The 115,343-nt window shown below is 40.1% G+C and carries 117 protein-coding genes, 2 tRNA genes and 1 other annotated feature (1 of these 120 running past the window's edge); of the genes, 86 read left to right on the top strand and 33 right to left on the bottom strand.

The genetic code is table 11. The features are described 5' to 3' along the window. The 21 genes from spoIIIAF to FN960_RS16920 all read left to right on the top strand — a co-directional run. A protein-coding gene (spoIIIAF, locus tag FN960_RS17020) for a stage III sporulation protein AF (RefSeq protein ID WP_143850055.1) crosses the window boundary here: on the top strand, positions 1-162 show its final stretch. The gene continues 486 nt to the left of window position 1, outside the view; 162 of the gene's 648 nt are visible here — the last part of the coding sequence; the start codon falls outside the window, past its left edge; its stop codon occupies positions 160-162. Continuing rightward, positions 143-814, top strand: a complete 672-nt coding sequence (spoIIIAG, locus tag FN960_RS17015) for a stage III sporulation protein AG (RefSeq protein ID WP_143850054.1) — start codon at positions 143-145, stop codon at positions 812-814. The genes spoIIIAF and spoIIIAG overlap by 20 nt, the downstream gene beginning before the upstream one ends. 2 nt (positions 815-816) lie before the next feature. Beyond that, a complete protein-coding gene (locus FN960_RS17010) occupies positions 817-1,380 on the top strand; it encodes a SpoIIIAH-like family protein (protein ID WP_143850053.1) in 564 nt (187 codons plus the stop codon). A 714-nt stretch (positions 1,381-2,094) separates the two neighbouring features. After that, complete coding sequence (locus FN960_RS17005) at positions 2,095-2,454, top strand: hypothetical protein (protein ID WP_143850072.1); 360 nt, start codon at positions 2,095-2,097, stop codon at positions 2,452-2,454. A gap of 128 nt (positions 2,455-2,582) precedes the next feature. Next, the gene (accB, locus tag FN960_RS17000; RefSeq protein ID WP_143850052.1) at positions 2,583-3,062 is read left to right on the top strand and encodes an acetyl-CoA carboxylase biotin carboxyl carrier protein; all 480 of its coding nucleotides are present in this window, start codon (positions 2,583-2,585) and stop codon (positions 3,060-3,062) included. Positions 3,063-3,083: 21 nt separating this feature from the next. Next, positions 3,084-4,451: an acetyl-CoA carboxylase biotin carboxylase subunit gene (gene accC / locus FN960_RS16995; protein WP_143850051.1), complete on the top strand. Its 1,368-nt coding sequence runs from the start codon at positions 3,084-3,086 to the stop codon at positions 4,449-4,451. A gap of 21 nt (positions 4,452-4,472) precedes the next feature. Continuing rightward, positions 4,473-4,868 (top strand): Asp23/Gls24 family envelope stress response protein, encoded by a 396-nt coding sequence (locus FN960_RS16990; RefSeq protein WP_143850050.1) that lies wholly within the window; start codon positions 4,473-4,475, stop codon positions 4,866-4,868. A 174-nt stretch (positions 4,869-5,042) separates the two neighbouring features. Next, positions 5,043-5,450: a transcription antitermination factor NusB gene (gene nusB / locus FN960_RS16985; protein ID WP_143850049.1), complete on the top strand. Its 408-nt coding sequence runs from the start codon at positions 5,043-5,045 to the stop codon at positions 5,448-5,450. 82 nt (positions 5,451-5,532) lie between these two features. Further along, entirely contained in the window at positions 5,533-6,381 is an 849-nt protein-coding gene (folD, locus tag FN960_RS16980; RefSeq protein WP_143850048.1) for a bifunctional methylenetetrahydrofolate dehydrogenase/methenyltetrahydrofolate cyclohydrolase FolD, read from the top strand. 10 nt (positions 6,382-6,391) lie between these two features. Then, on the top strand, positions 6,392-7,759 hold the full coding sequence (gene xseA, locus FN960_RS16975) for an exodeoxyribonuclease VII large subunit (RefSeq protein WP_143850047.1): 1,368 nt from the start codon (positions 6,392-6,394) through the stop codon (positions 7,757-7,759). Beyond that, entirely contained in the window at positions 7,746-7,988 is a 243-nt protein-coding gene (gene xseB / locus FN960_RS16970; RefSeq protein WP_143850046.1) for an exodeoxyribonuclease VII small subunit, read from the top strand. The genes xseA and xseB overlap by 14 nt, the downstream gene beginning before the upstream one ends. Continuing rightward, positions 7,985-8,866, top strand: coding sequence for a polyprenyl synthetase family protein (locus tag FN960_RS16965; RefSeq protein WP_143850045.1), 882 nt, complete (start codon positions 7,985-7,987; stop codon positions 8,864-8,866). Before xseB ends, FN960_RS16965 begins: the two co-directional genes overlap by 4 nt. A 203-nt stretch (positions 8,867-9,069) precedes the next feature. Then, entirely contained in the window at positions 9,070-10,959 is a 1,890-nt protein-coding gene (gene dxs / locus FN960_RS16960; RefSeq protein ID WP_143850044.1) for a 1-deoxy-D-xylulose-5-phosphate synthase, read from the top strand. 4 nt (positions 10,960-10,963) lie between these two features. Continuing rightward, a complete protein-coding gene (locus FN960_RS16955; RefSeq protein WP_143850043.1) occupies positions 10,964-11,779 on the top strand; it encodes a TlyA family RNA methyltransferase in 816 nt (271 codons plus the stop codon). Positions 11,780-11,887: 108 nt separating this feature from the next. Next, positions 11,888-12,337 (top strand): transcriptional regulator AhrC/ArgR, encoded by a 450-nt coding sequence (ahrC, locus tag FN960_RS16950; RefSeq protein ID WP_143850042.1) that lies wholly within the window; start codon positions 11,888-11,890, stop codon positions 12,335-12,337. Between the two features lie 12 nt (positions 12,338-12,349). Beyond that, positions 12,350-14,050, top strand: coding sequence for a DNA repair protein RecN (gene recN, locus FN960_RS16945; RefSeq protein ID WP_143850041.1), 1,701 nt, complete (start codon positions 12,350-12,352; stop codon positions 14,048-14,050). A gap of 135 nt (positions 14,051-14,185) precedes the next feature. After that, positions 14,186-15,469: a SpoIVB peptidase gene (gene spoIVB, locus FN960_RS16940; RefSeq protein WP_143850071.1), complete on the top strand. Its 1,284-nt coding sequence runs from the start codon at positions 14,186-14,188 to the stop codon at positions 15,467-15,469. A gap of 231 nt (positions 15,470-15,700) precedes the next feature. Beyond that, positions 15,701-16,492, top strand: a complete 792-nt coding sequence (gene spo0A, locus FN960_RS16935) for a sporulation transcription factor Spo0A (protein ID WP_143850040.1) — start codon at positions 15,701-15,703, stop codon at positions 16,490-16,492. 205 nt (positions 16,493-16,697) lie between these two features. Then, positions 16,698-17,825, top strand: a complete 1,128-nt coding sequence (steA, locus tag FN960_RS16930) for a putative cytokinetic ring protein SteA (RefSeq protein ID WP_143850039.1) — start codon at positions 16,698-16,700, stop codon at positions 17,823-17,825. Next, positions 17,818-18,483, top strand: a complete 666-nt coding sequence (locus FN960_RS16925) for a glycosyltransferase family 2 protein (protein WP_143850038.1) — start codon at positions 17,818-17,820, stop codon at positions 18,481-18,483. Before steA ends, FN960_RS16925 begins: the two co-directional genes overlap by 8 nt. Then, on the top strand, positions 18,480-19,277 hold the full coding sequence (locus tag FN960_RS16920; RefSeq protein ID WP_143850037.1) for a hypothetical protein: 798 nt from the start codon (positions 18,480-18,482) through the stop codon (positions 19,275-19,277). The genes FN960_RS16925 and FN960_RS16920 overlap by 4 nt, the downstream gene beginning before the upstream one ends. A gap of 6 nt (positions 19,278-19,283) precedes the next feature. Here FN960_RS16920 and FN960_RS16915 read toward each other — a convergent pair whose 3' ends face one another. Further along, positions 19,284-19,526 carry a DUF2627 domain-containing protein gene (locus tag FN960_RS16915; RefSeq protein WP_143850036.1) on the bottom strand — a complete coding sequence of 81 codons (243 nt, stop codon included), beginning with the start codon at positions 19,524-19,526 and terminating at the stop codon, positions 19,284-19,286. A gap of 369 nt (positions 19,527-19,895) precedes the next feature. On the opposite strand from FN960_RS16915, the gene FN960_RS16910 reads away from it, so the two are divergent. The 8 genes from FN960_RS16910 to FN960_RS16875 all read left to right on the top strand — a co-directional run bounded on the left by FN960_RS16910 (position 19,896) and on the right by FN960_RS16875 (position 28,166). Next, on the top strand, positions 19,896-21,008 hold the full coding sequence (locus tag FN960_RS16910) for a Glu/Leu/Phe/Val family dehydrogenase (RefSeq protein ID WP_143850035.1): 1,113 nt from the start codon (positions 19,896-19,898) through the stop codon (positions 21,006-21,008). Positions 21,009-21,037: 29 nt separating this feature from the next. Further along, positions 21,038-22,459, top strand: a complete 1,422-nt coding sequence (gene lpdA, locus FN960_RS16905) for a dihydrolipoyl dehydrogenase (RefSeq protein ID WP_143850034.1) — start codon at positions 21,038-21,040, stop codon at positions 22,457-22,459. 30 nt (positions 22,460-22,489) lie between these two features. Further along, complete coding sequence (locus FN960_RS16900) at positions 22,490-23,497, top strand: thiamine pyrophosphate-dependent dehydrogenase E1 component subunit alpha (protein WP_143850033.1); 1,008 nt, start codon at positions 22,490-22,492, stop codon at positions 23,495-23,497. Beyond that, the gene (locus FN960_RS16895) at positions 23,494-24,477 is read left to right on the top strand and encodes an alpha-ketoacid dehydrogenase subunit beta (protein ID WP_143850032.1); all 984 of its coding nucleotides are present in this window, start codon (positions 23,494-23,496) and stop codon (positions 24,475-24,477) included. The genes FN960_RS16900 and FN960_RS16895 overlap by 4 nt, the downstream gene beginning before the upstream one ends. An 18-nt stretch (positions 24,478-24,495) precedes the next feature. Next, positions 24,496-25,737: a dihydrolipoamide acetyltransferase family protein gene (locus FN960_RS16890; protein WP_143850031.1), complete on the top strand. Its 1,242-nt coding sequence runs from the start codon at positions 24,496-24,498 to the stop codon at positions 25,735-25,737. A gap of 448 nt (positions 25,738-26,185) precedes the next feature. After that, on the top strand, positions 26,186-26,626 hold the full coding sequence (locus FN960_RS16885) for a BrxA/BrxB family bacilliredoxin (protein ID WP_143850030.1): 441 nt from the start codon (positions 26,186-26,188) through the stop codon (positions 26,624-26,626). Between the two features lie 1,034 nt (positions 26,627-27,660). After that, on the top strand, positions 27,661-28,020 hold the full coding sequence (locus tag FN960_RS16880; protein ID WP_143850029.1) for a hypothetical protein: 360 nt from the start codon (positions 27,661-27,663) through the stop codon (positions 28,018-28,020). A gap of 74 nt (positions 28,021-28,094) precedes the next feature. After that, positions 28,095-28,166 (top strand) — tRNA-Arg (locus FN960_RS16875). 428 nt (positions 28,167-28,594) lie between these two features. Here FN960_RS16875 and FN960_RS16870 read toward each other — a convergent pair. Further along, positions 28,595-29,368, bottom strand: coding sequence for a Cof-type HAD-IIB family hydrolase (locus FN960_RS16870; protein WP_143850028.1), 774 nt, complete (start codon positions 29,366-29,368; stop codon positions 28,595-28,597). Positions 29,369-29,531: 163 nt separating this feature from the next. On the opposite strand from FN960_RS16870, the gene FN960_RS16865 reads away from it, so the two are divergent. Further along, complete coding sequence (locus FN960_RS16865) at positions 29,532-29,831, top strand: metal-sensing transcriptional repressor (RefSeq protein WP_143850027.1); 300 nt, start codon at positions 29,532-29,534, stop codon at positions 29,829-29,831. 84 nt (positions 29,832-29,915) lie between these two features. Here the strand turns inward: FN960_RS16865 and FN960_RS16860 are convergent, their stop codons facing one another. Further along, positions 29,916-30,593, bottom strand: coding sequence for a hypothetical protein (locus tag FN960_RS16860; protein WP_143850026.1), 678 nt, complete (start codon positions 30,591-30,593; stop codon positions 29,916-29,918). Positions 30,594-30,742: 149 nt separating this feature from the next. Further along, on the bottom strand, positions 30,743-31,222 hold the full coding sequence (gene moaC, locus FN960_RS16855) for a cyclic pyranopterin monophosphate synthase MoaC (protein WP_143850025.1): 480 nt from the start codon (positions 31,220-31,222) through the stop codon (positions 30,743-30,745). 80 nt (positions 31,223-31,302) lie between these two features. Between moaC and FN960_RS16850 the strand changes: the two genes are divergently transcribed. The 14 genes from FN960_RS16850 to FN960_RS16785 all read left to right on the top strand — a co-directional run bounded on the left by FN960_RS16850 (position 31,303) and on the right by FN960_RS16785 (position 45,027). Next, the gene (locus FN960_RS16850) at positions 31,303-32,592 is read left to right on the top strand and encodes a molybdopterin molybdotransferase MoeA (protein WP_143850024.1); all 1,290 of its coding nucleotides are present in this window, start codon (positions 31,303-31,305) and stop codon (positions 32,590-32,592) included. Beyond that, the gene (gene mobB / locus FN960_RS16845; RefSeq protein WP_143850023.1) at positions 32,559-33,080 is read left to right on the top strand and encodes a molybdopterin-guanine dinucleotide biosynthesis protein B; all 522 of its coding nucleotides are present in this window, start codon (positions 32,559-32,561) and stop codon (positions 33,078-33,080) included. The genes FN960_RS16850 and mobB overlap by 34 nt, the downstream gene beginning before the upstream one ends. Further along, positions 33,073-33,534 carry a molybdenum cofactor biosynthesis protein MoaE gene (locus FN960_RS16840; RefSeq protein WP_143850022.1) on the top strand — a complete coding sequence of 154 codons (462 nt, stop codon included), beginning with the start codon at positions 33,073-33,075 and terminating at the stop codon, positions 33,532-33,534. The genes mobB and FN960_RS16840 overlap by 8 nt, the downstream gene beginning before the upstream one ends. Further along, positions 33,531-33,761, top strand: a complete 231-nt coding sequence (locus FN960_RS16835; RefSeq protein WP_143850021.1) for a MoaD/ThiS family protein — start codon at positions 33,531-33,533, stop codon at positions 33,759-33,761. Before FN960_RS16840 ends, FN960_RS16835 begins: the two co-directional genes overlap by 4 nt. Before the next feature lie 6 nt (positions 33,762-33,767). Continuing rightward, positions 33,768-34,388 carry a molybdenum cofactor guanylyltransferase gene (locus FN960_RS16830; RefSeq protein WP_185971082.1) on the top strand — a complete coding sequence of 207 codons (621 nt, stop codon included), beginning with the start codon at positions 33,768-33,770 and terminating at the stop codon, positions 34,386-34,388. A gap of 3 nt (positions 34,389-34,391) precedes the next feature. Beyond that, the gene (gene moaA / locus FN960_RS16825; protein ID WP_143850019.1) at positions 34,392-35,399 is read left to right on the top strand and encodes a GTP 3',8-cyclase MoaA; all 1,008 of its coding nucleotides are present in this window, start codon (positions 34,392-34,394) and stop codon (positions 35,397-35,399) included. A 22-nt stretch (positions 35,400-35,421) separates the two neighbouring features. Further along, positions 35,422-35,916: a MogA/MoaB family molybdenum cofactor biosynthesis protein gene (locus tag FN960_RS16820; protein WP_143850018.1), complete on the top strand. Its 495-nt coding sequence runs from the start codon at positions 35,422-35,424 to the stop codon at positions 35,914-35,916. 128 nt (positions 35,917-36,044) lie between these two features. Then, complete coding sequence (gene fdhF, locus FN960_RS16815) at positions 36,045-39,002, top strand: formate dehydrogenase subunit alpha (protein ID WP_438799897.1); 2,958 nt, start codon at positions 36,045-36,047, stop codon at positions 39,000-39,002. Beyond that, positions 38,995-39,675: a helical membrane plugin domain-containing protein gene (locus FN960_RS16810; RefSeq protein ID WP_143850017.1), complete on the top strand. Its 681-nt coding sequence runs from the start codon at positions 38,995-38,997 to the stop codon at positions 39,673-39,675. The genes fdhF and FN960_RS16810 overlap by 8 nt, the downstream gene beginning before the upstream one ends. A gap of 43 nt (positions 39,676-39,718) precedes the next feature. Further along, complete coding sequence (locus FN960_RS16805; RefSeq protein WP_143850016.1) at positions 39,719-40,969, top strand: L-lactate MFS transporter; 1,251 nt, start codon at positions 39,719-39,721, stop codon at positions 40,967-40,969. A gap of 36 nt (positions 40,970-41,005) precedes the next feature. Then, complete coding sequence (gene fdhD, locus FN960_RS16800; RefSeq protein ID WP_143850015.1) at positions 41,006-41,800, top strand: formate dehydrogenase accessory sulfurtransferase FdhD; 795 nt, start codon at positions 41,006-41,008, stop codon at positions 41,798-41,800. Between the two features lie 458 nt (positions 41,801-42,258). Then, a complete protein-coding gene (locus FN960_RS16795; protein WP_260682044.1) occupies positions 42,259-42,528 on the top strand; it encodes a cupin domain-containing protein in 270 nt (89 codons plus the stop codon). A 130-nt stretch (positions 42,529-42,658) separates the two neighbouring features. After that, positions 42,659-43,645 (top strand): LCP family glycopolymer transferase, encoded by a 987-nt coding sequence (locus tag FN960_RS16790; protein ID WP_143850014.1) that lies wholly within the window; start codon positions 42,659-42,661, stop codon positions 43,643-43,645. A 236-nt stretch (positions 43,646-43,881) separates the two neighbouring features. Beyond that, on the top strand, positions 43,882-45,027 hold the full coding sequence (locus tag FN960_RS16785; protein WP_143850013.1) for a S8 family peptidase: 1,146 nt from the start codon (positions 43,882-43,884) through the stop codon (positions 45,025-45,027). A gap of 277 nt (positions 45,028-45,304) precedes the next feature. Here the strand turns inward: FN960_RS16785 and FN960_RS16780 are convergent, their stop codons facing one another. Continuing rightward, positions 45,305-45,499 (bottom strand): hypothetical protein, encoded by a 195-nt coding sequence (locus FN960_RS16780; protein ID WP_143850012.1) that lies wholly within the window; start codon positions 45,497-45,499, stop codon positions 45,305-45,307. Positions 45,500-45,725: 226 nt separating this feature from the next. After that, positions 45,726-45,798 (bottom strand) — tRNA-Val (locus FN960_RS16775). A 310-nt stretch (positions 45,799-46,108) separates the two neighbouring features. Between FN960_RS16775 and FN960_RS16770 the strand changes: the two genes are divergently transcribed. Continuing rightward, a complete protein-coding gene (locus FN960_RS16770; protein WP_306461623.1) occupies positions 46,109-46,405 on the top strand; it encodes a hypothetical protein in 297 nt (98 codons plus the stop codon). Between the two features lie 16 nt (positions 46,406-46,421). On the opposite strand, the gene FN960_RS16765 is transcribed toward FN960_RS16770, so the two are convergent. Together FN960_RS16765 and FN960_RS16760 are read right to left on the bottom strand one after the other, a co-directional pair. Then, on the bottom strand, positions 46,422-47,273 hold the full coding sequence (locus FN960_RS16765; protein ID WP_260682043.1) for an aminoglycoside 6-adenylyltransferase: 852 nt from the start codon (positions 47,271-47,273) through the stop codon (positions 46,422-46,424). A gap of 89 nt (positions 47,274-47,362) precedes the next feature. After that, positions 47,363-48,430 carry an acyltransferase family protein gene (locus FN960_RS16760; protein WP_143850011.1) on the bottom strand — a complete coding sequence of 356 codons (1,068 nt, stop codon included), beginning with the start codon at positions 48,428-48,430 and terminating at the stop codon, positions 47,363-47,365. Between the two features lie 200 nt (positions 48,431-48,630). Between FN960_RS16760 and FN960_RS16755 the strand changes: the two genes are divergently transcribed. Next, on the top strand, positions 48,631-48,825 hold the full coding sequence (locus FN960_RS16755; RefSeq protein WP_143850010.1) for a helix-turn-helix transcriptional regulator: 195 nt from the start codon (positions 48,631-48,633) through the stop codon (positions 48,823-48,825). 11 nt (positions 48,826-48,836) lie between these two features. After that, positions 48,837-49,220, top strand: a complete 384-nt coding sequence (locus tag FN960_RS16750; protein WP_143850009.1) for a hypothetical protein — start codon at positions 48,837-48,839, stop codon at positions 49,218-49,220. Positions 49,221-49,370: 150 nt separating this feature from the next. Here the strand turns inward: FN960_RS16750 and argS are convergent, their stop codons facing one another. Then, positions 49,371-51,047: an arginine--tRNA ligase gene (gene argS, locus FN960_RS16745; protein ID WP_143850008.1), complete on the bottom strand. Its 1,677-nt coding sequence runs from the start codon at positions 51,045-51,047 to the stop codon at positions 49,371-49,373. 39 nt (positions 51,048-51,086) lie between these two features. After that, positions 51,087-51,305, bottom strand: a binding site (T-box leader). 169 nt (positions 51,306-51,474) lie between these two features. Here argS and FN960_RS16740 point away from each other — a divergent pair. The 7 genes from FN960_RS16740 (at position 51,475) to FN960_RS16705 (ending at position 59,041) form a co-directional block, all read left to right on the top strand. Next, positions 51,475-51,954 carry a DinB family protein gene (locus FN960_RS16740; protein ID WP_143850007.1) on the top strand — a complete coding sequence of 160 codons (480 nt, stop codon included), beginning with the start codon at positions 51,475-51,477 and terminating at the stop codon, positions 51,952-51,954. A 10-nt stretch (positions 51,955-51,964) separates the two neighbouring features. Continuing rightward, on the top strand, positions 51,965-52,828 hold the full coding sequence (locus FN960_RS16735) for a protein kinase domain-containing protein (RefSeq protein ID WP_143850006.1): 864 nt from the start codon (positions 51,965-51,967) through the stop codon (positions 52,826-52,828). 74 nt (positions 52,829-52,902) lie between these two features. Continuing rightward, positions 52,903-53,736 (top strand): sugar phosphate isomerase/epimerase family protein, encoded by an 834-nt coding sequence (locus FN960_RS16730; protein ID WP_143850005.1) that lies wholly within the window; start codon positions 52,903-52,905, stop codon positions 53,734-53,736. Next, entirely contained in the window at positions 53,733-54,146 is a 414-nt protein-coding gene (locus FN960_RS16725; protein ID WP_143850004.1) for a YhfM domain-containing protein, read from the top strand. The genes FN960_RS16730 and FN960_RS16725 overlap by 4 nt, the downstream gene beginning before the upstream one ends. A 586-nt stretch (positions 54,147-54,732) precedes the next feature. Next, complete coding sequence (locus FN960_RS16715; RefSeq protein ID WP_143850003.1) at positions 54,733-56,406, top strand: cation diffusion facilitator family transporter; 1,674 nt, start codon at positions 54,733-54,735, stop codon at positions 56,404-56,406. Positions 56,407-56,567: 161 nt separating this feature from the next. Further along, entirely contained in the window at positions 56,568-57,896 is a 1,329-nt protein-coding gene (locus FN960_RS16710) for a hypothetical protein (protein WP_143850002.1), read from the top strand. Beyond that, the gene (locus tag FN960_RS16705) at positions 57,896-59,041 is read left to right on the top strand and encodes an AAA family ATPase (RefSeq protein WP_143850001.1); all 1,146 of its coding nucleotides are present in this window, start codon (positions 57,896-57,898) and stop codon (positions 59,039-59,041) included. The genes FN960_RS16710 and FN960_RS16705 overlap by 1 nt, the downstream gene beginning before the upstream one ends. A gap of 352 nt (positions 59,042-59,393) precedes the next feature. On the opposite strand, the gene FN960_RS16700 is transcribed toward FN960_RS16705, so the two are convergent. Then, entirely contained in the window at positions 59,394-59,894 is a 501-nt protein-coding gene (locus FN960_RS16700; RefSeq protein ID WP_143850000.1) for a MepB family protein, read from the bottom strand. Positions 59,895-60,530: 636 nt separating this feature from the next. Here FN960_RS16700 and FN960_RS16695 point away from each other — a divergent pair. The 6 genes from FN960_RS16695 (at position 60,531) to FN960_RS16670 (ending at position 65,329) form a co-directional block, all read left to right on the top strand. Continuing rightward, positions 60,531-60,869, top strand: coding sequence for a PadR family transcriptional regulator (locus FN960_RS16695; protein ID WP_143849999.1), 339 nt, complete (start codon positions 60,531-60,533; stop codon positions 60,867-60,869). Beyond that, positions 60,856-61,467 carry a DUF2812 domain-containing protein gene (locus FN960_RS16690; protein ID WP_143849998.1) on the top strand — a complete coding sequence of 204 codons (612 nt, stop codon included), beginning with the start codon at positions 60,856-60,858 and terminating at the stop codon, positions 61,465-61,467. The genes FN960_RS16695 and FN960_RS16690 overlap by 14 nt, the downstream gene beginning before the upstream one ends. A gap of 205 nt (positions 61,468-61,672) precedes the next feature. Next, complete coding sequence (locus FN960_RS16685; RefSeq protein WP_143849997.1) at positions 61,673-62,542, top strand: aminoglycoside 6-adenylyltransferase; 870 nt, start codon at positions 61,673-61,675, stop codon at positions 62,540-62,542. Between the two features lie 324 nt (positions 62,543-62,866). Continuing rightward, complete coding sequence (locus FN960_RS16680) at positions 62,867-63,802, top strand: peptidoglycan recognition protein family protein (RefSeq protein ID WP_143849996.1); 936 nt, start codon at positions 62,867-62,869, stop codon at positions 63,800-63,802. Positions 63,803-64,081: 279 nt separating this feature from the next. Beyond that, positions 64,082-64,828, top strand: a complete 747-nt coding sequence (truA, locus tag FN960_RS16675; protein WP_143849995.1) for a tRNA pseudouridine(38-40) synthase TruA — start codon at positions 64,082-64,084, stop codon at positions 64,826-64,828. A 237-nt stretch (positions 64,829-65,065) separates the two neighbouring features. After that, positions 65,066-65,329: a DUF3221 domain-containing protein gene (locus tag FN960_RS16670; protein ID WP_143849994.1), complete on the top strand. Its 264-nt coding sequence runs from the start codon at positions 65,066-65,068 to the stop codon at positions 65,327-65,329. Between the two features lie 14 nt (positions 65,330-65,343). Here FN960_RS16670 and FN960_RS16665 read toward each other — a convergent pair whose 3' ends face one another. From FN960_RS16665 to FN960_RS16625, 11 genes are all read right to left on the bottom strand, one after another. Further along, positions 65,344-65,955: a response regulator gene (locus FN960_RS16665; protein ID WP_143849993.1), complete on the bottom strand. Its 612-nt coding sequence runs from the start codon at positions 65,953-65,955 to the stop codon at positions 65,344-65,346. Continuing rightward, the gene (locus FN960_RS16660) at positions 65,952-67,046 is read right to left on the bottom strand and encodes a sensor histidine kinase (protein WP_143849992.1); all 1,095 of its coding nucleotides are present in this window, start codon (positions 67,044-67,046) and stop codon (positions 65,952-65,954) included. Before FN960_RS16660 ends, FN960_RS16665 begins: the two co-directional genes overlap by 4 nt. A 32-nt stretch (positions 67,047-67,078) precedes the next feature. Further along, complete coding sequence (locus tag FN960_RS16655) at positions 67,079-67,768, bottom strand: ABC transporter permease (protein WP_143849991.1); 690 nt, start codon at positions 67,766-67,768, stop codon at positions 67,079-67,081. Then, positions 67,765-68,493 carry an ABC transporter permease gene (locus tag FN960_RS16650; protein ID WP_143849990.1) on the bottom strand — a complete coding sequence of 243 codons (729 nt, stop codon included), beginning with the start codon at positions 68,491-68,493 and terminating at the stop codon, positions 67,765-67,767. The genes FN960_RS16655 and FN960_RS16650 overlap by 4 nt, the downstream gene beginning before the upstream one ends. Continuing rightward, positions 68,490-69,440, bottom strand: a complete 951-nt coding sequence (locus FN960_RS16645; RefSeq protein ID WP_143849989.1) for an ABC transporter ATP-binding protein — start codon at positions 69,438-69,440, stop codon at positions 68,490-68,492. Before FN960_RS16645 ends, FN960_RS16650 begins: the two co-directional genes overlap by 4 nt. A 449-nt stretch (positions 69,441-69,889) precedes the next feature. After that, on the bottom strand, positions 69,890-70,063 hold the full coding sequence (locus tag FN960_RS22905) for a hypothetical protein (RefSeq protein ID WP_185971079.1): 174 nt from the start codon (positions 70,061-70,063) through the stop codon (positions 69,890-69,892). Between the two features lie 200 nt (positions 70,064-70,263). Further along, positions 70,264-70,605, bottom strand: a complete 342-nt coding sequence (locus FN960_RS16640) for a YolD-like family protein (RefSeq protein WP_143849988.1) — start codon at positions 70,603-70,605, stop codon at positions 70,264-70,266. Next, complete coding sequence (locus FN960_RS16635) at positions 70,602-71,837, bottom strand: DNA polymerase IV (RefSeq protein WP_143849987.1); 1,236 nt, start codon at positions 71,835-71,837, stop codon at positions 70,602-70,604. Before FN960_RS16635 ends, FN960_RS16640 begins: the two co-directional genes overlap by 4 nt. 107 nt (positions 71,838-71,944) lie before the next feature. Continuing rightward, the gene (locus FN960_RS22900) at positions 71,945-72,097 is read right to left on the bottom strand and encodes a hypothetical protein (protein WP_185971078.1); all 153 of its coding nucleotides are present in this window, start codon (positions 72,095-72,097) and stop codon (positions 71,945-71,947) included. A gap of 64 nt (positions 72,098-72,161) precedes the next feature. After that, entirely contained in the window at positions 72,162-73,520 is a 1,359-nt protein-coding gene (locus tag FN960_RS16630) for an MATE family efflux transporter (protein ID WP_143849986.1), read from the bottom strand. 85 nt (positions 73,521-73,605) lie between these two features. Further along, entirely contained in the window at positions 73,606-74,082 is a 477-nt protein-coding gene (locus tag FN960_RS16625) for a FixH family protein (RefSeq protein WP_143849985.1), read from the bottom strand. Between the two features lie 163 nt (positions 74,083-74,245). On the opposite strand from FN960_RS16625, the gene FN960_RS16620 reads away from it, so the two are divergent. From FN960_RS16620 to FN960_RS16580, 9 genes are all read left to right on the top strand, one after another. Then, positions 74,246-74,554 carry a hypothetical protein gene (locus FN960_RS16620; RefSeq protein ID WP_143849984.1) on the top strand — a complete coding sequence of 103 codons (309 nt, stop codon included), beginning with the start codon at positions 74,246-74,248 and terminating at the stop codon, positions 74,552-74,554. 216 nt (positions 74,555-74,770) lie between these two features. Continuing rightward, complete coding sequence (locus FN960_RS16615; RefSeq protein ID WP_143849983.1) at positions 74,771-75,871, top strand: mechanosensitive ion channel family protein; 1,101 nt, start codon at positions 74,771-74,773, stop codon at positions 75,869-75,871. A gap of 149 nt (positions 75,872-76,020) precedes the next feature. After that, complete coding sequence (locus FN960_RS16610; protein WP_143849982.1) at positions 76,021-77,046, top strand: HD-GYP domain-containing protein; 1,026 nt, start codon at positions 76,021-76,023, stop codon at positions 77,044-77,046. Positions 77,047-78,049: 1,003 nt separating this feature from the next. Further along, on the top strand, positions 78,050-78,946 hold the full coding sequence (locus tag FN960_RS16605; RefSeq protein ID WP_143849981.1) for an AEC family transporter: 897 nt from the start codon (positions 78,050-78,052) through the stop codon (positions 78,944-78,946). Positions 78,947-79,021: 75 nt separating this feature from the next. Next, complete coding sequence (dapD, locus tag FN960_RS16600) at positions 79,022-79,738, top strand: 2,3,4,5-tetrahydropyridine-2,6-dicarboxylate N-acetyltransferase (protein ID WP_143849980.1); 717 nt, start codon at positions 79,022-79,024, stop codon at positions 79,736-79,738. A gap of 76 nt (positions 79,739-79,814) precedes the next feature. Next, entirely contained in the window at positions 79,815-81,017 is a 1,203-nt protein-coding gene (locus FN960_RS16595) for an aspartate aminotransferase family protein (RefSeq protein WP_143850067.1), read from the top strand. Next, complete coding sequence (locus FN960_RS16590; protein ID WP_143849979.1) at positions 81,014-82,144, top strand: N-acetyldiaminopimelate deacetylase; 1,131 nt, start codon at positions 81,014-81,016, stop codon at positions 82,142-82,144. The genes FN960_RS16595 and FN960_RS16590 overlap by 4 nt, the downstream gene beginning before the upstream one ends. Before the next feature lie 755 nt (positions 82,145-82,899). Then, entirely contained in the window at positions 82,900-83,154 is a 255-nt protein-coding gene (locus tag FN960_RS16585) for a YkuS family protein (RefSeq protein WP_143849978.1), read from the top strand. 133 nt (positions 83,155-83,287) lie between these two features. Beyond that, complete coding sequence (locus FN960_RS16580; protein ID WP_143849977.1) at positions 83,288-84,382, top strand: helix-turn-helix transcriptional regulator; 1,095 nt, start codon at positions 83,288-83,290, stop codon at positions 84,380-84,382. A gap of 99 nt (positions 84,383-84,481) precedes the next feature. Here the strand turns inward: FN960_RS16580 and FN960_RS16575 are convergent, their stop codons facing one another. Next, a complete protein-coding gene (locus FN960_RS16575; RefSeq protein WP_143849976.1) occupies positions 84,482-85,309 on the bottom strand; it encodes a mechanosensitive ion channel family protein in 828 nt (275 codons plus the stop codon). 313 nt (positions 85,310-85,622) lie between these two features. Between FN960_RS16575 and FN960_RS16570 the strand changes: the two genes are divergently transcribed. After that, positions 85,623-86,168 carry a peroxiredoxin gene (locus FN960_RS16570; protein WP_143849975.1) on the top strand — a complete coding sequence of 182 codons (546 nt, stop codon included), beginning with the start codon at positions 85,623-85,625 and terminating at the stop codon, positions 86,166-86,168. An 83-nt stretch (positions 86,169-86,251) separates the two neighbouring features. Continuing rightward, positions 86,252-86,704, top strand: coding sequence for a redoxin domain-containing protein (locus FN960_RS16565; RefSeq protein ID WP_308419955.1), 453 nt, complete (start codon positions 86,252-86,254; stop codon positions 86,702-86,704). Positions 86,705-86,767: 63 nt separating this feature from the next. Here FN960_RS16565 and rnjA read toward each other — a convergent pair whose 3' ends face one another. The 4 genes from rnjA to FN960_RS16545 form a co-directional block, all read right to left on the bottom strand. Next, positions 86,768-88,435: a ribonuclease J1 gene (gene rnjA, locus FN960_RS16560; RefSeq protein ID WP_143849974.1), complete on the bottom strand. Its 1,668-nt coding sequence runs from the start codon at positions 88,433-88,435 to the stop codon at positions 86,768-86,770. 3 nt (positions 88,436-88,438) lie between these two features. Further along, entirely contained in the window at positions 88,439-88,651 is a 213-nt protein-coding gene (locus FN960_RS16555; RefSeq protein ID WP_143849973.1) for a DNA-dependent RNA polymerase subunit epsilon, read from the bottom strand. An 899-nt stretch (positions 88,652-89,550) separates the two neighbouring features. After that, on the bottom strand, positions 89,551-90,090 hold the full coding sequence (gene def / locus FN960_RS16550) for a peptide deformylase (RefSeq protein WP_143849972.1): 540 nt from the start codon (positions 90,088-90,090) through the stop codon (positions 89,551-89,553). A 110-nt stretch (positions 90,091-90,200) separates the two neighbouring features. Then, positions 90,201-90,377: a YjcZ family sporulation protein gene (locus tag FN960_RS16545; protein WP_143849971.1), complete on the bottom strand. Its 177-nt coding sequence runs from the start codon at positions 90,375-90,377 to the stop codon at positions 90,201-90,203. Between the two features lie 176 nt (positions 90,378-90,553). Between FN960_RS16545 and FN960_RS16540 the strand changes: the two genes are divergently transcribed. From FN960_RS16540 to lpdA (FN960_RS16520), 5 genes are all read left to right on the top strand, one after another. Next, positions 90,554-91,207 carry a YkyA family protein gene (locus FN960_RS16540; RefSeq protein ID WP_143849970.1) on the top strand — a complete coding sequence of 218 codons (654 nt, stop codon included), beginning with the start codon at positions 90,554-90,556 and terminating at the stop codon, positions 91,205-91,207. A 411-nt stretch (positions 91,208-91,618) separates the two neighbouring features. After that, positions 91,619-92,704: a pyruvate dehydrogenase (acetyl-transferring) E1 component subunit alpha gene (gene pdhA, locus FN960_RS16535; protein WP_143849969.1), complete on the top strand. Its 1,086-nt coding sequence runs from the start codon at positions 91,619-91,621 to the stop codon at positions 92,702-92,704. Between the two features lie 3 nt (positions 92,705-92,707). Further along, a complete protein-coding gene (locus FN960_RS16530) occupies positions 92,708-93,685 on the top strand; it encodes an alpha-ketoacid dehydrogenase subunit beta (protein WP_143849968.1) in 978 nt (325 codons plus the stop codon). Between the two features lie 149 nt (positions 93,686-93,834). Continuing rightward, on the top strand, positions 93,835-95,130 hold the full coding sequence (locus FN960_RS16525) for a dihydrolipoamide acetyltransferase family protein (protein ID WP_143849967.1): 1,296 nt from the start codon (positions 93,835-93,837) through the stop codon (positions 95,128-95,130). Between the two features lie 4 nt (positions 95,131-95,134). After that, on the top strand, positions 95,135-96,541 hold the full coding sequence (gene lpdA, locus FN960_RS16520) for a dihydrolipoyl dehydrogenase (RefSeq protein WP_143849966.1): 1,407 nt from the start codon (positions 95,135-95,137) through the stop codon (positions 96,539-96,541). A gap of 412 nt (positions 96,542-96,953) precedes the next feature. Here lpdA (FN960_RS16520) and FN960_RS16515 read toward each other — a convergent pair whose 3' ends face one another. Beyond that, on the bottom strand, positions 96,954-97,355 hold the full coding sequence (locus tag FN960_RS16515; protein ID WP_143849965.1) for a hypothetical protein: 402 nt from the start codon (positions 97,353-97,355) through the stop codon (positions 96,954-96,956). A 154-nt stretch (positions 97,356-97,509) separates the two neighbouring features. Beyond that, positions 97,510-99,129: a BCCT family transporter gene (locus FN960_RS16510; protein ID WP_143849964.1), complete on the bottom strand. Its 1,620-nt coding sequence runs from the start codon at positions 99,127-99,129 to the stop codon at positions 97,510-97,512. 271 nt (positions 99,130-99,400) lie between these two features. Between FN960_RS16510 and FN960_RS16505 the strand changes: the two genes are divergently transcribed. Further along, positions 99,401-100,237 carry a polysaccharide deacetylase family protein gene (locus tag FN960_RS16505; RefSeq protein WP_143849963.1) on the top strand — a complete coding sequence of 279 codons (837 nt, stop codon included), beginning with the start codon at positions 99,401-99,403 and terminating at the stop codon, positions 100,235-100,237. Between the two features lie 130 nt (positions 100,238-100,367). Here the strand turns inward: FN960_RS16505 and FN960_RS16500 are convergent, their stop codons facing one another. Continuing rightward, the gene (locus tag FN960_RS16500; protein ID WP_306461622.1) at positions 100,368-101,849 is read right to left on the bottom strand and encodes an aminotransferase class I/II-fold pyridoxal phosphate-dependent enzyme; all 1,482 of its coding nucleotides are present in this window, start codon (positions 101,847-101,849) and stop codon (positions 100,368-100,370) included. A gap of 120 nt (positions 101,850-101,969) precedes the next feature. On the opposite strand from FN960_RS16500, the gene FN960_RS16495 reads away from it, so the two are divergent. Continuing rightward, positions 101,970-102,236, top strand: a complete 267-nt coding sequence (locus FN960_RS16495; RefSeq protein WP_143849962.1) for a UPF0223 family protein — start codon at positions 101,970-101,972, stop codon at positions 102,234-102,236. 559 nt (positions 102,237-102,795) lie between these two features. Here FN960_RS16495 and FN960_RS16490 read toward each other — a convergent pair. Beyond that, positions 102,796-103,437 carry a YktB family protein gene (locus FN960_RS16490; protein ID WP_143849961.1) on the bottom strand — a complete coding sequence of 214 codons (642 nt, stop codon included), beginning with the start codon at positions 103,435-103,437 and terminating at the stop codon, positions 102,796-102,798. A gap of 192 nt (positions 103,438-103,629) precedes the next feature. Here FN960_RS16490 and FN960_RS16485 point away from each other — a divergent pair, with 192 nt between their 5' ends. From FN960_RS16485 to FN960_RS16475, 3 genes are all read left to right on the top strand, one after another. Beyond that, on the top strand, positions 103,630-103,818 hold the full coding sequence (locus FN960_RS16485; protein WP_143849960.1) for a YkzI domain-containing protein: 189 nt from the start codon (positions 103,630-103,632) through the stop codon (positions 103,816-103,818). Between the two features lie 161 nt (positions 103,819-103,979). Continuing rightward, positions 103,980-104,777 carry an inositol monophosphatase family protein gene (locus FN960_RS16480; RefSeq protein ID WP_143849959.1) on the top strand — a complete coding sequence of 266 codons (798 nt, stop codon included), beginning with the start codon at positions 103,980-103,982 and terminating at the stop codon, positions 104,775-104,777. Then, the gene (locus tag FN960_RS16475; RefSeq protein ID WP_143849958.1) at positions 104,777-105,676 is read left to right on the top strand and encodes an NAD(P)-dependent oxidoreductase; all 900 of its coding nucleotides are present in this window, start codon (positions 104,777-104,779) and stop codon (positions 105,674-105,676) included. Before FN960_RS16480 ends, FN960_RS16475 begins: the two co-directional genes overlap by 1 nt. 58 nt (positions 105,677-105,734) lie before the next feature. On the opposite strand, the gene FN960_RS16470 is transcribed toward FN960_RS16475, so the two are convergent. Beyond that, positions 105,735-105,929, bottom strand: a complete 195-nt coding sequence (locus FN960_RS16470; protein WP_143849957.1) for a YlaF family protein — start codon at positions 105,927-105,929, stop codon at positions 105,735-105,737. A 273-nt stretch (positions 105,930-106,202) separates the two neighbouring features. Between FN960_RS16470 and typA the strand changes: the two genes are divergently transcribed. Further along, positions 106,203-108,041, top strand: coding sequence for a translational GTPase TypA (typA, locus tag FN960_RS16465; protein WP_143849956.1), 1,839 nt, complete (start codon positions 106,203-106,205; stop codon positions 108,039-108,041). An 18-nt stretch (positions 108,042-108,059) separates the two neighbouring features. Continuing rightward, positions 108,060-108,398, top strand: coding sequence for a YlaH-like family protein (locus FN960_RS16460; RefSeq protein ID WP_143849955.1), 339 nt, complete (start codon positions 108,060-108,062; stop codon positions 108,396-108,398). Positions 108,399-108,478: 80 nt separating this feature from the next. Here FN960_RS16460 and FN960_RS16455 read toward each other — a convergent pair whose 3' ends face one another. Then, the gene (locus FN960_RS16455) at positions 108,479-108,637 is read right to left on the bottom strand and encodes a YlaI family protein (protein WP_143849954.1); all 159 of its coding nucleotides are present in this window, start codon (positions 108,635-108,637) and stop codon (positions 108,479-108,481) included. Positions 108,638-108,972: 335 nt separating this feature from the next. On the opposite strand from FN960_RS16455, the gene FN960_RS16450 reads away from it, so the two are divergent. After that, positions 108,973-110,307: a PhoH family protein gene (locus FN960_RS16450; protein WP_143849953.1), complete on the top strand. Its 1,335-nt coding sequence runs from the start codon at positions 108,973-108,975 to the stop codon at positions 110,305-110,307. Here FN960_RS16450 and FN960_RS16445 read toward each other — a convergent pair whose 3' ends face one another. Then, a complete protein-coding gene (locus FN960_RS16445) occupies positions 110,308-110,829 on the bottom strand; it encodes a peptidyl-prolyl cis-trans isomerase (protein ID WP_143849952.1) in 522 nt (173 codons plus the stop codon). It abuts the gene before it with no gap. A 195-nt stretch (positions 110,830-111,024) separates the two neighbouring features. On the opposite strand from FN960_RS16445, the gene FN960_RS16440 reads away from it, so the two are divergent. Both FN960_RS16440 and pyc read left to right on the top strand, forming a co-directional pair. After that, positions 111,025-111,306, top strand: coding sequence for an Fpa/YlaN family protein (locus FN960_RS16440; protein ID WP_143849951.1), 282 nt, complete (start codon positions 111,025-111,027; stop codon positions 111,304-111,306). Positions 111,307-111,491: 185 nt separating this feature from the next. Further along, the gene (gene pyc, locus FN960_RS16435) at positions 111,492-114,938 is read left to right on the top strand and encodes a pyruvate carboxylase (protein ID WP_143849950.1); all 3,447 of its coding nucleotides are present in this window, start codon (positions 111,492-111,494) and stop codon (positions 114,936-114,938) included. Positions 114,939-115,343 lie beyond the last annotated feature (405 nt).

Below are 115,343 nucleotides of genomic sequence, written 5' to 3'. Positions count from 1 at the left end.
ACGGTTCAAATCGATCTTTCTGATCCTCATGATAGTGAATCAAATTCTATCAACCTGCTCCCAGTAAAAAAATTTTTAGCTGAAAAATGGGAGATTCCAGAAGATCGAATTACGCTCTCGATGGAAGGGGGAGATCAGGAAGATGAAGAAGGAGGATCCTAAAGGCTTTTATTCTTGGTTTAAAAAACTAACGGATAAAAATGAACCTGATAAGCGAAAAAGTTATCGCTACATTCTAATTTTGGGGTGTGCGGGTCTTCTATTAATGGTTTTGAACCAATTTTTTACTGAACAACAGGTACCACAAGCCGGGCAACCGGACCTTCCTGCATTTCAAGCGGACGAAACAAAAGAAGAGGAAGATACAGAGGTTTTTAAACGAAGCGAAGAAGATGGAAATACAATGAAGGACTATGAAGACAGCTATGAAAACCAGCTTAGGGAAAACCTTGAGCAAATTGTGGGGCTGAATGATGTATCTGTCATGATTAATTTAGCAGAAACAGAAAAACAGATTTACGAAAAAAATGCGAGCTCCAAAAATCAGCAAACAAGCGAAACAGATCGTGAAGGCGGGACAAGAGAAGTAACGGATCAGACCATAGATGAACAAACTGTCATTGTTCGTAACGGAGATACTGAAGGTCCATTGCTTATTCAAACAGAGAAGCCAAGTATTAGAGGCGTACTGGTCGTTGCTGAAGGGGTTGAAAATGCACAGGTGAAGGCTTGGGTCATTGAAGCGGTCAGCAGAGTACTGGATGTTCCAGCGCATCGAATCTCGGTCATGCCAAAGAAATCTGAGGAGGAATAAAAATGGCGTTAAAAAAACAAACCGTTTGGCTATTAACGATGTTAAGTTTAATTATTGTGTTATCTGTATACTATGTAACATCTGGGACCACTGATTTTGCGTTGCCAACAGATGACGAACAAGAAGAAGGCGTTTCAAGCGAGGTAGAAGTTGAAGTGACACAGGACGGCGAAGCACCTGAAGGAAGTCTAGAAGTGAACGGTCAATCAGTGGCTGAAAGCTTTGCTGAAATCCGAATCAATAAAGAAGTATCTAGGTCACAGCAGGCCGAACAATATGGAGAAATCATTTCTTCATCAGATGCCACCCCTGAAGAGCAGGTAGAAGCAAGAGACAAAAGCATGGAAATTCTTAATATCACTCAAAGTGAAGAGCAGCTTGAGGCTCTTGTTAAAGCAAAAGGCTATGATAATGTGCTAGTCATTAGCGAGGATTCTAAAGTACAAATCTTGGTTGACAAAGAGGAACTTAGCTCGGCTGAGGCAAACGACATTATCTTACTTGCAAAAGAGCAACTAGGAACAAGCAACAATGTCTCTGTTTCTCACAACCCAGGCTCGAACTAATAAAGTGGTCGAGGGTAAGTCATTCCCCTGAGGGTGAGAAAGCGAGAACCCAAAACATGAACACTCGAAAACATCCGCTCTAGGAAAAACCTTCGCTAGAATAGATAAAAACAAGAAAGATCAATGACTCGGCAAAGCACCCCAAATGTTAGAGAAACATTTTAACATTTAGGGTGTTTTTTATGGTGATGTAAAGTAAAGAATCTAGACGGAATGTGATAATGTCTTTTCTAAAAAGCTGGCAAAATAGAAGGGCCGACAGCTGCGAGAAGAACAGGAGGCCACTGAAAATGAAGCTTTAGATGATAGTGAACCTTCTTTTAAACAAAAAAACGGCCCTCGTTTCACTAGATAGGAATGTTAGTCTGATCGGGAACAGTAGCGGAAGGAGAAAACGTAGACTCCTACGGCACAGAACGAGGCAGACCGACATTGAAGTGGCGCCTTTCCACTTCAAGGGCTGAGGCCGTTCCCGTGGAAAGCGTAGGTTTCTCCTGGAGCGGTGCAAATAAGCTCATTTCTAGATGACTTTTTCAGTGACCTCGATGAAAAGGTACATTGGGAGCGCCGGAAAAGAAACGAATCATGAGACCCCTCTACCCAAAAATCCTTAGAGCTCTGCTTTTCAAAACCGGCATATGGGCAACTAATGCATTCAGAATTAAGACATGTTATAATAATTTAGGTGCAATTTGTTTATGAGGAGCGATTATGATGGAATGGACAGATTTAACCGAGGGAGCTAAAGCTGTTTTAGAGCAAACTCGTAATATTAAGAATGATCATATTCAGATCGTCGAATTTGAAATTGGGTTTGAAGAACAGTTTGAAGAGAAGGATGAAGGTTCCTACACGGTTTCCATCCAAGAAGAAGACTACGACAACCTAAAAAGGTACACAAAAGAGAATGAGTATGATGAAAAATATCACATGGCTCGTAATAAGAATATCGTAAAGATCATCCTGCTTGAAAATGGGAAGATTCCTGATAACTTATCTGAGTTTCCTGTTTTTCGTCAATATAAGAAAGAGGCCATTGCAAAAGAGCAGGTAGAAACAGATACGGAAGAGTAGGAATAACTGGAGAAGGTCCTTTATTCATTGAATGAAGGCTTTTTGTGGACAATGAATGAATTCTATGTACCTATGCTATAATAGGGCAGCATATTAGACTGAACTTAAAGGAGATGTACATAACACACATGGACGTAAAAGACATTAAAGAATTGATACAGGCTGTGAATGAATCTGAAATTGATGAGCTTGAATTTGAACAGGATGGTAAGAAGCTTTCATTAAAGAAAGTAAAACCTCAAGGCGCAGTCATTCAGCCTGAAGCTTATCAGTCACCAAGACAGGTGGATGTATCACAACCAGCCACAGCTAAGGCCTCGGCTCCTATTGCTGAAGATGTAGAAACAAAACAAGAAACAAATGAGAACTTACACACAGTTACATCCCCAATGGTTGGAACATTCTACTCTGCTCCTTCTCCTGATGACAATGATTATGTTGCCGTTGGAGATCAAGTGAAGGAAGATTCGATTGTTTGTATTGTGGAAGCCATGAAGCTCATGAACGAAATTGAGGCAGATATAAACGGGAAAGTCGTTGAAATTGTAGCCCAAAATGGTGAGCTGGTTGAATACGGACAGCCTTTATTCGTTGTTGAAGTGAAATAATCTAGGAGCTGGGTAAAAAAGATGATAAAAAAAATACTAATTGCTAACCGTGGAGAAATAGCGGTCCGAATCATTCGGGCATGTCAAGAGATGGGGATTGAAACTGTTGCAGTGTATTCAGAAGCCGATGTTGATGCTTTACATGTTCAATTGGCAGACCAAGCATTCTGTATCGGTCCAACAGCCTCGGGTCAAAGCTATTTAAATTTCACTAATATTATGAGTGTGGCTACTCTCACTGAGTCTGATGCCATCCACCCTGGTTACGGCTTTCTCGCTGAGAATGCTGACTTTGCTGAAATTTGCGCTGCTTGTAATATTACATTTATTGGACCAGGTCCTCATGCGATTAGCCAGATGGGTACAAAGGATGTAGCACGTGAAACGATGAAACGTGCAGGAGTGCCTGTTGTTCCGGGCTCAAATGGCATTATCGACGATATTGAATCTGGTCTAGACATTGCAGAAGGAATTGGTTATCCAGTCATTATTAAAGCGACTGCAGGTGGCGGTGGTAAGGGTATACGAGTGGCTCGTAACCCTGAAGAGCTGAAAAAAGGAATTAATATTACTCAGCAGGAGGCAGCCACTGCTTTTGGTAATCCTGGCGTGTACTTAGAGAAATTCATCGAAGATTTTCGACATGTTGAAATTCAAGTGATTGCAGATGAGCATGGAAATACCGTTCATTTAGGTGAACGTGATTGCTCAATTCAACGACGCTTACAAAAGCTTGTTGAAGAAACACCATCTCCAGCCATTACCCCAAGTAAACGTAAAGAAATGGGGGATGCTGCAATCGCAGCTGCCCAAGCAGTGGATTACGTTGGTGCGGGAACCGTTGAATTTATTTATGATCACAATGATGGCTCTTTTTTCTTTATGGAGATGAACACTAGAATTCAGGTAGAGCATCCAGTTACAGAAATGGTAACAGGTATTGATTTGATTAAAGAACAAATTCGAATTGCCAATCATGAACCCCTTTCTTTTACACAAGAAGAGGTTGTATTTAATGGTGTTTCCATCGAATGTCGTATTAATGCAGAGAATCCATCTAAGAACTTTATGCCATCACCGGGTGAAATTACAAGCTATCTGGCACCTGGTGGCTTTGGAGTAAGAATAGATTCTGCAGCTTATCAAGGGTACCGAATCTCACCGTTCTACGACTCTATGATTGCGAAGGTAATCGTTCATGCGCCAACTCGTGAAGAAGCAATTGATCGCATGAAGCGTGCGTTGGTGGAGTTTGACATCGAAGGAGTGGATACAACCATTCCTTTCCATTTGCGGTTGCTTGATCATGAAGTATTTCGCTCGGGTGAATTTAATACGAAATTTATTGAGCAGTATGAAGTCATGCCATCCATAAATGGTGGCAAATAATTTCATAACAAGGAGGCCATTATGGAAGATAATCAGATTTTGGAGCTAGAGGAGCAAAAATCGGGTTTAGGTAAGGTCGAAATTTCTCCTGAGGTTATCGAGGTTATTGCCGGGATTGCTGCACAAGAGGTTGAAGGAATTGCAGCTCTACGTGGAAGCTTTGCTACGGATGTTGCTGAACGCCTTGGTCGTAAAAATCACGGTAAAGGTGTAAAGGTTGATTTGAACGAAAGTGGCATTATTGTAGATGTATCTGTCATTATTGTGTACGGTGCATCTGTTCCAGAGGTTGCTAACCTTGTCCAGATGAATATTAAGCAAACCCTGCATACGATGACTGCGATTCAACTTGAAGCAATAAACGTTCATGTTGTTGGTGTTCAATTTGAATCTTCTGAACCGTTTAAAGAGGAGTAGGGCTCTTTTTAAAAGAAAGGTCTGGTTGCATGTTAAAAAGCATGTATCCAGACTTTTTTTGCTGAAAAGAGGGAAAATAATAACCGTCTAAGAAAACGATTTTCCAGAACGGAATAATTGCGTTATACTAGGACTGGCATAAGTATTTTTTAAGAAAAAAAGGAGTTCATATAAATGAATCGACGGGTAGCAAGATTAAGAGCGGCACAGGCTCTTTATCAAGTAGATGTAATTAAAGAAGAACCAGAGCTAGCAATGACGAGTGTGCTGGATGAGGACGAGCGTCCGAACACATTTTTTCATCAATTAGTTCATGGAACGTTAGAACATAAGGATGAATTGGATGGGTGGATTTCAAGTAACCTGCAGGGCTATACCATCGAACGAATGGGACATGTGGACCGTGCCATTGCCCGTATGGCTTTATTTGAAATGAAATACATTGAAGATATTCCTGTTAACGTAACGTTTAATGAGGCCATTGAGCTTGCAAAAGCATTTGGAGGAGAAGAAGCTGGTCGCTTTATGAATGGTGTACTATCCAATTCAGTAGAAATGATGCAAGATGAAAACGAGATTTAACAGAAAGTATTCATCGAATTGAAGTGCGCAATATGAGCTTCTTTTTACGAATAAAGAAATAAACATAAATGGAGTGAAGAGAATGACTGCTGAACGTATGAATGGAAAAGAATTAGCCGCTACAAAACATGCTGAAATGAAGGTAAGAGTAAGTGAGCTTGCAAAATCAGGGATTGTACCAGGTCTAGCAGTTATTTTAGTTGGAGATGATCAAGCTTCTCAAACCTATGTTCGCTCTAAGCAGAAAATGTGTGAGAAGGTTGGAATTCATTCTATTTTAAAACACCTCCCAGCGGATACTACAGAAGAGGTATTGCTCTCACATATAGATGAGCTAAATAATGATCCTGAAATTGACGGTATTCTAGTTCAATTGCCGCTACCGAAGCAAATATCTGAGCAAGCAGTTATCGAAGCGATAAGCCCGGAAAAGGATGTTGATGGCTTTCACCCAATAAATATTGGCAAAATGATGACTGGAGAGAAAACATTCCTACCGTGTACTCCACACGGCATTATCGAGCTACTTAAAGCATCAGAGGTACAGATTGCTGGTAGTCATGCTGTGGTTGTAGGTAGAAGTAACATTGTAGGTAAGCCGGTTGGACAGCTTCTCTTAAATGAACATGCAACAGTGACCTATTGTCATTCGAGAACAGTAGATCTGCGTGCAATCACCACTCAAGCTGACATTTTAGTTGTTGCTGTTGGGATAGCGAAGCTCATAAAAAAAGAAGATATTAAACCTGGTGCAGTGATTATCGATGTCGGAATGAATCGTGATGAGAATGGTAAGTTGTGTGGAGATGTTGATTTTGATGATGTTGAAGACATTGCGTCTCATATTACTCCGGTTCCAGGTGGAGTTGGACCGATGACAATTACGATGCTGCTCGAAAATACGATTGAATCCGCACTAAATCGCTCGTAAGGTGGTGAATATGTCAGAATCTATTTTATCTGTAACGGAGCTAACACGTTATATAAAAGGACTACTTGAATCAGATCAGCTCTTACCTGACACGTGGATACGAGGTGAGCTATCAAACTTCAAACAGCATAGCCGAGGTCACATGTATTTTTCGGTGAAAGATGAAAATTCTCGTATTCAAGCAGTTATGTTTGCGGGTCATAATCGTTTTTTAGCGTTTAAGCCTGAAAACGGGATGAAAGTTCTGATCCGAGGAGAAATCAACGTATATGAGCCTTACGGGCAATATCAGCTTTATGCAAAGGAAATGCAGCCAGATGGAATAGGTAGTCTTTATCTTGCTTATGAAAAACTCAAAGCCGAGCTTGAGAAAGAGGGATTGTTTGATCAAATAAGAAAAAAACAAATTCCCACATTTCCAAAGCACATCGCAGTAGTCACCTCTCCGACCGGAGCTGCTTTACGCGATATTGTCACGACCTTAAAGCGTCGTTACCCTCTAGCGAAGATTACTCTACTTCCCGCGCTTGTTCAAGGGAATCAAGCACCGGCCTCCGTTGCCTCAGCGATAAAACAAGCTGATGCTGCAGGAATATTTGATGTTCTGATTGCAGGGCGTGGTGGAGGATCAATTGAAGAGCTCTGGGCGTTTAATGAGGAACTGGTGGTTCGAGCAATCTCTGAGGCAAGTGTACCAATTATCTCGGCGGTAGGACACGAAACGGACTATACGATTAGTGATTTTGTTGCTGATCTACGTGCGCCCACACCAACAGCAGCAGCAGAGTTGGCTGTACCGAACCGACTTGATTTACTGACGAGAACGTTTGCAAATAAGCAGCGTCTAATCCTAGTGATGCGGGAGAAGCTGAAGCAAGAAAAGAGGCAGCTTGAACGTTTACATAAATCCTATGCATTTCGATACCCAGCTCAATTGATTCGACAAAAGGAGCAAGAATTGGATAATCAAATGGAAAGGCTAAAGCGGGCAGCTGAACAGCTCATCAAAAATAAAAAGATGAGTCTTCAACAAGTCAAAAAAACGGTGGAGCACCATCACCCTAAAGAGCGTATTAGACAATTAAGAGAGAGGTTAGCCCATCAAGAAGTATTAATAAAGAGGGAAACGGAGCACCACCTTACTCGAAGTCGACAACGCTTCTCTAATCAGATACAGCAGCTACAATTGCTTAGCCCTTTGCACGTAATGAATCGTGGATATAGCTTAGCTTATCAGCAAATAACTGGTGAGTTAATTAAATCAATAGATCAGGCTGAAAGAGACGAAATGCTTGAACTTCAAGTCACAGATGGTACATACATCTGTCAAATAACAGGGAAGACATCTAAAAGGAGGGATACGGATGACAAAAGCTGAAAAAACGATTAGTTTTGAAGAGGCTATGGAGCAGTTAGAGCAAGTAGTGGATAAGCTCGAGCAAGGAGATGTGCCCCTTGAGCAAGCGATAGAAATGTTTCAACAAGGGATGGATCTATCCAAGCAATGCCATGTTAAGCTTGAGCAAATTGAGAAACAGATGGATCAGATTCTGAATGAAGATGGAGAGCTAGAAGAGCTAGATCTGAGTAGGGAGGACCAGGAGTGACTGAAGACCTAAAGGTGTTTTTGAATGAATCTAAACAAAAGATTGATGAAAGACTCCCACATTTCATTGAGAAGCTGCAGGCTCCCGAGTCCTTAAAGGAATCAATGAATTACTCCTTAAAGGCTGGGGGGAAACGCCTTCGACCAGTTTTATTATTAGCTGTGCTGGAGGGGTTTGGAAAGTCCAGTGAAAAGGGAATAGAAGCGGCTTGTGCGATTGAGATGGTTCATACATACTCTTTAATTCACGATGACCTTCCAGCTATGGATGATGACGATGTTAGAAGAGGCAAACCAACCAATCATAAGGTTTTTGGTGAAGCGGCTGCTATTTTGGCGGGGGATGCTTTGCTTACATATAGCTTTGAATTACTTTCAACACTAACTGAGGATCCTGAGATTGTGGTCTCACTCATTGCAGAGTTTGCTCGTGCTATTGGAGCAGAGGGGATGGTTGGTGGTCAGATCTCTGACATGGAGGGTGAGAACAAAGATTTATCAATTGCAGAGCTTGAAAACATTCACCATCACAAAACAGGGGATCTAATGGTCTACTCTATCGTAGCAGGAGCGATTTTAGCTGGTGCAACGGAAGAGGATAAAACCAATTTGAGGAAGTTCGGGCGAGAACTAGGGCTGCTCTTTCAAATTAAGGATGATATTCTTGATATTGAAGGTGACGTTGCATCAATTGGAAAACCAGTTGGAAGTGACGCCGGCAATAATAAGGGCACATACCCAAGCATACTTGGCATGCAAGGCGCGAAGGAACGCTTAGAAGCACACATTGACCTGGCTGTTACCTCACTAAAAAAAGTAGACATGGATCATACGATGCTTATGGAGCTAACAAAGTATGTAGCCAATAGAAACCATTGATTTTAATGTATTCGGGCGATTCCACATTTCAGGTATCGTCTTTTTTTGACGATAAAAAAGGATTAGATTTGGGGTAGTGGTTCAATCTTTGATATACTAGGAGCACAATATGAGAAACAGAGTTGAGGCTGCTTCATAAATAAGTAGAAAAAATAAAGCAGTTACATGAACGATAAGTTGAGTTGAAAGTGGGGATTATACTCATGAGGCTAGAAGACCTTCAGGATCCAGCTGAAATTAAAAAGTATTCTAAAAAAGAACTCCTTGCATTATCTAAGGACATTCGCAGTTTTTTAATTGAGCGTTTGTCTGTTACAGGGGGGCATTTGGGACCAAATCTTGGTGTTGTTGAATTAACACTTGCTATGCATTATTTATTTGATAGCCCTAAGGATAAGTTTATTTGGGATGTCGGACATCAAGCTTATGTTCACAAGATCTTAACAGGTCGAGCAGGACAGTTTGACACACTTCGAAAGTTTAAGGGTCTATGCGGTTTCCCGAAACGTGACGAAAGTGAGCACGATGTATGGGAAACAGGTCATAGCTCTACATCTCTTTCAGCTGCAATGGGAATGGCAGCAGCACGAGATATTAAAGGTACGGATGAGAATGTGATTGCAGTGATTGGTGATGGCGCCCTAACGGGTGGTATGGCATTTGAGGCTTTAAATCACATTGGACACGAGCAGACGGATTTAATTGTTATTCTAAATGATAATGAAATGTCGATTGCACCAAATGTGGGGGCTCTGCACAGTGTACTTGGCAGACTTCGTACAGCTGGAAAGTACAATCGAGCTAAAGATGAAATTGAGAGCTTTATTAAGAAAATACCTGCAGTTGGTGGCAAACTTGCAACCACTGCGGAGAAGTTTAAAGATAGTATGAAATATATGGTCATTCCTGGTGTGTTTTTTGAGGAGCTTGGCTTTACGTATTTAGGACCGGTTGATGGGCATGACATGGACGACCTTATGGATAATCTTAAATACGCCAAGAAAACAAAAGGTCCTGTTTTAATCCACCTTATCACTAAAAAAGGTAAGGGGTATGAACCAGCTGAGCAGGATGCAAAAGGAACCTGGCATGGTCTTGGACCGTACAAAATTGAGTCAGGCGAAGTGGTTTCCAAGCCTGGTCCTCCTAGCTACAGTGGAGTTTTTGCAGATACGTTAATCAAAAAGGCAAAGGATGATCAACGGATTGTTGGGATTACGGCAGCGATGCCTGGTGGAACAAAGCTAGATAAATTCGGAGCAGCCTTCCCTGATCGAATGTTTGATGTTGGTATTGCTGAACAGCATGCAACAACGATGGCTGGAGGAATGGCGACTCAAGGATTAAAGCCAGTCTTTGCTGTTTATTCTACCTTCTTGCAGCGTGGATACGATCAGCTAGTGCATGATGTATGCAGACAGAAATTAAATGTCGTTTTTGCAATTGACCGCGCGGGGCTAGTTGGCGCAGATGGTGAGACTCACCAAGGTGTGTTTGACATTGCTTATCTACGCCACCTTCCAAACATGACCATTCTAATGCCTAAGGATGAAAATGAATTACAAAATATGCTCCATACAGCCATTGAGTACGATGATGGGCCAATTGCTGTTCGTTATCCCCGTGGAAACGGATATGGGGTCGAAATGGACAAGGAGTTCCAAACGTTGCCGATCGGTAAATGGGAGGTTCTACAGGAAGGAACAGACGCCTGTATCCTTACGTTTGGTACGATGATTCCAGTTGCTGAAGAAGCGGTAGAAGAGTTAAAAGCACAGGGGTTATCCGTTCGTATAGTAAATGCAAATTCAGTAAAACCACTTGATATTGAGTTATTAAATAAGCTTGCTGAAGATAAAATTCCAGTCATGACCATTGAAGAAACAGCTCTACAAGGCGGATTTGGTAGTGCTGTCCTGGAGCATTTTCATGATTACGGTTACCATGAGGTTGAAGTAAGAAGACTAGGCATACCTGATGAGTATATTGAGCATGGCGATGTTCCAAGTCTTCTTAATGAGATTGGACTAAATGCTGAAACAGTAGCCAGTCAACTTAGAGAGTTAGTACCAGTTCAACAGAAAAGAGCTTAATTTTGTGAAAAAAGAACGAGTAGATACCCTATTAGTAAGTCGTGAATTGTTTGACTCTAGAGAAAAGGCCAAGCGTGCTGTCATGGCAGGCTTGGTTTATTCTGGAACAGAGCGTTTAGATAAGCCGGGTGTAAAGATTGACATTGATGCTCCGCTACGAGTAAAGGGCGAGGTCATGCCTTACGTTAGCCGTGGCGGCTTTAAGCTTGAAAAGGCATTACGTGTTTTTAATGTCGATGTAAAAGATAAAATTATGCTTGATATTGGTGCATCCACTGGTGGCTTCACGGATTGTGCGCTACAAAATGGCGTGAAACGTGTATATGCACTCGATGTCGGATACAACCAGCTTGCTTGGAGCATCCGTCAGCATGAACAAGTTATAGTAATGGAACGGACAAACTTTCGTTATGTAACAGCTGCAGATTTAACGGAGGGTCTCCCACAATTTGCAAGCATTGATGTCTCCTTTATTTCACTGAGATTAATATTGCCGGCACTAAAAAACGTGTTAACTAGAGGTGGAGATGTGGTTGCCCTTGTTAAGCCTCAATTTGAGGCCGGACGTGAACAAGTTGGTAAAAAAGGAATCGTGAAAGATCCAGTTGTTCATAAGCATGTACTAACGCAAATTATTGCGTCTGCGGAGCAGGAAGGGTTTCAAGTATGTGGACTGGATTACTCTCCAATTACAGGCGGCGAAGGTAATATTGAGTTCTTGTTACACTTGAACCTGCCAGCTATTGAGCATTCTGGTCAATCTGAAGTAGATGAAATGATGATTCAAGATGTTGTGGAAAAGGCTCAACAGCTTGTGTAAGGGAGCCTGGCTCCCTTTTTTTTGAGTCAAGTTGCCATATTAGTGAATTCATATCATAATGGAAACATCATTCCATACGGGCAAATACCAACAAAAGAGGTGACCACAGTGAATAAAGGACAAAGGCATATCAAAATTCGTGAAGTGATTGCCAATCAGGCGATTGAAACTCAAGAAGATCTTGTCGATTACTTAAAGGATCTTGGGTATAACGTTACTCAAGCAACCGTATCAAGAGATATCAAGGAACTACATCTTGTGAAAGTACCGATGCAGGATGGGCGCTACAAGTATAGTCTCCCGGCCGATCAACGATTTAACCCATTACAAAAGCTTAAACGCAGTTTGACGGACAGTTTTATTAGCATTGATTCAACAGATAATTTAATTGTGATGAAATGCTTACCAGGCAACGCCAATGCCATTGGGGCGTTGATTGACAATCTTGATTGGGAAGAATTAATGGGAACGATTTGTGGAGATGATACATTATTAATTATCTGCAAAAACAAACAAGATGGAGAACTAATTAGTGCTCGTTTCCTAGACATGTTATAAGGTGGGGAATTCATGCTAATAGAACTATCTATAAAGCATTTTGCGATTATTGATGAACTTACTGTTCCATTCGAAAGAGGACTAACCGTGCTTACAGGAGAAACTGGTGCAGGTAAATCCATTATTATAGACGCCATCGGTTTGCTTCTCGGAGGGCGAGGGTCTGCAGAATTCGTTAGACATGGTGAGTCACGTGCAGAGATAGAAGGCCTTTTTGCAGTAGATGAAAATCATCAAGCCGTGCAAAAAGCTATTGAGCTTGGCATACAAGCTGACGAGGAAATGATTTTACGAAGAGAAATTACTCAGCAGGGAAAAAGCGTGTGTCGGATTAATGGGAAGTTAGTCACGCTTGGTATCCTCAGAGAAATTGGTCAGTCATTAGTGGATGTCCACGGTCAGCATGAGCATCAGACGCTTATGCAGCCGGACAAGCATTTGATGTTTTTGGATCAGTTTGCTTCAAAGGAAATTTCTAGTACGCTTACAGAATATCAAGAGCTTTTTGAACAAGCTCAAACGATAAATAAGCAAATTCAAGATTTAAATGAAAATGAGCAGGAAACGGCACAAAGGATTGACCTTCTTCGTTATCAATTAGATGAAATTGAGAAAGCAGAGCTTAAGCCTAATGAGGATGAGCAGCTTGAACTTGATCGCAACCGACTGGCAAATAGTGAAAAACTGTATCAACTCCTAAGAGAAAGTTATGAAAAACTTTATGGTGATGCTGGAGGGTTAGATTTTATACAAGAAAGTGCCTCGAATCTGGAGTCAGTGACAGATATTGATGCAAGCTATAAAAGCCTTCACGAATCTGTTTCAAGCAGTTATTTTATATTAGAAGAAGCCGCTTTTTCAATTCGAGATAAGCTTGAGCAAGTTGAATTTGACCCAGAGAAGTTAGAGCTAATTGAAAACAGGCTGGCAGAAATCAATCAGCTAAAACGTAAGTATGGGTCTACCGTCGAAGATATTCTTGAATATTCTTCAAGAATTGAAGAAGAGTTAGACAGTAAGTTGAACAAGGATGACCGGCTACAATCATTAAATAAAAAGCTCCGAGAGCTATTGCTTGATCTGAAAGTAGAGGCAGACGCCCTAACCCAAATTCGTAAAAAAGCTGCCGAGCGATTATCAAAAGAAATTCACAATCAGCTTCGTGCACTTTATATGGAGAAAACCATCTTTAATATTGAGTTTAAAAGCAAATCACATGATTCCCAAGAGCTTGCTGCGTTTACTTCAAAAGGTGTCGATCACATTGAGTTCTTTATTTCTACAAATCCAGGAGAGCCTTTAAAGCCATTAGCAAAAGTGGCCTCAGGAGGGGAAATCTCTAGAATTATGCTTGCCATCAAATCAATATTCTCTGCACATCAAGGTGTTACTTCTGTAATATTTGATGAGGTGGACACGGGTGTGAGTGGCAGAGTGGCTCAATCCATTGCTGAAAAAATCTTTGCAATAGCTAAAGAATCTCAAGTGTTATGTATTACACATTTGCCACAGGTGGCAGCGATGGCTGATCAGCACCTTTATATCTCTAAACAGGAATCAAAAGAACGTGTTTCAACAGCAGTAAAAGGATTAGTCGAAAAAGCGAAGGTTGAAGAAATTGCACGAATGATTTCTGGTGTAGAAGTAACAGAATTAACAAAAAAACACGCACATGAATTACTAAACCTAGCGAGTCAACATAAACAGTCCTAAATAATTATTCATGAAAAAGCTGTCCAGTTCAGGGGAGCTTTTTCTGTTTGTGGCAGTTATAAATCGAGCCGTTCACGGCAACATTAATAATACAGCCACAAGAGGTGTGGGTTGGGAGCTAGGAGAGTGAAGAATTTGAAAGTAGAAGGAGTGCGTTTAATTATTGGCATTCTGCTTATGGCAGGAATGCTTTATATCGGATTATCCAGTCCGTTAAAAGAATGGGCCCAAATCCCAACAGCCATATCAATGTTCCAAGGGGAAGACTTAGAGCTTACTCATTCAAATCAGCTACAAGCAAAGCTGAATAACAATGGTGAATCTATATTAAAACAGAAGGATTCCCACACTATAGAAACAGTAGCATCCGGAAACGATCAGCTTATGTTACAAGTTGGCGGATTTCCTGTTAAAGCAACTTCCGTTCAAATACTGCCAGAACGAAAGGTCATTGCAGGCGGTCAGTCGATTGGTGTTAAGTTAAACACCAAAGGAGTGCTTGTTGTAGGTCACCATTTAGTGAAAACAAGTACGGGTGAAACCTCTCCTGGTGAAACAGCAGGTATTGAAGTAGGCGATATGATTACAAAGATTAACGGCATCCCCATTCAAAAAATGAGCCAAGTTTCAAAAGTAGTGCAACAAGCAGGTGAAGAAGAAAAGAATCTTGAAATTGAACTTAAGCGTAACCAGCAGCCAATCGTCAGAACGTTACATCCCATTAAATCAAAAGGTGATGACGCGTACCGCATGGGTTTGTTTATCCGTGATTCCGCTGCCGGAGTTGGAACGATGACCTTTTACGATCCTCTGTCTAAAAAGTTTGGTGCATTAGGACATGTTATTTCAGATTCTGATACGCATAAACCAATTATGGTGCATGATGGTGAAGTACTGCGATCATCTGTCACTTCTATTGAAAAAGGGAGTCACGGTGACCCAGGGGAAAAATTAGCAAGCTTTTCAAAAGACCGTGAAATTCTCGGAAGCATTTCTAAAAATAGTTCGTTCGGTATTTTTGGAACACTAACAAAGGCAGATTTAAAAAACAATGTCATGGATCAAGAACTTCCGATCGCATTATCAAGTCAAATTAAAGAAGGTCCAGCCAAAATTCTTACCGTAGTTAGTGGTGAAAAGGTTGAAGAATTCGACATTGAGATCGTAAATGCTGTTCCACAAAAGCAACCTGCTACAAAAGGTCTTGTATTAAAAGTAACCGACCCTAAGCTACTTGAAGCCACTGGAGGTATTGTTCAGGGTATGAGTGGTAGCCCAATCATTCAAGATGGCAAGCTTGTTGGTGCTGTCACTCACGTATTTGTGAATGACCCAACCTCAGGCTACGGATGTCATATTGGTTGGATGCTTGAAGAAGCAGGTGTCATGGATATTCCTCAACAAGCTAAAGCGAGTTAAATCGTTTTAGCTTGTTTTATTATATTAAGATAATCCTGTTGACATATTTCATATTATTCGACATAAATATAAATAATATGATCTTCATATACGAAAAATGGCGAATAACAGAGAATAAGAAAGCATACGTAAAAGAATTCGCATTAATTAAAAAAAATAAAGGACTTGTATTCAAACTGTCGAATTAGTAAATACAGAGAAAAAACACACGATTAATGAGGAGGAAGTTTTATGGATAAAATAAAAGTATGTGTAGTCGATGACAATCGAGAACTGGTAAATCTTTTAAGTGAATACATATCGGCTCAAGATGATATGGTCGTAGCCGGTGTAGCATATAATGGTCAGGAGTGCTTAAGTTTGGTTGAGGAGAAGGAACCAGATGTTCTTTTACTTGATATTATCATGCCTCATCTGGATGGGCTTGCTGTTCTAGAACGACTAGGTCAAAGTAGTCAATCTAAGCCTAATATTATCATGCTTACGGCATTTGGGCAGGAGGATGTAACTAAAAAAGCGGTCGAACTTGGTGCATCGTATTATGTACTAAAGCCTTTTGATATGGAGATTCTTGTCTCTAAGGTACGTGAGATTGGCGGTAAAAAAGCAGGTTTAACTCAAAAAACCTCTTCATTTACGTTTACACACACAACTAAGCCCGAAAAGCGCTTTAACCTTGATGCTAGCATCACAAGCATTATTCACGAAATTGGTGTTCCGGCTCACATAAAAGGTTATATGTATCTTCGTGAAGCTATCACCATGGTTTATAATGACATCGAGTTACTCGGTTCCATCACAAAAGTACTGTACCCGGATATTGGAAAGAAATTTAATACAACCTCAAGCCGTGTAGAACGAGCGATTCGCCATGCCATTGAAGTAGCTTGGAGTCGTGGTAATATTGAGTCCATTTCTAGTCTTTTTGGTTACACAGTTAGCCAATCTAAGGCAAAACCAACCAACAGCGAATTTATTGCGATGGTGGCCGATAAGCTGCGAATTGAGCATAAAGTAGGGTAAGTCCCTATCATAGCATAAATATAGTTTTTTACTGTGGATATGATCTAGAGTAAGTTTAAAAAACCTCTTTTGTATGTGGTGAAAACCGCATGTAGAGAGGTTTTTTTAGTGGGGAAGTTTATTTACACATCTTCTAAGTACTTCTGTCCATAATTTATCTATTGTTTGCACATACTAACCAAAAATCATGTATGTGGAGGCCGTTATGCAACGTACGATAAAAGGGCAACTGTATGAAGGAAAGATAAGCAAGGTCTTAGTACAAGAAATTCCGAATGATTCAGTTGTGATGCTGTGGCATGAAGATATTGATGCTTTAACAGCAGAATCTTTAATTAAGAAAAAGGTTCAAGCGGTTATTAATCGTAAACCTTCCATGAGTGGTAAGTATGAGCATAGAGGCGTGAGTAAGCTACTAGATGCTGGTATAGATGTATTTGATGTAGCCTATTGGTACGGACCAGAAGAGGAGTGTTGGAATGTGGAGATTTCGCTACATGGAGATCAGCTTTTTTTAATTCGAGATGGATATAAGATTTTACTTGCTGAGCTAAGTCATTACAATAATCAACATATTGAGGCATTACAACAAAAGGCTAAAGCAGCTTATCAAAGCCTTCTAACTTCATTTGTAACGAACACACTCACTCACGCAAGTAATGAAGCTCAATATATTGTAGATCCTATACACGTGCCTAATTGCCTACTTCAAGTAAAAAATCGATACGTTCTAATTGTAGCTAGACATGGAAGCTATAAGCAGGACTTACACGCATTAAGGCGTTGGTTAATGCTAATGAATCCCGTAATTATAGCAGTGGATGGGGCGGCAGATGGGCTAATAGAGCTTGGTTTAAAACCAAATATCATTATAGGTGATATGGATTCGGTATCGATTGCTGCATTGCAGTGTGGCGCAAGCATTATTTGTCACTCATACATGGATGGTTCATCACCAGGTAGAGAACGACTACTAGCAAACAACATTGAGGCAGAAGAGCTTCAATGTTTGGGGACAAGTGAGGACGCTGCATTGTTATCATCATTTTGGGCAGAGGCGGAACACCTCTTTCTGATTGGGTGTCGGACGGGCATGAAAGAGTTTCTCGAAAAAAATCGGAAAGGTATGGCATCCACCGTATTAACTCGTATTCAAGTAGGAGATAAAGTCACCGATTTAAAAGGGGTTCATCCATTATTCGCCTCATCCAAGCTGTCAGATCAATTTCAGAAGGTGGGGCACGATTTACAGGAAGAATGGTTGGAGCTGAAAACCATGATTGGACGTGGCTATCGAATGTTGCTAAGAAAAGAGGCTTTTCGTCATGACTAGAGTCTCTGTTATAATCCCTGCCTATAACGAAGAGCAACGTCTCGCAGCAACCATTGAGTCAGTGCGTACAATTCCGTTTTCACATGAAATTATCTGTGTAAATGATGGTAGCAGTGATCAAACAGCAAAAATAGCAGAAGAATTAGCTGACACATGTGTGCACTTGCCTGTAAATAGGGGGAAGGGTCAAGCTCTACAGATGGGATGGAAACTCGCCAAGGGCATGTACATTCTATGCCTTGATGCGGATCTAACTCATACAGCAGCTGAGGCTACCGTTTTACTGGAGCCATTAATGGAAAAACGTGCAGACTTAACGATTTCCAAAATAGTCTCTAAGGGGAACGGTGGGAGAGGTATTGTAAAGCAGCGTGCACAAAAGATCATTCATAAGCAAACCGGTATATGGCTGGAAGCTCCACTTTCGGGTCAACGAGCGTTTCAAAGAAGATGGCTACGCTTACTATTAAGCCGTCCTTATGATGGATTTGGAATTGAGACAATCATGTGCTTACACATGATTCAAGGGGGAGCCAGACTTTTAGAAATAGAAACAAGTATGGAGCATCGAGAAATGGGCAAAAGCGTATCAGGTATTCTTCATCGATTGAGACAATGGCGGCAAATTGAAAAACAATGGCGGAGGGAATCAATATGATTCTGTTGATGCTTACGCTTCCTATCATAGCTTTTACAAGTATGTGTGCTTTTTATGAGGCAAGGTGGACTGTACCAAACTATGAGAAGCGGGAGCTGCCTTATAGTCTTGGAGTCGTTGTCGTTTATGGCTTTGCTGTTATGTGTGCATTTCCACCAAGTGACTCCTTTGTATTTTCTTATCTGTCATTAGGGTATGTTTTAAGTATTTGGGTGATGGGGTTTATTGATGATCGCTATGGAAAGTCCGAGCCAAAAGGAATACGCGGCCATGTGCACGCCCTAATAAAGGACAGAAGATGGACAACTGGATTAATGAAAGCAGTCGGAACCATTTTATTAGCTGGGTTGTACACTTTTTTGAGTCAACCGCAGTCTGCAATGAGAAGTATCAGTATGTTTTTCTTATTATGCTTGTTGCCTCATATTATGAATTTGTTTGATACGCGGCCATTACGGGTTTGGAAGCTTTCCCTTTTAGTAGCTGCAGCAATTTTGCTCTTTATGCCATTACCTTCGTTCTCCAGTTTATTATATGGATTAACGATATTCTATTTAGTGTATGTGTTGGAAGGTGAACGTAAAGCCATGTTAGGGGACAATGGGGCAACAGCAACAGGAGCCATTCTAGCAATTTGGTTAACACATGAGGGGACTATGGAGCTACAGTGGTTTAGTGCCACTATTTTATTTATGCTGCTTTTGTCAGCGGAACGCGTGTCGTTCTCAGAATGGATTGCCAAAAGACGCTTTTGGCGCTGGATGGATGGGCTAGGGGTCGTGAAAAAAACATGACCCTGCCTATCCTTCTTTTTTTGAAAAGCGAGGACCGATTTTGCCATTTTTACGATCACGATGAAAAATAAATCCACCGATAAAAGCAAACCCAACAAAAAATAAGATAATGCCCATTAGAAATTGAAAAGACACAGACGAGAAAGGCGGCTGCACAATATGAAAAAAAGCATCCCTCATTAGCTTAATACCTAAGCCTGCTGTAAAGATCGGGATTAATAAAATGACTAATGCAATAAAACGACCCATTACCGTTGTTCCTCCTTACATAACTCTCTTATGTATTGTAGCTAAAAATTTCAGAGAAGTATATGCCTTAAAGTTGCATGTTTTTAAAATTTACGTAATAATATAAGAGTAGATTTTAGTACCTAGTCATAAATTAAAATGTAAAACGTTGATAAAATTCAAATTATCTGTGAAATCGCCTAGGCATAGGATTCAGGATTGCTGCGTGATATACTGTTATTGCGCAATTTGCCAGGGGTGAATAATTAATAAAAAGCATCAGCACCGTCTGATTCTTAATTAAAGAGAGACAATTTGCGAGAGATGCATAGATACAGAGAGAATTGTGCACAAAATAAGACCTTCCAAAAGACTAAAGGAGGAATCGCAATGAATCTTTTTACAACGATGGAAATGTATGATTATGAACAGGTGGTTGTTTGTCAGGACCGTACGTCTGGCTTAAAGGCAATCATTGCTATTCATGATACAACGCTTGGACCGGCTTTAGGTGGAACAAGAATGTGGAACTACACCACAGAGGAAGCGGCTTTTGAGGATGCTCTTCGTTTAGCTAAAGGAATGACATATAAGAATGCCGCGGCGGGTTTAAATCTCGGTGGAGGAAAAACAGTCATTATTGGAGATCCTCGCAAAGACAAAAATGAAGAAATGTTTCGCGCATTCGGTAGATACATACAAGGTTTAAATGGGCGCTATATCACAGCAGAAGATGTTGGTACAACTGTTGCTGATATGGACATTATTCATGAAGAAACGGATTATGTAACAGGTATCTCTCCTGCATTTGGAGCTTCTGGGAACCCATCACCAGTCACGGCTTACGGTGTATTTGTAGGAATGAAAGCAGCGGCTAAAGCAGCTTTTGGAGACGAGAATCTTTCAGGTAAAAAAATTGCGGTACAAGGTGTCGGTAATGTATCGTATCAGTTGTGTAAGTATCTTCATGATGAGGGTGCAGAACTGATTGTTACAGATATCTATGAAGCAGCAGCAAAACGCGCTGTGGACGATTTTGGAGCTCACTATGTAGCGCCAGAAGAAATTTATAGTATGCCTTGTGATATCTTCTCGCCTAATGCATTAGGTGCCATTATTAATGATGAGACACTTGCCGTTATAAAAGCAAGTGTGGTTGCAGGAGCTGCAAACAATCAATTAAAAGAAGAATGCCACGGTGAGCGCTTAATGGAAATGGGTATAGCTTATGCACCGGATTATGTTATTAATGCAGGCGGAGTCATTAACGTCGCCGATGAGCTAAAAGGCTACAATCGTGATCGTGCGATTAAAAAGGTAGAAGGAATTTATGACAATGTCGCAAAGGTATTTGACATTGCTAAACGTGATGGGGTATCAACAAACGTCGCAGCCGATCGCATGGCTGAAGAACGTATTGAACGTTTAAGACGTTCTCGCAAACAGTTTATGAGAGATGGTCATCACTTATTATCAAGAGCGAGAGCAGGACTACAGAAATAAATTTGAGCACAGGTAAGGGAGGAGACACCATGGCGGAAGACTATGATTTGGTGATTCTTGGTGGAGGAACAGGCGGTTACGTAGCGGCAATTAGGGCTGCGCAGGAAGGCCTCAAAACAGCGATTGTCGAGCGAGACAAAATGGGAGGCACATGCCTTCATAAGGGCTGTATTCCTAGTAAGTCACTTTTACGAAGTGCGGAAGTGCTTAGACTCACTAAAGAGGCAAGCGAATATGGTGTGACCGCTGAGGGTGTCTCCTTTGATTTTTCTGCTGCACAAGCACGTAAGCAAAAGGTTGTGGAGCAGCTACATAAAGGCGTACAAGCTTTAATGAAACGTGGCAAGATTGATATTTACCAAGGGACAGGTAGGATACTTGGTCCTTCCATTTTCTCCCCAACATCAGGTACCATTTCAGTGGAGCGTGAAGGAGAAGAAAATGTGATGTTGATTGGTAAAAACGTCATAATTGCGACTGGATCATCGGCACGTACCCTTCCTGACTTAACCATTGATGGGGCTCAGATCTTAACCTCTGATCATGCCCTGAAACTCGAGTACCTCCCAGCTTCTATGATCATCGTAGGAGGGGGGGTTATTGGCGTAGAGTGGGCATCCATGCTGATTGACTTTGGCGTTAAAGTAACGATCTTGGAGTATGGCGAAAGAATTTTGCCAACTGAAGATCGAGATATTGCGCGAGAAGCCGCTAAACAGTTGGAGGCAAGAGGAGTTACCATTATAACTAATGTTGATATTCAAGCAGATCAAGTTATAAAAGAAGAGAATAAAGTTTTATTAACTGGGCTTGTAAATAATGAGTCTGTTCAATTTGAGGCAGAGAAATTGCTTGTATGTGTTGGACGAGCCGCTAATACAAAAGATATCGGTTTGAAAAATACGGATATTGAGTCTGAGAATGGATTTATTAAGGTAAATGAATTTGGACAGACAAAAGAATCGCATATCTATGCAATTGGTGATGTGATTGGTGGCCTTCAATTAGCACATGTGGCTTCCCATGAAGGGATCATCGCTGTAGAGCATATTCTTGGTCATCAGCCGCTGCCTATTAATCCAGATACAATTCCAAGCTGCATTTACAGCTATCCAGAGATTGCTTCAGTTGGTTTAACAGAAGATGCCTCTAAGGAAAAAGGGCATGACATTAAAGTAGGGACCTTCCCTTTTCAAGCAATAGGAAAAGCACTAGTTCAAGGAGAAACAAATGGATTTGTGAAGCTCATTGCAGATAAAGAAACCGATGATCTTCTTGGTGTTCATATCATTGGACCTCATGCCACTGAACTTATCTCAGAAGCAGCGATTGCAAAGGTACTAGATGCGGCAAGTTGGGAAGTTGCTCAAACCATCCATCCGCATCCTACGTTGTCGGAAGGATTAAGTGAAGCAGCATTAGCTGCAAATGGGAAAGCAATCCATGCGTAAATCGATTACAAAGCAGAGGAGGAGAAACAGATGTCTGCATCAAAACATCAATCAGTAGGTTTATCAGATGAAACAGTGCTTAAAATGTATGAATGGATGTTGCGTGCACGTCGAATTGACGAACGTATGTGGTTATTAAACCGCTCAGGCAAAATTCCATTTACAATCTCATGTCAAGGCCAGGAAGCTGCTCAGGTTGGAGCTGCGTTTGCTTTGGACCGACATAAAGATTATGCTTTACCATATTACCGTGATCTAGGTGTTGTTTTGGTATTTGGTATGACTACAAAGGATCTAATGCTCTCAGCTTTTGCAAAAGCTGAGGATCCGAATTCTGGTGGCAGACAAATGCCCGGTCACTTTGGTCAATCGATTAATCGCATTGTAACTGGTTCCTCTCCTGTTACAACACAAGTACCCCATGCAGTCGGAATGGCTCTTGGCGTCAAAATGGAGAAACAGGATAAGGTTGTATTCACGACGTTTGGTGAAGGCTCATCGAACCAAGGGGATTTTCATGAGGGGGCAAATTTTGCCGGAGTGCATAAATTGCCTGTTATTTTGATGTGTGAGAATAATAAATACGCTATTTCTGTTCCGGCAGAAAAGCAGCTTGGTTGCGAACGGGTATCGGACCGAGCCATTGGTTATGGCATACCAGGTTTCACAGTGGACGGGAATGATCCTATTGCTGTCTATGAAGCAGTGAAGGAAGCAGCAGACCGTGGCCGAAGAGGAGAGGGCGCGACGCTTATAGAGACCGTGTCTTATCGACTGACTCCTCATTCCAGTGATGATGATGACAGAGCGTACCGCACAAGAGAAGAAGTAGAAGAAGCAAAAAATAAAGACTCTTTATTAACGTTCCGAGAATATTTAATAACGCAAGGGCTTCTAACAGATGAACAAGAGAAGCAAATGGAGAAGACCATTGCGGATGAAATAGATGAAGCTACGGAATATGCTGAGAATGCTCCTTATGCTGATCCGGAGAGTCTGCATCTTTATGTGTATGAAGAGCAGGAGGGTACAATATGACCGTCATTTCCTATATTGAATCGATTACGCAAGCGCTCAAAGAGGAAATGGAGCGCGATGATAAGGTCTTTATCCTGGGAGAAGATGTTGGCGCACGTGGTGGTGTATTTCGAGCAACAGCAGGATTGTTCGAACAATTTGGAGAAGAACGGGTTATGGATACACCGCTCGCAGAATCAGCCATAGTGGGTGTGGGTATTGGTGCGGCCATGTATGGAATGCGACCAGTCGCCGAGATCCAATTTGCTGATTTTATCATGCCGGCAGTGAACCAGATTGTATCCGAAGCCGCAAAAATTCGTTACCGTTCAAATAATGATTGGCAGAGTCCAATTACGATTCGTGCACCATATGGTGGTGGCGTTCATGGAGCTCTATATCATTCACAAAGTGTGGAAAAGATGTTTGCCGGGACACCAGGTTTAAAAATTGTTATGCCATCTACACCTTATGATGCAAAGGGATTATTAAAATCAGCCATTCGCTCAAATGACCCCGTGTTGTTTTTTGAACATAAACGAGCGTACAGATTAATTAAAGGCGAAGTGCCAGAAGAAGAATACACTTTACCGATTGGAAAGGCAGATCTAAAAAAAGAAGGCGACGATATAACCGTTATTACATACGGTTTAGCGGTTCATTTTGCCCTTCAGGCGGCGGAACGACTGGAGAAGGATGGAATTACGTCGCACATACTTGATTTGCGGACCGTTTATCCATTGGACAAGGATGCGATTATCCAAGCGGCACAAAAAACGGGTAAAGTATTACTTGTAACAGAAGATAATTTGGAAGGTAGCATCATTGGAGAAGTTGCAGCGATTATTGCAGAAAATTGCCTATATGACTTAGATGCTCCAATTAAGCGACTAGCTGGACCAGATACTCCGGCTATGCCTTATGCGCCAACCATGGAGAAAGAATTTATGATTAATCCTGATAAAGTAGAGCATGCAATGAGAGAATTGGCAGAGTTCTAATAGGAAGGAGTGAGATCTATGGCAACAGAAATGAAAATGCCTCAGCTTGGTGAGAGTGTGACAGAGGGCACCATCACAAAATGGCTGGTCAAGCCAGGTGATATGGTTAAGAAATACGAGCCACTCGCAGAGGTTATGACGGATAAAGTGAATGCTGAAGTACCATCTTCATTTGAAGGGGTTATTCAAGAGCTGCTTGTGCAGGAAGACGAGACAGTGAGTGTAGGTACAGTCATTTGTTCAATGGAAACAGAGGAACTGCCTGCACAAACTGATACTCACTCTATCCAAGAACCTGAACCAAAGGAAGAAACGACTAGTATTCAACAGGATACTTCTATGAAAAATCGTTATTCTCCGGCTGTGTTGAAGCTTTCACAAGAACACGCTATTGATCTAACCCAGGTAGAAGGATCCGGGAAATCAGGGAGAATTACACGTAAAGATCTCGAGAAATTGATTGCAACCGGACAACAGCCATCAGCTAAAACGGATGTTCAAACAAAGCAACCTAAGAATCCGAATGTAGCTTCTACGCAGGTTAATGTACCTGCTAAGGGTGATATAGAAATCCCATTATCCGGCGTGAGAAAAGCGATCGCAGCCAATATGGTGAAAAGTAAGCATGAAGCCCCTCACGCTTGGACGATGATTGAAGTGGATGTCACACGTCTTGTGCAATATCGTAATAAAGTGAAAACAGAATTTAAGGCAAACGAAGGCTACAATCTGACCTTTTTCCCGTTTTTCATCAAGGTCATTGTTGAAGCATTGAAGGAATTTCCAGAAATGAATTCAATGTGGGCAGGAGATAAGATCATTCGCAAAAAAGATATTAATATCTCGATGGCGGTTTCAACAGACGATGCATTATATGTGCCCGTTATCCATAACGCTGATGAGAAATCCATTAAAGGACTTGCCAAAAATATTAATGAGTTAGCTACTAAGGTGCGTAGCGGCAAGCTTAGCCAAGAGGACTCAAGAGGCGGAACGTTTACAATTAATAACACTGGTTCATTTGGTTCAATCCAATCTGCGCCAATTCTTAATTATCCTCAAGCCGCCATTCTTTCAATTGAATCAATTGTAAAGCGCCCCGTTGTGATTGAACAACCAGAAGGAGATTCCATCGCCATTCGTCATATGGTAAATCTCTGCTTATCCTTAGATCACAGAGTGCTTGATGGACTAGTGTGCGGACAATTCTTAGCTTCAATCAAGAAAAAGCTCGAACAATTCTCAGAAGAGTCGGTGTAACGCGTTAGGAGCTGACTTAGTTTAAGTTATGTTTGAAATTAGAAAGATGTATCTAGTATGTACTTAAGTTACTGTACCATTCGGCCACAATCCTTCGTACCCGCAACTATGGCCTAAGGATTCTGACTTCGCTATTTAGTTGCTTTTAAAGCTACTTGCTGATTAACCTCTAGATATTCAAATCTAGGGCTTATCCTGTTTCTCAGCGGACGGGATGGCAGGCCGACTCCTGAGGGATGTATGGGCAGGGCTGAAATGAACTGGCGTCAAGCCAGTTTGGTTCAGCGCCCACCCTAGGAAAGCGTGCCTGCCATTCCGGGAGCGGAACCGAAGCTCTTTTCTTTAATTGCTTTTGAGATGACTATCTGTTTTCAAGCACATGTGTTGGTTTTTAACTCGATTCAAGGTAAAATACAAACAAAGTAAGATTTAAAGGAGTGTATGAGAGATGGACTTTAATTTCTTTGTAAATGATGTTGTTCAAGGAGCAAGACAGGAAATGGTAGAATCAGGATATACACAGCTAACAACACCAGAAGAAGTGGATCAAGCTCTTCAGCAAAAAGGAACAGCTCTAGTCATGATCAATTCAGTATGCGGTTGTGCTGGTGGAATTGCTAGACCAACAGCAGCGTACATGAAGAACTATGAAACAAGACCAGATCAGTTTTTAACGGTATTTGCCGGTCAGGATAAAGAAGCAACTGCAAAAGCACGTGAATACTTTACAGGCTTTGCTCCATCTTCTCCATCTTTTGCGCTACTTAAAGACGGAAAAATTGAGATGATGGTAGAACGTCATGAAATCGAAGGTCATGAGCCAATCGAAGTCGTACAAAAGCTAGAAAAAGCATTCGATCAATATTGCCAAACCGGAGCAAATTCTTAATCGTAGTGCCTCAGGTAACAAGAGGCGAGTAAGAGGTATTACAGCTAATAGAAAAGCTGAACAATGTTGGGGTCACTCCGCATGGTTCAGCTTTTTTTATTGTGCATAAAAAGATGTCGCACCACAGATACGCTTCGCGTGCGTAAGTGTATGGAAGAAATTAGAGGGTATCTGAGTATCGCTTCTAATAGGAATGGTGGTCATTTGTTTAATCCGAAACAGTAGCGGAAGGAGAAAACGTAGACTCCTACGGAACAGAACGTGTCTGAAGACATCGAAGTGGCGGTTTTCCGCTTCGAGGGCTGAGGCCGTTACCGTGGAAAGCGTAGTTTTCTCCTGTAGCGGTGCATGAGCTTATTTCTAGATGACTTTTTCAGTGACCTCTGGTAAATGCGCGATAATAGGTGGGGGATGCGCGATAAAAATGAAAATGCGCGGAAAACATCGGGTCATGCGCGGAAAGATCAAGCCAATGCGCGATAAAAACGAAAATGCGCGAAAAAGCCGATTGCGTGCGCGGAAGCCAGTAAGCGCAGCCAATCACTTAAATAGGAATGTTGGTCCATTGTCAGATTGGAAAACATACGCGGAAGGAGAAAACGAATCTTCACCGGGACAGCACGTGGCAGACCGGCGCCTGCCCACCATTTTCATCCGCCTGATGAGTGATGGGTTTCATATAAGAGATGATACATATAGAGTCTACATAACTTTCCTACAACCTACACAAGAAGTACCAAATGGTTTGTAAATTTATCAAAGCGGACGGAATGGGGCCGACTCCGAGGGGATTGTACAGGCAGAGGTGAAATGAGATTGGCGTCAAGCCAAGATTCATTCACCGCCCGCCACCGGAAAGCGTGCCTCATCCCGGGAGCGATGAAAATGCTATATTTATCTTGATAATGATTTTATGTTAAGTACTTTCAGGTTGACTAGAATCAGCTAAGCCGATGTATTGCTAGTAACTACTGACTTAGGCTTTAGAACTATGCTATAATAAGCCCGATAGATATAAAGGAGTGTATGTAAACATGCAGGAATTGTATGATCAGATTCAGGTGTATTTAAACATGGAGGATGAAATTCCATTTAAAGAATTTCAATCGTTTTATAAGAAAGTCATCGATTTTTTAGCTGAGAACGCGGAAGATCTAGACGAAGAATCTCTATGGAAAGCTCTATTTGTTGTGGAGAACGTTATCTCTAATGCAGAAGGTCGTGCCAATGATACACGTGGCGGCGAAGCAAAAAAGTATGCAAAAATGGCTAGCAGACTTCAATTGTGGGCTAAGAACTTCGGCGCTCGTTTAGGCAGAGCTGGTTACACAGAAGACGATATTAACGATCGCTTTAATGTAATGTTTGCTGAGGGTGAGAAGCAGCATTCTTAATTCTCTAGGGGAGGGAAAAGATTGACACCTACCTCCCTTTAAGATATGATTGTTCTTGTCGCTAAAGCAAGCATGCGCCTATGGTGAAAGGGATATCATTCAAGATTCCGATTCTTGCGTTGTAGGTTCGAGTCCTACTAGGCGCGTCAAAGGTTAATAATGGGTTAAATAGAACGCCCCTCTTTTTCTAAACGAAAAGGAGGGGCGTTTTTTATGATGAAGTTAATGTTATCAGAAATCTCAGCAGGAATTTCCAACCTTCTATTGAATAATTGTAGAGTGATGAAATGAGGGGGATTTATGATAAATTTTATTAGACTCTTACTCTGTTGTTTGTTTGTGTTTTATGGTTTCCTATTGTTTGAATTTGCTAATGAGCTTAGCTTAGTTACAATTATATTTTGCTCGGTTCTATTTGCTTATGGTCTTAATAAGACGTGGGAGTTATACAGTAGATTCCAAAAAAATCTTAAGGGTTAAGTCCTCTTATTTAATGAAACATTTTATGTATGGTGCAAACAAAAAACCTCACAACAATAGAAAAGTTGTAAGGTTTAATTTGTGTCATTGATCCTTAAAGCAATCCAACCATCTTCAACCCGTGCTCGATTCCATCCTCGTCGACTGGTTTTGTCACGTAGTTGGCAGCATCTTTAACGACTTGAGGAGCGTTGCCCATCGCAACACCATGGCCCACCTGACTGAGCATCTCAAGATCATTTTTCTCATCTCCGAATGCGTACACCTGATCAATTGAAAATCCTAGCTTTTTAATTAGGTGACTGATCCCTACTGCTTTTGATCCATTTGCAGGAATAACATCTACGGAAGAAGGGTGCCAGCGTACAAATCGAATGTTTGTAAACGACTCCATGTATTCTTTTTCTTCACCTTCCGTGCAAAATAGGAGGGTCTGATAGAGGTCACGATCTTTATGAAATAATGGATCAAGCTCTGGGGCATGGACTTTTAGGCTGTTTAAGCTTTCTTCAATCGCTGGATGGTCAGCAATGTTTGATTTCATTGTGTGATGATTCATATATACTAAAGGATGATTCCGTTTGGCTGAAAAAGAAGTTAATTCTTCAATAGAGGCGGCGTCAAGAGGATTTGCAAAAATCTCTTCTCCTTTATAAACCACATATTGTCCATTAAAGCTGACAAAGGAATCAATACCAAGCTCTTTGCGTAGTCCCTCAAAGAAGAAGGGGGGTCTACCTGTGGCGATGGCTACCTCATGGCCAGCTTGTTTCAAAGCGGCAATCGATTGCTTTGCTGAGGCGGGCAGGTTCTTTTGATGATCCAGAAGTGTGCCATCAATATCAAAAAATATCATTGCCTTATCCATATTATCACTCTCTTTATCTCGGTATGTTTTTAATCTCTCCATAAATTACTGTATTATAGCTTTAAGAGCATGTCAATAAACGCTCAGCGTACGATACTGACGGGTGAAGTAGCTCGTGATATACTAGGAAGACAGAATTCGGAATATATAAAGAGGTGTCTGGATGGAGCATAATCATCAAACAGTGCATCATCGAACAACGATGAGCAAGGAGCAATTAACAAATCGTTTAAAACGAATAGAAGGCCAAGTCCGAGGGGTTCAGAAAATGGTGGAGGAGGATCGATATTGTGTCGATATCCTCACTCAAATATCCGCTATCAATGCAGCCATGAAAAAAGTCAGCTTGCAGCTTCTAGAGGATCACACAAAGCACTGCGTAGCAGATGCCATTAAGGAAGGTGAAGGGGACGCTTCGATTGAAGAATTAATGAGTGTTTTTGAGCGCTTTACAAAAGCTTAACAAATTGATGAGAGCAGATAATTTAAACGAAGTCTTATACTATAAAAAAAGCAGGGGTCTAGATGCGACCTACTGCTTTTTTTATTACTTCCAGCTGATGGTGCTCGTTTCAATATGGTAAATGGCTAGCTCAGCTTGATCCTCGTAAACAAACGTCATGGTTCCATTTGGTGCCTGAGTAGCCAGGTCGAGTTCCTGAGAAATCGCTTCAGCCATTAGAGTTACATGAAACTCCCGCTCCTCGTCTGATGGTAGTTTTAATCCGTCCGTGATTACGGCATACACATTGTTGACATCATCACCATTTTCAAGCTGAATCGCAAGTAGTTGATTAGGGAACTGATTCTTAAGTTCTTCTATATGCTGCTTAAGTTCGTCATTTTGTGCTTCCGAGTAAGAGGGAGGTTCCACTTCATCTACACCTAGTTCCTGCTCTTCCCCGTCTTCTGTTGCGTCCTCACTATCAGATGCAACCTCAGAGCTGTCTTCGTCAGCTCCACTTGCGCTGACAGCTACAGCCGTCTCCGTTGTTTTTTCCGTTTCAGTCTCAGAAGCTTGAGTTGAATCATCGTTGTTTTCAACCTCTTTGGTTTCGGTTAAATCGATGTTCTCTGTCTTCTGCTTTTCTTCTGATGAAGAGGAGGTATCTACTTCATTTGTTGTTAATTCAGTATTTGTTGAGTCCTGTTGGGTATAGGATTGACCACATGCTGTTAGTAGAGCTAATGCAGTAGCACATACAAATAATTGTACTTTCTTCATGCTTTTAACCTCCTTTTTCCTATACTTTTATCATACATCAAAAGTCACGATAAAAGTAGAAAAAAGTAGAGCCATGAGCATGTACTGCCTTTCCCTTTTCATTAACAACCATTGTGTGAGAAACTAATAGGAACCATCTATATTAATAATTAGCGAGAATAATCACCGCTTTTACCTCCTGATTTAGAAGTAAGGTATGTTTCACCAATGACAATGCCTTTATCCAAAGACTTACACATATCATAAACGGTTAATGCGCAGACGCTAGCGGCGGTCAGCGCTTCCATTTCTACACCTGTACTGCCTTTAGTTCTGACCGTAGATTTAATGAGTAATTGATATTCTTCCTTAACTGGTTTCCAATCAAATTCAATATTTACTCCACTAATTGAGATAGGGTGACACATAGGGATGAGGGATGAGGTTTGTTTAGCTGCCATAATCCCCGCTACCTGAGCTACGGAAAGTACATCACCCTTCTTCATTTGATTGGAGGTAATACCTTGATAAATGGCTTCGTTTACTTGAATACTTGATTGAGCAACGGCAGAACGATGACTTTCTGCCTTTTCTGTAATATCAACCATACGGGCGTGACCTTGATCATTAAAATGTGTAAACTCTGACATGGTTATGACTCCTCTTTTAGATACAGTTTCTGCTCATTGTAACATGTTAAAAATATTGATTCGAGAGGATTGATTTTACGATGCTAGAAAAACGCACACCTATCCCAGTGAGCCAAGCTGTTGAGAAGGTGATGAAGGCTGCTACACATTCACACTCATCTGAGCAAGTTCATATAACAAAAGCGTACAGAAGGATATTGGCCGAAGACCTACTGGCCAAACATCCCGTCCCACCATTTGATCGTACTCCATATGACGGATTTGCGATTCATTCAGACGATTCACAGAACGCAAGTCGAGAAAATCCAGTTACTCTAAGAGTGATTGAGACGATAGGAGCTGGATCTGTTTGCGAGCAGCCAGTTCAACGTGGGGAGGCTGTTCGGATTATGACCGGGGCTATGCTTCCACCAGAATGTGATGCAATTGTTATGCTAGAGCTTGCGGATACTTTTACGGAGGCTGATGAGGATTATATGACAATCAAACGTCATTTTCCATCGGGACATAATCTCTCATATAAAGGAGAAGACGTGTCGGAAGGAACAATGCTGATAGAAAAAGGAACAATCATTAATCCTGGCACAGTTGCTTTATTAGCTACATTTGGCTATGAATATGTTTCAGTCACTATAAAACCGACCATAGGGGTATTTGCTACGGGCTCAGAGCTGCTGGAGGTTGAAGATGAACTAGAGCCAGGCAAAATTCGTAATAGTAACACACAAATGCTTCTAGCTCAAATTGAGCGAGCGGGAGCTGAGGCTGTGTATTTTGGAAAGCTACCTGATGAATTTGAAAGTTGTTATTCTCAAATTAAAGAAGCAGCAGTCAAAGTGGATATATTAATTACTACTGGCGGCGTATCGGTCGGAGATTTTGATTTATTGCCCGAAGTCTATGACAAGCTTAATGCTGACATATTATTTAATAAAATTGCAATGAGACCAGGCAGTGTGACAACTGTAGCAACTTGGAATGATACATTAATGTTTGGATTATCTGGCAACCCATCTGCGTGCTATGTAGGTTTTGAGGTGTTTGTTCGACCAATCATTAAAACAAGAATGCTTTCATCCACGCCTCATTTGTCTAAAGCTAAGGCCATTCTTAGTGAGGATTTTTCAAAAGCTAACCCATTCACTCGGTTTGTAAGAGGCACCCTATCGTATCAAGGTCATCACCTCCATGCAGCCCCAAGTGGCTTTAATAAATCAAATGCTGTTAGTTCGTTAGCTAAAACAGATGTATTTATTGTTTTACCAGGTGGCACAAGAGGGTACACAAAAGGAGACCTTGTTGACATACTCATCTTAGATACAGAAGAAGGAAGTGAATGGCCGTGGGAAAGCCTCTCATCATCCAAATAGTTGGTTATCAAAATAGCGGAAAAACCACGTTACTTTGCAAGCTTGTTGATATGGCTGTTAAAGAAGGATGGAGGGTTGGTACACTTAAGCACCATGGTCATGGTGGACGACCCCTTTTAGAAGGGCAAGGTAAGGATAGCTACAAACATTATGCTGCGGGAGCAACAGTCAGTGCGGTTGAAGGCGAAGGAACTCTGCAGCTTACAGCACGAGTGGAGGCAGGAAATCCAGAAGCAACACTCGAGTTATATCGGCAAATGGAAATTGATTTGATTTTAGTAGAGGGATACAAAGGATGGAAATATCCGAAGGTCGTGCTCTTAAGAGATCAAGAAGATGTTCGGCTGCTAAAGGAATTAGAACAGATCGTTGCCATTATTAGTAAAGGCAATCTCGTTATATCAGAGAGTCCTTACTTTTTGCGTGAAGATGAGAGTAACTATCTGTCGTGGCTAGGAGAATATATGAGGGGGCACCTGCATGAGTGATTCAAGATTTTTTGTTACAGATGATGAGTTAGATATTAATGATATTACAAGATTAGTTTTTCGTCGTGAAGCCGGAGCGGTTGTGACGTTTACGGGTACAGTTAGAGAATTCACTCATGGTCGAAAAACATTGTTTCTTCGGTATCAGGCCTATCAATCCATGGCAGTTAAACAATTAGAAAAAATCGGAGAAGAAATCGAAGAAAGATGGTCTGACGCAGTTGTCGCCATTGGGCATCGTACAGGAAAGCTTGAAATTTCGGAGATTGCTGTCATTATTGCAGTCTCAACACCTCATCGCAAGGATGCGTATGCGGCGAATGAATATGCCATTGAAAGGATCAAGCAAATCGTCCCGATCTGGAAGCAAGAGCAATGGGAGGATGGACAAGAATGGATTGGTGATCAGTTAGAAACAAAAGCCGGAGTACCAGAGGAGGGGAAAACAGGATGATTCAAATTAAGTTGTTTGCTCAGCTAGAAGAGCAGGTAGGAGAGCACATTTTAGAATACACGTACGACAGTAAAGAAATAAATGAACTATTAAAAGAACTAGAGTCATCCTATAATATAAACCTCGAATCTGTTATGGTGGCAGTTAATGAAGAATATGCTGAACGAACGACGGTTGTGCGATCAGGAGATGTTCTCGCTCTTATTCCGCCGGTGAGCGGGGGCTGATTGCACTTGTCAAAGGAAGGAAAGCGTGTTGGAGTCGTTTTAGCTGGTGGTGGATCTACGAGATTTAGTGGAGAAAAGGCGTTTGCTAATAATCAAGGTTCTTTTTTTTATCAACATATTCTACAAAGTCTCGCGCCACATGTTGATCAGACGGTAATTGTCAGTCGCCCAGATTTAAAAGAAAGATTTTTGCAGGAGACATTCGCTGCACATATTATAGAGGATTGCAAAGAAGTGGCGGGAAAAGGACCATTAGCGGGACTTTATTCGGTGATGAATCAGGTTCTAGCCGATAGCTATGTTGTGGCTGCAGTTGATATGCCACAATTGGATCAAAGAGCAGTCAAGAAGTTAACTCAATACCCTTTTGAGAATGCGCTTGCTGTGGTACCAACGGTAAATGGCCGAATCCAGCCACTGTTTGCTCAGTATCAAAAGCAATGCTTACCCATTCTAAAAAAACAGCTTGAAGCGGGAAGCCATCGAATGATTGATTTTTTAGATCAAATAGAAGCCCGCTATGTTTCAAATATAGAACTCGATATTCCAGCAGATTGCTTTGTTAATATTAACGATGATTCGTCCTACAAGGATTTGCTTGCAGGTACTCAGAAGAAAGGAGAATAGTCTATGACCTCCGTAGTAGACAGATTGGAACGTCCTTTAAGAGATATTCGAATTTCTGTAACCGATCAATGTAACTTTAGGTGCTCTTATTGTATGCCTGCTGAAATATTTGGACCTGACTATGCTTTTTTGCCTAAGGAACAATATTTGACCTTTGAAGAAATTGTTAAAGTCGTTCAAGCGGCTGCGTCGCTTGGTGTGGAGAAGGTTCGCATTACTGGTGGTGAGCCACTATTACGTAAGGATCTACCGGAGTTAGTGAGCGAATTAACTAAGATCGACGGGATTTTGGATGTAGCTCTAACAACAAACGCGGTATTCCTACCGAAGCAAGCTGCCGCTTTAAAAAAAGCAGGCTTAAAAAGAGTAAATATTAGCTTAGATGCGATTGAAGATGATGTTTTTAAGCAAATGAACGGTCGTGGTGTAGGGATTAAGCCAGTATTAAAAGGCATTGAGGCCGCTCAAAAAGAGAACTTACAGGTAAAAGTAAATATGGTTGTGAGGAAAGATGTCAACGATGAACAAATTATTCCGATGGCTGCTTACTTTAAAGAAAAAGGAATCAACTTACGTTTTATAGAGTTTATGGATGTAGGTAGTACAAATGGCTGGAAGTTAGATTCCGTTATAACAAAAGCAGAGATTATCTCCAAACTAGAAGATCATTTTGGGGTTCAGCCAATGAATCCGGCATATTACGGTGAAGTAGCAAGTAGATACCAATATGCAGACTCTAAAGTGGAAGTAGGAGTGATTTCATCTGTCTCGCAATCGTTTTGCTCTAGCTGTACACGAGCGAGGGTTTCTGTAGAAGGAAAACTATATACTTGTTTATTTGCAACAAAAGGGACGGATTTAAGAGCATTATTGCGTGATGAAAACGAACATGATCTTAAAGAGGTGCTCTCACAAGTTTGGAACACTCGTACAGATCGGTATTCTGATGAAAGAACGGAAGAAACGGCAGCAACAAGACCTAAGATTGAGATGTCTTATATTGGCGGATAATCCAAAAGGAAAGAGGGAGAGAATGTCTCATCCAGCCCACACACAAAGCGCAAAGTGTAAGGTTATCACGGTGAGTGATACACGAACACAAGAAACGGATAAAAGTGGGGCGCTAATCAAAACACTTTTAGAGCAATCAAGTCACGAGATTACTGAATATGAAATTGTTAAGGATGATGCGATGGCTATTCAATCGGCCATCTCTTCAGCACTAAATCAAGAGAACATTGAAGTAATTCTCTTAACTGGCGGCACGGGAATAGCGAGAAGAGATGTGACCTTTGAGGTCGTAGAGAAGGTATTGGAAAAAGAGCTCCCTGGATTTGGAGAGATCTTCAGGTATTTAAGCTATGAATATGACATAGGATCAGCCGCGATGCTGTCGAGAGCCATAGCTGGGACTGCAAATGAGAAAGCATTATTCTCTATGCCCGGTTCCTCTGGGGCGGTTAAATTAGCTATGGAGAAGCTGATTCTTCCAGAGTTGAGTCATATTGTGCACGAGTTAAGAAAATGAATTACGGGTATATCCCGCAACAAAAAATGTAAGCGTGCTCAAAGTAGTTTAAGACATATTGTGACAGGGTAGCCTAGGTAAATAGGTATGTTTATTGAAAATGTACTATTAGAAAGGGGAACGAGTTGGTGCCAAATAAAATGAACATTCGCATTAATGAAAAAGATGTTCAGGTAGAACAAGGATTATCAGCGCTTGAAGTCCTAAAGCAGCATGAAGTTGAAATTCCCACTGTCTGTTACCACCCAAGTCTAGGGGCCATTGAAACCTGTGATACCTGTATTATTCAAGTGAATGGTGAATTCGTTAGGTCCTGTTCTACAGAGCTTTCTGAGGGCGATGATCTTATAACGGAGGATAAACTAGTAAAAGAAGCCCAAACCATTGCCATGGACCGAATCCTCGTTAATCACGAGCTTTATTGCACAGTTTGTGATTACAATAACGGTGGCTGTGAAATACATAACACGGTTAAGGATATGCAAATAAATCATCAAAGCGTTCCGTTTGCCCATAAACCATATGAAATTGATCGTTCAAACCCATTTTATCGCTATGATCCTGATCAGTGTATTCTATGTGGTCGGTGTGTCGAAGCCTGCCAGGATGTCCAAGTTACCGAAACTCTTTCTATTGATTGGGAAAGAGAAAAACCACGAGTTATTTGGGACAAGGATACGCCTATTAATGAATCGTCTTGTGTATCCTGTGGTCATTGTTCAACGGTGTGCCCATGTAATGCGTTGATCGAGACGAGCATGGAGGGTGAAGCTGGATTTTTGACAGCGATCGCAAAAAACACGATGAGACCAATGATTGAAACAACAAAAAACGTAGAGACTGGCTACGGTTCTATCCTAGCGATTTCAGACATGGAAGCAGCTATGAGAGATGAACATATTGAAAAGACAAAAACGGTATGTACCTACTGTGGTGTTGGGTGCAGTTTTGATGTGTGGACAAAGGATCGTAAAATCTTGAAAGTAGAACCACAAGCTGAAGCGCCTGCCAACGGAATTTCAACCTGTGTGAAGGGGAAATTCGGATGGGACTTTGTGAATAGTGAAGAGCGTCTGACAAAACCCCTTATACGTGAAGGTGATGAGTTTAGAGAGGCAGAGTGGGAGGAAGCTCTTGCATTAATCACAAGTAAATTTAAAGAAACAAAGGAAGCACACGGGCCTGACTCGATGGCTTTTATTAGTTCCTCTAAGTGTACGAATGAAGAATCGTATTTGATGCAGAAGCTGGCCAGAGGAGTGATCGGAACGAACAATATTGATAACTGTTCGAGGTATTGCCAGTCACCTGCAACTATGGGTCTATTTAGAACAGTTGGCCATGGCGGTGATTCTGGCTCTATTACAGATATTGAGAAGTCGGAATTAGTTATTGGCATTGGAACAAATACATCAGAATCCCACCCAGTGCTTGCAACTCGTATAAAAAGCTCACAGAAATTAAAGGGACAGACCCTTTTTGTAGCAGATTTACGTAAGCACGAGATGGCTGAGCGTGCAGATCTATTTATACAGCCGAAATCTGGAACGGACTTAGTTTGGTTATCAGCGATTACAAAATATATTCTAGATCAAGGCTGGCAGGATCAAGAATTTCTTAATAGTCGTGTGAACAACTTAGGCGATTATATTAAAAGCCTTGAGCCTTATACACTTGAGTACGCCGAAGAAGTAACCGGTGTCCCTAAGGATACACTTATTTTTATGGCGGATCGCATTGCAGAAGCAAACACCGTTTGTATCTTATGGGCAATGGGTGTAACTCAGCATCTTGGTGGTAGTGATACAAGTACAGCTATATCCAATTTGCTTCTGATTACAGGGAACTATGGCAAGCCAGGAGCGGGGAGTTATCCTCTGCGTGGTCATAACAATGTACAAGGAGCTAGTGATTTTGGTAGTATGCCTGACCGTTTTCCTGGATATGAAAAAGTTACTGATAAGGATGTCCACGCAAAGTATGAAAAGGGCTGGGGCGTATCGATTCCAAAAGAGCCTGGTCTAAACAACCATGAAATGATTGAAGCCGTTCATGAGGGAAATCTGAAATTGATGTATCTAAAAGGAGAAGATATGGGCTTAGTTGATTCGAACCTAAACTATGTGCACTCTGCCTTTGAAAAGCTCGACTTCTTTGTTGTACAGGATGTTTTCTTATCAAAAACGGCTCAATTTGCAGATGTTGTCTTACCAGCGAGTCCAAGCTTGGAAAAAGACGGTACCTTCACAAATACAGAAAGACGTTTCCAGCGTCTTTATAAAGCACTTGATCCACTTGGAGATTCAAAGCCAGATTGGCAAATTATTCAGGAGGTCGCAAATTCTTTAGGGGCTGAATGGTCCTATGAACATCCTAGTGACATTATGGATGAAGCTGCCTCACTAGCTGACATTTTTGCAGGCGTTAGCTATGACCGTCTAGAAGGCTATAATAGTTTGCAATGGCCGGTAGCAGCTGATGGTTCAGATCAACCAGTGTTATTTTTAGATGAATTTCCATTTCCAGATGGTAGAGCAAGATTATTCCCGGTTGACTGGACAAAACCACTTGAGTTTGGAGAGGAATACGATCTTCATGTGAATAACGGTCGTCTGCTAGAACACTTCCATGAGGGGAATTTAACCTATCGATCGAAGGGGATTACATCCAAAACACCTAAAGTCTTTCTCGAGGTTTCCATTGAACTCGCAGAAGAACGCGGGCTAGAGGATGGTACGCTTGTCCGCTTAACCTCCCCATATGGAAACGTGAAAGTAGAATGTCTTGTAACAGACCGAGTGAAGGGGAAAGAGGTCTATCTTCCTTTAAACGATCAAGGTGAAGGGGCTATCAACTATCTGACCAGCAGTCACGCTGATAAAGATACAGACACCCCAGCGTATAAAGAAATTAGCGCAAAGATGGAGATTTTACGTGAGAAGGGAGAATCACCACTTCCGCGAATTAACCACCGTCATGGGAATCCCCAGCCACAAATTGGTGTGGCCGTGGAGAAGAAATGGCAGCGCAAAGATTATACTTTCCCAGGGGATCTCGTGAAAAAGGAGTCGAATCAGCATGGCTAAAGCGACGACAACCATTAGACGGAAGACCTACAGTGAAGAAGAACTTAAAGAAAAAGAGCTCCAAGAAATTCAACAGCTTCTAGTTAATCATAAAGACGCTATTCATGAAACATTTGAGATTATTCAGCATATGCAGGACCGGAGAATCCTGCCTATGCTGACAGCTCTTTTTAGTGAAGGCGATAAAGTGCTGAATGTCTTAGTTAAAACGGTAGACAACCCTGAAACAGCTCGAGCGTTAAAAAATATGCTGCTTATGGGTGGAGTACTTGGAACATTAAATGTCGATCAGCTTGAACCCATTGTTCTAAAGATTAATCAAGGAATCGCCAGAATGGCAGAATTTGAGAAAATTGAAAATCAGTCCAGTTATGTCTCACTAGTCAAGGCAGTTAAAGACCCGGAGTTCCGTGTCGCATTAAATCTTACAGTTGCTTTCCTTAAAGGGCTTGGAGAAGACCAAGATGCCAAAGAGCGCACGACTCAGCAGCCTGAAGATCGAGCCCACTACACAGCCGATCAAAAAGTAACCACAGCGTACAATGCAGAAAAAGAAGCATCTCAAAGACCTATGCAACAAAGATCAGATAATCATGCAGGGTGGAAATGGTTGGCTGCTGCTGGTGGTATTTCACTTTTAACAGTAGCGCTTACAATGGGATCAAAAAAATAACGGTGTGTTTTACAGTTAGCAGTGTTGAGAAGGGAGCAGGGAAATGGGGAAAACAAAAAATCGCTGGCTGATAGCGTTAGCAGCTGTAGGCATTCATATTTCGATTGGGTCTGTTTATTCATGGAGTGTTTTTACAAATCCTTTAAGTGATGAGCATGGCTGGGGGCTTAGTGAGGTACAGCTTACCTTCAGTATTGCAATCCTATTTCTTGGACTCTCGGCCGCGTTTATGGGTCACTTTGTTGAGAAGTACGGGCCAAGGAAAGCAGGACTAGTAGCCACCGTTTGTTTTGGTATCGGAATACTAGGTTCAGGTTTTGCTAATCAAATTGGTTCATTATACTTATTATACTTCTTCTACGGTGTAATGGGTGGGATTGGTCTTGGAATTGGGTATATCACCCCAGTTTCATCATTAGTAAAGTGGTTCCCTGATCGCCGTGGTTTAGCAACCGGACTTGCTATTATGGGATTTGGATTTGCCTCGTTAATAGCTAGTCCAGTATTTGAATGGCTTATAAATGGAGTCGGAATATCGGGGACGTTTTTTATCACCGGTGGAGTATATTTTGTACTTATGTTAGCCTCATCCCTTTACTTAGAGCCACCTCCGGAGGGCTGGCACCCAAAAGGAAAGGAAGGAAAAGAAAAAGAAGAGAAGAAAAATTCAAAAAAACAAGTCAATATGGATCTCTCTCAGCTAACCGCCAATGAATCTGTGAAAACGGTTCGATTCTGGGCGCTGTGGATCATGCTTTTTATTAATGTATCGTGTGGTATCGCCATTATCTCTGTAGCCTCACCGATGGCTCAGGATATTTCAGGAATGACAGCTGCAGCGGCTGCTACTATGGTTGGAATCATGGGCCTATTTAATGGATTTGGACGAATTGGATGGGCATCCATTTCAGATTATATTGGTAGACCCAATGTCTATACCGCGTTTTTTGTAATCCAACTAGTAGCTTTTGCATTGATACCAGTTGCATCAAATGAAATATTATTCCAAATTCTGATTTTTGTTATATTGTCTTGTTATGGAGGTGGATTTGCCGCCATTCCAGCATATATTGGGGACATGTTTGGAACAAAGCAATTGGGTGCGATCCATGGGTATATTCTAACGGCTTGGGCAGCTGCCGGTCTTGCCGGACCATTAATTGTTGCTTATCTTCGGGAGACCACTGAAAGCTACTCATTAACCATGTATATTTTTGCTGGAGCTTTTGCCGTAGCATTAGCGGTTTCACTCCTCATTCGTATCAACATTAAGAAGATAAGAGAGCAATCGTAACTCCATTAGCTTTATTTAGAGGAGCTTGAATGTAGTATGGAAAATAAAGCTGTCACTAAACGATCAATTCGTACGTATAAAGAAAGTGGTTTTCAAGAGGTTGAAGATATCGTTGCTACAGAATACCCTCTGACCTTAAAGGTGAATGGAGAAGAGCTGGTAACGATGGTCTGTTCTCCAGACCACTTAGAAGATTTGGCCATTGGCTATCTTGCCTCGGAAGGTTTACTGAAAAAGTATTCAGATGTAAAGAGAATAAGGTTAGATGAAAAGAAGGGATTTATACACCTTGAACTAACCCATCTCAACGCATTATATGATCAGCTTCAGAACAAACGTTATCTTAGTTCATGCTGTGGAGGCAGTCGTCAAGGGTTTGTGTTTGCGCACGATGCCTTGACGGCAAAATCCATGAAAACAAGAAGGTCTGTTCAAATAAGCCCGGAAGTTTGTTTGAAATCTATGCAGAGTCTGCAAGAATCTGCTGAGACATTCAAGGAAACGGGGGGAGTTCATAACGCTGCATTATGTAATGACCAAGGAATTATATTAAGCAGGATGGATATAGGACGTCATAATGCTTTAGACAAGATCTATGGATATTGTCTGCGAAACCAAATATCCTTGGATGGCACGTTTGTGGTGTTTAGTGGTAGAATTTCCTCTGAAATATTGTTAAAAACAGCAAAAATCGGCTGTGAGCTAGTCCTCTCAAAATCAGCTCCAACAGAGCGCGCTTTGGAATTAGCAGAGGAACTAGGTATTACAACAGTAGGGTTTATACGAGGAAATTCGTTTAACGTGTACACGTACCCTGAACGAATTAAATAAGGATTATTATAAGCACAGAGTAAATTTTCTCTGTGCTTTTTGATTGAGCTCTGTAGCTTTTCTTACATACTTCATATCTGTACAGCTGATACTTTGATATGATTACTTTGATGAATATGAGGAGTGTCTACCTGTGGAGTTATTTAAATTGAGTGCTGAGAACGGTATGTTTATATAACAATATGGTTCAAGCGCAATGATGACGAGATCACTGAAAAACGGTCTTTCCAAGATTGTGAACGCTCTTCAATTATTTAAGTCAGAACATTAGCGAAAGGAGAACCCGTAGACTCCTGCGGAACAGAACGAGTCTGAAGACATTGAAGTGGTGGTTTTCCACTTCTAGGGCTGAGGCCGTTCCCGCGGAAAGCGGAGGGTTCTCCTGTAGCGGCTCCATTTCGGCTCATTCTTACATGACTTTTTCAGTGAACTCAATTATGACAAAGATATGTCGAACCATGACCGAAACAAGGATTGGGTATATATCATTAGAAGAGAATGGATTATTGGGAGGCCATGAAGCAATAGTCCCGCAGCTTTTAGTTGTGATGTCTGGAGAAGGAACTGTTTCAAATGATTCGGAATCTTTAATTATTACAGAGGGTGATGCTGTGTTTTGGGATAGAGGTGAACAGCATGAGACTTCTTCTGTTAAAGGGATGACTGCGATTATTATTGAGTCTGATTCTTTACAGCCTTACGATTTGATAAAAAAAGAATTGTTGTAGATTTATGTAGATTTGTGATATTATCTTTACGTTTAAGACGTTCTGATGTATGATTTGTCAATATGATTAAACTACTACCTAAAAAATGACGATTACTATGTATAAGGTAAATAAAAAGTGAGGTTTACGTATGGCTGTTAGTTCACGAAAGCAAAGGCGTGGAAAACGTAATACAAAACGTGTTCTGAAGATTCTGCTTGTCTTAACAACATTGGTTCTTTTTACAGTGGTTGCTGGTGTGGGATATCTTTATTTAAAAGCTAAGAGTGCAGAAGAAGAAGTATATTCAGGGTTGGATCGTGGTGAGAAATCAGAGCTTCGGACTGAAGCGGTTGATGTTGGAAAGCATAATTTCTCCGTATTATTGCTTGGAGATGACGCACGACCTGGAGAGGATCACGCAAGAACAGATGCGATTTTGGTTGCAACCTTTAATCGATCTGAGAGATCAATTATTTTAACAAGCATTCCTCGTGATTCGTATGTTGAAATAGTAGGAAATGGAACGGAAGATAAGATTAACCACGCGAATGCAATAGGTGGTATTGATATGACCGTTGACACTATAGAAAACCTACTCGAGATTCCGATTGATTATTATGCAACCGTTAAGTTCGAAGGTTTTAAAGATATTGTAGATGCGTTAGATGGTGTTGATGTTGATGTGAAATACACGTTTGATTTCACAGAAGGTGGGAAAACACTAAACTTTACTGAAGGTCCAAGTCACTTAGACGGAGAGCATGCATTGGCTTATGCCAGAGAACGTAAAAGTGCTAATAGCGGTGGAGATTTTGGCCGTGGACAACGTCAAGCACAAGTGATGGCAGCAATAATTGATAAAGCAGCTTCATTCTCAAGTATTGATAACTTCGGCAGAGTATTTGATAGCTTAGGAAATACTTTAAGAACAGATTTAACGTTTGGAAACATTGTGGCTCTTCATGGTTATGCGGGATCAGTTAGTGACATTGAACAGATTCAGCTCGAAGGAGTACCATTCAGAGGCACTAACGGTATTAGCTATGTGCGTGTTGATGACACATCATTAGCAAATATTAAAAACAAACTGCAAACACACTTAGGACTGCAGCAGTCTTCATCTGTTCCACAATAATCATAATGAAACAGTGAGTCTTTTAAGGCTTGCTGTTTTTTGTCATAAAAAGTAGGTCTATACGATGATTTATTTGTAAATTTCAAAAATAAATTCAGCATAGCACACCTTTTGTGTAGAAGGTTTAGACTAGTAATTTAGTAAATGCTGTCGATTTCCCAATAATCAAACGAATCAATTCATGCTAATCTTGTAACTATCCAGTCAGAGCTGGATCAATACAAGGAGGCGACCTAATGAATAGAAAAGTAGGAAAGTTAGTTGCAGGATTGGTTTGTGTAACCGCCCTATTAACAGTAACAACCGAGGCATCTGCAGCAGAAGAAAAAGTAAAATATCTAATCGGTTTTGAAAAAGAAGCTGAGCTTGAAGCCTTTGCAAACGAGGTTGAACAGGTAGGCGTTTTCACTACAGATGAAACTCAGCGTGATGATGAGACGATTGATGTTGATATTATTTATGATTATGATTATATTCCAGTCTTATCAGTAGAGATTGATCCTGAGGATGTAGAAGCACTTAGTCAAGAAGAAGGCATTGCCTATATTGAGGAAGACTTTGAAGTATCTATTCAACAGACTGTTCCTTGGGGCATTCAAAGAGTACAAGCTCCTGCAGTTATTAATCGTGGCATTAATGGTAGCGGGGTGCGAGTAGCGGTGCTTGATTCAGGCATTTCCTCCCATAGTGATTTAAGCATTTCTGGTGGTGTAAGCTTTGTTCCTGGTGAACCAACCATAGCCGATGGAAATGGGCACGGGACACACGTAGCTGGAACGATTGCTGCACTTAATAACAGCATTGGTGTTGTAGGTGTTGCACCTAATGCTCAAATTTATGGAGTAAAGGTACTAGGAGCCAATGGTCGCGGAAGTGTAAGCGGTATTGCTCAAGGTTTAGAGTGGGCTGCTACAAATAATATGGATATTGCAAACTTAAGCCTAGGAAGTGACGCGCCAAGCTCAACTCTTGAACAAGCTGTTAACTTTGCCACTAGCCGAGGTGTACTTGTTGTGGCAGCTTCAGGAAATAATGGATCTGGAAACGTGGGCTACCCTGCACGTTATGCAAATGCAATGGCCGTTGGAGCAACAGATCAAAACAATAGGCGCGCTAACTTTTCACAATATGGAGCAGGACTTGATATTGTAGCTCCTGGAGTAGGGGTGCAAAGTACATATCCTGGTAACCGCTATGTAAGTATGAATGGAACATCAATGGCATCTCCACACGTTGCTGGTGCTGCTGCTCTAGTGAAACAAAGATATCCATCATGGAGTAACACTCAGATTCGTAATCATTTGAAAAATACTGCTACGAATCTTGGAAACACAAATCAGTTTGGTAGTGGCCTTGTGAATGCAGATGCAGCTACACGATAAAAGAACGAATAATTAAAAAGAAAATATAACAAAACTTGTCGACAAGGACTCATAGCATGAGTGTTGTCGGCAAGTTTTTTTGTGCAATTATGATAAAAAGTTTGATGCATCGACAGGAGCAGGAAATACATCGGAAAGAAGGAGGATACAATGGAAGGAGCAGGAAATACATCGGAAAGAAGGCCCATACCTCGCGTGAAACACAAAATACCTCAGAAAAAGATCCAAAGGATCACAAATACTGTCATGACAAGACAAATAAAAAACAACCAGCTAATTAACTGGTTGTTGCATCATTCTCTGGTTCTTCTACGAGTTGAACGGTCCATGTGTGGTTAGCTAAACTATTCCTGTTTAACTTACTAGCCATTAATTCGGCATCTAGAAGTGTTTCAAAGACTTTTATAGTAGGACTATTAGAATCTCTTAGCGCTTCTTCGTTTCCATTAATCGAGCGAATAATATGGTACATAATATCGCCTACCTAGTCTAAGATAACGTATTTTTGTTACTTAGTAAAATTGTCTCACAGAATGAATGATAATCATAGCTATTCTCGCAAGATGCATCTTAAGCAGTGGGAATCAGGTGAGCCAAAAGGCATGCGTTATAAAAAATAGATACCTCTATCTCAGTATCTCAATTCATTATAGGAGAAAGAAAAAACCAAACCCTTATCACTAAAGGTTTGGCAGGTATGACCCGTATTGGGATCGAACCAATGACCTCCACCCTGTCAAGGTGGCGCTCTCCCAGCTGAGCTAACGGATCCTCTTATGTAGCTATGAAGACAATCATAATTATATATCTTTTTTTAAAAGTGGTCAAGAATTGATTATAAAGCGTTAGGTATCTCCCCGAATGAGAAAATGACTTGGATTTTCCCAAAGTAGTAATTTGGATGCTATAATATGTAGTTTCTTTTATAATGAGTGAGACTATATATATATCAGGCAGGTGAAAAAATGAAATCTTTTTACATAGCATCAGCTCGCAAAAATGCAGAACAAGTGAAAGGTGTCAGCAGCCAGTTAAAGCAATTAGGTTTTAACCAAACATTTGATTGGACCGTGATTGAAGTGTGACGTCGCTTGCGGAGCTGGGGGTACTCGGACAAAAAGAAAAAACAGCAGTAATGGAAGCCGATTTTGTCATCGTTCTTTTACCCGCAGGCAAAGGCAGTCATGTTGAATTAGGCATAGCACTCGTGCAAGGGAAAAAAGTTTATCTTTATTCTCCTACTGATGAAGTAAATAATTTAGAGACAACAAGTACCTTTTATCAGCTTGTAGAGGTGGAGATCATCATTGGTACAATTAAAGAGTTATTACGTAAAGTAATAGATGATCATAAACAGGTCCAAGCAATGGATGATTAACCCCATTGCTTGGAATCTACATGAAATCTTTGCTGATAGGTACTTTCTTTAATATTCTTTCGATCCATTCAGAATCAACATCAAGTTTTACCTTATCGCATAAAATTTGATGAAGCCTTATAAACTCTGGAATCATGCTATTCATTGCTTTTAGAATGTTATCAGGTTCTCTGTTGCTGTACCATTCTTCTAGAAGTTTTAACTGCCAATCATATAAATGACTTCTTTCGCCCTCAACTTTTGTCCAATCGCCAAATGAGTTTGGAGGATAGCCTAATTCCATATGCCACGCTGTGACCAGTGAAAGTCTCAAATCATCAAGACAACGAAGAGCATAATACAGTTCGTTTCTCATAATCCTGCGATATATTTCATGAAGATAAGCAAAAACCTTTGTTCTCCAAATTTCTACTTCTTGAAGTGATGGTATATAGGATAGCTCCGTAGATTTTTCCAATAGACGTTTTAGAAAGCTATCGTTATCATAAATAATTTTTATATTGTTTAACCAGACTGAAGGTTGCAGGTCCTCGCACCTATAATAAAAACTATCTACTTTCATGAACGTATCATAATGCACCACGCTGTATGTTGCCCAAGGGAAATCTTCGAAAAATAAGACGTTGCCCCAATTTTTCGCGCGCTGTTTTTTGTTTAATCTGTACTCCTCAAAGAATTCATCCTTCACGACAATCCTAAGATCAATATCTGAGTATAGGTCTGAATTTCTATTGCCGATGGAACCACCATAAAAAATGCCTAGAATGTTTTTGTCATTCTTTAAGTCCAATTCAATTGCATTCATTATGATTTTACGGTGCTTAGGTAGTTCCAGATCTCTTTTAGTAAAATGACCGTTTAATCCCACACATATTTACCAGCTCCTTACTTTTGATATAGTATAACAAAAAAACAAGGAAGAGGAGCAATGACTCCAGTTCCTTGTTCAATAGAAGTTTAACCGAGCTTTTGTTTTGAATGGTTGATGGTTGCAACTGGCTTCTGACTTGTATACAAGAGCTTTCTCTTTATCCATAATGCGCCTTGATAGATCGGTTTAAAAATGACCATTGGAACAGCGACACATAAAATGATTGTGATGACATAATAAATAGGTTGAGTGTAGAATTCCTGCCAACCGAGTACTCGAACAGTTTTTAAAATGAGTAATTCAACAAAGATGTGCAGTGTATAGATGGCAAGTGAGTAACTGGATAGACGTGTTATGATGGACCCTTTGCCCAAGTTGGGGTGCTGTATGCAGAATGCTCCGAGTGAAAAGGCAAACAGCGGCAACAGTAACCAAGCTAATCCAATTTGATAATAGAAGTTCAACACATAGCCAATTCCAAAGAGAATGACATAAAAAAGTGGAGCTCTAAATCTGATGTTGTTTTTGATGGAGCTTAAACTATAGCCGAGAGAAACAAATAGTAACCCAAAGGCTAAGCTCTTATATTCAAAGAAATTAAAGGTAGTAAGCAACCCTGCACTTTGTGCTAAATATATGGCAAGAGATAGACCAAAAATTGTTGCCGTGTTGCATTTAAATCTTAAAAGGAGATAAATAAACAAAGCTGAGTAGATAAGAATAACAAGAAAATATAACTGAAAGGATCCAATAGAGCCGTTTAATAAGCCAAGGCTACTCCATTTATTTATCTGAGACAAAAAAGCTGTTCGCATGGATTCATTGTTAATCGAAGCAACCCCAACCTCAATAAGTAACCGAGCACCCATATAAAATAAGGTGAAAATAATATAATAGCTAAATATCTTTTTGACATAAGACAGAAGATAGCTTGCTCCTAAGTCTGCAGTTTTTTGATAAATGATAAAGCCAGCTGTCATAAAGAAGAAGGGACTCCCTATATCTAACACATATCGATAAATATAATAATTTCCCCATGTAGCCATGTCATTGCTTGGAATTTGTGAAGTGATGTGTACGATGACAACAGCAATGGCACAGAGAAGCCGGAATGTATCAATTGCATGATAGTAGGTTTTGGGTTGTACCGTCATAGCGATCACCCTCTAGATGTTAAATTTTTTACATATATATAAAATGATGAGGGTGAATGATATTAAAATCAACATGGTTTGTGTGAAGACTTTGTAAAGGCAAGAGTTGGCATGATTTTGAAATGATGTCCACCATAAAGCAAAGCACCCTTTACGTAAAGGGTGCTTTACTTTATAATGAGCCACAGGAGGATTTACATGTGAAAAATTCAATTAAAGAACTTCGCAAGCAGCACCATATGTCACAAGAGACGTTGGCACAAAAGCTTGATGTTTCGAGGCAAACCATCATCTCTATTGAAAAAGGGAGATATCATCCCTCCTTACCGCTTGCCATTCAAATAGCAAGATGCTTTAACACCTACGTCGAGGATGTATTTCATTACGAAGAATAGGAGTGATACCTATGGAAATGAAAGCTGAGAGAATCTTTTTTAGTTTTGCCTCGCTTTTTAATTTACTATTCGCAGCATTTTTAATTACGATTACGATCCTTACCAATAATCAGCTTAACGGATATGAATTTATTTTAATTTCTACTAGTATTATGTGTGCCTCACTAGCTTATCTATACCCTCAATTTAAAAAGAAGGATGAGCGAGTTATACTCATTAAGCAAAAAGCAACGTATGTAAGTTACTTTTTCTTTATTGGATATGCTATGATTTTTATGATCTTGTTATCTACCAACGTGCTTACCCTTTCAGCATATCAGCTCCTTAGTATTTTTACAGCGCTAATGATTAGCACGGTTTTTCTTTCGTTTGTTTTTTTCTCAAGACGTTACTAATAGAATCCTCTAATTCGAATGACCCCTTAAGATCGTTTCTGAATAAGGAATGTAAGCATAAACTAGTGTAGGAAATACACGGAGACTCCAATGAGAGGCTCCCCATCCGCTCACAGAAAGCGCAGTGTGTTAGCCTCTCTCTCCTATCCCTTACATTCTCTCTGGAGCGGCGATGCCAAGTAATCGTAAACTTTCTTTTAGTACAAGAGAGACAGCATGTGAAAAGGCAAGTCTCGTTTGTAACCCTTCGTCTTCTCCAAGGATTTTTGAGTGTGCATAGTATTTATTAAAGGCACGGGCAAGCTGCAGACTGTATTTTGCGACCATGGACGGGTCTGCTTGTTCATAGGATTTTTGAACGATAGCGGGAAACTGATCAAGTAATTTAACAGCTGGCCACGCAGTAGCTCCTAATGGATAGGGAGTCGATGGTTCTTCATGATAATCACCTTTTTCAAGAATGCTTGATATACGTGCGTGGGTGTATTGTACATAAGGTCCGGTGTTGCCTTCAAAGCTGAGCATCTGCTCTAATGAAAAATCAAGATCATGGGTCCGCAGATTTTTCAGGTCATTAAAAATGACAGCTCCAACACCAATTTGTGTAGCGACAGATCTTTTGTCAATTTGGTTATCATACTTCTCGCCCATATTACGCTCAGCTGTTTTGATGGCTTCAGCTAAGACATCGGCTAAGAGCACGACTTTTCCTTGGCGCGTAGACATCTTAGATCCATCAACAAGCATCATACCAAAACCGATATGCTCAAGTGATTCAGCCCATTCATGACCCATTTTTTTGAGAACATGGAAAACCTGCTGGAAATGCAGTGTTTGTTCATGGCCGACAACATAAAAGGTTTTAACAGGTTTAAAGGTTTGCTGGCGGTAGAGAGCCGCAGTAAGATCCCGAGTCGCATATAAGGTGGCGCCATCTTTTTTTGTAATAAGACATGGGGGCAAGTTCTCAAGCTCAACAACATAGGCTCCATCTGAAACTGTTAGTAAGTTCTTCTGCTCCAACTCCTGAACCACAGGCTGCATTTTGTCATTATAAAAGGCTTCTCCCATATTTGAGTCAAATTGAATACCAAGCAAATCATAGTAGGTTTCAAACTCCTTTAATGACTCTTCACGAAACCATGACCATAGTGCTTTTGCCTCCTGATTACCCTCTTCTAACGCCTTAAAAGCAGCACGCGCATCATCATTAAGAGAGTCGTCTGACTTTGCTTGCTCATGAAAACGCACATACAGCTCCAGAAGCTCTTTTATGGGCTCCTTTTTAATTAGCGCCTCGTCTCCCCACATCCGGTAAGCGGTGATAAGCTTTCCAAATTGAGTACCCCAATCCCCTATATAATTTATACGAATAACCTCATAGCCATTTTTTTCAGAAAGGTATGCTAATGATTGACCAATGACAGTGGAGCGTAAATGCCCCATTGAAAAAGGCTTGGCGATATTAGGCGAGGAATAATCAATGACTATTTTTTCATCTTTAATAGGCTGTGATCCGTAGCTGTCTTGCTCTGCTAGAACACTTGTTAAAATTTGCTCAGTTGCTTTGTCTTGGTTAACAAAGAAATTGACATAACCACCGGCGACTTCAGCCTTAAGAATCAAGTCACTGGTAACCTCAACTTTGAGCTCATCGGCAATGATGGCTGGAGATTTTCTAAAATGCTTAGCAAGTGTAAAGCATGGAAAGGCCACATCACCATGCTGCTCTTGTTTAGGTGTTTCGAGTAACTGTAGAACCTCGTGCTCGGATAATAGTCCTTTAAGTGCAGATGATATTACTGCGGCAATCTGTGTATGGATCATGGTTTTCTCCTTTCAATATAAAAAAGCCCCCGCCTCTATAAAAGAGACGAGAGCCTAAGTTCCCGTGGTACCACTCTAGTTGCCACAATTGTGACCACTTTCTATTGTTAACGAGGTGACTCCCCGCATATCCCTACTAAGTTCGTTCAGGAACGTTCTCCAAAGTGCGCTTCATTCAACTACATTATATTAGGCTCACACCATCCCTAACTCGCTTGATAATGTTGATTGAACTACTCTCTTTTTCAACGAATGCTGATGTGAAATTTTTCTTATCTTACTTGTATTCCTTTTATCTGTCAATGGTGCATTTCAATTTTTAAACAAAAATGTTTGGATAATATTGTTTGACATCTAACGAAAGAAAAGAAAGAATGAATGTAAGCATTTGGTTATAAGTCAGTAGCTTTAGTAAGGAGGGTAGCTCGTGATTGGATTGATTGAATACAACTGGCAAGTCAGAGATGAATGGTTAGATTGGTGCGAGATGCTCTCAACAGAACAGCTTTATGCTGAACAAACAGGGGGAGCAGGCAGCATATTATACACGCTGTTTCATATCGTTGAAGTAGAAAACAGCTGGTTACGAGCAGTCCAGAATAAGCAGGATGTGCCATATATTTTTGAAGATTATTCTAGCTTAGATGAAGTTAAAGCGCTGTCAAATACATTGCGAAAAGAACATGCATTATTTTTGAGAACCGACCTGGATGCCGTATTAAATCAATACGTACAGGTTTCGTGGGACAATCAAATCTATCAAGCTAAGGATATTTTGCACCATCTTATCATTCATGAAGTCCATCATATTGGTCAGCTCTCCATATGGGCAAGACAAATGAACAAGCAACCTATTGAATCTCATTACGTAGGTAGGCAGTTAAAGAGGGTTGAAGAGTATATCTAACGGAGGTCATATGAAGCCATTAAATCAATATATTGGAGATGTATCCTTTCAACTCCGAGAAAAGCATAACTTTGATTGGATAAAGGAATACGGAACGGTATTTAAGGTGTTTGATCAGCAGGATTCAGGTAATCTTTGTTTTGGAATCATCCAAAACGGTCAGAAGAGATTTCTGAAATATGCCGGGGCAAAAACAATTCATTATGAAGGCGAACCTGAACAAGCAGTGCAGCGTTTAAAGCAGGCTGCCTCGATTTACAAAAGACTTCAACACGAGTCTCTTATTACGTTTAAGGCTGATGTTGAATTAGGAGAAGGCTATGCACTTATTTTTGAGTGGGTGGAGGGAGAATGCTTGCATTCTCATTGGACGTTCCCACCTCCGGAAAAATACACTCATCCTGATTCTCCGTATTACCGTTTTAAACAGCTACCAATAACTCAACGTTTAGGTGCGATGAGGAACATTTTAAGCTTTCATCAATATGTGGAAGAGCAACATGTTGTGGCCATCGATTTTTATGATGGTAGTATTTTGTATGATTTTAAGACGGATCAACTATTTATTTGTGATATTGATTTCTATCATTCAAAACCATATATCAATGAGATGGGCAGGATGTGGGGATCAAATCGGTTTATGTCGCCAGAGGAGTTCGAGCTGGGTGCGTCGATTGATGAACGGACGAATGTCTATAACATGGGTGCTATTGCCTTTAGTCTTTTAGGCGGAGAGCTAGATCGCTCCTATGAAAAATGGGAAGCTGGAGAAGCCTTGTATAAGGTCATGATAAAGGCGGTAGAAAATGACCCGAGGCTGCGCTTTGCCAGCGTCACAGAGTTATTAGAAGCATGGGACCAATCAATAAGTTAAGCGCTTTCGCAGGAATGTCGAAGCAACAACTAGAAGTAATAGAGATAATGATCAGACAAAAATAAGGAGAGTGCATGATGCCATTCCTATCGTTAAACACATTTAGCTTACAAAACCAGTTGGGGCCAGTTCAATGGACATCCTGGGATGAGCAAGCCAAGACTCAAATTGTTACAGTAGAGGAGCAGCCTGAGAATTATTCGTTGCTTGAACTACCGTTTATTCTAAAAGATCGAGGATTTGATGCATTAGAAGTTTGTCATTTTCATATTCCGTCTACAAATAAGCAATATCTAGAGCAGCTAAGGTCTGCATTTCAAGACGCTGATTTGCGTTTCTACTCTTTACTAGTGGATTATGGAGATATCAGCAATGAGGATGCGACGCGTAGAGAAAAAGACATCGAGTGGGTAAAGCAGTGGATTGATTCAGCATCCATCGCCGGGGCTGAGCATATTCGTATCATTGCAGGAGAAGCAGATCCAAGTGATAAAGAGGCATTAGATCGAGCGCTTGATAACCTTAAACAGTTGGCTGACTATGCAGCAGAGAAGGGAGTCAAAGTGCTAACAGAAAACTTCCGACCACTTGCTTCAACTATGCAAAACTGTCTCTCTCTTATTGATCAAAGTGAAGGGAAGTTTGGCTTAACAACTGACTTTGGTAATTACGAGGGCCCTAACAAGTACGAAAGCCTGCGCGCAGCGATTCCGCTTAGCAGTTCCATCCACGCAAAAGCGAGAACAAGCAGTGACGGCTCTCAGGACTTAGAAGAGTTTCAAACCTGCATGGATATCATGGCAGAAAGCCAATACGACGGGGCTATTACACTAGTGTATAACGGAGCTATGGATGATTGGCAAGGGATAGATGAGATTAAGAGGCTGAGTCTGAGGTATGTGGAGTGAAGAAACGTCATTGGATGATGCTAGTTGTAGTTGTATTCTCAGCTACATGGCTAGTAGGCTGCCAGACTCATGCAAAAGAGAGTCAGAATGATCTCATAAGAGAAGATGTCGAAATAACCAGCATCACGTTTAATGAGAATGGTCAAAATGGTACCGTACACATTGATGAAAGCGACTTTGAAGATGTAACAACAATTATTTCAAGTGCCAAACAAGAAAGCGGAATAGTGAATATGACAGAACCTGAGCTGCACTTGAAGGTTCACTATACTGATGATGAAAACCAGTTGTATTTTCTCTGGATCGCGGAGGAAGAAGAAGACAGTGTCTTAATGAGCAGTGAGGATACGCATGTTATTTATACGATTTCAGGGAGTTTGAATGAGGAGTTAAAGGAGTTGCTTGAATAGAGGGGTGACCTCCACCATGGTAAGGTGGGGGTCAGCGGTTCGAATCCGCTTGGAAGCTTCGTAAGTACTGATATATAAGGGTTTTGAGATTTCGAAATTAATGTAATTCTCTTATTTCTGTCAGAATTCTAACCTTTATCTTGATAAAGTGTGAAAACCAAAAGACTTCAAGTAAACCAAGAAACGTTAAATGGTTTGCTTGAAGTCTTTTAATATTTAATAAGAATTATTTTTAAGTCTTATTAAGAATTCAAGGTCTTTCAGATACATGTCTTCATATAAATTTAAAATCCTCACCCAATTCAGCTTTCCTAATTATTGGTATTTATACACCTTCTAAATCCTTATATTCTTTTAAATGATTTTTTAGATGAATTAAAAAATCTTACTTGCCTTTCTAATCTGATCTATTGATATGGAAAAGAAAAACCTATTCAATAGTAATGATTTATTAACTTTAAATTCCATAAACGAACGTCATATTACACTTTTTTCACTTGGGTTTTACATTTATTATAAGTATAATGTTAATTAAGAACTATAAGTCTCGATAACTGCGTCCAATGGAGAAATATGAGGTGGAAAAATGTCTAAAGAAAATGCCAATTTAAAAATTTTTGAAATCAAAGGTGCTGATTCGTTTGACTTTAATGAATTAGAAAATAAATTACAAAGTGAGCTAGAGTTTCAACTGTCAGACTTAGATGTTTTAAAAGATGAAAAAAAAAATATCGGTAATGATGAGAATTTGGGTAATATCATCAAAGATGTTGTTTGGGAGCAGTTTTTAAACCAGGTTGCTGCTAAGGCAGGCGAAGACTTTATTAAAGAAAATAAAGGCCTTACATTAGATTTAAGAAAAGAAGCCCATATTCAGACCACTGAAAATTTTGATAAAGGTATAATTGCAACACATAATTCTAAAATTGATTATCAACAACGGCATGATGACTATCAGGCAAGATTTCAAAAAGATGAAATGGGTAAAATCAAAACAAAATATGATAGCAGAAGTGGTAAAGAACAAAAAGTTTTAAATAAAGGAGCAAGAGGTGATTTCGATAGAGGTAGAGATAAAGGCTCTGCGAGTGTTCATAAAGATCACACAATTTCTACAGCAGAAATTAATAGAGATGCCGAAGCAAATGCACATTTGGGTAGAGCTGAACAAGTAGCTTTTGCTAATAGTGAAAAAAACCTTAACGACTTAGATTCTTCGGCGAATCAATCTAAGGGCGATAGTAACATGTATGATTGGTTAAAAAGTGAACGTGATGGTAAAAAACCCGTTGATAGATTTAATATTAATGAAAAAAAATTGAAAGGGAAATACCAAATTGCGCGAGAAGAATACGAGAATATAAAGCAAGAAGGTATCCACAAATCCAAGGAGGCGGGTAAACAATCCCGTAAAGAAGAATCGTTCAAAATGACAGGGAAGGCACTTCGTACAGCAGTGATGCTGATTTTTGCGGAATTCATCAAAGAAATAATTGGCAAACTGATTAAGTGGTTGAAATCAGCTCAGAAAAATTTAAATACACTAATTGAACATATCAAAGAAGCGATAAATTCTTTTATAGTTAAATTAAAAACACATTTAATAAATGCCAGTAATTCAGTTTTAACTACTATCTTTGTTGCTTTAGTTGGGCCAATTGTTCGTACACTTAAAAAAGTGTGGATTTTATTGAAGCAAGGATGGAAATCTGTAAAAGAGGCAGTAGAATATTTAAAAAATCCCGAAAACGAGGATAAGCCTTTAAATATTCGTTTATTAGAGGTGGGTAAGATTGTGATGGCAGGATTAAGTGCAGTTAGCGCCATTGTACTAGGGGAAGCAATTGAGAAAAGTTTAATGGTAATTCCTTTTCTAGCAGTTGAAATTCCATTATTGGGTAGTTTGGCTAATTTAATAGGATTATTTGCAGGTGGGTTAACAGCGGGAATAATTGGAGCAATTGTAATAAACCTTATTGATAAGGCTGTCCAAAAAGAACAAAAAAATAATAATGTAAGTAAGCAAATTAAAAAATCGAATGAAATATTGAGTACTCAATCTCAATTAATAGAATTAAATAGTAAACAATTTGCTATTTCCAAAGAAAAAGTGACTAATTCAATAGCTGAAAGAAATAAAAAGGCTAAGGATGAAATAAATAAATCGTTAAACTCAATTTTTAATGAGGATGTATCTAATTCGAAAAATGAGAATTCATTTGATGAGATGGAGCGAATTTTAAAAGGTCTCTTGGATTAAAATTCAGGGGTTTTGAAACGGCTTATAATATTTATATTATAAGTCTTTGAGAAGAATTATATATTTCATAAAAAACAAAATTGATTAATAAACGGTTGAATCATCTAAAAGATACTGAATTTACAAAATAATTATTAAGTAATGTAAAGTAGAGGGTTAATATGAACAAGCTTGTTATAGAAAAGCATAATTTTGAGAAAGCTAAAAATCAATTAAAAGAATTTTCATTGACTAAACCAGAAGAATTGGCTTTAAAAAAAGTTGAAGTTGATGGAGGTCTTTTTAATTGGTTTGATCATAAGGTAACGGGACAAGAGTTAAATGACTTAACAAAACGAATACAAGGATATTTGGTCAAATTCAATACACTAAACAAAAAGTTTATTAAAGAATTTGGTGAAGTATATAATGCGTTGGAGGCACTAGACAAAGAATACATACAAGGAATACTTTTATCCATTAAATCAGCTGAGCAAGCTAGTAGGGAAGCTAAAAATGCGCAGAAAGACATACATAATACAATAGAGATACAAAAACAAACAATAGGAGCCCTCAAAAATTTTAAAGAAAAGCTAGATAAATATGAATACCTTGAAAATGTTGATGAGGTTTGGAAAGACACCCAAAGGTTCGGTAAAAATCTGGAATCTATTAATGCGGAAATAGATAATATAAAACTAACTTTTGAAGGACAATTTAATTCAATATTACAATTAGATACGTTTAAAGAAGAACTAAGCAAATTCAAATATCTGAGCAATATCGATGTATTATGGGAAGAAGTACAGGTTTTTAATATGGATATAAATTCAATTAAAGGAAAAATTAATGAGATTAAAAAGAACTTTAATGAACAGGGGAATGAAGTAGAAGCTTTAAATCAGTTTGTGGGGACGATAAGTCAGTACAAACATCTTAATGACATCGATCAAGTATGGGAAGATTCACAAACCTTCTTTAAAAATATTGATTCAATTAATGAACAAATTGATGGGATTAAAAAGAAAATTAAAGAACAAGAAAATGAAGTAGAAGCTTTAAATCAGTTTGTGGGGACGATAAGTCAGTACAAACACCTTAATGACATCGACCAAGTATGGGAAGATTCACAAACCTCCTTTAAAAATATTGATTCAATTAATAAACAAATTGTTGGGATAAAAAAGAAATCAAAAGAACAAGAAAGTGAAGTAGAAGCTTTAAATCAGTTTGTAGGGACGATAAGTCAGTACAAACACCTTAATGACATCGACCAAGTATGGGAAGATGGTAAAAAAAATAAATCAGATACTGAATTATTAAAAATAAACGCGGATGAACTTGAGCAACAGCTGTTTGAAATTAAGCAACAATGGGATGAAGATAAGGTTAAATATGAAAGCCAAATAATTACTGCGTTTAAGAAAACAAAAATTGCTTATGCTCTAGCTGGGGGTTCTATTGTTATTGCAATACTTCAATTTATATTGAATTTAGTGGGTATTCTATAATGAGAAATAAATATGAAAACGAATTTTTAGATTTGGCTTCGAAATTGGACGCATTAGTTGGTGGATATGGAGAAATAACGAAACATGCAATAGCAATTACGGATAGTCAAGATCATCAGGAAACGATTGCATTATTAAATAAAATATCTGATGTAGCTGATTTGAAAAACAATAGTCCGGAAGTTAAATTTATAGCAAAAACATTGAAAGATAGTTTAGTTAAATATTATGGGTATATTACAGTCCTAGATATCTGTACTAATGAAATAATTATGGAGGACAAACGTACTTTACCTGACCTCCTATTTGAACTAAATGAGTTAATAGGTTTAGATAATGTGAAAACAAAGGTAAATGACCTTATTGCTTATCAAAAGGTACAGCAAATGCGAAAAGATAAAAATTTAACCGCGACTAAAAGTACACTCCATCTAGCTTTTTTAGGAAAACCAGGTACTGGAAAAACTACTGTGGCTAGAATTGTAGGAAGAATTTATAAACAACTAGGTTTGCTTTCCAAAGGACATTTTATTGAAGTTTCTAGAACAGACTTAATAGCTGGTTATCAAGGTCAGACTGCTTTGAAAGTAAAAAAAGTCATTGAGGATGCAAAAGGTGGAGTATTATTCATTGACGAGGCTTATAGTATAACTGAAAATGACCACAGTGATTCTTATGGTCGAGAGTGTTTGACTGAACTTACTAAAGCATTAGAAGATTGTAGGGAAGATCTGGTCGTAATTGTAGCGGGTTATACAGATCCTATGACGAAATTTTTTAATTCTAACCCAGGACTTAAATCTCGTTTTAATACATTTATTGAGTTTGAAGATTATACAGCTTATGAGTTAGAAAAGATGTTAATTTCGATGTGTAGTGGTTATGAGTATGTATTGAGTAAAGAGTCTAAAAAAGAAATGAGATTGATATTAAATAAATTAGTTAAAACAAAAGACGAAAGTTTTGCGAATGGACGACTCATTCGAAATATATACGATGAGTTAATTATGAATCATGCTAAAAGAGTTGTAAATATTGAAAATCCGAGTATAGAAGATTTATCAATAATAGCTATTGATGACTTTAAGGGATTACAATTATCTCAACCAGTAGATACATCATTTTTATTAGATGAGAATATTTAAGAGTATCTGCTGAACGTTCTAAGCTAAGTGCTAACCAACACCGTTTAGAGCATACAGCGTATATGCTTGAAATTACTTATATAAATGAAGTTCTATGTATCGATTCAGTACTTAAACTTCTAACAAAAATTCTAACGGAAGAATTACAAAAGAATGGAGAGCTTAAGGTACAATTTTAAAAAAGTAGAGTTAAAATCCTTAACTAATACGGTTCGTGGAATACGTACAATAAGTAAATATAGAATTCACCGAAATGGTAAGGTGGGGGTCACTTTAGTTTAGATGCATGGTGCTAATATTTTGTAAAATGAATGCCCACATAATGATTTAAAATGTTCTATGCTGGTTGCTCTTAAGAATATAAATCTATTAATTTGTGTTGTAGCCGTTCACTATTGTCAAACTTAATAAAATATTTTAGTTGCCATTTTTGTGTACTTATTGCTTGTTTGTTAGTTGGGTTGTCCCAGACAGGGTAAACTCTTATTGCCATTTTCCCTTTAACTGTTGCTGATTTATAGATATTTTTTTGTTGTAAAATTTTTTTTGGAAAAACAAACTGTCCAATTTTGTTATCCACAAACGTATTAATAACTAATAAATCGGGAGCATTTTCATAAGAGAAAGCTTGATTTTTATTATTAATATCTTTTTCCCAAAAGGATACGAATTGCCCTGACTTATTCGGTGTTATTTTTGCAACTCTAAATCTTACTGATTTATTATTTAATTGAAAAACGCCTGCACCATATTCAGAGTTTTGATCTTCCTCGTGAATATCAGATACTATCAAATGATTAGGCATGTACAAATTCTCATTTATATATTTAAAGACTTTGTAAAATTCGGCCATATTATCTCCTCCTATCAGAGATGCAAGTCGGTTGCTCCATAGATCATTAGATATTATTATTATAACCTCACTTTGGAAATACTGCTTGCTCAATCAAACCAAACTCCATATTAAGTTCTTTAATCATTATAGGCTCTCTATTAATTGGGAAGGCTTTAATGCCCTGGGTGTATTATAAATAATTGATAATACATGTTTATTCTCTGGAGACCTTGATATGGAACGTATTATTACTAAATATAATGACCTCCACCCTGTTAAGGCGGCACTCTAAAACGAATGTAAAGCACTCACAAAAATAAAAGGTGTGGGAGTCTCCGTTTTCTCCTTCCGCTCTGTCCCCCGGATCAGACAAATAACCAGCATTCTTACCTAAGGAAATGAGGGCTTTCATAATAAAGCTTTCTTATCAGTAGCCTCGATAAAAAGGTTTATTGAGATAAAAGGGCATAGTCGGTTAGCTCAATACCTTCTCGCGGTAAGCATGCCCCCATTTTCGGGAGCGGCGTATATCCTAGCTTATCATTACTTTTAAACAATTCTTTATAAATAGTTAGCAAGCTGGGAAGGTGGTTGATTTATACAGTTAAACTGTATATACTAAAACTATTCAGTTGAACTGTATAAGGAGGAGCAATGAACCGAAACAAACATCTACCGTTAACGGAAACCGTTTATTATATCTTATTGTCTTTACTTGAACCACGTCATGGCTATCTCATTATGCAGCGTGTTGAGGAGTTGAGTAGGGGGCATGTGAGAATGGCGGCTGGTACTCTCTACGGGGCACTTGAGAATTTAATGAAGCTAGATTTTATTGTACTAATACCGAAACAAGATTCTCGCAGAAAAATATACATCATTACTGAGCAAGGAAAAGATATTTTAAGGCTTGAACAAGAGCGAATGACGTTTTTATTGGAGGTTTCGAAACAATTAGTAAAGGAGGATCCTAAGAATCATGAGGAGATTTAAATTCTTTTTAGATTTCTCAAAAGAAGAGCAATGGCTGAACAAGATGGCACAGAAGGGAAATCATCTTATGTATCATTCTTTTGGCTACAGATTTGAAAAAGGTGAGTCAAAAGATACGATATACAAAATTGATTATCGTCATTTTAAAAGTAAACAAGACTTTTCGGACTACGAAATACTTTTTGCTGATAGCGGTTGGTTGCGGTTACCTTGCCCGAGAAGAAATGGCCATCAATATTTCAAGCGAGTAAGTGAGGACGCGTCTTACGATATTTTTTCTGACCATGATTCAAAGGCAGCTCGATACAAGCGTATGGCTGATGTCTTTCTCCCTCAGTTTATGATATTTATGCCTGCAATCGTTGTGTTTTATATGACTGGAATCTTTAATAATTATTCATTAAACCCAATTGAATGGTATTTAACACCTGGACTTTGGGATATGACAGGGGTTAGGTTTTTGGCATCGTTTTTATTTGAGACACCCTTTGCCCTTATGCGTGGAGGACTTGTCTATCTCTTTGTGCTCTCGGGTGCTTTATCTGGTTACTGTTGGTGGAAAGCTCACCAGCTATATAAAAAGGAGGCTCAACTGTAAAACTACGTGTTTTAATAATTTGGAAGGACTTCGTATTTACATGTTGAAATGCTTAAGTAAGAATTCTTTAGATGAATAAGATGGGAGGCACCTAACTTGGGTAATGAGCACTTCATATAAACCTCTTTTCACTGGATCCGAGGACCTCCAAAGCCTCAGTGAATGTATGACTTACTACGAAAATAATCATAATGGAGGGCTTAGGATGAGGTCTGCACAAGAGATGCTAGAATTAATTTTAGAAACGGCCAAGGCGGATGAACGAATTAGAGCGGTGGGGATGAATGGGTCTCGTACAAATCCAAATGCCGCTAAAGATCCGTTTCAGGATTTTGATATAGTTTATGTTGTTACAGACGTTGCTGCATTTGTAGAGGATACTCGCTGGGTTGAGGTGTTTGGTGATCGGATCATTATGCAGATGCCCGAGGCGATTGAGCTAATGCCACCGAGGAAAGATGGGACATTTGCTTATCTGATGCTTTTTACTGATGGAAATCGAATCGATTTAACCTTGATTCCAGTCGATAGAAAAGAAACGTGGAACGGTGATGATAAGCTGTCAATTGTTTTACTTGATAAGGATAACGCTTTACCCAATTTACCTGAACCGACTGATGAGGATTATTGGGTAAAACGGCCAACAGAAAAACTATTTGATAATTGCTGCAATGAATTCTGGTGGGTTGCAACCTATGTAGCAAAGGGCTTATGGCGGAACGAGCCAACCTATGCGTATGATCATCTAACGATTATCAGGCAGATGCTTATACAGATGCTGGAGTGGAAAATTGGAATAGTAACAGATTTCAGCACAAGTGTAGGTAAAAATGGCAAGCATCTCGAGCGTTATTTACATGAGAATGAGTGGGGTAGGTTAGTTACCACGTACCCAAGTCTTCGTGCGGATGAGATGTGGGAGGCGCTTTTTCAGATGATAAGCTTATTCGAAGAGGTTTCTGAAAAGGTTGCTAAACATTTTGATTATAAGCAGGAAATTGTGGATGTAGAAAATGTGAAGACTTATCTTTTACACATCAAGAAGCTTTTTCCGGAAGCAAAGGAAATTTATTAAGTGAGAGCCCTGCATTTTTTCGGTGCAGGGCTTTTGAATATGTAAACGGTGGAATTGTAGGTAGGTACAGGTAAATGCTGTTAATAGTATTAAAAGATAAATGGATGAAGGTGACTATTAAAGATGGGGGAACTTCATAGTCTTTTATCATAATTGTGTGTTTGTTCTACTCGTATAGGAGCACTTAAATAATAGGGTGTGCATAATCTATTAATGAGCAGGTGCTTTTCATTTCTAAATGATCTAATAGTGGACTAGTTGTAGGCGAATGGTAGCAACGACGAAATCTAACTATTTACTATACGATGTAAGGAGACTAAAAAAATGAACATCAAAATGGATTTCTTGCCTGTGTCGGCTAGTAATCGTCCCGGTCGTTCATTAACACCAACTTATATTACTCAGCATGAAACAGGGAATACGCGAGCTGGTGCCGATGCTGAGGTGCACGCACGCTACATTAAAGGCGCAGATGCACGGTCGCGCTCCGTTTCATGGCATTATACCGTGGATGATAAGCAGATTATCCAGCATCTGCCGACAAACGAAGTGGCCTGGCATGCAGGTCCAAGTGGCAACAGCCAGTCTATCGGAATTGAGCTGTGTGTCAATTCCGATGGAGATTTTCAAAAAGCCAAGGAAAACGCAGCCTGGTTGATTCAACATTTGATGCAAAACTTAAAAATTCCATTATCAAGAGTCGTGACACACAAGCATTGGACAGGGAAAAACTGTCCAGCTAGACTGCTTAATGAATGGACAGAATTTAAGAACTTAATTGGAACGGTCTCATCCGGTCCAGTGACGGGTGGAGTAGAGGTTCCAGCACCAACGCCGACACCAACACCACAGCCGCCAAGACCAGTGACAAATCAGTTTATAGCCAATGCACAAACCTTTTTAAATAGTCGCAGTTATCCTTCTAAAGCATCGTTTGCTCCCTTAGTAGTAGATGGCATTGCTGGTCCTCGAACAACAAATGCTTTAGTACGAGTGTATCAATATTTCGCTAGCGTCAGCATTGACGGGATTTTCGGTCCAAGGAGCAAGCGAGCTGCCAATACGTTAAGACGTGGCTCCACTCATCAATGGTGGGTGCGACTCTTGCAATCAGCTTTAAATGTAAAGGGAGCAAGAATTGCGATTGATGGTAGTTTTGGGCCAGCCACAGAAAACGCGGTACGGTCATTTCAACGTAGTTCTCGAATTACAGTAGACGGAATTGCCGGACCAAATACGTGGGAGAAGTTATTGACTTAGTGAGGGTGATTTAGTAAGAGGGCGAAGGCGTTAGCATGAGGAATGGCTTGGAAACCAAAATGATCTTGAAGTTACCATGGTTGTGAAAGCTCGAGAATAGACGGAATGGTTGTTTGCCATTTTGTCTTTTTTTATTTAGTAATCAGTATGGAGTTATCTCATAGGGAGTTTTCCTTTCGTAGTTAATACAAGTTCCCACTCAACCAAATACATCTAATGATCCCAAGTGTGTTACTATTAAGCTTGATTCACACTTTGTACAGGTTGAAGGAGAGTTCTATGAATAACAATTTTAAATTAACCATTCAATATGATGGTACTCGATATAAAGGCTGGCAGCGTCTTGGTAAAGGTGAAAGCACCATTCAAGGTAAAATCGAGAATGTACTTACCGAGATGGCGGGAAAACCAATTGAGATTATTGGTAGTAGTCGAACGGATGCGGGCGTTCATGCTTTAGCTCAGATCGCTAATGTAAAGCTTGATCGTAAAGTGACGGCAGATGAGGTGCAGAACTACTTGAATCGTTATCTTCCTGAGGATATCAGTGTGGTAAAGGTTGATTCGGTTCACGATCGGTTTCATGCTCGCTATAATTCAGCGGATAAGACGTATGTTTATAAGATATGGAACAAAAGCTACTCACACCCTTTTTTACGTAAGCTAAGCATGCATGTAGATCAGCCTCTTGATCGTCAGCAAATGAAAAAGGCAAGCGCTTATTTTGTAGGGGAGCATGACTTCACTGCATTCTCGAATGCGAAGTCTAAGAAAAAATCTAATGTGCGGACTATTCGTTCGATTGATTTTGAAGAAAAGGACGGTTTCCTTGAGATCAGAATTAAAGGGGACGGATTCTTGTACAATATGGTGCGTAAGATTGTTGGTACGTTGATTAAAGTAGGTTTAGGTGAGATGAAAGCCGACGCTATCCCAGGGATTATTGAATCAAAAGAGCGTGAGCATGCTGGCTTTGCTGATGCTAGTGGTCTTTATCTTGAGAAGGTCGAGTTTAAATTAGATTAATCGAAAGTCAAGCGCTTCTGAGAAGAGGCGTTTTTTTGTTGGTTGTGGGACTGACATATTGTGAAAGTTACATTGATTTGAAGGCATAAAAAATAGATAGTCAATTTATGTAATATAATAAATGTTAATGGGGAGGTTATTATATTTGAAAAAACGATTCATTTATTTATTTCTGCTTACTTTCAGTTTGATTATACATGTAGGATGTACTGCAATGAGTGAACCTTCTTAAGTACGATGGAAGGTATATTGCTCAAGTCAAATAGTGGGGAAAATCTTATTATCAGTGACCATGGTACCATTACAATGAGTAACGAAACAGGAGAAGAAGAATTATTTGATGATTTAAAAAGTGGAGACAACATAGAAATCACACACGATGAGATTGCGGAAAGTTATCCTGCACAAACTGTAATATATAGTTGTGTACTGATAGAAAGAGGTAGTAAAGAAACCAAAGGATACATTAGATCAACTCCAAGAAATGGGCTGGACGTTTGATTTGACTGATTGAACTAGTCAGCTTCACTCTGTAAATAATAAATTGCAAGCTGTGTTCGGTCTCTTAGCTCTAGTTTGCCTAAAATGATTGAAAGATTGTTTCGCACAGTTCCTTCGCTTAAAAATAGTTGAGAAGCAATTTCTTTATTGGAAAGTCCTTTGGCAATCAGGTGTGAGATGGATTGTTCACGTTCTGTGAGTTCGGCAAGAACCTTCTCTTTTGGGCTGAGTAAGGTTTCGATCACACGTGGATCGAGAACAGAGCTTCCTGAGGCTAAACTTCTAATGCTGTGCGCCATTTGGGTGACATCCATTGATTTGATTAAATAGCCTTTGGCTCCAGCAGCAAGGGCTAGTCTGATATTCTGTTCATCGTGGAATGTTGTCAGCATCATGATGACCAGCTCTGGCTTGATCGACTTTAATTTTTTTGTAGCCTCAATGCCGTTCATGATAGGCATCTGGATATCCATCAACACTATTTGTACGTCATGGGTTTCACAGAAGGTTACTGCCTCAACACCATTTGCCGCAGTTCCGAGTACTTGAAGATCCGTCTCACGTGAGAGCAGAAGTTCAAGACTCTCACATACTAAAGAATCATCATCTACGATTAAAATGTTCATTGTAGCTGCTCCTTTTGAGAAATAGGTAATACACAAACAAGAAGAAAGCCTTCTCGCTTGTCAGTAGAGATACTACCACCAAAAGCACGTGCTCGCTGTCTCAGGTTACGGATGCCGGTCCCGCTGGAATGCTGTTCATTAAATAATCCATCATTATGGATTCGTAGTCGAGTAATCTGATCGGTGATATCTAGTTCAACAGCAATGGCTGTTACATTAGAGCCGTGCCGAGAGATATTTGTTAAGCTCTCCTTTAAGCAAGATTCTAAGAATACTAATTGATAGGCTGGAATCGTCTCAGGCTGACCAGAGATATGTATGTGCACAGGAGCACCATCAAACTGCCTGCAAATCGTTTTCAGACGTTCCTTGGCATCTGTTATGACTGGCTTTAAATTATGCGATGTATCTCTGAGCTGTCGCGCAGCTTCGGCTAAACGCTCCTGGGCTTTATCAAACATCTGCTCGGCACTTGGGCTGTTTTCCTTGTTAAGCTGTTCATATGCCTGGAACGCCAGCCTGGCTCCGGTTACTTCATGGCCAACGTGATCATGAAGCTCCTGAGCAATTCGATTGCGCTCTTGTAACTCGGCAAACTGAACGGATCGTTTTGTGGCTTCGAGCAGCGTTTGATTAAATGCTTCGAGCTCATACTTCTCTTGTCGTTCGAGGTCCATTTTCCTCTGTGCAGTATGGCTTTGACTCTTCCAAGCATACACGCACCAACCAGCAAATGCGCTAAACCCTACAAGAATGATTGTTTGTACGTGTATTGGATAATAAGCCAAAACAAAAACAGCTGCCAGTAAGTAGAGTGGTTTCCCTCGTATAATTAATTCAAATACAATGAGAATGAGACCAATGGAGGCCCATTCCCAATGTGGGATAAATAAAAAGCAAATTAATCCATCAAAAAGAAGCGTCCAAGTGGGTAGCTTAAATCGCCAGCGCAGCCCAAGGAGGATAACGAGTAACATCAGAAAGAAAAAACCAGCTAAATCTGATCTGACTCCATACCAATAACCTACTATGATACATAGACAGCTCATTCGGCCAATCCATTCTGCTCCTAGATACGTGAGATTACCCACAGTACCCACCTCCTTAAAACCCTTCTTATTATCTATACAATCCTCCGCTTACTCCCTATTAGCAAAAACAACACAGCATATAATAACAGAATGGAAAGAGGAAGAAGGAAATCTATGAATGAAGCCTGAGTCACAATGACGTTTATAGCTTCATTATACCAATAAGTAGGTAGGAAAAAGGCTATTTTTTCGACGCTGTCTGGCATGATCTCCATCGGCAGCATAATGCCACTAAGTAAAGCCATGAGTACAACGAGTGCCATGTAAACTAAAAAGGATGTTTCTTTACTCCTGTATAGGGAAACCCACGCTAAAGCCATGGACAAAGAAGTGAAAGCAAACATGACATACAAGATGAAAAGACGGGTAGCATGATAAAGCTCATGACCGTATAAAAGCCCGCCAATAATCATGATTATAATTTGGATAAGGAGCAGAATTGTAAAAGCGAACACGTTTTGAGACAAATATGATAGATAGGTAATAGGTGCGATTGCAATTCGTTTGATGATTCCTTTCTGGCGATCCTCTAGTAGAATAACGGCTAGACGAACAGATACAAATAGAAGGACTACACTAAAATAATGATACCCGTAAGGAAGACGCATCCATGACTCTGGATCATAGGGTAGAAAGATTAATGCGATGGGTAGTGCAGCCAAACAAAGAAGATTCGTTTTGCTTGAGAAGCTACGTTTTAATGCAAACCTAAAAACCATCATTGGATTTTCTTCCTTCCTAATGTAACCATGATAAGGAAGCATACAATGATCGCTGCTGTTAAAGTAAACAGAGCGATTTGAACCTCAGAAGAATTGCCGTCATTCATCCTTTCAAAGATAGCAGTCTGGGCAAGTGATAGGGGATTTCCGTATGTGCCCATAAAATTAAAAAATGTATTATCAGGCAGCGAAAAAAACATCCCCGCTAGAATAATAGAACCTACCCCAAAAACCTCTGTTAATCGTTCTGCTATTTTGAAGTTTGGGGAGATCAGAGCACATATTGTACACACTAAGCTTGAAATGACGGAGAGTAAGGCAATAACTAACAAGGCCCAAAAGAAGCTACCCCAATCTACACCAAAAGCAAAATGAGTAATAAATACAATGACCATTCCCTGTAGTATTGAAAATATTGTACCGGCTAGTAAAACAGAGAATGCATAAAGTGCAGTGTTGATCGGAAGGGATTTTAAACGCCATTTCCGATCGGAGAAAAGATCCTCTTGGATGTAGCCCATTGGAAAGCTTCCTCCGAATAGCTGAAAAGCAAGCACCATACTAATAGCTGTTGTTTCAATGATACGTACACCCTCAGACTCCATATCAACCAGAATAAGACTAAAGACAAAAATTAGAAGTATCGGTAAAACAAATAACAGTAGTAGCCCTATATAATCGCGACTTATTCGGATACCTGTATATTTAATTGTAGGTAATATCATTCATGATACTCCTCTCCATCCCGCAAATGTTTACCAGTTAAGGTGAGGAAAACATCTTCAAGAGTTGGCTTTTCAGCGCTTATAGACAAGACGCCGCCTGCTTCTTTTGCAAGGGTGAGTGTACGATCCAGGTTACCCGCCCCAAGTCGAGAGATGATTTGTAAGTTATTTCCCTCGCTAATTACTTGTTTCACTCCTTCTAGCTGCTGGAGCTTTGAGAGGAGATCCCCAGACGCAGCTGCAACCTCTAGATTAATTTTTTCTTCATGCTGAATGGTAGCAATTAAGTCTTTAATCGTTCCTTCTGTAATGATGTGTCCTTGGTCCATAATAACAACCCGTGAGGCAATTGCCTGCAGTTCCTCCATGTAATGCGTCGAATACAAAATTGTTGTACCTTGCTTCTGTAGCTTTCTCACGGCCTCAAGAATATGATTTCTAGACTGTGGATCAATGCCTACGGTTGGTTCATCCATAATCAGAAGCTTTGGTTGATGAATCAGTGAACAAGCAATATTGAGGCGTCGTTTCATCCCCCCAGAAAATGTTTTTGGTTGTTTTTTTGCTTGTGACTGCAAGCCAACAAAATCCAGGGCATCTTCAATTCGCTGTTGCAAGGTCTCTCCTCTTAACCCGTATAATCCACCAAAAAAAGTAAGGTTTTCTTTGGCCGTTAGTTCTTCAAATATTGTTAATTCCTGAGTAACCAGCCCAATTCTCTCTTTAATATTTGTTAGGTTTCCTGTTAGCTCTTTTCCAAATAAATGAATGGTTCCAGCATCTATGGTAACTAGTCCACATAGAGCATGGATCAAAGTTGTTTTTCCAGCTCCATTTGGTCCAAGCAAGCCCACGATTTCACCCTCTTTGATAGTAAGCTCTGCATGGTCAAGCACACGTTCATTTCCATATCGTTTGATTAGACCTTTACTTTCAACAATAAGCATAATAAACCCCCTGTTACTATGATTACATTTATTATCATGTAATTGATGTAGAGCGTGTAGTTACATTTGTCACAATAATTTATGAGTAAAGAGGGAGAGAAGAAAGGGGAACGTGGCCTTATCAAGAAGCAAGGCAAGGAATCAAGACGGATTGGGAGTTGCCAAGAAGTAGAAAGTCTTACCAGGAAGCGGAGAAGGGAGATCAAGAAGGATTAGGAATTGCAAAGAGGTAGACAGCCTTATCAAGAAGGATTTGTATAGAAACCAAGGCCGATTTGATTTTAGCAAGAGCGTGAGATCGTTATTAAGAAAGCCTCAACTATTATCAAGAGGACTGCCTGTTTTAGCAAGACGTCAAGGTCGAAGCCACTTTAGATGCCATTCGGTGTAAAAATGTTCAAAGATATTTCTCTTTTTTTTAATATCTTCTAAATAAAAAAACAAGCAATCTAAGAATTGCTTGTTTCTATTTTATGAACGGACCATGTATGGGACTCTGTGGAATTAGCATTAAGTTTTTTCATTAAACGTTCTGCGTCACCTAGGGACAAAAATGTTTTGTTCTGTTGGCTGCTTGAATCTTTTAATGTTTTCCCTTGAGCTGTACAAATAAGTGTGTACATTCGGGTCAACTCCTTAGTACGATTCAGCCATGGTAAAGCTGTCCTTTTATTGTCTCATAGCTATCACTAAATAGATAGGGGGTGCGCGAACGGTTTCACTTTAAATACGCGTGAAAGGATGCGAGGCTGGAGATAGGGGAATTATGTAAATCAATGAGTAAGGAAAAAGAAGTGGGTACCAAAGCGTATCCACTTCTTATTTAAATTCGCTCAATGCTTTTAAGCTTCTGAATCTCCACGGTAACGATACTTTCTGGACCTTCTCGAAAGGAGACTTGTTTTGACTGTTCATTCACCCGTTCAACCACAGCGATTAGCTTTTTATAGTAGCCGTCCTCCCAATACTCGACATGAATGGGCAAAGAATAGGAAAGCGACTCCATCGCTACGATACCAAGCTCTTCTAGTTCTTGCTCATCAAGCAAAGGGGGATTGACTCGTTTTTCATACTCGTTCTGAGCTCGGATGGCTTGTTTGTGCTCTGGGAGCATCATACGGCTACCTTCCCATAATAAATTCTCTCGTCTTAAATAATCGCTCATTTGTAATGCCCTCCAATTTTAGCAGCGCGTTCTCTTGCCTGACCGGCGGGAAGAAGAGAGGAAGCGCGTAACACAGCCGTTTTGCCATACCGTTCCCTAATCAGATCCATTGTTTTTCCGAGCTCGCGATCCTCCTGCTGCTGCTGATAATCAAACAAGTCCAATTGAACAGCCTCGTCACTTGAGAGGCTTGAAAGAGAGACATTGATTCTGCGTACAGGCAGTCCATCCCAAAACTGATCAAGCAGTTGACAAGCGTACTTATATAAGGTGGGAGCAGAGTTGGTTTCATAAGGCATCTTGTACTGTCTGTGGAATCCTGTATGCATTTCGTAGCTTGCTCCTGATACACCAAGAGTGACTGTAAATCCTTGTACGTGATTTCGCCTTGCGCGGTGACAAACCTCCTCACATAATTCAAGAATAACCACATGGATGTCTTCTAAAGAGGCATAATCATAAGGCAGGGTCATGCCATGTCCTATTGCCTTTTGGCCTTCATGTGTAGAGAGCTTTACTGGTGAGTAGTCAACACCCTGGGCACTCATCCAAAGCACCTGACCGTGAATGCCCCATCTCTTTTTGAAAAAATCAACCTTTGTTTGAGCGAGCTGGCCTATTGTGCGAATACCCCGGTTATAGAGATGCTCCTTCATTCGATGACCTACACCAAATAAATTCTCCACGGGTAGCGGCCACAGAGTATCCTTTAGCTGATCAGCACGTAACTCAAAAATCCCGTCTTCTTTTTTCTTCGCAAAGTTGTCACACGCTAGCTTGGCGAGGATTTTATTCTCACCAATGCCTACTCTGGCTCTCACGCGGAATTTATTCCAAATTTGTTGTTGTACTTGCTTAGCCATTTCAATAGGCGTGCCGAACAGCCGCTGCGAATGGGTGACATCCATGAACTGCTCGTCAATAGAATAAGGCTCCACTAAATCAGTGAAGGCTTTTAAAATTGAAGTAATCTCCATTGACGCATGAATGTAGTCTTGCATATGTGGAGGAACAATAATAAGGTGGGCACATTTTTGCTGTGCTTCCCACAGGCGTTCAGCATTCTTAACACCATAGTGCTTCGCTTCTTTAGAGGCAGCTAAAATCACACCACTGCGACGATTTGGATCGCCTGATACCACAAGCGGTTTTCCTTTATATTGGGGGCTTCTAGCTACTTCAATCGATGCGTAAAAGCTCTCCATATCCACTAAAAAAATTGTCTGGCTCATTTGTTTCACCTCTTGGCGAATATATGTTCTTATTATATGCGAATATATGTTCTTATTACAACTAGAAAAAAGAACCAATTTCTGGTTCTTTAGAATGGATCCTTGATTCAGTCTTTATGACGCCTGCGAGATAGGTAAATAAGTAAAGCGCCGGCAATCATAACCATAATACCGATGGAAACAGCTGTAAGGATTACAGGTAGGTTGCTTGTAGCGGGACGACCAGCTGCAAGCAGGAGCGATTGTAGCCAATGGCTCAAAGCAAAAGTCTCCTCTCATAAACGAAAGTATAGTATCACTATGTCCAGCTTGAGAAGCATTCATTCATGAGCGTAGAGAGGAGAAGCGTCGATTAATATAATATAATCGAATCCAAAAGCCAATCGCAGCGCTGGTTAATCCGATAATAATGCCAATCCAAAAACCAAAAGGTCCTAAATTGGTTTGAGTAGCTAGCCAATAACCAGAAGGAATCCCGATGCCCCAGTAGGAAATCAATGCAATCACAAAGGGAACTGTAGCGTCCTTATACCCACGCAGCACACCTTGCAGAGTAGCTTGGGCCGCATCAGAAAGCTGATAAAAGATCGCAAAAAGGAAAAAGCTCATTGCCAAAGCCACGACATCGGGATGGTCTGTATACAAATAGGCAACAGGTTCTCTTAAGAAGTATAAGAAGACAGAAGCAATGGTGATAATCAGCATGGATAAGGCGATGCCCATCCAGCTGTATTGCTTCGCATCCTTTACACGTCCAGCCCCCATTTCATATGCCACCACAATGGTTAAAGCCATGGACATACTGAGAGGGATCATAAACAATAAGGATGAGAAATTTAAAGCGGCCTGGTGAGCTGCAATAATGTCTGTTGTGAACATTCGGCTCACTAGCAGTGTCACAAACGAAAAAATACTGGCTTCAAAAAAGATGGACAGACCCATCGGCAATCCCAAAGCTAATTGAGCCTTCCATGCGCTAAGCGAGGGACGGATCCAGTGTGAAAACAAACGATAAGCACGGATGGATGGAATTCGTTTTGTCATCAGTAAACTAAGACCAAAGATGATCCAATAGGTTAATCCTGTCGCATAACCAGCGCCAATTCCACCGAGTCTTGGGAAGCCAAAGGAACCAAAAATCAACAGATAATTTAAGAATGCGCTAATCGGAAGGGTAATTAATAAGATGACCATTGTAATGCGTGTGTAACCTTGGGCATCAAAGAAAAAACGCAGAACATTAGAAGCGAACAATGGGACTAATCCAATCGAGAGACCGATAAGATAGTGCTTGGCAATGTAAGCTACTTCAGCTTCTAGCTGCATTAATGAGAGTATGGAAGGAAGAAACAAGACCCCAGCAACATACACAACAACTGCAAGGACAACAGACAAATAGAGAGCCTGCAGAACAGACCGTGAAATCTCTTGCTTTTCACCTTTTCCAAGAAGATGACCAATAATTGGGGTGACAGCCATGAGAATGCCGTTAAACCCGGTCAAAATCGGTGCCCAAAGACTTGAACCTACTGCGACCCCGGCAAGATCTGTTGTGCCTGCTCGGCCAGACATCATCGTATCAATTACATTCATGGCATGGTAACTGATTTGTGTAACAAGAATTGGCCAAAGAATAATACTGTATAATTTTATTTTTTCTAAAAGTGAATGAGTAGGGTACATAGATTAGCTCCAATAGCGCAAACGAAAAACGTCACGAGTGACCGTAACGTTTTTTGTCGCAATCAAGTGATTATTATACATTCATTCAGGAGTCAGCGTCTTGCTCGTCCTCTAGCTCCTGTTGCGAGGCTTGTTCTGCTGCCTCAAGCTCTGTTTCTGAAACATCGCCAGCAATAATTCGCTGTGTAGGCATGACCTGGCTTCCCGCTGCTGTCACGTTTGCTTGGACATGATAAATGCCGTCTTCCTCAAACGACGTTTCTAGTGTATATACTCCACTGTCAGTCTCCTCAGCTGCAGTGATGATACCTGAATCACGATCCCCATTGCGCCATATTTCAAAGTCGACCTCACTTGCATCCGTTACGACCTCACTTCCATAGGTGAGACGCACAGAAAGCTTAACGGGATCAAATAGTGCCGTTTCAGTAGGCGCACTTAAGTCGGCCTGAAGTATCTCCACTGTATCAGCCTGCTGCTGATCTGATTGATTCTGCCCCATCGCGCAGCTTGCAATCATGAAAAGAGCAACAATAGAGAATACTATGAGTCCTTTTTTCATGATACACACCTTTCCTACCTTCTATAGTGAAATTCAGCAATGTGAATGTGTAGATAAAATATAATCTTACATACTTTATTTTATCATAGAGTGTAGGCTTTTTTAAACAATGTATAAAATCCATTCCAGAACACACGCTAATCAAAAAAAGGCGGTGGCTAAAATGTTTAAACGAAAGAAGCAACATCATACAAGCTACCTATTAGGCGGCGCAGCTGGAGGATTTATTCTTGGCATAGGAATGTATGCGTTAACAAGTTCAAAGGCCATTAAGAAAACAAATAATCATACCGCGTCAGATCGGAAAAATCATATGACGGAAACAATGGTTGAAGCTGGTGATGACATTGTGGATGGTATGAAAGAGGTTGTAAATGCCGCTATAAACGAACCTACCAAAAAGAAGAAAGAAGCTAAAGAGCCAGAACTCGCAAAAATTATTCAAAAATCCCTTGATCATGATCCATTTTAATTACGGCGCACCCATAAAGACGGAACGAAATCGATTATTCATCCAAACAAGCTAGTCAGGCGACAAGGTGGAACAGCCTTGTTGCTGTTTTTGTTTTATGAAAAGGGGAAAAAAGTAGGGAGTTGTCGAAATGAAATGGTTTTTGGTTGAAAGCTTTGGCTTGATCAAGGTATCCTGTTGAGAAGAAACCTGTAACAGCACGAGAGAGGGGTTACTATGGAGCTGTGGAACAATTTTGTTGATAAGGTAGTGAATTTAGATTGGATTAACATAGGGATATCCATTGCGATCTTTCTAGTATTTCTAGTATTCCGCAAACTTTTTACCACATATTTTAATAGAATCATTCTGAGGCTTTCAAAGCGAGCCTCTAATCGAGTAATCATGAATATCCTTAGATCCTATGAGAAGCCTTTAAGGCTACTTTGGGCAGTCATTGGAACGTATTTGGCATTCCAATATTTAAATTATTGGAACATAACAGATGAACCTTTTGTAAGCAATCTGTATCGTTCATTTATTATCTTTGTTATTGGCTGGGGATTGTTTAATTACACGTCCAATCATTCCACTGTCATCTACCGCTTTGCACAGAAAGCAGAGCTTGAAGAAGAAAGCATGCTCATTCCATTTTTATCAAAAATTCTGCGCTTTTTAGTTGTTGCGGTAACGCTGGTCATTATTTTAGATAACTGGAATTTTGATATCAGTACCTTTGTAGCAGGTCTTGGGATTGGTGGATTAGCCTTTGCCTTAGCAGCTCAGGACAGCATTGGTAACTTTTTTGGTGGGATCATTATTATTACCGAACGGCCATTCAAAAAAGGAGATTGGATTGAAACACCTACAGTGGAGGGTGCAGTCGAGGATATTACCTTCCGTAGCACAAAGATTAGGACATTCTCAGACACACTTGTCATCATTCCAAACTCAACTCTTGCCAATGAGGCCATTACAAACTGGACTGAAATGGAACGCAGAAGAGTGTACTTCAGTCTGGGCATTAGACATTCAACGTCTAGTCAGAAGCTACAGCTCCTGAGAGATCGTATTGAAACCGAGCTGCAAACTTTTAAAGGGATAGCGGATGATACAGTTATTGTTCGGTTTGAAGAGTTCACAGAGACTGGGTATAACTTAATGGTCACCTATTTTACAGAAACGAATCAATGGGGCCCATTTATGGAAATCCGTGAGGAAGCTCATTTCGGCATTTTACGAATTCTTGAGGAAGAAGGAATTCATATCTCCACCCAAGCAAATCTGATGCTAACGGAGGATCAGGGACTAGTCGTAAGTACTGATAATGAGGAATAATATGGATGTTGAAGAGGCGACCTGTACTCAAAGGTCGCTTTTTCTATGACTGTAGGACTATTTCTAAGAAAAGGCAAAGAGAAATGGTCAAAGGATCCGATATATATAAGAGGTATGCAGTGAAGTATTTTGAGTAAAGGGGTCTCATCATGCGTTATACGCCCATAGAAAATGTACAGGCAAATGAAAAGCTAGGTAAACAAATTTATACAAGTGATGGCAGAGTTTTGCTTAATGAAGGCGCTTCATTGACACCAACACTCATTAAGCGTTTGGATCGACTAGGCATCAAAGCCGTTTATTTGCAGGATCCCTTTGATATAGAAATAGAAGAAGAGGAATTGGTATCAGATGAGGTGAAACGAGAAACGCTTGCAACGCTAAAAGGATCCTTTCAATTCGTGCAAGAGTCTGGCACGGTTGACGTTGTATCCATTCAGCAGTCTGTCAAAAACATCGTAGAAGAAATTCTTGAAAATAGTCAATCCCTTCTTAGCCTAACAGATATGAGATCTGAGGATAGTGCACTGTACATTCATTCGCTAAATGTCTGTATGATAGCTACAATCGTCGGAGTAAAGCTAGGTCTCGCCAGGGCAAAGTTGTTTGAACTGGCCACAGGTGCACTTATGCACGATATTGGAAAAATGGCTGGCGCAGAGGTGACACCTGAACAGGAGCATACGTGGAAAGGGTTTAATGTACTCCGAAAAAATAGTGAAATCAGTGCCTTGTCCGCTCATATTGCCCTTTCACATCATGAGCACGTTGATGGCTCAGGCACGCCGCGAAGCTTGATTGAAAAGGACATACATCTCTTTGCAAAGATCGTAGCGGTCGCCAATGCATTTGACCACCTGATTAATCCATTAAGAGAGAATGGAAGAATGCTTCCGCATGACGCCTGTGAAATGCTTATGGGTCTTACTGGAAAGCGCTACTCTCACCAAGTGATGGCGCAATTCCTTAAGATTATTGCATTTTACCCAACAGGAAGCCAAGTGGTACTATCCACAGGTGAGTATGGAGTAGTGTCTTCACAAAATGAAGGCATCCCACAGCGCCCGGTTGTAAGGATTTTTAAAATGGAAGGGCATGGACAAGGAGAATTTCAATCACATGACATCAATCTTGTAAACAATCCAACTATTTTTATTAAGAGAATGGTTGAGTAGTAAGCCTGGAAATGTTAGTAGTTAATATTTATCATGCAAACATATTAAGAGTTGTGCTGAGACATTACTATAAAGAACTCTATAACTAATTGGAAAGTGGGACAATGTTTGGTTTTCTCCATTCACTGTTCCACTTTTTATTATAGGGTAGAGGAGTGTTATTAATACAGTTCACATGCTTGAGTGCATGGAGGGATTGGAGGATATCGGAGTATGGGCGCTTCGTTACCGCTCCCGAAAATGGGGGCATGCTTACCGCGGGAAGGTATTGAACTAATCTGGCTTTGCCATCTTATTTCAATGAACCTTTTTATCCCGCAGGTGTCAGCCCTCCATTTTCGTCCGCTTGGTGAGTGCGGGTATCAAGGGTGTGAGAGATGAACATGAGGATTTATAAAGTTAAAGATATTGATAAACTCCTAAAGAACAGAACGAGGAGTGGAAGGAGAGAACAGCTCATCCAAACTTAGAGCTCTCGATTCCAAGTAACAAACTTTGTATAGTAGTGAATGAAGGTAGAAGAATATAAATCAGCGTAGGAAATATGCGGAGACTCCAGCGGGAGGAAGGAGAGGCCATTGAAGAACGGATCTTTATAAGACTAAGAATGTTCTTCAATTGTTTAAGTCAGGACATTAACGGAAGGAGAACCCAAAGACTCCTGCGGAACAGAACGCGTCTGAAGACATCGCAGTGGTGGTTTTCCGCTTCGAGGGCTGAGGCCGTTCTTGCGGGTGCTAGGGTTCTCCTGGAGCGGCGCCTTTCAGCTCATTCTTACATGACTTTTTCAGTGGCTTCGAGGAAGGCCTTGAGACTCCCCAGTGCGCTAGCACACGAAGGCGCACCAGCCGCCCATGGAAAGCGCAGTTTAATTCCGAATTGTAGCCCACATTAAACCTCACCGCTCCCTTTCTAATATGTCTCAGGTTCTCCTCAGCTAAGCAATTAAAACGGATATGGTATACTGTTTTAAGAAGTGTGTGAAGAGAAAAGGAGTTAGATTTTGGCTATATTTATTCAAGTGGTTCTACCTGTGATATTAATTTTTGCTGTTGGTTTTCTCCTACAAAAGGTAAAAAAGGTTGATATTCGTCCCATCTCAACGATGGCGATTTACGTCATGACACCTTGTTTGGTCTTTAAAACCTTTTATGAAACCGAGCTAAATAACCAGTATACATACATGGTTATTTTTTCGTTTGTATTAATGTTCATCCTAATCTTTATTTGTAAAATCTACACAAGAATACGCAAGATAGATATGTCTACTGAAAATGGACTTATTCTTTCAACGGCTTTTATGAATACTGGAAACTATGGCACACCCATTATCTTATTTGCTTATGGCGAAGCAGGCTTTGAATTTGCCATCTCTGCGATGGTGCTTCAATCGATTTTAATGAACTTTTTTGGTGTATATTATGCTGTGAAAGGGAAGGCTGGCATTCGTATTGCGATGAGAGCAGTAGCGAAAATGCCCGCGACGTATGCAGCTGTGCTTGCTCTGTTATTTAACGTGTTTAATGTGAGTATGCCCTCGAATTTATTTGGAACAATTGATTTAATCTCAGCTGCGGCGATTCCAATGGTTATGGTTATTCTCGGTATGCAGCTAGCTATGATTAAATGGGGGAATTTTGATTGGGCCAATATCACCTTTAGTGTGGTGCTCCGCATGTTCATTTCGCCAGTTATCGCATGGCTGCTAGTTATGATGATGCCAATTGAACCATTACTGGGAAAGGTCTTAATTGTTTCAGCCGCTATGCCATCAGCTGCGACCATCGTCATGTACGCGGTTCAGTTTCAAGCTCAGCCAAAGCTGGTGTCTAGTGTAACATTGATTACCACCATCATTAGTATACCGACAATTACTCTATTAATTATTCTCTTAGGGTGATAAGCATTGCAATTTTTGAGGGAAGTCTTTATCATTATGTTTATACTGTAACGCAACTGCTAGGAGGACAAAGACATGAAACAAATGGATGCAAATGAAATTATTAAGTTTATATCTGAAAGTAAAAAGAAAACACCAGTAAAAGTACATATTAAAGGTGATCTTGAGGGAATTTCATTTGGTGAAGAAACTCAATCATTTATAAATGGACAAACAGGTGTCCTGTTTGGTGAGTGGGATCAAATTGAAGCAGCTATTAAAGAAAATAGCGCTAAGATTGAAGACTATGTCGTTGAGAACGATCGTCGTCACTCGGCTATTCCACTTCTTGACCTTAAGGGCATTGAAGCACGCATTGAACCAGGTGCCATCATTCGTGATCAAGTTGAAATTGGAAAAGGTGCTGTCATCATGATGGGCGCAAGCATTAATATTGGCGCTGTTATTGGTGAAGGTACGATGATTGATATGAATGCAGTGCTAGGTGGACGTGCAACAGTAGGGAAGAACTGTCACGTAGGTGCAGGATCAGTTCTTGCTGGTGTAATCGAGCCGCCATCTGCTAAGCCAGTGATCGTTGAAGATGACGTTGTAATTGGTGCAAATGTAGTTGTGCTTGAAGGTGTAACCGTAGGAAAAGGTGCAGTGGTTGCTGCTGGAGCGATTGTTACAGAGGATGTTCCTTCAAACACCGTTGTTGCTGGTACACCGGCTCGTGTTATTAAAGAAATTGATGAAAAAACAAAAGGCAAAACAGAAATTAAGCATGAACTTCGTCGTTTGAACGACTAATACGGATAGTTGATAGGGAGAAGCCTTGTCGCCAGTACAGGTGACGGGGCTTTTTTTCATTTAAGGAGTGTGGATGATGTCGGATTGGAGCCAACGCAATAATGAAGTACTGATGAATACATATGGGAAGCTTCCTTTAGTGGTTGACCGAGGGGAAGGTGCGTATTTATTTGATGAAGAAGGCAGGCAGTATCTAGATTTTATAACGGGTCTCGCTGTTAATATTGTAGGGCATTCGCATCCAAAAGTGGTGCAAACATTACGTGAGCAAGGCGAGAAATTTCTACATATTTCAAACCTGTACGTAAATAAACCGGCTGTTGAACTAGCAGAGCGTTTACTTGCATCAACATTTCCAGGGAAAGTCTTTTATACAAATTCAGGAGCCGAAGCAACCGAAGCGGTGATTAAGCTTATTCATAAGTGGACGAAGGCGCAGAATACAGGCCAAGACGGTATTGTTGTCCTAAAGAAAAGCTTTCACGGTAGGACGCTTGGTGCGTTAAAATTAACGCGTCAGCCTGGAGTGTATCAAGACTTTCCGGTTAGTGAGTTCCCAGTTTACGACGTAGAACCGCATGATCTTCATGCATTAGAAGACACGTTAAAACAGCATAAGCCAGCTGCGCTTTTAATGGAGCCAGTTCTTGGCTCTGGGGGAGTCGTTCCACTTGAGTCAAACTATGTAGAACAAGCAGCTACGCTTTGCCAGAAATATAATGTGTTGTTCTGTATGGATGAAATTCAAACAGGAATTGGCCGGACCGGTAAGCTATTTGCATATCAGCATACTTCTGTCACACCGGATGTAGTGTTATTTGCAAAAGGAATTGGTGGAGGACTTCCTTTAGGAGGCATCCTTGTAAAAACAGAGCACAGCGAGCTATTTAAACCAGGCGATCATGGAACAACATTTGCACCTTCTCCATTAAGTGCTGCACTTGGTCATACGGTTATTCAGTTACTTGAGGATGACGGTCTGCTTGAACAAGGACGCACGGCATCAGAAAAACTGCATGCAGGGCTACGTACGCTAAAAACGAACCATCCTGATTACATCACATCCATTCGAGGAATCGGAATGATGATTGGTGTGGTTATGAATCTTGATGCAGGGAAGGTAAAACAGATTCAGCAAACACTGCTTGAGCGAGGGATGCTTGTAGATGTTACACAGCAAACGATCATACGTTTACTGCCTCCATTAATTGTCTCTGATGAGCAGATAGACTTTTTCCTGACATTATTCCAAGAGGTTCTAGAAGAGGTGAGTGTATGACCGTTGAGGAATTAATTGCATTAAGACGCCAATTTCATCAAATACCAGAGATCGGCTTTAAAGAGACAAAAACACAGCAGCTCATCCTTGATCAGCTTGAACCCTTAATGAAGGAATATTGGAGTATAAAGCTCTGGCGAACAGGAGTCATTGTTTATGTGGCGGGTTCCGACCCTAAGCAAACACTTGCCTATCGAACAGACATTGACGGGTTACCGATTGAGGAGAACTCAGGTATAGAGGAGTATGCTTCTACACACAAAGGCATGATGCATGCATGTGGCCATGATTTTCATATGACCATTGCTATAGGGATATTAAGCCAGTATTCGGCGCATCAGCCAAAAGATAATCTTGTGTTCATCTTTCAGCCAGCGGAGGAAGGACCAGGTGGGGCAGAGCCGATGCTTGCTGAAGGTGTTTTAAAAGAGTGGTGGCCGGACCAAATTATGGCCTTGCACATCGCACCCGAGCTACCAGTTGGGACCGTCTCTACACGAGAAGGGCTATTATTCGCCAATACGTCAGAGCTTTTTATTGATTTAAAAGGCAAAGGAGGACATGCAGCCTACCCACATACTGCAAGAGATATGGTTGTTGCAGCAAGTCATTTTGTCACTCAGCTTCAGACCATTGTTGCTCGTAACCTTAACCCCCTAGATTCAGGCGTTGTAACAATCGGTGTCATTCAAGGCGGAACGAAGCAAAATATTATTGCGGAAACAGCTAGAGTAGAAGGGACCATTCGTAGTCTTTCCATTGAATCAATGAATGAAATTAAGCATCGGATCGAAGCCATCGCTAAAGGGATTGAAGCTTCCTTTGAATGTGAACTAACCATTGATTATGGAAGTAACTATTGCCAAGTAGCCAATCATCCAAAGCTAACACAGGAATATATGGATTTTGCTGAAGCGGATTCAGAAGTAACGTTTATCGAAGCACCTGCAGCGATGACCGGAGAAGACTTTGGATATTTTCTAGAGCAGATCCCTGGCTTTATGTTCTGGCTAGGTGTAGACAGCCCCTACGGGTTACACGATGCACGGCTAAACCCAGACGAGAGGGCACTAGCTCAAGCAGTCTCTCATGTTACCTCATATTTAAATTGGAAAATGAAGAAATAAGTAGTTAGGGCAGAAGTTTTATAACAAATAGAAAAGCTGAAGAATGTTGGAATCTCTCCATTCATTCTTCAGCTTTTTGATTGTATATAAATAAAAGAGGGAGGATGTGGCTCCGGAAATACACGTCGCTTGTATAAATACATGGAGGAGTGGGAGGGTATCTGAATAGGGGTTCTTCGGCGACCGCTCCCGAAAATGGAGGCACGCTTACCGCGGGAAGGTAATGAGCTAACTCGACTCCGTCGATTTATCTCATTGAACCTTTTCATCCCGCAGGTGTCGGCCCACCATTTTCGTCCGCTTGGTGAGTGATGGGCATCAAGTATATGAGAGATGACACACAAAGGCTAGATAACTTTCCTATACAGGGATGCTAGTATTTAAGTACAGTTCGGCTGCATAATTACATGGAGGAATTGAAGCCACCTAAGTAACGTTTCTTCGCCGCCGCTCCTGAAAATGGGGGCACGCTTACCGCAGGAGTAACTGAGCTAACCCGACTACGTCGATTTATCTCAAACCTTTGTATCGAGGCCACTGAAAAAGAGGGTTTATATGATAGTGAATCTTCTATAAAACAAAAAAAGCCCTCATTTCCTTAGATAGGAAAGTTGGTCTTTTGTCTGATCGGGAACAGTTCTCCTGTAGCGGTGCACATGAGCAGCCTTTGAGCATTGAGCAGAGCTGCTGTGCATAAATTAGTTGACTCTGGGAATGCTAGCAACGCAGTGAAAATTGACCTAGGAGGTAATACAATGGCTCGTATTGGAGTGGAACAATCATTAACCTCAGTAAGTGAAGAGCTTACATCAAAAGGACATGAAGTGATTACCCTAAAACAGGAGCATGATGCGGAATCTTGTGATTGCTGTGTCATCTCTGGACAAGACCAGAATGTAATGGGAATTCAAGACCATGTCACACAAGGTACCGTTATTAACGCAGATGGAATGTCAGCAGCTGATGTATGTGAGCGTGTAGAGCATGCGTTAGAAAGCCAAATACAATAATTTCTTCACAGTGGGAGCTGTTGCATCTGTCGGACGTCCAGACGGGTGCAGCAGTTTTTTTGTTTAAATAAGCACAACATATATCAAAAAATCGAGATCCTTCTCCTTTATAATAAAACGGAAGGAGGGACGTATGAACAATATCATGCAAAAAATGATTGATTGGATTGAAGATCATTTAGTTGAAGAATTCTCATTAAAGGAATTAGGAAGTCATATGGGATACTCCCCATATTATTGTTCGTTTAAGTTCCATCAGATGACTGGTATAACAATAAAAAGATATATGTCACTTAGGAAGATTTATCTTGCTTCAATAGATTTAAAAGAATCAGATCAAAAAATGATTGATGTTGCCCATAAGTATGGATTCTCATCTCAAGAGGCTTTTACTAGAGCATTTAAGATAACATTTGGTACAAGTCCTGCGGTTTATAGGAGGGATCCACAACCATTACAGACCGTCGTAAAATTAAATGTTACTGCTACAAAAGGGGGTTTTTCAATGGATGTATCAGAAAAAATGAAAATAGTCGCTTTGCAAAATAAAGCCCAACAGCAATTTGATCGAGATATACTAAATGTTTTGAATGGACAATTAATGTATGAGGAATTTAGTCATGAAAAATTAATGGAGCATAGTGACTATGTGCCTCTTAATGAGGCGATGTGCTCCAATAAAACAACGAAGCCCATTTTCAGCACAGAATTTATAAAGGTAAGAGCAAAGGGGCATCGCGTATCCACAGAAGAATATGAGACGAAGGTCATAAACGCATTAAAGCCTTTATTTAAAAATCAATATACATGCATCATCTTGTGGTTCGGTAACGACATGTTTTGTCAAATAAATATGCTGACATTACTCGCGTACTTAGAAGAACAGGGGTTTAAAGGAAAAGTATATTTTCATATGGTCAAAGAAATAGAGCGAACCTTTGAAGTGGAGGAAATAGAGATCGAGCTTGGAGACTTTCAAGACGTCTACGATCAAGTAATGATTCACAAACAATGGCCTACAAAGAACGTGATGCCTGTTATGTATCAGGGGATTAAATTATATCTAGAGTATCAAATGCAAGAGAATGAACTAACCTCTTATATTAGGAACCACTTAGACATGCCGCAGAACGAATTAATTAGACAATTGTTTAAGTTGTTTCCTCAATACGGGATAGGGGACTTGCAATATATAGAGATGATAGAAAAGGTTAAGAACAATAGGTAGGTGTTGTTAGGCAGGCGATGTGTACGCTCTGTCCAAAAAGATCCGTACCCCTTCTCATAGAGGTACGGATCGTATATTTTTCTTAATAGCTGGAATAGCTTAATTCTCTTCGTCACCCGGTGTCTCTTCTTCAATTGATTGCTTATGCTCATCCATCGCTTGTTTGATCACCTTGCGAATTTGGCGTTCTACTGTCCATTGATGCATGTTCTCTGTTTTAGCAATGACACGAATGGTAACAAGCGAAGAGCTTAAGTCCTCCACACCAACAACATCCGGTCCTTCTTTAATTAGCTCAGTGACATCACCAAGATCTGCACAAGCATCTTGAATTAATTTGATCGTTTCATCCATGTTGTCCTCAAAAGGAATACTCACGTCTACCAGAGCTCTCATATTACCACGAGAATGGTTATGGACGTCTGTGATGTTACGGTTAGGGATAAAGTAGAGAGTCCCGTCAAATCCGCGAATTTGAGTGGTTCGTAGTCCTACTTCTTCGACAATACCATCTAGTGCAGCAACTGTGACATAATCGCCTACATCTATTTGTTTCTCTAATAACAAGAAGAAACCTGTGACCACATCACTTACGAGACCTTGAGCACCAAAGCCAATAGCCAGACCAACCACACCAGCACCTGCAATTAATGCACTAGGAGATAAACCAAACATTTCCGCAATAAACGTGACTAATATAAAAATTAATACGTAGGAGAGCACATTTGTAGCAAGCTTTTCCAACGTATGACTACGTCCAGAAGAGATATTCTTTGTATTTTTCATTTTCAAAAAGGATTGGGCAATAATTCGGCGTCCGATAGCTCTGGCAATATAAAAAGCAATAAAGGCAATAAGTAATTTGCCAACTAAAGTAAGCCCGTTTAGAGCAATTGCTCCCCAATCAAGTGAGTGTAACCAATTCATAATCAACATCAGCTCCTACAACATTTACGATATTTCGACACACATTAAATCGTAGCATAGGCATTTATGAATCTCAAATGATTCCTAATGAGAATAAGAGAGCATATTGTTTTCTCATTTCAGAAATAAGACGTATAATAAGACAGTCTGCAGTAGTTTAACCCTTGATTTAGTGGGTACACTACTAAAAGAATACTTTCTGGCATGTATAGACTAATTTACATTCATTATTAATTAAAATTGACTAAAAATAGTGTGTCTTTTATAATAGCGAATGTAGAAAGTTGTAACCATTTGAAGGAGGAAATGTAGAATGTCTGATAAGCGTATGGTAGGAAAGCAAGCTCCGAGGTTTGACATGGAGGCTGTATTTCCAAACAAAGAATTTGGACGAGTAAGTTTAGAAGAAAACATGAAAAATGATCAGTGGACGGTTCTTTTCTTCTATCCAATGGACTTCACGTTTGTATGTCCAACAGAAATTACGTCACTAAGTGATCGTAATGATGAATTCGAAGATCTGGATGCTGTGATTGTTGGTGTGTCTACAGATACAATCCACACACATAAAGCATGGATTAATACGTCTCGTGATGAGAATGGTCTAGGAGATCTAAATTATTCACTAGCTGCCGATACAAATCACTCAGTTTCTCGTGAGTATGGAGTTCTAATTGAAGATGAAGGGGTTGCACTTCGTGGATTGTTCATTATTGATCCAGAAGGCGAATTAAAATATTCTGTAGTGAACCACAACGATATCGGTCGTGACGTGGATGAAACACTACGTGTGCTTCAAGCATTACAAACTGGTGGCCTTTGCCCTGCAAACTGGAAGCCAGGTCAAGCAACTCTATAAGTGAAAGAGGAGTTGGTGAAAAGGTCTAGCAGGATGTGTTGTTAGGCCTTTTCTTTTATTTAATTGAAAAGGAGAGAGTAAATATGGCCTTGAAATTACGATCGCAAATGCCCGAACTAACAGGCGCCACAGAATGGCTGAATGGTCAGCTAACTAAAGAAGATTTAGTTGGCACAAAGCCCACTCTTATTCACTTTTGGTCCATTAGCTGTGGGCTTTGTAAGGAAGCAATGCCAAACGTTAATGATTTTCGTGACAAATATAAAGATCAGTTAAATGTTATTGCTGTGCACATGCCTCGTTCTGAGAAGGATTTGGATCTTGAGGAAATTAAAAAAGTGGCAGCTGAGCATGAGATTGATCAGCCAATTTTTGTTGATAACGAGCATAAGCTAACAGATGCGTTTGAAAATGAATATGTACCGGCCTACTATGTTTTTGATGAGGAAGGTCAGTTACGTCATTTCCAAGCAGGTGGCGGTGGCATGAAAATGCTAACAAAGCGTGTGAACCGAGTGTTAGGAATTAAGGAATAAGTAAGATAACAGATAAATAAAAACGAGGTGGACTACTCAAGAGTCCACCTCGTTTTTTATGTTTTATACTTCCATAATGATTGGAAGGATCATCGGCTTACGCTTCGTCCGTTCGTATAAAAACGGTCCAAGGGTATCAGCCAATTCATTTTTAATTTCAGACCATTGATTGGTTTTGCGTTCCATCACGTCATCTAAATGCTTTGCAAGTAGCTTTTGCGCTTCGTGAATTAAATCACTGGATTCACGCATATAAACAAATCCACGAGAAATAATATCTGGTCCAGCTGTTACTTTAAATTCTTTCATATTCAAGCTAACCACAATAATCACGAGGCCTTCTTCAGATAGAATTCGTCTGTCGCGCAGGACAATGTTCCCAATGTCCCCAATGCCGTTCCCATCCACATATACTGAACCTGATGGGACTTTGCCAGTAATACCAGCCTCATCAGGGTGAAGGGCCAATACATCGCCGTTATCCATGATAAAGCAGTTTTCAGGCTCTACTCCACAATCCTGTGCAAGCTTAGAGTGCATTTTTAACATACGATACTCTCCGTGAATGGGTAGAAAATACTTTGGCTTCATCAAACGGAGCATAAGCTTCTGTTCTTCTTGTCCACCATGTCCAGAAGTGTGAATATCACTTAATGGACCATGAATGACATTTGCACCTGCACGATAGAGTTGGTTAATCGTTTTGCTCACGCTTAATGTGTTGCCTGGAATTGGTGAAGATGAGAATACAACCGTATCACCAGGAATAATCTGAATCTGACGGTGGGTACCAAAGGCAATGCGAGATAGAGCGGCCATTGGTTCACCTTGGCTACCTGTACAAAGAATAACGACTTGACTATCTGGCAGCTTATTTAGCTGAGAGTAGTCAATAAAGGTCTGTTTAGGTGCTTTAATGTATCCAAGCTCTTGACCGATTGTAATCGCAGACTCCATACTTCGTCCAAAGACAGCGACTTTACGTCCATGCTGCACAGCAGATTCAATAACCTGTTGTAGTCGATGGATATTCGATGCAAACGTTGCAAAAATGATTCGTCCGTCCACTTTTCTGAAGACACCATCGATACTTTCTCCAACCTTACGCTCTGACATCGTAAATTCTGGAATCTCACTATTTGTACTATCAGAAAGCAGGCAAAGTACGCCTTCTTCACCAATTTTGGCCATCTTGGTTAAGTTAGCAGGTTCACCAACAGGCGTAAAATCAAATTTAAAGTCACCCGTATGTACGATATTGCCTGGAGGAGTCTTTACAACAATTCCATACGCATCTGGAATACTGTGGGTTGTCCGGAAAAAGGACACAGAGGTTTTTGTGAATTTCACAACCTCATCCTCTTGAATAGGGTGCAGTTTGGCGGAGCGCAGCAAACCATGCTCTTCAAGTTTTCCCTTTAATAATCCAAGTGCAAGCTTACCTCCGTAAATAGGAACATTAACGGCTTTTAATAAATAAGGAACACCACCAATATGATCCTCATGACCATGGGTGATAAAGAGTCCTTTAATTTTGTCTTCGTTTTTAACCAAATATGAGTAATCCGGTATCACATAATCAATACCGAGAAGTTCGTCCTCTGGAAACATAATTCCGGCATCAATTAAAATAATTTCATCTTGGAATTGAACGGCGTAGGTATTTTTTCCGATTTCGCCCAATCCACCTAATGCAAATACAGCTGTTTGATTGTTTTTAGTCTGTTTCATTAATTAAACAGACTCCGTTTTAAAATCTTCTTGATTTTGCTCATAGTCAAGATGAGCCCCAGAGAGTAATGTTACAAATTCAATATTATATTGGCGGGAAGCTAGTTTTTTGCGAACGTCCGCTTCCGTCTCACCTTCTACATAAACCGATCTCGTCCACTCACGCACTGGCACTTCAGTGGCTGATTCTTGAAAAAACACTTTAAAAATACTCATTCTTACCTCTCCTTAGACATTGTTTACTTTCTATTATAAAGCAATGCCTTATTTATTTCATTGATTCTTTTTCTAAATAAGATAATTTCATCTGAGTTAACAACTATAGCATTTCATTTTAAACAAATTTGTTTCATTTTAAACTTCGAGCAATCGACTTTTAGGCAATAAATTTCTACAGCCTTTTATCAGCTTTTCTTTTAATTTACGTAGCATAATGATCTCCTTTCCACCCATTCATTGTGATCATCCATTTGTTAGGTCTAGTATGTGTAAATGGAAGGAATAAGCTACAGGAAAATTTAGCTAACTTGATGTGAAGTCTACAAACATAAGGTAGTGGCTGGGACAGAACTACAAAGAACTATATCTATAAAAAGACGAACGATCTAACTACTGTAAAATGGACCGCCATGTGCTGACCTTTAGAAGGTGAACTATATTGCTCTCCCTTGCTACATCCTTCATGTTAAAATCAACTTCTTATGTAGGAAAGTTACGTAGACTCTGCGTAAGTCACCTCTCATATCCTTGATGCCCGCCACTCACCAAGCGGACGAAAATGGAGGGCTGACACCTGCGGGATGAAAAGGTTCATTGAGATAAAAGGGCGAAGCCCGTTAGCTCAATACCTTCCCGCGGTAAGCATGCCCCCATTTTCGGGAGCGACAATCGAAGAACTGTAACTCAGATAATCTCCATTTTCTTTATGTACTTAAGCGTATGAAGTGTATCAAAGAGTAACATCTATCCTTATTTGTGCAATAAAAAAGCCGAACAATGAATGGAGAAACTCCAACATTCTTCAGCTTTTAGATTAGTTATAATTCTTTTGTCCCAGCCTCTACAGGTTTCCTTATGAAGAAAGAACGGTAATGATTTGATAGATGGTTTACTTTTTAGCTAAGGTCTTTTTTTAATGGATCTTCAAAGCCTTCTATACGATCATAAAACATGATGCCATTTAAATGATCTAATTCATGTTGAAAAGCAATGGCTGCTATGCCACGTAGTCGCAGGCGAATGTTTTCACCATCCAACGTTGTAGCTTTAATAGTAATGCGTGAATAGCGTGGAACTGCGCCTTCGATGGATCGATCAACTGATAAACAGCCTTCTCCGTGTTCAAGATGTGTTTCTTCTACTGAATGACTGACAATCTTCGGGTTAATTAAGCCTAGGCTATATTCCTGATCTTTTTCATCAATTAGATGTAGAGCAAACATCCGTTTTGACACTCCGATTTGTGGCGCAGCCAGGCCTATCCCTGGGCGTAAGTCATATTGCTCTGCAAGGTCGGGGTCTTGACTATTTATTAAATATTCGAGCATATCTTCAAGTGTCGCACGATCCTCATCTGATAAAGGTAAAGCAACAGGTTCTGCCACCTGTCTAAGTACAGGATCGCCTTCACGAATAATATCATTTGCTGTTAACATAGTGTTCACTCCTTTTTCTCTAGCTTTACTTTAAAAAGAAGTGGCTGAAATAGCAAGTTCTTTTCAAAAAGTCTATGTAACTGGGGCATGATGCCCCGAGTTAATGGATCTTATTTATATCCACCAAGTCCACATGCTCCGACGATGATTAATAGGATAAACAGAACGACAATAATAGCAAAGCCGTTTCCGCATTTTTCCTGACCATATCCACCTACAGGCCCACCATAGCCGTATCCACAAGGATCGTAACATTCGTTACAATGTCCACCATATCCATAACCCATTTTAATGACCTCCTTTAATATATCGCCTACTAGACGATTCACTCTTACCATATGCACAATTTTTATTTCTGGTTGGACTGATGCCTAGATTAAAAAGTTAATGTTTTCCCTTATGAATTGACGGGCTTTCTTAAGGTGTGTCAAACTTTAGAGGATGTAAAAGAGGAGGACTTTAAATGAAAAGACCAATACAAGTCATGTCTGTTATTTCATTAGGTATGCTGTTAACGGCATGCAGTACAAATCCTGAAGAAACGATATATAATCATTTTGAAGCAGCGGTGGAAGAAGAGTCTGTTTTTGCTGAGCAGCAATCGCAGCTGCAGCAAGCAGAAGAACAGGAACAAGAATGGTATGAGGAAATTATTCTTCTTGGAATGGACGAGTACGACACCATTGTATCGTTAACAGAACAAGCTCAAGAATCAATAGAACACAGAAGAGAATTATTGGAGGAAGAACGTGCAGGCATTGAGGCAGGGTACGAAGAAGCTTCACAAGCCCAAGATGAATTTGACAGTCTTGAAGATCAAGAAACAAGAGATTTAGCCGAGCAAGTTCAAGAAGCGATGGAGACCCGTTACGAAAGCTACGACTCAATTTATAGTCACTATAGTGAGTCATTGGATCTTGACTTTGAATTATTTCAGTTACTAGCTCAAGAGGACTTGAATATTGACGAGCTGGAGGAGCAGATTGAAAAAGTAAATGAGAAGTACTCACAAATTACTGAAGCGACAGAAGAATTTAACAATCAGACGGATACATACAATGAATTGAAAAAATCCTTTTATGAAGCTGCGGGTTTAGACATTGAATATAACGAATGATCTTGTCTGATTTTTTTTGAAAACTGTACCAGTATAATTACATGTGCTGTATAACACAGTTTGTATTTTTGATTGATAATTGCTTAATTTTTATAGGTTGTCATTCTAAACAAACAAAAGAATTGACTGGATATAGACTGTAAGGTAGACTAGATCAAGTAGAGGGGTGTATTACTGTTTCATTTATTTAACTGATACAGTTTATACTTCAGATCTAAATGGTTTTTAATCGCTGTTTGTCTGTAGAGATTAACCCGAGCAACAAGCTGTTTCAAAAACGTTTGAAACACAATGTAATAGGTTATGGAACTGTATACAATGGGTATCCTAATTGAATGAGCTCTTATAGTTTATTGCACAATAAGATGCGGACAGATGCGAATGTGAAAATGAAAGGATGAGGTGGACAAATTGAGTACAAAAACACTTGAGCAAGTAGAAGAGCAATTTGAAACCTTCCAGATATTAAATGAGGAAGGTGAAATCGTTAATGAATCAGCAATGCCTGATTTAAGCGATGAACAATTACAGGAGTTAATGCGTCGTATGGTTTATACACGTATTTGGGATCAACGTGCTATTGCACTTAACCGTCAAGGGCGCCTAGGTTTCTATGCACCAATGGCTGGACAAGAAGCTTCCATGCTTGGTTCACATTTTGCATTAGATAAAGAAGACTGGATCTTACCAGGATACCGTGATATTCCTCAACTCTTTTTCCACGGCTTACCACTTTACCAAGCGTTTCTATGGTCAAGAGGGCACGTTGCTGGTAGTGAATTCCCAGAAGGTCTAAACGTTGCTGTTCCACAAATCATTATTGGAGCACAAATCGTGCAGACTGCAGGTGTGGCTTTAGGTCTTAAACGTAAGAAAAAGGACAACATCTGCATCACGTATACAGGTGATGGTGGAGCTTCTCAAGGTGATTTCTACGAGGGAATGAACTTTGCAGGCGCTTATAATGCACCGGCAGTATTTGTTGTGCAAAACAACCGCTTTGCTATCTCGGTACCTGTTGAAAAGCAATCAGCGGCAAAAACCATTGCCCAAAAAGCAGTAGCAGCAGGTATTGAAGGAGTTCAAGTGGACGGAATGGACGTACTAGCAGTTTATGCTGCGACACTTGATGCTCGTAAGCGTGCATTGGCTGGTGAAGGTCCAACATTAATTGAAACACTTACGTATCGTTATGGAGCTCATACAATGGCTGGTGACGATCCAACTCGCTACCGTACTTCTGATGAAGAAGACGAGTGGGCGAAAAAAGATCCATTAATTCGCTTCCGTAAGTTCTTAGAAAGCAAAAAGCTTTGGAGTGAAGAGCAAGAAAATGAAGTAACTGAAAAAGCAAAAGAAGAGATTAAAGAAGCAATCAAAAAAGCAGACCAAGAGCCAAAAATGACGGTTACTGGAATGCTTAACAATATGTTTGAAGAAGCTCCTGTTAATATTCGCGAGCAATTGGAAGAATTTACGGCAAAGGAGTCGAAATAAGTCATGGGTAATTGGACAATGGCTCAAGCTATTACGGACGGTCTCCGTAACGAGCTAAAAAACAATGAAGACGTATTAGTTTTTGGGGAAGATGTTGGTAACAACGGAGGAGTATTCCGTGTAACAGAAAACCTTCAAAAAGAATTTGGTGAGGATCGTGTATTTGATACACCACTTGCTGAATCAGGTATCGGTGGATTAGCAATTGGACTTGCTTTAACGGATCATCGTCCTGTAATGGAAATTCAATTCTTTGGGTTTGTATTTGAAGTATTTGATTCAGTTGCAGGTCAAATGTCTCGCTGGCGTTACCGTTCAGGTGGCACTCAAACAATGCCAATTACTGTTCGTTCTCCATTTGGGGGCGGCGTAAAAACTCCTGAAATGCACGCTGATTCTTTAGAAGGTCTTATGGCTCAGACTCCAGGTCTTAAAGTGGTCATCCCTTCAAATCCTTATGATGCAAAAGGGTTAATCATTTCTGCTATTCGTGATAATGATCCTGTTGTGTTCCTAGAGCATATGAAGTTGTACCGTTCATTCCGCCAGGAGGTTCCTGAGGAAGAATATACAATTGAGCTTGGAAAAGCAGATATTAAGCGCGAAGGTAAAGACATTACAATTGTAGCTTACGGTGCAATGGTACAAGCTTCATTAAAAGCAGCTGATGAGCTTACGGAAGATGGTATCGAGGCGGAAGTTATTGATTTAATGACAATCAGCCCATTTGACGTTGAAACAGTCATCGCTTCTGTTGAAAAAACAAACCGTGCAATTGTTGTACAAGAGGCACAAAAACAAGCAGGAATTGCAGCGAACGTCGTTTCTGAAATCACAGAGCGTGCAATTCTTTCTCTAGAAGCGCCTGTCCTACGTGTTACAGCACCAGATACAGTATATGCTTTTGCGACAGCTGAAGATCTGTGGCTGCCTAACCACAAGGATATTGTTGAAAAAGCAAAACAAGTTATTAATTTCTAATAAAAATGAATCAGCTCTTAGTTTAAAAGGAAACGAAACTAGGTGATTGTCATTAGGCTGTCTTGTGCATGTCGAATATCTGTCACTTAGTGTCGTTCTTTCCTTTTAAGCGAGGAGTATTCAAGTTATAATGAAGGAGGCGCTTTGGCTTGGCATATGAATATAAACTTCCTGAAGTGGGTGAAGGTATCCACGAAGGTGAAATCGTTAAGTGGTTTGTAAAAGCAGGAGATGAAGTAAAAGAGGATGATATCCTTTTAGAAGTACAAAACGACAAATCTGTTGTTGAACTTCCTTCTCCGGTTGATGGTAAGATCATTGAAGTTAAGGTCGAAGAAGGAACAGTTAGCTATGTTGGGGATGTCATTCTAACGATAGATGACGGATCTGGTGATGCAGAGCCTTCTAAAGAAGAAGATTCTAAAGAGGAGGAAGCTCCTAAAGAAGAAGCTTCATCTAAAAAAGAAGAGACTTCTTCAGACGACTCAAAAGACGAGCAGGCTGACGAATCGAATGATGACAGTCGTGTCATTGCTATGCCTTCTGTGCGTAAGTTCGCTCGTGAAAAAGATGTTAAGATCCAAGCTGTAAAGGGATCTGGCAAGAACGGACGCGTACTTAAAGAAGACATCGAAGCTTATCTTTCTGGCGATCAGGCTGAAGAGACAAGCCAAGCCACGGAAGAGAAGGAAGAAAAAGCAGCTTCAACTTCATCTGAGCAAACAGCAGTCACTGAAGGTGGAGAGCTTGAAGAGCGTGTACCACTTAAAGGAATTCGTAAAGCGATCGCAAAAGCGATGGTTAACTCTAAGCATACGGCTCCACACGTAACGCATTTAGATGAAATTGAAGTAACAAATCTTGTTGCTCATCGTAAGCAGTACAAAGAGCAAGCTGCAGAACAAGGCACTAAGCTAACGTACCTACCTTACGTTGTAAAGGCACTTACTTCTGCTATTAAGAAGTATCCAGCTCTTAATGCATCTATTGATGATGATGCTCAAGAGATTGTTTACAAAAAATACTTCAATGTTGGTATTGCGGCTGATACAGAGCAAGGTCTTGTTGTTCCAGTTGTGAAAAATGCGGATCGTAAGTCTATCTATGAGCTTGCTGATGATATCAATGATTTAGCTGTAAAAGCACGTGATGGTAAGCTATCTAGCGCTGAAATGAAAGGTGGATCTATCACGATCTCAAACCTTGGTTCAGCTCGTGGCCAATGGTTTACACCAGTTATTAATCATCCGGAAGTAGCTATTCTAGGTATTGGTCGTATTGAAGATAAGGCAGTCGTTAAGAATGGTGAAGTTGTTGTAGCTACCATGCTTGCACTTTCATTCAGTTATGACCACCGTCTAATTGATGGAGTAACCGCTCAAAATGCAGTTAATCATGTAAAACGCTTGTTAAACGATCCACAATTACTATTAATGGAGGGTTAAACAAATGGTTGTAGGAGATTTCGCAAATGAAGTAGATACACTGGTTATCGGTTCTGGTCCAGGAGGCTATGTGGCAGCAATTCGTGCTGCCCAGCTTGGCCAAAAAGTAACCGTAGTAGAAAAAGGGACAATCGGCGGGGTTTGCCTAAATGTAGGTTGTATACCTTCCAAAGCATTAATTTCTGCAGGACATAAGTTCCACACTGCTCAGCACTCTGATGATATTGGAATTGTTGCAGAGAACGTATCAGTTAACTTTGAGAAAGTCCAAGAGTGGAAAGCTTCTGTTGTAGACAAGCTGACTGGTGGGGTACAAGGGCTATTCAAAGGTAATAAAATTGATTACGTACAAGGAGAGGCTTATTTCTCTTCTGAAGATACGGTGAAGGTTGCTGATGAAAACAGCGCTACAACGTATAAATTTAAGAATTGCATTATCGCGACTGGCTCAAGCCCAATTGAGCTTCCTGATTTTAAATTCACGGATCGTGTAATCAGTTCAACGGGGGCACTTGCTCTTAAAGAAATCCCTAAGAAGCTTGTTGTAATCGGTGGTGGATACATCGGAGTTGAGTTGGCTGGTGCTTATTCAAACCTAGGATCTGAAGTAACCATCATTGAAGGACTTAAACAGATTCTTCCAGGCTTTGAAAAGCAAATGGCAAAGCTTGTAGAAAAACGCCTTAAGAAGAACAACGTTACCATTCATACAGGAGCAAAGGCTCTTGGAGTGGAAGAGTCAGCTGATGGTGTAAAAGTGAAAGCTGAGATTGATGGCGAAGAGCAAACAATTGATGCAGACTACCTATTAGTGACAGTTGGACGTAAGGCAAACACTGAGGAACTTGGTTTAGAAGGTATCGGTATTGAGATGACTGATCGTGGTCTAATCAAAATTGATAAGCAAACCCGCACTAGCGTAAAGAACATCTTTGCTATTGGAGACATCGTTGAAGGACCTGCGCTTGCGCACAAGGCTTCATACGAAGGAAAAGTAGCTGCAGAGGTTATTGCTGGTGAAAAAGCTGAGATTGATTATCTTGGTATTCCTGCAGTGTGCTTCTCTGATCCAGAGCTTGCAACGGTAGGTTATACAGAAGCAGAAGCTAAAGAAGCTGGCTATGATGTGAAAGCATCTAAATTCCCATATGCTGCGAATGGACGTGCTTTATCTCTTAACGATACAGAGGGCTTCATGAAGCTTATCACTCGTAAAGAGGATGGACTACTAATCGGAGCTCAGGTGGCTGGTGTAAATGCCTCTGATGTGATTGCAGAGCTTGGACTAGCGATTGAAACAGGTATGACGGCGGAAGATATCGCTCTTACTATTCACGCGCATCCAACACTTGGTGAGATCACAATGGAAGCTGCAGAAGTAGCCCTTGGATCACCAATTCACATTATGTAATATAAGATAACAAATGAGTTTGAGACAGATGTCTTATAACTAATAGGAAAGCTGAAGAATGTTGGAGATTCTCTCCATTCATTGTTCAGCTTTTTTATTGTTAAAACGAGGAAAGAGGCCGCTTCGCTTGCAAAAGTATATAGAGGGATTGGATGGTATCTGAGTAGGGGTTCTCCAGTAGCGGCGCCAGTCAGCTCATTCTTACATGACTTTTTCAGTATGACCGGCAGTGAAATGATGTTTTCCACTTTAATGGCTGAGGCCACGGAATGTGGAACATACTGTAGCGGCATTGTTCGTCATTTATATGTATGTAAGATATAGTTCGTTGTTTGATGTCATAGCGTGTTTTAGTAACTTTCATTTAATTCAATTTTATGTAAAAAAAGCAGCTGACATTTTTCGTCAACTGCTAGCCTAACTTTAAATCTAGTTGAAATAAGCCGGAAAGTTTCATTAATATATCTTCTTTATTATTCATTCCTTCCAGTCTTAATGAGATGTCATCTCCATCTAGGCAAAGAATGGTAGGGAAATGCTGTACATCAAAGTACTGTACTTTATCTTGTTCAGATGCATCTACGATAATGAGTTCCGGCATTTCATCAGGGTATTGTGAGCTCAATTCAATGAGTGCATCATAATAATTTGCTTCCTGTTCATGGTTAGGATTATCAGCATCTGAGAAAAGGACCGTAACAGGTGTATCCTCATCATGTTCTGTAATTGGATTAGAAGTGGAGGTCGACGCTACAACACAGCTTGTCAGAATAAAAACCGCACAGACGTTTACAATCAGCAGCCATTTGTTCAACTTCTCTCACATCCTATCCAAACGCATTTTAGTCAATATTTAAAGTTTAACATGTTTTCTTACTATAAGCGTTTAGGTAACATAATTGTAATGAAATAGAAATAGTGAGTAAAAAGAAAGCTGGATCTATTTACTAGATTCCAGCTTTCTTTATTTATTTTTTATTTTTCAAACTATCAATTTTAGCTTTTCTAAATTTTTCTTTCTCTTCTTTTAGTCGTTGTTGCTCGCTTTTTAAACGGGATCTTTCCTGACGAAGTCTCTCTTTATCTTGCGCAAGTAAAGGTTTTTCGCTATTTAGTGACTTCATCAGTGCCACTACCATCATAATCATAATAAAAGTGAATGGAAAGGCTCCAATAATAGCTGTGGTTTGCAGGGCTTCTAATCCTTGCTCTGAAGTAAGCAGGACAGCTGCTGTCCCTGAGATCAAAACTCCCCAAACAAGCTTCACAGGACTAGGAGGATTCAGCATGCCTCCAGTTGTTTGCATTCCCAACACGACGGTTGCAGAATCGGCTGATGTTACAAAGAACGAAGCGATTAGAATGAGAGCTATTATAGAGACCAGCATACTTAATGGAAATGATTCAAGCAATGCAAAGAGTGCAACCTCTTCTCCGCCATTATTAGCCATTGCCTCACTAATACCAACACCCATTCTTTCAAGTTCAATACTTGCTCCACCAAAAACACTAAACCAAAGGGCTCCAAATAAAGCAGGCACAGCGATAACACCAAGGACAAATTCTCTAATGGTGCGTCCTCTTGAAACTCGTGCTATAAAGGCACCAACAAATGGTGACCATGAGATCCACCAAGCCCAGTAGAATAGAGTCCAGTCTTGGATCCATGTATTTTCTTCATTATAGATATCTAATGAGAAGCTCATTCCAATGAAATTTTGCAAATAGTTCCCGACTCCCTGTGTAAATACACCCATCATGTAGGCTGTGGAGCCAGCGAAAAGAATAAAAAGCATCAGGATAATTGCTAAGTATACATTCATATTACTAAGATATCTAATCCCTCGATCAATGCCGGAAACAGCTGATATGCTAAACAGTACGGTTACAACAATAATAACAATAAATTGTAATAGGGTTTGATTCATATTTGCTATAGCGGGGAATAAATAACCCATTCCACCTGCAATTTGTGCTGCTCCAAAGCCTAATGAAGTAGCAACACCAAATACAGTCGCAATAACAACAAATACATTAATTGTCGTGCCCCAACCACCTTCAACACGATTTCCAATTAACGGTCTAAAGATTGAGCTGAACATAGCAGGCTCGTCTTTTCTAAATTGAAAATAAGCTAAACATAAGGCAACAACAGAATAGATGGCCCAAGGATGGATTCCCCAGTGGAACATAGAGTGTTGAATAGCGTCTGCTGCCGCTTGGTTTGTTCCAGGCTCTGCTCTAAATGGCTCATTGAAGTGTGAGATTGGTTCAGCCACACCCCAAAAGACAAGCCCAATTCCCATCCCAGCGGTAAATAAGAAAGCGAACCAGGTAAGAAAATTATATTGCGGTTTTTCATCAGGCTTCCCTAATCGAATTCTGCCAAAAGGACTAAATATTAAATAGATTGAAAATCCAACAAAAAACGTGGCTGCTAGCAAGTAAAACCAACCCATCTGATTAGTAATAAATCCTTGTATAGATGTAGTTGTTGAATCAAGATTTTCCGGAAGCAAGACGCCCCATAAGATGAATGCGATGGATATTATAATGGATATTATGAATACAGATGTCGTTTTCTTCAAATTTGTTTCTCCCCTTTAAAAGATGTGCAACGTTCCTTACGCTATCATAATTAGCTAATAATCACAAATCGTGCATGAAATACTGGAACAGAATAATGTATACCTTTAAATCGACAAATCTAAACACATTTAATTTAAGTGGATACAGCTTAAGATTCTCAATTCTATAAGAATTATGAGAAAAAACAAAAGATGGTGAGAACACGTGTCGTATTTAGGTATTTTTTGCTAAAATCAGGATCAGTTAGTAAGTCAATTAGGAGGAGATATAATGAAAAACTGGCCACTGTTAGGATCAGTTACTGTCTTGCTGGTTGCAGGATGTCAATCTACGGTATCAAATCAACAATCGACAGAAACTGTTCCAGAGCCAGAATTAGAAGATAATGATCCAATAGAAGATGAAGAATTAAATGATCAGTCAGAAGAAGAGGGAACGTCTGGACCTGAAGAAGTAATAGATGAAGAATCGGAAGAGCCTGAGTATATGTACGAAATAAATGATGTATTGTGGACCGTAGAACCGCTGGAGGATGTAGAGTCTAACGTTGTACTGGCGACTTTTGATGATGCGCCAGATACCTACTCGCTAGAAATAGCAGAGACATTAAAAGAACATGATGTATCAGCTATCTTTTTTGTAAATGGTCATTTCTTAGAGACGGAGGAAGAGAAGGAATTATTAAGAGAAATACATAGCATGGGGTTTGAGATAGGAAACCATACGATGACTCATCAGGACTTAAAGTTATTGTCTGAAGAAGAACAGAGAGAAGAAATTGTTGAAGTAAACAACCTAGTTGAAGAGATAACCGGAGAACGGCCTCGTTTTTTCAGAGCTCCGTTTGGTTCGAATACAGATTATTCAAGGGAGCTAGTAGCAGAAGAAGAGATGACGCTTATGAACTGGACTTACGGATATGATTGGGAGAGCGAATATCAAAATGCAGCAAGCTTGGCAGATATAATGGTTACAAGTGAGTTTTTGCAAGATGGGGCTAACTTATTAATGCATGATCGACAATGGACAAACGAGGCACTTACTGACATTATAAATGGTATTCGTGCGGAGGACTATGAATTTGTTGATCCAGCTTTGATTAAATAGAACCATCCTCAATCTAGGGTCCTATGTAGTTGAATACTCCTTAAACTAAGAAAGAGCAGACAAAGTGTGTAAGACCTGCACATTGTCCGGCTCTTTTTATTGTTAAAGCAGTCTCTTTGAGTTAAGCATATTAACGAATGGCTTGCTGTTCCTTGATTACCAGCAATGTTTGAAGAGATTCATCCTCTGGCCCTTGCACTGGTAAGCCTGCTTCTAAGTTCTTTTGCACATATGATAGATTCTCTTCGGTAATAATTTCACCTGGAAGGAGAATGGGAATTCCAGGTGGGTAAACCATAATAAATTCAGCGATAATTCGTCCTGCTGATTGATGAAATGGAATACTCTCTACATCTGCATAAAAGGCGTCTCTAGGTGAGAGGGCAAGAGTTGGGACATCAGGCACATATATATCCAATGACTTTTGAGTGCCTTTAGACTGCAGATGCTGTTGATCTGCCAGCTCCTGCAAAGCTTGAATCAGAACATCAACTTTTTCTTTAGTATCTCCAAACGAAACAATACAAAGAATATTATATAGATCTGAAAGCTCTACCTCAATTCTGTAATGTTCTCTTAGCCAAACCTCAGCATCATGCCCAGTGATACCAAGTTCTTTTAATGAAATAATTAGCTTTGTAGGATCATAAGCAAAGGCAGATTCAGAACGTAGGATCGAATCGCCGAGGCACGTTAACCCTTTTATTTCATTAATTTGAGCACGAGTGTATTGAGCTAAAGAAATGGCTTCAGTTAATAATGCTTCTCCATTTATCGCAAGCTGCTTACGCGCTGTATCTAATGAAGATAAAAGCAGGTAAGAGGTAGAGGTCGTTGTTAGCATGCTGATTATAGATTGTACACGTTTTGCTGAAACAAGACCTTCCCTTACATTTAATACGGAGCTTTGAGTAAGTGATCCTCCTAGCTTGTGCACACTTGTTGCCGCCATGTCAGCTCCCGCCTGCATAGCTGAGAGGGGAAGATCATCGTGAAATTGAATGTGTACACCATGTGCTTCATCCACCAATACTGGAATGGCGTATGAATGTGAAAGCTTAACGATTTGCTCTAAATCGCCAGCCACCCCAAAGTATGTTGGGTTAATAACAAGCAAACCTTTGGCATCAGGATGAGCCTCTAACGCTTTTTCAACGGAAGACACAGTCACACCATGAGAAATCCCATGTTCTTCATCAATTTCAGGATGAATAAAAATTGGCAATGCTCCAGAGAAGATAATAGCTGACATAATGGACTTATGTACATTGCGTGGGATGATTAACTTTTCACCCGGTCTGCAAACAGACATAATCATCGTCATGATAGCACCACTTGTCCCTTGAACTGAAAAAAAGGTATAATCTGCTCCAAAGGCTTCCGCTGCGAGTTCCTGAGCTTCTTTAATAATTCCGGATGGATGATGCAGATCGTCTAGCGGTTCAATATTTATCATATCTATGGATAAAGCGTTTTGACCGATAAATTCCCGGAAATTAGGTTCCGTACCGAGTCCTTGTTTATGACCTGGAATATGGAATTGAACGGGTTGTTTCTGGATATGTTGAACGAGCCCAGTAAACAATGGTGTTAGATGTTGTGATTTAGGCAAAAGGCACACCTCTTTATTAGTATGAAGTAATAGACCAGTTTGGTCTTGGTGAAGTGAAAACAAGGTTGAGTATATCAAATCAAACAGCCTTTGTAACTAGGAACATGAGGGAAGGAGTAAATTAATATGAACATGCCCATATCATTGGATTGGTCAACAGAGGAAGTAGTCGATGTCATTCACTTTTTTCAAGGAGTGGAGGATGCTTATCAAGGTGGTATTAAAAGAGAGGATTTGATGAATCGATACCGTCGATTTAAAGAGATCGTCCCATCTAAAAGTGAAGAGAAGCAAGTGTGTAAAGAGTTTGATGAACAAGCAGGAGTCTCCTGTTATCAGGCTGTTAAAAAGGCAAAAGCAGGCGAGACAGAACGAATAAAGATATAGAATGATACCTAGTAGGTTAGGGATACCACGCCAGGCTAAGAGCTACTAACTAATAGAAGGACGAGGATAGAACTATAACTATTAAAAATGAACGAGGGTGGAGGTCTCTCCCGAAAATGAGGGCACGCTTAACGCGGGAAGGTAATGAGCTAACCCGACTTCATCGATTTAGCTCAATGAATAGAGGTCACTGAAAAAAGATCTTTACATGACTTTTTCGGTGGCATCCTTTTTATCCCGCACGTGTCGGCCCTCCATTTTCGACCATTTGATAAGTGGCAGCCATTAAGGGTATGAGAAATTACTCACGTAGAGTCTAGCTAACTTTCCTACATAAGAAGTTATTTTTATCTTAATAAAGATTTTGGCAAGAGCAAGAAATATTAATCGATTTCTAAAGGGCAATACAAGGAAGACCGACATTCTAATTTAATGTCGGTCTTCCTTGCTCGTAGATAGCGGACAATTATACTGTCACGACATTGTTCATCTTTTTATCAGTGAGTCCTAACCACGTCATTCACCTAAAGCAGTCTAGTCCTGTGTCGACCTTTTTTTCTCATTGAGTGACGGCGTGTGCTTGTTGAGCTGTTCTATATAATGGTAGTAGAGTTTGATAGGTTTTCTCGATTTTCTTAATAAGCTCGGTTCCGTTACCGAGAATTGGGTCATTGCGATCAATCGTAATACCGCATAATAATTCTGCTTTTTTTACATCACGTAATCGGACAAACATGGATTCCAGATCTGTATCTGAAAAATCAGCGTGCTTCGTTGTCTCCGGCTTCATATGATCTAAAGACCATTCGAAGTCTTTTGGAATCAGCTTGTTCCATTTGGCGACATCTTCTAACAATTGATTTGCGAGCTGTGGTTTTACCTGAGCCTCATAAATCACAGCAAACCAGACAAAAAGATGGGATTCATATAATCCAACCTGAAAGTGTGGCATCATTTTATAGCCGCGCTTATTTGTGGCGAACGCTACCCATGTATCATTAGGTGGGTTTACCTTTCTTCTAGCATGCTGAGCGATATGTGTATAAAATTCTTCACCACATTGTACACTCAGGCTAGGAATGACTTCATCAGCTATGGCTTGAAATTTCGGTTGAATTCGAGTTTGAATCGCCTTCATACGCGGTTCTAAGCCCTCTATTTGAAATACATCAAAATCTTCACCATTAAATCCGTTAAACATTTGAACTTTTCACTCCTTCAAACTATGACACGTTTCTCCTATCGTACCATAGCAATCGCATAATGACGAATGGTGTGACTGTCATGTTTAAAGGAATTGATGATTGCATTTTTTTAATAATATAGTATAATTGCTATATAAATCAGAATTTTTAATTATTTTGATTTGAGTGTGCTGAAAGGAGTGAGAGAGATGGAGAAAGTGATCCATCCAGTTCAACAGAAAGATGAGATGACACGTCTTCCCGTACTAAGATTAGAGTTGGATTACGAGTTAATGACTCTTCATGATGCCATGGTTAATCAGGACACTTCAGCTATAAAAAGGAGTAAGCTATGTTTGGCTCGGCTAAGAGAAGAGTGGATACAACTCACTCAATAAAAGTTAAGTAAAATTTAATAATGAAAGCGCAACCAATTAAAGGGTGCGCTTTTTTGCTCTTATCTAAAAGGCGTTTGGTGTTCATCTAAAACGTTTTATGGCATAATGAGGGTGTTATTAGAATAAATGCTCAATTGACCTTACCTTAGGGGGACTACATAATGGCTGATTGGAATGAACTTGGTAAAGAAGCTCGTGATTGGACCTATGAAGCAGCGGATCTCATTAAACAAGCTTTAGCGAATCCTTTTAAGGTGGAAGCCAAATCAGGACCGGATGATTTAGTGACTGAAGTAGACAAGAGTACAGAGGCTTTTTTCTATCAGAAAATTAAAGAAAATTATCCAGATCACCATTTTCTTGGAGAAGAGGGAACAGCAGAAAAAATAAGTAGTATGGACGGCATTGTATGGATTATTGATCCAATTGATGGAACGATGAATTTTGTCCACCAAAAAATAAAGTTCGCTATTTCAATTGGTATTTTTGAAGATGGAGTAGGAAAAGTAGGTATTGTTTATGATGTAATGGCCGATGAGATGTTTTTTGCCATACAAGGAGAGGGAGCCTTCGTTAATGAAGTTGAACTGATTCCTGGTAAAGACAGACCCCTTAATGAGTCTATCATTGGATTAAATGCTCGCTGGCTGACAGAAACACATCATTCTCACGCGAATCCATTGTTAGCACTTGTGAGGGATTCAAGAAGTGTTCGTTCCTATGGCTCTGCGGCAATAGAAATGGCGTATGTGGCAGCAGATAGATTAGATGCCTATGTCAGTGTCAATTTATCTCCATGGGATTATGCAGGGGCATCTGTTCTTTTAGAGGAAATGGGATATCGAATTTCTTCATTCGCTGGCAAAAAGCTTTCATTACTCGAAGGAGGAACGGTTATTGCAGCTAAGCCTTCGTTGCAAAGGGAAATGATCTCAGCTTATGTAGGGGAGGAGAACTAATGAATAAGGTAGGATTTGTTGGACTGGGCACAATGGGGTTGCCAATGGCAAAGCATCTCATTGATGCCGGATATGAAACCTATGTTGCCAGCAGAAGTAGAGGACCAATTGATCAAGCAGTTGAGCACGGCGCAAAGGAAGCATCAACATTAAAAGAATTGATGCAAATCTGTGACATCGTTATGACATGCTTGCCTTTGCCAGAAACAATTGAGCAGGTGTATGAAGGGGAAGAGGGTCTGATTGCCGGGGCGACAGCAGGTAAGATGATTGTTGATCACTCCACAGTAGATCGCCAAACAAATGAAAGGGTCCACAAGCTTTTACTGGAAAAGGGAGCGTATTTCTTAGATGCACCTGTAAGTGGAGGGCCAATGGGGGCGAATGCAGGGACGTTAACCATCATGTGTGGCGGGGAGGAAGAACCTTTTTTACTTGCTGAGCCTGTAATGAAATCTTATGGTTCATATATTGTAAACGTTGGGCCAGTTGGAAGCGGAACGGTCATTAAATTACTAAATAATATGTTAATTGGAGTGCACCAAGCAGCACTTGCTGAATGCTATGTCATGGCAGAGAAGGCAGGCGTTGACCCTGCGATTGCTTATGATCTGATTCAGAAAAGCGCAGGATTCTCAAAAAGTATGGACTGGGCGGTGGACGCCATCCTAGACCGAGAATTTGATGCAAGATTTTCAATTAATTTGCTTCATAAAGATATTGGTTTGGCGTTAGCTCTAGCGGACGAGGTGAACATGCCACTTGATATGGTTCGGCTTGGCGCAGAGAAGGTAGAAGAAGCGAAACAAAAATATGGTCATCAGGATGTAAGTGCTATTGTTCGACCACTAGAAGAGAAAACGGGAATTGAATTAAAAAGGCATCGTCATGATTCCTAAATAAAATATAGGCCAAGGACAGTACACTCTGTCCTTGGCCTATATTTATACAACTTATTTAATTAGCTTCAGATTGATTTTGTTCACGAATTCTTTTTTTTAGTGAGAAGCCAAGTCCCATGGCTAAAATAACACCAACAACGGCTAATAAACCAATAAAAATGCTTCTTTCAGCAATAGCAATACCGACGCTCATAATACACATAACAGTAATAAAAGCTAATAGTAAAAATAGTAAGTTCTCTTTTTTCAAGGTTAAATCCTCCCCTTAACACACGTACGTCCTACAAATAGTGTAACGCCATTTTCTAAAAAGAAAAAGCTATCATTGTGACAATACGTCAAACAATTTCAATCAAAAAATAAAAATGAACTAAAACATTTGTCAATTTACGTAAAGGTTTTGTTTATTCTCTAGATAACTATGTTATACTTATACAGTTGTGAATAGGAAGTAAAGGTCGTTAGAGATTGATTAAATAAAAAAAGCGAGTGCTTTTGCATGAATCTAAGGAGAGAAACAAAAATGGAAAGACGTTCAGATATACGTAATATTGCAATTATTGCCCACGTTGATCACGGAAAAACGACGTTGGTTGATGAATTACTGAAACAATCAGGTACATTCCGTGAAAATGAACAAGTTGCAGAGCGTGCAATGGATTCTAATGCGATTGAGAAAGAGCGTGGAATTACCATTCTTGCAAAGAACACAGCTATTAATTTTGGTGATACCCGTATTAATATTATGGATACACCAGGACACGCCGATTTTGGTGGAGAAGTAGAGCGGATTATGAAAATGGTTGATGGTGTTCTACTTGTTGTAGATGCGTACGAAGGCTGTATGCCACAAACGCGTTTTGTTCTTAAAAAGGCTCTTGAGCAGAAACTGACGCCAATTGTTGTTGTAAATAAAATTGACCGTGACTTCGCTCGCCCGACAGAGGTCGTTGATGAAGTAGTTGATTTGTTTATTGATTTAGGTGCAGATGAGGATCAGCTGGACTTTCCAGTTGTTTACGCTTCAGCTATTAATGGAACATCAAGCTTAAATCCTGAAAAGCAAGACGATAACATGACTTGCTTACTTAATAAAATCATTGAGGCAATTCCAGCACCGTTTGATAACAGCAATGAACCATTACAGTTCCAAGTTACAATGCTTGATTACAATGATTACCTTGGTCGTATTGGTATCGGACGCGTTTTCCGCGGAACCATTAAAGTTGGTCAACAGGTTGCATTAATGAAGCTTGATGGTTCTGTTAAACAATTCCGTGTAACTAAAATGTTTGGATTCCTCGGACTGAAGCGTGTTGAGATTAATGAAGCGAAAGCCGGAGATCTTATCGCGGTTTCAGGAATGGAAGAGATTAACGTAGGAGAGACTGTTTGCCCAGTGGATCATCAAGAAGCACTTCCAATTCTGCGTATTGATGAACCGACTCTTCAGATGACGTTCCTTGTTAATAATAGTCCATTTGCAGGTCGTGAAGGGAAATTCATTACAAGCCGCAAATTGGAAGAACGTTTGAAGTCTGAACTTGAAACAGATGTAAGCTTACGAGTTGAAAACACTGATTCACCAGAAGTTTGGATTGTGTCTGGACGTGGAGAACTTCACCTTTCAATCTTAATTGAAAATATGCGTCGTGAAGGCTATGAACTTCAAGTATCTAAGCCAGAAGTTATTATTCGTGAAATTGATGGAAAAGCTCATGAGCCCGTTGAACGTGTTCAAATTGATGTACCGGAAGAGTATACTGGAACTGTGATGGAGTCTCTTGGTGAGCGTAAGGGTGAAATGGTTAATATGGTAAACAACGGAGGCGGACAGGTTCGTCTTGAGTTTATGGTGCCAGCTCGTGGATTGATTGGGTATTCTACTGAATTCTTAACTCAAACTCGTGGGTATGGAATTATTAATCACTCATTTGATAGCTACAAGCCAGTATTTGGTGGTCAGGTTGGCGGACGCCGTCAAGGAGTTCTTGTTTCAATCGAATCAGGAAAAACAAGCCAATACGGTATTATGCAGGTTGAAGACCGTGGAACGATTTTTGTTGAGCCGGGTACTGAAATTTATGAAGGTATGATTGTTGGAGAGCATACACGTGATAATGATTTAACGGTTAATATCACAAAGATGAAGCAACAGACAAACGTTCGTTCAGCGACTAAAGATCAAACGGTGACGATGAAGCGCCCACGTATTTTAACTCTTGAAGAATCAATTGAGTACTTGAATGAGGATGAATATTGCGAGCTTACGCCAGAGTCCATTCGACTACGTAAAAAAATCCTTAACAAAAACGAGCGTGAGAGAGCAGAGAAACGCAAAAAGATCGGAAGCAAATCCTAAGTAAAGGCGGGAGCGTATATGAATAACGATGTCAGCCAAGCTGATTTGGGTCAATATTCTTGGCTTATGCAGCAAACAGCAGAATATCCTTGGCTGGGATTCTGGACATGTATCATAACCGTAATACTTGGAGTGATTGTTTTTAAGCTTGGTTTTGCTCAAAAATTGCCATTGTTAAAATCAATCATTATCTACACAATGCTTGTGATTGGTTGCTTCTTTCTGTGGACGATGGAATTTGCCTTTGGAGCACCAATCATGGCGGTGCTAGCTATATCTGCCTTATTTTTAGGTGGGTATCGCTACCGCCTTCATCTGCACAGAAAGCAGGAAAGCCAAGAACAAACAAATAGTTAAACAAAAACTGGCCCGAATGATTAATTAACATAATCATTCGGGCCTTCTGTGTTTGTTTTACATAGAATATATTAAGTAAATCAACCTTCCTGCCTACGAGCGAGGGTTTTTTTAGTGATGCGTTCTTCGCAGTCTTTACACATATACGTATGAAGAGGTCTGTTTCTCAGTTTTTTAGCTAGTGGTTGGATATCATCAAGATTACCTATTTTATCACATAGAACACATTTTACTCTCATTTTCCACACTCCTTATGCTACTCATAGTGTAATCCTATAAGAAAGAAAAATAAACACGTTTTATCTTATTTTGGCCATTTAAAAAAATTTGAACATCTAACAAGGCAATTTACAGAAAATTCATAGTTCGGCAAGAACTTTTTGATATCATGTAATAGAGTAGGGATTGGTTGCAGACAATATAAAATAAGTCAAATTATTTTACTACGCCGGGCATTAGGATAAGTAACTCGTCTAACAATCGGTTCCTACTCATACACATTAGTAGTGGTTGGCTTATGTTCCTAAAGCGGTAAAAGTCAAAGGACTCGTTGAAATCAGGTCAGGGGGCATACATGTTGAGAAAAATTTACGTGTTAGATACAAACGTTTTATTACAAGAGCCGCATGCAATCTTTGCTTTTCAAAAAAACGAAGTCGTCCTTCCTGCAGTTGTTTTAGAAGAGGTAGACTCCAAAAAGCGGAACATGGATGAGATAGGGCGTAATGCCCGCCATTTCTCAAAACTTATAGATCAGCTCCGGGCAAAAGGGAAATTGCATGAAGGTGTGCCGCTTGATTCGGGCGGTTCTCTGCGAGTGGAATTAAATCATCGTTCATTTCAACATTTTAAAGAATCCTTTGCAGAAATGACAAACGATAATCGAATTATTGCAGTGGCTCTTAATTTATCAATAGAGGAAAAAGAAAAAAGTAACGGAGCCAAAGTCATCTTAGTGAGTAAGGACGCGCTCGTACGAGTGAAAGCCGATGCATTTGGCTTAGAGGTTGAAGATTTTCTTAGTGATCGAGTGGTAGAGTTTGATGAAGGGTATGATGGCTTTGTTGAAGTATTTGTAGACAATGAAATCATCAAAAAATTTTACAAAGAAGGCGGAATTAATCGTGGGGATCTTACGATTCAAGCGACTTTATATCCGCATCAATTTGTCATATTAAAGGATGCATTGGGGAGCTCTAGTTCTGCTTTAGGAAAAATAGAACCAAATGGTTATGATATACGTCCATTTGTTAGTGATTTAGATCAAGTATGGGGAATACGCTCTAGAAATGTGCAACAACGGATGGTGTTTGAATTATTACTAAGGCAAGATATTCCCTTAGTAACGATGATTGGAAAAGCGGGAACAGGAAAAACCCTGCTTTCATTAGCGGCTGGCCTTATGCAAACAGAGGATCTTCACATCTATAACAAGTTACTTGTGGCACGACCAGTTGTACCACTAGGCAAAGACATTGGTTATTTGCCAGGTGAGAAGGATGAGAAGTTAAGACCGTGGATGCAGCCAATCTACGATAATCTTGAGTATCTTTTTAATACAAAAAAACCAGGTGAACTTGACCAAATTTTAGCTGGGATGGGATCCATTCAAGTCGAGGCATTAACATATATTAGAGGGAGAAGTATACCCGAACAATATATTATTATAGACGAGGCACAGAATTTAACAAAACACGAGGTGAAAACGATCCTCACACGTGTTGGAGAAAAAAGTAAGATTGTGTTAATGGGGGACCCGCAGCAAATTGATCACCCCTATCTTGATGAATACACAAATGGATTAACCTATGTTGTAGAGAAGTTCAAAAACCAAGCAGTCCACGGCCATGTTAAGTTGGTTAAAGGTGAGAGATCCGGGTTAGCTCAACTTGCTGCGGATTTATTATAATTACGCTTTGGGCGCTTTGATAACTAATCGAGTCACGTGTGTAATCGGCTCCTGTTCATTTGAACCATCACCAAAATAAATGTGGACAGGGCCGGTTTCTTTTAATGGCTGTCCATCTTTTGAGAACCCAGCAATGAGAGCGTAGCCCTCCTCTAGGTTACAAGAATACGATTGGCCATGATTTGTTTCAATCATTAAAGTGGCATGATCGCTGATTGGATCAGCATTTTTTAAAAATGATTTTAAAGGCATACCAAAGGTTCCGTTTATTAATTTTTGTTTGTTAAAACGAATAATGTTTCCATTTTGATTTGGATTTGGTGGGGCAGAGCCTTCTAATCGTTCTTTATCCCACTGCGCAGATATAGACTTTTGATATTTTGTCATTTCATCGTCCATGGTTTCAAGCTCATCAAAATAAGTGGTAAGGTCAATTTTTCGCTCATCAAAGATCCACACCGTTGGATCAATCGTAAGGGAGCGGTTAACATCACCTTCAATAAAAAATACAAACTCGTTCATAGTGATTCCTCCTAAATTACGTATCACTTTATTATAAAACGATTTTAGTGATCTTGTCAGTCTGATGGGCTTATCTAAAAAAATTCAAAGAAAATTCAAAACGCCTAAATCAGATTCACTAAAAAGATTGCAATTTAAGGCTTTAACAGATACTATGAAAGTAGAGAAGATTCAACACGGTAAGGAGGGGACACTATGTCGATTAAGGTGATGACCAGCCAGGCTGAGAAAGCGTACGCACTGCTTCAGTCTGATGCAGAGAAGATTCGCAAGCTTATTGAAGTTCAGTTGGAGAATCTAACGATGCCTCAATGCCCCCTCTACGAAGAAGTACTAGATACTCGTATGTTTGGGCTGTCTCGAGAAATTGATTTTGCTGTTCGACTTGGGTTAGTTGAAGAAGAACAAGGAAAGCAAATCCTTAGTGAGTTAGAGCGCAGATTGGCTGATTTGCATGACTTAACGGTAAAGAGCTAATAGATCAAAAAAGACTATGAATATCCATAGTCTTTTTTTATTTAGTGTGGGTTTGGTGATATCTTGGTAAAAAGACAGAACATTTCAATTGCTTTTGTTTTCTATTACTTCTATACTAATCTACAAGCTTTATTTTGTAGAAAAATATACATAAGCTGATTTGAGAGTGGAAAGAGGAGGACAAAATGAACGGATTACAAACAATCAAAAAAGTACTAGTAGCAAATCGAGGAGAAATAGCTATCCGTATTTTTCGGGCCTGCTCAGAATTAAACATTCGAACGGTGGCTATTTATTCGAAAGAAGATTTAGGGGCTTATCATAGATATAAAGCCGATGAAGCCTATCTGATTGGTGAAGGTAAGAAACCAATTGAAGCTTATTTAGATATCGAGGGAATCATTGAGACGGCTAAATTAAATGGAGTTGACGCGATTCACCCAGGCTATGGCTTTTTGTCTGAGAATCTTCAATTTGCCAAACGCTGTCAAGAAGAAGGTATTATCTTTGTAGGGCCAGAATTAGAGCATTTACGAATGTTCGGTGATAAGGTGCAGGCAAAAGAACAAGCGCTAAAAGCAAAGCTTCCAGTCATCCCTGGAAGTGATGGTCCTGTAGGTGGCATAGAAGAAGTAGAGGCATTCGCTAACGAGAATGGATATCCATTTATTATTAAAGCATCACTTGGCGGAGGCGGAAGAGGCATGCGCATCGTTCGCGAAGCCAAGGACCTAAAAGAATCCTACGATCGTGCCAAGTCTGAAGCTAAATCAGCCTTCGGAAACGACGAAGTATATGTAGAGAAATTTGTTGAGAATCCAAAGCATATCGAGGTTCAAATTTTGGCGGACAAGCACGGAAACATTGTTCATCTATATGATCGTGATTGTTCGGTACAGCGTCGTCACCAAAAGGTTGTAGAAGTAGCACCAAGCGTTTCCTTAGGTGAGGGTGTACGTGAGAAAATTTGTGCTGCAGCAGTACAATTAGCTGAGGCGATAGGTTATGTGAATGCTGGGACAGTAGAATTTCTTGCAACAGAAGATGGTGAGTTTTACTTTATTGAGGTAAATCCACGAGTTCAGGTTGAACACACCATTACTGAAATGGTAACGGGTATTGATATTGTGCAATCACAGCTTCTTATTGCAAGTGGGGAGGAGCTCCACGGAAATAAAATAGGCATCCCTGCACAGGACCAGATTCAGTGTAACGGATTTGCTATCCAGTCAAGGGTTACAACAGAAGATCCAGCGAATGGGTTTTTACCGGATACGGGCAGAATTAATGCCTACAGGACAGGTGGTGGATTTGGTGTTCGTTTGGACGCCGGTAATGGTTTTCAAGGCTCAGTCATTTCACCACACTATGATTCACTCCTTGTAAAGGTATCTACATGGGCATTAACCTACGAAGGAGCAGCATCTAAAATGCTCCGTAATTTGCGAGAGTTCCGTATTCGTGGGATCAAAACAAACATTTCCTTTTTGGAGAATGTAGTACGACACCCATCATTCTTAAATGGGTCGTATAATACGTCCTTTATTGATACAACACCTGAATTATTTATTTTCCCTAAACGTAAAGACCGTGGGACAAAAATGCTGACCTTCCTAGGAGAAACTATTGTTAATGGGTACCCTGGAATTGAGAATATTCACAAACCAAAATTTGATGCCCCAGTGGTGCCAAAGGTTTCCTCCTTTGAGTCATTTCCGGATGGGACAAAACAAATTCTCGATGAGAGAGGCCCAGAGGGCTTAGCTAAGTGGGTGAAGGAACAAAAAGAAGTGTTACTCACTGATACAACGTTCCGTGATGCGCATCAATCTCTTTTAGCTACTCGAGTTCGTACACATGACCTGAAAAAAATCGCTGAACCAACAGCTAGACTTTTGCCAGGACTGTTCTCATATGAGATGTGGGGTGGAGCGACTTTTGATGTGGCTATGCGATTCTTACATGAGGATCCATGGGAGCGACTTTTAACACTAAGAAAACAAGCACCAAATGTTCTTTTCCAAATGCTGTTACGTGCATCTAATGCCGTGGGTTATACAAATTATCCTGATAATGCAGTAGACGAATTTGTTGCGAAGTCGGCATCTGCTGGCATTGATGTGTTTAGAATTTTCGATAGCTTGAACTGGGTAGAAGGCATGCGTCCAGCTATAGAATCTGTTCGTAAAACTGGAAAAATTGCTGAGGCAGCTATGTGTTACACGGGTGATATCACAGATTCATCCCGTACAAAGTATGACTTAAACTATTATCTTGAGCTGGCAAAAGAGCTGCAAGCATCTGGAGCTCATATTCTTGCAATTAAAGATATGGCAGGACTTCTAAAGCCAGAGGCTGCTTATACCTTGATTTCAGCTTTAAAAGAGACAATTGATATTCCGGTTCATTTACACACGCATGATACAAGTGGAAATGGAATCTTTATGTACGCAAAGGCAGTGGAAGCTGGCGTAGACATAGTAGATGTGGCCGTTAGTGCAATGGCGGGATTAACTTCTCAACCAAGTGCCAACACCCTTTATTATGCACTAGGGGGTACTGAGAGACAGCCAGATCTTAAGATTTCTGCTTTGGAGCAGCTTGATGAATTCTGGGAAGCTACTCGTAAATACTATCAAGGATTCGAAAGCGGAATGAATGCTCCACATACAGAGGTTTATCAGCATGAAATGCCTGGTGGACAGTATAGTAACCTTCAACAGCAGGCAAAAGCAGTAGATCTAGGTGATCGCTGGACCGAAGTTAAGAAAATGTACCGTACTGTCAATGATATGTTTGGAGATGTGGTGAAGGTTACACCCTCCTCAAAAGTAGTTGGCGATATGGCCTTATACATGGTACAGAATGACCTAACGAGAGAAGATGTTTATAACAAAGGTAAGAATATGGATTTCCCTGATTCTGTTATTGAATTTTTCCAAGGTCAATTAGGTCAACCTTATCAAGGGTTCCCGAAAGAATTGCAAGAAATCATCTTGAAATCAAGAAAACCAGTTGAAGGTAGACCAGGAGCACTACTTGAGCCAATCAATTTTGAAGAGGTAGAAAACAAATTGTTTAAAGAGCTGGGTCGTCAGGTAACCAGTCATGATATTCTTTCCTACGTTATGTATCCAAAGGTCTTTCTAGAGTTTGAACAATTCCGCGAAAACTTTGGAGATGTATCCGTATTAGATACACCAACCTTCTTTTACGGACTTAGACCTGGTGAAGAAATAGAGGTCGAGATTGAACAAGGAAAGACATTAATTGTAAAACTGATTTCCGTCTCTGCACCGCGTGATGATGCGAAACGGATTGTCTATTTTGAATTAAATGGACAACCGCGTGAGGTCTTGATTCAAGACCAATCCGTACAAACAAAAGTTATTACTCGTCCAAAGGTAGACAAAAATAACGAAAAACAAATCGGTGCTACCATGCCAGGTACAGTAATAAAAACACTTGTTTCCAAAGGCGATCAGGTGAAAAAAGGAGATCATCTTCTGATCACAGAAGCGATGAAAATGGAAACAACGGTTCAAGCTGCGTTTGATGGTGAGATTAAAGATGTCTTTGTTTCAGACAATGAACCAATTGCTACAGGTGATTTATTAATTGAATTTAATTAAATACAAAGAGGTGAAAAAACTCTTCTACTACAATCAGGGCCGAAAATGATGTCTGACACATCATTTTTCGGCTTTTTTTATATAAATGTATTTGTCGGCACAGGTGTCCTAGCAGCAGCAGGGCTCACAGTTTATCCGAATGCGTTTTCCGTGACTCGCTCCCAAAAATAGGGCATGCTTTCCGTGGCTAGGCAAGCATTAAACGAACCGGACAAGTCCGTTCATTTCAATTAGCCTGTTCAAAGAGGACACTGAAAAACTATTTTTATTAGAGCTGCGAGCGTTCTTCAATTGTTTATGTCAATACATTAGCGGAAGGAGAAAACGAAGACTCCCTCCAGAAAGGTTAATCTAACAATGGTTTGAGGCAGATATGACTAGAGAAAAATATATTTTTATAACGTG

The sequence above is a fragment of the Alkalicoccobacillus porphyridii genome, assembly GCF_007293315.1.
Classification (GTDB): domain Bacteria; phylum Bacillota; class Bacilli; order Bacillales; family Bacillaceae_D; genus Alkalicoccobacillus; species Alkalicoccobacillus porphyridii.
This window is presented reverse-complemented; position numbering and strand designations above follow the sequence as displayed.

Bases quoted from the DNA above. Each gene is read 5' to 3' on its own strand.
- FN960_RS16475 (WP_143849958.1), top strand. From the start codon at position 104,777: ATGAATAAGGTAGGATTTGTTGGACTGGGCACAATGGGGTTGCCAATG.
- argS (WP_143850008.1), bottom strand. From the start codon at position 51,047: ATGATCCATACACAGATTGCCGCAGTAATATCATCTGCACTTAAAGGA.
- FN960_RS16685 (WP_143849997.1), top strand. From the start codon at position 61,673: ATGAGGTCTGCACAAGAGATGCTAGAATTAATTTTAGAAACGGCCAAG.
- FN960_RS16820 (WP_143850018.1), top strand. From the start codon at position 35,422: ATGTCTCATCCAGCCCACACACAAAGCGCAAAGTGTAAGGTTATCACG.
- FN960_RS16545 (WP_143849971.1), bottom strand. From the start codon at position 90,377: ATGGGTTATGGATATGGTGGACATTGTAACGAATGTTACGATCCTTGT.
- FN960_RS16915 (WP_143850036.1), bottom strand. From the start codon at position 19,526: ATGGGTCGTTTTATTGCATTAGTCATTTTATTAATCCCGATCTTTACA.
- FN960_RS16680 (WP_143849996.1), top strand. From the start codon at position 62,867: ATGAACATCAAAATGGATTTCTTGCCTGTGTCGGCTAGTAATCGTCCC.
- FN960_RS16490 (WP_143849961.1), bottom strand. From the start codon at position 103,437: ATGTTTAACGGATTTAATGGTGAAGATTTTGATGTATTTCAAATAGAG.
- rnjA (WP_143849974.1), bottom strand. From the start codon at position 88,435: ATGAAACAGACTAAAAACAATCAAACAGCTGTATTTGCATTAGGTGGA.
- FN960_RS16925 (WP_143850038.1), top strand. From the start codon at position 17,818: ATGACTAGAGTCTCTGTTATAATCCCTGCCTATAACGAAGAGCAACGT.
- FN960_RS16625 (WP_143849985.1), bottom strand. From the start codon at position 74,082: ATGAAAAAAGGACTCATAGTATTCTCTATTGTTGCTCTTTTCATGATT.
- FN960_RS17010 (WP_143850053.1), top strand. From the start codon at position 817: ATGGCGTTAAAAAAACAAACCGTTTGGCTATTAACGATGTTAAGTTTA.
- FN960_RS16705 (WP_143850001.1), top strand. From the start codon at position 57,896: ATGAGAAATAAATATGAAAACGAATTTTTAGATTTGGCTTCGAAATTG.
- FN960_RS16840 (WP_143850022.1), top strand. From the start codon at position 33,073: ATGAGTGATTCAAGATTTTTTGTTACAGATGATGAGTTAGATATTAAT.
- FN960_RS16670 (WP_143849994.1), top strand. From the start codon at position 65,066: ATGGAAGGTATATTGCTCAAGTCAAATAGTGGGGAAAATCTTATTATC.
- folD (WP_143850048.1), top strand. From the start codon at position 5,533: ATGACTGCTGAACGTATGAATGGAAAAGAATTAGCCGCTACAAAACAT.
- FN960_RS16730 (WP_143850005.1), top strand. From the start codon at position 52,903: ATGATGCCATTCCTATCGTTAAACACATTTAGCTTACAAAACCAGTTG.
- FN960_RS16630 (WP_143849986.1), bottom strand. From the start codon at position 73,520: ATGTACCCTACTCATTCACTTTTAGAAAAAATAAAATTATACAGTATT.
- FN960_RS16850 (WP_143850024.1), top strand. From the start codon at position 31,303: ATGCTAGAAAAACGCACACCTATCCCAGTGAGCCAAGCTGTTGAGAAG.
- FN960_RS16700 (WP_143850000.1), bottom strand. From the start codon at position 59,894: ATGGCCGAATTTTACAAAGTCTTTAAATATATAAATGAGAATTTGTAC.
- FN960_RS16445 (WP_143849952.1), bottom strand. From the start codon at position 110,829: ATGAACGAGTTTGTATTTTTTATTGAAGGTGATGTTAACCGCTCCCTT.
- steA (WP_143850039.1), top strand. From the start codon at position 16,698: ATGCAACGTACGATAAAAGGGCAACTGTATGAAGGAAAGATAAGCAAG.
- FN960_RS16910 (WP_143850035.1), top strand. From the start codon at position 19,896: ATGAATCTTTTTACAACGATGGAAATGTATGATTATGAACAGGTGGTT.
- moaC (WP_143850025.1), bottom strand. From the start codon at position 31,222: ATGTCAGAGTTTACACATTTTAATGATCAAGGTCACGCCCGTATGGTT.
- FN960_RS16505 (WP_143849963.1), top strand. From the start codon at position 99,401: ATGAAAAACTGGCCACTGTTAGGATCAGTTACTGTCTTGCTGGTTGCA.
- FN960_RS16460 (WP_143849955.1), top strand. From the start codon at position 108,060: ATGAATAACGATGTCAGCCAAGCTGATTTGGGTCAATATTCTTGGCTT.
- xseB (WP_143850046.1), top strand. From the start codon at position 7,746: ATGACAAAAGCTGAAAAAACGATTAGTTTTGAAGAGGCTATGGAGCAG.
- spo0A (WP_143850040.1), top strand. From the start codon at position 15,701: ATGGATAAAATAAAAGTATGTGTAGTCGATGACAATCGAGAACTGGTA.
- FN960_RS16895 (WP_143850032.1), top strand. From the start codon at position 23,494: ATGACCGTCATTTCCTATATTGAATCGATTACGCAAGCGCTCAAAGAG.
- lpdA (WP_143850034.1), top strand. From the start codon at position 21,038: ATGGCGGAAGACTATGATTTGGTGATTCTTGGTGGAGGAACAGGCGGT.
- FN960_RS22905 (WP_185971079.1), bottom strand. From the start codon at position 70,063: ATGTACACACTTATTTGTACAGCTCAAGGGAAAACATTAAAAGATTCA.
- FN960_RS16485 (WP_143849960.1), top strand. From the start codon at position 103,630: ATGGAGAAAGTGATCCATCCAGTTCAACAGAAAGATGAGATGACACGT.
- mobB (WP_143850023.1), top strand. From the start codon at position 32,559: ATGGCCGTGGGAAAGCCTCTCATCATCCAAATAGTTGGTTATCAAAAT.
- FN960_RS16635 (WP_143849987.1), bottom strand. From the start codon at position 71,837: ATGAGCCAGACAATTTTTTTAGTGGATATGGAGAGCTTTTACGCATCG.
- FN960_RS16880 (WP_143850029.1), top strand. From the start codon at position 27,661: ATGCAGGAATTGTATGATCAGATTCAGGTGTATTTAAACATGGAGGAT.
- FN960_RS16790 (WP_143850014.1), top strand. From the start codon at position 42,659: ATGGCTGTTAGTTCACGAAAGCAAAGGCGTGGAAAACGTAATACAAAA.
- pyc (WP_143849950.1), top strand. From the start codon at position 111,492: ATGAACGGATTACAAACAATCAAAAAAGTACTAGTAGCAAATCGAGGA.
- dapD (WP_143849980.1), top strand. From the start codon at position 79,022: ATGAAACAAATGGATGCAAATGAAATTATTAAGTTTATATCTGAAAGT.
- FN960_RS16885 (WP_143850030.1), top strand. From the start codon at position 26,186: ATGGACTTTAATTTCTTTGTAAATGATGTTGTTCAAGGAGCAAGACAG.
- lpdA (WP_143849966.1), top strand. From the start codon at position 95,135: ATGGTTGTAGGAGATTTCGCAAATGAAGTAGATACACTGGTTATCGGT.
- FN960_RS16735 (WP_143850006.1), top strand. From the start codon at position 51,965: ATGAAGCCATTAAATCAATATATTGGAGATGTATCCTTTCAACTCCGA.
- FN960_RS16695 (WP_143849999.1), top strand. From the start codon at position 60,531: ATGAACCGAAACAAACATCTACCGTTAACGGAAACCGTTTATTATATC.
- xseA (WP_143850047.1), top strand. From the start codon at position 6,392: ATGTCAGAATCTATTTTATCTGTAACGGAGCTAACACGTTATATAAAA.
- FN960_RS16890 (WP_143850031.1), top strand. From the start codon at position 24,496: ATGGCAACAGAAATGAAAATGCCTCAGCTTGGTGAGAGTGTGACAGAG.
- recN (WP_143850041.1), top strand. From the start codon at position 12,350: ATGCTAATAGAACTATCTATAAAGCATTTTGCGATTATTGATGAACTT.
- FN960_RS16640 (WP_143849988.1), bottom strand. From the start codon at position 70,605: ATGAGCGATTATTTAAGACGAGAGAATTTATTATGGGAAGGTAGCCGT.
- FN960_RS16620 (WP_143849984.1), top strand. From the start codon at position 74,246: ATGTTTAAACGAAAGAAGCAACATCATACAAGCTACCTATTAGGCGGC.
- nusB (WP_143850049.1), top strand. From the start codon at position 5,043: ATGAATCGACGGGTAGCAAGATTAAGAGCGGCACAGGCTCTTTATCAA.
- FN960_RS16795 (WP_260682044.1), top strand. From the start codon at position 42,259: ATGACCGAAACAAGGATTGGGTATATATCATTAGAAGAGAATGGATTA.
- FN960_RS16655 (WP_143849991.1), bottom strand. From the start codon at position 67,768: ATGATGGTTTTTAGGTTTGCATTAAAACGTAGCTTCTCAAGCAAAACG.
- FN960_RS16615 (WP_143849983.1), top strand. From the start codon at position 74,771: ATGGAGCTGTGGAACAATTTTGTTGATAAGGTAGTGAATTTAGATTGG.
- FN960_RS16750 (WP_143850009.1), top strand. From the start codon at position 48,837: ATGGAAATGAAAGCTGAGAGAATCTTTTTTAGTTTTGCCTCGCTTTTT.
- FN960_RS16530 (WP_143849968.1), top strand. From the start codon at position 92,708: ATGGGTAATTGGACAATGGCTCAAGCTATTACGGACGGTCTCCGTAAC.
- accB (WP_143850052.1), top strand. From the start codon at position 2,583: ATGGACGTAAAAGACATTAAAGAATTGATACAGGCTGTGAATGAATCT.
- FN960_RS16440 (WP_143849951.1), top strand. From the start codon at position 111,025: ATGTCGATTAAGGTGATGACCAGCCAGGCTGAGAAAGCGTACGCACTG.
- FN960_RS16575 (WP_143849976.1), bottom strand. From the start codon at position 85,309: ATGAATTGGTTACACTCACTTGATTGGGGAGCAATTGCTCTAAACGGG.
- FN960_RS16540 (WP_143849970.1), top strand. From the start codon at position 90,554: ATGAAAAGACCAATACAAGTCATGTCTGTTATTTCATTAGGTATGCTG.
- spoIIIAG (WP_143850054.1), top strand. From the start codon at position 143: ATGAAGAAGGAGGATCCTAAAGGCTTTTATTCTTGGTTTAAAAAACTA.
- FN960_RS16810 (WP_143850017.1), top strand. From the start codon at position 38,995: ATGGCTAAAGCGACGACAACCATTAGACGGAAGACCTACAGTGAAGAA.
- FN960_RS16595 (WP_143850067.1), top strand. From the start codon at position 79,815: ATGTCGGATTGGAGCCAACGCAATAATGAAGTACTGATGAATACATAT.
- dxs (WP_143850044.1), top strand. From the start codon at position 9,070: ATGAGGCTAGAAGACCTTCAGGATCCAGCTGAAATTAAAAAGTATTCT.
- moaA (WP_143850019.1), top strand. From the start codon at position 34,392: ATGACCTCCGTAGTAGACAGATTGGAACGTCCTTTAAGAGATATTCGA.
- FN960_RS16450 (WP_143849953.1), top strand. From the start codon at position 108,973: ATGTTGAGAAAAATTTACGTGTTAGATACAAACGTTTTATTACAAGAG.
- FN960_RS16990 (WP_143850050.1), top strand. From the start codon at position 4,473: ATGGAAGATAATCAGATTTTGGAGCTAGAGGAGCAAAAATCGGGTTTA.
- FN960_RS16590 (WP_143849979.1), top strand. From the start codon at position 81,014: ATGACCGTTGAGGAATTAATTGCATTAAGACGCCAATTTCATCAAATA.
- FN960_RS16555 (WP_143849973.1), bottom strand. From the start codon at position 88,651: ATGAGTATTTTTAAAGTGTTTTTTCAAGAATCAGCCACTGAAGTGCCA.
- FN960_RS16565 (WP_308419955.1), top strand. From the start codon at position 86,252: ATGGCCTTGAAATTACGATCGCAAATGCCCGAACTAACAGGCGCCACA.
- FN960_RS16805 (WP_143850016.1), top strand. From the start codon at position 39,719: ATGGGGAAAACAAAAAATCGCTGGCTGATAGCGTTAGCAGCTGTAGGC.
- FN960_RS16920 (WP_143850037.1), top strand. From the start codon at position 18,480: ATGATTCTGTTGATGCTTACGCTTCCTATCATAGCTTTTACAAGTATG.
- FN960_RS16715 (WP_143850003.1), top strand. From the start codon at position 54,733: ATGTCTAAAGAAAATGCCAATTTAAAAATTTTTGAAATCAAAGGTGCT.
- FN960_RS16580 (WP_143849977.1), top strand. From the start codon at position 83,288: ATGAACAATATCATGCAAAAAATGATTGATTGGATTGAAGATCATTTA.
- FN960_RS16480 (WP_143849959.1), top strand. From the start codon at position 103,980: ATGGCTGATTGGAATGAACTTGGTAAAGAAGCTCGTGATTGGACCTAT.
- FN960_RS16780 (WP_143850012.1), bottom strand. From the start codon at position 45,499: ATGTACCATATTATTCGCTCGATTAATGGAAACGAAGAAGCGCTAAGA.
- FN960_RS16665 (WP_143849993.1), bottom strand. From the start codon at position 65,955: ATGAACATTTTAATCGTAGATGATGATTCTTTAGTATGTGAGAGTCTT.
- FN960_RS16860 (WP_143850026.1), bottom strand. From the start codon at position 30,593: ATGAAGAAAGTACAATTATTTGTATGTGCTACTGCATTAGCTCTACTA.
- FN960_RS16785 (WP_143850013.1), top strand. From the start codon at position 43,882: ATGAATAGAAAAGTAGGAAAGTTAGTTGCAGGATTGGTTTGTGTAACC.
- def (WP_143849972.1), bottom strand. From the start codon at position 90,090: ATGTTAACAGCAAATGATATTATTCGTGAAGGCGATCCTGTACTTAGA.
- FN960_RS16645 (WP_143849989.1), bottom strand. From the start codon at position 69,440: ATGCTTATTGTTGAAAGTAAAGGTCTAATCAAACGATATGGAAATGAA.
- FN960_RS16570 (WP_143849975.1), top strand. From the start codon at position 85,623: ATGTCTGATAAGCGTATGGTAGGAAAGCAAGCTCCGAGGTTTGACATG.
- fdhD (WP_143850015.1), top strand. From the start codon at position 41,006: ATGGAAAATAAAGCTGTCACTAAACGATCAATTCGTACGTATAAAGAA.
- FN960_RS16760 (WP_143850011.1), bottom strand. From the start codon at position 48,430: ATGACGGTACAACCCAAAACCTACTATCATGCAATTGATACATTCCGG.
- FN960_RS16690 (WP_143849998.1), top strand. From the start codon at position 60,856: ATGAGGAGATTTAAATTCTTTTTAGATTTCTCAAAAGAAGAGCAATGG.
- typA (WP_143849956.1), top strand. From the start codon at position 106,203: ATGGAAAGACGTTCAGATATACGTAATATTGCAATTATTGCCCACGTT.
- FN960_RS16650 (WP_143849990.1), bottom strand. From the start codon at position 68,493: ATGATATTACCTACAATTAAATATACAGGTATCCGAATAAGTCGCGAT.
- FN960_RS16900 (WP_143850033.1), top strand. From the start codon at position 22,490: ATGTCTGCATCAAAACATCAATCAGTAGGTTTATCAGATGAAACAGTG.
- FN960_RS16710 (WP_143850002.1), top strand. From the start codon at position 56,568: ATGAACAAGCTTGTTATAGAAAAGCATAATTTTGAGAAAGCTAAAAAT.
- FN960_RS16870 (WP_143850028.1), bottom strand. From the start codon at position 29,368: ATGGATAAGGCAATGATATTTTTTGATATTGATGGCACACTTCTGGAT.
- FN960_RS17005 (WP_143850072.1), top strand. From the start codon at position 2,095: ATGGAATGGACAGATTTAACCGAGGGAGCTAAAGCTGTTTTAGAGCAA.
- FN960_RS16610 (WP_143849982.1), top strand. From the start codon at position 76,021: ATGCGTTATACGCCCATAGAAAATGTACAGGCAAATGAAAAGCTAGGT.
- FN960_RS16865 (WP_143850027.1), top strand. From the start codon at position 29,532: ATGGAGCATAATCATCAAACAGTGCATCATCGAACAACGATGAGCAAG.
- truA (WP_143849995.1), top strand. From the start codon at position 64,082: ATGAATAACAATTTTAAATTAACCATTCAATATGATGGTACTCGATAT.
- accC (WP_143850051.1), top strand. From the start codon at position 3,084: ATGATAAAAAAAATACTAATTGCTAACCGTGGAGAAATAGCGGTCCGA.
- FN960_RS16585 (WP_143849978.1), top strand. From the start codon at position 82,900: ATGGCTCGTATTGGAGTGGAACAATCATTAACCTCAGTAAGTGAAGAG.
- FN960_RS16835 (WP_143850021.1), top strand. From the start codon at position 33,531: ATGATTCAAATTAAGTTGTTTGCTCAGCTAGAAGAGCAGGTAGGAGAG.
- FN960_RS16455 (WP_143849954.1), bottom strand. From the start codon at position 108,637: ATGAGAGTAAAATGTGTTCTATGTGATAAAATAGGTAATCTTGATGAT.